Source organism: Ferrimonas sediminum (genome assembly GCF_900100175.1).
GTDB classification, from domain to species: Bacteria; Pseudomonadota; Gammaproteobacteria; order Enterobacterales; family Shewanellaceae; genus Ferrimonas; species Ferrimonas sediminum.
In genome coordinates this window covers 57672-140268 of sequence record NZ_FNEM01000010.1, presented here as the reverse complement: position 1 = coordinate 140268, position 82597 = coordinate 57672, and the positions used below count along the sequence as shown (strand labels likewise).

82 protein-coding genes, 2 tRNA genes and 1 other RNA gene (1 of these 85 running past the window's edge) are annotated in these 82597 nt (G+C 59.5%); 49 read left to right on the top strand and 36 right to left on the bottom strand.

Annotated features, from left to right (window positions below; all coding sequences use genetic code 11):
• The 3 genes from BLT77_RS12715 to BLT77_RS12705 all read left to right on the top strand — a co-directional run bounded on the left by BLT77_RS12715 (position 1) and on the right by BLT77_RS12705 (position 1618).
• Positions 1-76, top strand: a tRNA-Thr gene (locus tag BLT77_RS12715).
• A 61-nt stretch (positions 77-137) separates the two neighbouring features.
• Positions 138-213, top strand: a tRNA-Thr gene (locus BLT77_RS12710).
• Positions 214-316: 103 nt separating this feature from the next.
• Complete coding sequence (locus BLT77_RS12705) at positions 317-1618, top strand: CinA family nicotinamide mononucleotide deamidase-related protein (RefSeq protein WP_090365793.1); 1302 nt, start codon at positions 317-319, stop codon at positions 1616-1618.
• Here the strand turns inward: BLT77_RS12705 and BLT77_RS12700 are convergent.
• The 3 genes from BLT77_RS12700 to argE form a co-directional block, all read right to left on the bottom strand.
• Positions 1615-2157: a YceB family lipoprotein gene (locus tag BLT77_RS12700; RefSeq protein WP_090365790.1), complete on the bottom strand. Its 543-nt coding sequence runs from the start codon at positions 2155-2157 to the stop codon at positions 1615-1617. The two genes, BLT77_RS12705 and BLT77_RS12700, sit on opposite strands and share 4 nt — an antisense overlap.
• Positions 2158-2204: 47 nt before the next feature.
• Positions 2205-4847, bottom strand: a complete 2643-nt coding sequence (ppc, locus tag BLT77_RS12695; RefSeq protein ID WP_090365787.1) for a phosphoenolpyruvate carboxylase — start codon at positions 4845-4847, stop codon at positions 2205-2207.
• A gap of 100 nt (positions 4848-4947) precedes the next feature.
• Complete coding sequence (gene argE / locus BLT77_RS12690; protein ID WP_090365784.1) at positions 4948-6108, bottom strand: acetylornithine deacetylase; 1161 nt, start codon at positions 6106-6108, stop codon at positions 4948-4950.
• A gap of 205 nt (positions 6109-6313) precedes the next feature.
• On the opposite strand from argE, the gene argC reads away from it, so the two are divergent.
• The 5 genes from argC to argH are packed head-to-tail and all read left to right on the top strand — an operon-like array spanning position 6314 to position 12111.
• Positions 6314-7321, top strand: coding sequence for an N-acetyl-gamma-glutamyl-phosphate reductase (gene argC, locus BLT77_RS12685; protein ID WP_090365781.1), 1008 nt, complete (start codon positions 6314-6316; stop codon positions 7319-7321).
• On the top strand, positions 7318-8088 hold the full coding sequence (argB, locus tag BLT77_RS12680; protein ID WP_090365779.1) for an acetylglutamate kinase: 771 nt from the start codon (positions 7318-7320) through the stop codon (positions 8086-8088). The genes argC and argB overlap by 4 nt, the downstream gene beginning before the upstream one ends.
• A 12-nt stretch (positions 8089-8100) precedes the next feature.
• Positions 8101-9003 (top strand): ornithine carbamoyltransferase, encoded by a 903-nt coding sequence (locus tag BLT77_RS12675; protein ID WP_090365777.1) that lies wholly within the window; start codon positions 8101-8103, stop codon positions 9001-9003.
• A gap of 11 nt (positions 9004-9014) precedes the next feature.
• Positions 9015-10223, top strand: coding sequence for an argininosuccinate synthase (locus tag BLT77_RS12670; RefSeq protein ID WP_028112794.1), 1209 nt, complete (start codon positions 9015-9017; stop codon positions 10221-10223).
• 1 nt (position 10224) lies between these two features.
• On the top strand, positions 10225-12111 hold the full coding sequence (argH, locus tag BLT77_RS12665) for an argininosuccinate lyase (protein ID WP_090365773.1): 1887 nt from the start codon (positions 10225-10227) through the stop codon (positions 12109-12111).
• 58 nt (positions 12112-12169) lie between these two features.
• Here the strand turns inward: argH and BLT77_RS12660 are convergent, their stop codons facing one another.
• Positions 12170-14734 carry a penicillin-binding protein 1A gene (locus BLT77_RS12660; RefSeq protein WP_090365770.1) on the bottom strand — a complete coding sequence of 855 codons (2565 nt, stop codon included), beginning with the start codon at positions 14732-14734 and terminating at the stop codon, positions 12170-12172.
• A 164-nt stretch (positions 14735-14898) separates the two neighbouring features.
• Between BLT77_RS12660 and pilM the strand changes: the two genes are divergently transcribed.
• The 9 genes from pilM to BLT77_RS12615 all read left to right on the top strand — a co-directional run bounded on the left by pilM (position 14899) and on the right by BLT77_RS12615 (position 23585).
• The gene (gene pilM, locus BLT77_RS12655; RefSeq protein WP_090365767.1) at positions 14899-15816 is read left to right on the top strand and encodes a type IV pilus biogenesis protein PilM; all 918 of its coding nucleotides are present in this window, start codon (positions 14899-14901) and stop codon (positions 15814-15816) included.
• Positions 15803-16372 carry a PilN domain-containing protein gene (locus BLT77_RS12650; RefSeq protein WP_090365763.1) on the top strand — a complete coding sequence of 190 codons (570 nt, stop codon included), beginning with the start codon at positions 15803-15805 and terminating at the stop codon, positions 16370-16372. The genes pilM and BLT77_RS12650 overlap by 14 nt, the downstream gene beginning before the upstream one ends.
• The gene (locus tag BLT77_RS12645; RefSeq protein ID WP_090365760.1) at positions 16369-16953 is read left to right on the top strand and encodes a type IV pilus inner membrane component PilO; all 585 of its coding nucleotides are present in this window, start codon (positions 16369-16371) and stop codon (positions 16951-16953) included. Before BLT77_RS12650 ends, BLT77_RS12645 begins: the two co-directional genes overlap by 4 nt.
• Positions 16950-17486 carry a pilus assembly protein PilP gene (locus BLT77_RS12640; protein WP_090365757.1) on the top strand — a complete coding sequence of 179 codons (537 nt, stop codon included), beginning with the start codon at positions 16950-16952 and terminating at the stop codon, positions 17484-17486. Before BLT77_RS12645 ends, BLT77_RS12640 begins: the two co-directional genes overlap by 4 nt.
• A complete protein-coding gene (locus tag BLT77_RS12635) occupies positions 17486-19495 on the top strand; it encodes a type IV pilus secretin PilQ (protein ID WP_090365753.1) in 2010 nt (669 codons plus the stop codon). Before BLT77_RS12640 ends, BLT77_RS12635 begins: the two co-directional genes overlap by 1 nt.
• Before the next feature lie 148 nt (positions 19496-19643).
• Positions 19644-20159: a shikimate kinase AroK gene (gene aroK / locus BLT77_RS12630; protein WP_090365751.1), complete on the top strand. Its 516-nt coding sequence runs from the start codon at positions 19644-19646 to the stop codon at positions 20157-20159.
• A gap of 20 nt (positions 20160-20179) precedes the next feature.
• On the top strand, positions 20180-21262 hold the full coding sequence (aroB, locus tag BLT77_RS12625) for a 3-dehydroquinate synthase (protein ID WP_090365748.1): 1083 nt from the start codon (positions 20180-20182) through the stop codon (positions 21260-21262).
• Complete coding sequence (locus BLT77_RS12620; RefSeq protein WP_176819302.1) at positions 21255-22724, top strand: AAA family ATPase; 1470 nt, start codon at positions 21255-21257, stop codon at positions 22722-22724. Before aroB ends, BLT77_RS12620 begins: the two co-directional genes overlap by 8 nt.
• A 39-nt stretch (positions 22725-22763) precedes the next feature.
• Positions 22764-23585 carry a Dam family site-specific DNA-(adenine-N6)-methyltransferase gene (locus BLT77_RS12615; RefSeq protein WP_090365742.1) on the top strand — a complete coding sequence of 274 codons (822 nt, stop codon included), beginning with the start codon at positions 22764-22766 and terminating at the stop codon, positions 23583-23585.
• A 13-nt stretch (positions 23586-23598) separates the two neighbouring features.
• Here BLT77_RS12615 and BLT77_RS12610 read toward each other — a convergent pair whose 3' ends face one another.
• The 3 genes from BLT77_RS12610 to BLT77_RS12600 form a co-directional block, all read right to left on the bottom strand.
• Positions 23599-23778, bottom strand: coding sequence for a DUF2970 domain-containing protein (locus tag BLT77_RS12610; RefSeq protein WP_090365740.1), 180 nt, complete (start codon positions 23776-23778; stop codon positions 23599-23601).
• A complete protein-coding gene (locus tag BLT77_RS12605; protein WP_090365738.1) occupies positions 23775-24026 on the bottom strand; it encodes a hypothetical protein in 252 nt (83 codons plus the stop codon). Before BLT77_RS12605 ends, BLT77_RS12610 begins: the two co-directional genes overlap by 4 nt.
• Positions 24027-24144: 118 nt before the next feature.
• Positions 24145-24789, bottom strand: a complete 645-nt coding sequence (locus BLT77_RS12600) for a TorF family putative porin (RefSeq protein WP_090365734.1) — start codon at positions 24787-24789, stop codon at positions 24145-24147.
• Between the two features lie 186 nt (positions 24790-24975).
• Here BLT77_RS12600 and rpe point away from each other — a divergent pair, with 186 nt between their 5' ends.
• Genes rpe through trpS form a run of 3 tightly spaced genes read left to right on the top strand, consistent with a single transcriptional unit; the run spans position 24976 to position 27346 of the window.
• Entirely contained in the window at positions 24976-25650 is a 675-nt protein-coding gene (gene rpe, locus BLT77_RS12595) for a ribulose-phosphate 3-epimerase (RefSeq protein WP_090365732.1), read from the top strand.
• Entirely contained in the window at positions 25650-26348 is a 699-nt protein-coding gene (locus BLT77_RS12590; protein ID WP_090365729.1) for a phosphoglycolate phosphatase, read from the top strand. Before rpe ends, BLT77_RS12590 begins: the two co-directional genes overlap by 1 nt.
• Positions 26345-27346, top strand: a complete 1002-nt coding sequence (gene trpS / locus BLT77_RS12585; RefSeq protein ID WP_090365726.1) for a tryptophan--tRNA ligase — start codon at positions 26345-26347, stop codon at positions 27344-27346. Before BLT77_RS12590 ends, trpS begins: the two co-directional genes overlap by 4 nt.
• A gap of 52 nt (positions 27347-27398) precedes the next feature.
• On the opposite strand, the gene dolP is transcribed toward trpS, so the two are convergent.
• From dolP to BLT77_RS12565, 4 genes are read right to left on the bottom strand one after another with little or no spacing between them, the layout of a single operon-like run.
• Positions 27399-27959 carry a division/outer membrane stress-associated lipid-binding lipoprotein gene (gene dolP, locus BLT77_RS12580; RefSeq protein WP_090365724.1) on the bottom strand — a complete coding sequence of 187 codons (561 nt, stop codon included), beginning with the start codon at positions 27957-27959 and terminating at the stop codon, positions 27399-27401.
• A gap of 1 nt (position 27960) precedes the next feature.
• Entirely contained in the window at positions 27961-28551 is a 591-nt protein-coding gene (locus BLT77_RS12575; protein WP_028112808.1) for a phosphoheptose isomerase, read from the bottom strand.
• A gap of 11 nt (positions 28552-28562) precedes the next feature.
• Positions 28563-28898 (bottom strand): YraN family protein, encoded by a 336-nt coding sequence (locus BLT77_RS12570; RefSeq protein ID WP_090365721.1) that lies wholly within the window; start codon positions 28896-28898, stop codon positions 28563-28565.
• Complete coding sequence (locus tag BLT77_RS12565) at positions 28895-30748, bottom strand: penicillin-binding protein activator (protein ID WP_245709940.1); 1854 nt, start codon at positions 30746-30748, stop codon at positions 28895-28897. The genes BLT77_RS12570 and BLT77_RS12565 overlap by 4 nt, the downstream gene beginning before the upstream one ends.
• A gap of 60 nt (positions 30749-30808) precedes the next feature.
• Here BLT77_RS12565 and rsmI point away from each other — a divergent pair, with 60 nt between their 5' ends.
• Entirely contained in the window at positions 30809-31648 is an 840-nt protein-coding gene (rsmI, locus tag BLT77_RS12560) for a 16S rRNA (cytidine(1402)-2'-O)-methyltransferase (RefSeq protein WP_090365715.1), read from the top strand.
• A 19-nt stretch (positions 31649-31667) separates the two neighbouring features.
• Positions 31668-32051: RNase P RNA component class A (gene rnpB, locus BLT77_RS12555), an RNA gene on the top strand.
• 602 nt (positions 32052-32653) lie between these two features.
• On the opposite strand, the gene BLT77_RS12550 is transcribed toward rnpB, so the two are convergent.
• The 3 genes from BLT77_RS12550 to BLT77_RS12540 form a co-directional block, all read right to left on the bottom strand.
• Positions 32654-35116 (bottom strand): S9 family peptidase, encoded by a 2463-nt coding sequence (locus BLT77_RS12550; protein ID WP_090365712.1) that lies wholly within the window; start codon positions 35114-35116, stop codon positions 32654-32656.
• A gap of 75 nt (positions 35117-35191) precedes the next feature.
• Positions 35192-35779 (bottom strand): anthranilate synthase component II, encoded by a 588-nt coding sequence (locus BLT77_RS12545; RefSeq protein WP_090365709.1) that lies wholly within the window; start codon positions 35777-35779, stop codon positions 35192-35194.
• Positions 35780-36121: 342 nt separating this feature from the next.
• Positions 36122-36553, bottom strand: a complete 432-nt coding sequence (locus BLT77_RS12540; protein ID WP_090365806.1) for an autonomous glycyl radical cofactor GrcA — start codon at positions 36551-36553, stop codon at positions 36122-36124.
• Between the two features lie 305 nt (positions 36554-36858).
• On the opposite strand from BLT77_RS12540, the gene BLT77_RS12535 reads away from it, so the two are divergent.
• The 5 genes from BLT77_RS12535 (at position 36859) to BLT77_RS12515 (ending at position 42827) form a co-directional block, all read left to right on the top strand.
• Positions 36859-37944, top strand: a complete 1086-nt coding sequence (locus tag BLT77_RS12535; protein ID WP_090365707.1) for an HDOD domain-containing protein — start codon at positions 36859-36861, stop codon at positions 37942-37944.
• Positions 37945-38268: 324 nt separating this feature from the next.
• On the top strand, positions 38269-39486 hold the full coding sequence (locus BLT77_RS12530; protein WP_090365704.1) for an aspartate aminotransferase family protein: 1218 nt from the start codon (positions 38269-38271) through the stop codon (positions 39484-39486).
• Positions 39487-39526: 40 nt separating this feature from the next.
• Positions 39527-40549, top strand: a complete 1023-nt coding sequence (astA, locus tag BLT77_RS12525; RefSeq protein WP_090365701.1) for an arginine N-succinyltransferase — start codon at positions 39527-39529, stop codon at positions 40547-40549.
• An 11-nt stretch (positions 40550-40560) separates the two neighbouring features.
• The gene (astD, locus tag BLT77_RS12520; RefSeq protein ID WP_090365698.1) at positions 40561-42021 is read left to right on the top strand and encodes a succinylglutamate-semialdehyde dehydrogenase; all 1461 of its coding nucleotides are present in this window, start codon (positions 40561-40563) and stop codon (positions 42019-42021) included.
• Positions 42022-42035: 14 nt separating this feature from the next.
• The gene (locus tag BLT77_RS12515; RefSeq protein ID WP_090365695.1) at positions 42036-42827 is read left to right on the top strand and encodes a DUF1338 domain-containing protein; all 792 of its coding nucleotides are present in this window, start codon (positions 42036-42038) and stop codon (positions 42825-42827) included.
• A gap of 72 nt (positions 42828-42899) precedes the next feature.
• Here the strand turns inward: BLT77_RS12515 and crp are convergent, their stop codons facing one another.
• The 7 genes from crp to BLT77_RS12480 form a co-directional block, all read right to left on the bottom strand.
• Positions 42900-43535 (bottom strand): cAMP-activated global transcriptional regulator CRP, encoded by a 636-nt coding sequence (crp, locus tag BLT77_RS12510; protein ID WP_028112823.1) that lies wholly within the window; start codon positions 43533-43535, stop codon positions 42900-42902.
• Between the two features lie 222 nt (positions 43536-43757).
• A complete protein-coding gene (locus tag BLT77_RS12505) occupies positions 43758-44672 on the bottom strand; it encodes a phosphoribulokinase (RefSeq protein ID WP_090365692.1) in 915 nt (304 codons plus the stop codon).
• A gap of 118 nt (positions 44673-44790) precedes the next feature.
• Positions 44791-45036, bottom strand: coding sequence for a YheU family protein (locus BLT77_RS12500; RefSeq protein WP_090365689.1), 246 nt, complete (start codon positions 45034-45036; stop codon positions 44791-44793).
• 2 nt (positions 45037-45038) lie between these two features.
• The gene (locus BLT77_RS12495; RefSeq protein WP_090365687.1) at positions 45039-45989 is read right to left on the bottom strand and encodes a DUF3187 family protein; all 951 of its coding nucleotides are present in this window, start codon (positions 45987-45989) and stop codon (positions 45039-45041) included.
• A gap of 64 nt (positions 45990-46053) precedes the next feature.
• Entirely contained in the window at positions 46054-47016 is a 963-nt protein-coding gene (locus BLT77_RS12490; RefSeq protein ID WP_090365684.1) for a hydrolase, read from the bottom strand.
• 89 nt (positions 47017-47105) lie between these two features.
• Positions 47106-47606: a TIGR02444 family protein gene (locus BLT77_RS12485; protein ID WP_090365681.1), complete on the bottom strand. Its 501-nt coding sequence runs from the start codon at positions 47604-47606 to the stop codon at positions 47106-47108.
• Positions 47607-49511 (bottom strand): ATP-binding cassette domain-containing protein, encoded by a 1905-nt coding sequence (locus tag BLT77_RS12480; protein WP_090365678.1) that lies wholly within the window; start codon positions 49509-49511, stop codon positions 47607-47609. It abuts the gene before it with no gap.
• A 74-nt stretch (positions 49512-49585) separates the two neighbouring features.
• Between BLT77_RS12480 and BLT77_RS12475 the strand changes: the two genes are divergently transcribed.
• Entirely contained in the window at positions 49586-49789 is a 204-nt protein-coding gene (locus BLT77_RS12475) for a YheV family putative zinc ribbon protein (protein ID WP_090365675.1), read from the top strand.
• Here the strand turns inward: BLT77_RS12475 and lpoB are convergent.
• Genes lpoB through BLT77_RS12455 form a run of 4 tightly spaced genes read right to left on the bottom strand, consistent with a single transcriptional unit; the run spans position 49786 to position 52497 of the window.
• A complete protein-coding gene (lpoB, locus tag BLT77_RS12470) occupies positions 49786-50379 on the bottom strand; it encodes a penicillin-binding protein activator LpoB (RefSeq protein WP_090365672.1) in 594 nt (197 codons plus the stop codon). The genes BLT77_RS12475 and lpoB overlap by 4 nt on opposite strands.
• A gap of 14 nt (positions 50380-50393) precedes the next feature.
• Entirely contained in the window at positions 50394-51740 is a 1347-nt protein-coding gene (locus BLT77_RS12465) for a COG3014 family protein (protein WP_090365669.1), read from the bottom strand.
• Positions 51740-52285 (bottom strand): peptide deformylase, encoded by a 546-nt coding sequence (gene def / locus BLT77_RS12460; protein WP_245709938.1) that lies wholly within the window; start codon positions 52283-52285, stop codon positions 51740-51742. The genes BLT77_RS12465 and def overlap by 1 nt, the downstream gene beginning before the upstream one ends.
• Complete coding sequence (locus BLT77_RS12455; RefSeq protein WP_028112833.1) at positions 52285-52497, bottom strand: SlyX family protein; 213 nt, start codon at positions 52495-52497, stop codon at positions 52285-52287. Before BLT77_RS12455 ends, def begins: the two co-directional genes overlap by 1 nt.
• Positions 52498-52638: 141 nt before the next feature.
• On the opposite strand from BLT77_RS12455, the gene BLT77_RS12450 reads away from it, so the two are divergent.
• Positions 52639-53019, top strand: a complete 381-nt coding sequence (locus tag BLT77_RS12450; protein WP_090365666.1) for a YacL family protein — start codon at positions 52639-52641, stop codon at positions 53017-53019.
• On the opposite strand, the gene BLT77_RS12445 is transcribed toward BLT77_RS12450, so the two are convergent.
• Both BLT77_RS12445 and narQ read right to left on the bottom strand, forming a co-directional pair.
• On the bottom strand, positions 53010-53633 hold the full coding sequence (locus BLT77_RS12445; RefSeq protein ID WP_090365662.1) for a response regulator: 624 nt from the start codon (positions 53631-53633) through the stop codon (positions 53010-53012). The genes BLT77_RS12450 and BLT77_RS12445 overlap by 10 nt on opposite strands.
• Complete coding sequence (gene narQ, locus BLT77_RS12440; RefSeq protein ID WP_090365659.1) at positions 53626-55326, bottom strand: nitrate/nitrite two-component system sensor histidine kinase NarQ; 1701 nt, start codon at positions 55324-55326, stop codon at positions 53626-53628. Before narQ ends, BLT77_RS12445 begins: the two co-directional genes overlap by 8 nt.
• Positions 55327-55490: 164 nt before the next feature.
• Here narQ and nrfA point away from each other — a divergent pair, with 164 nt between their 5' ends.
• The 4 genes from nrfA to BLT77_RS12420 all read left to right on the top strand — a co-directional run bounded on the left by nrfA (position 55491) and on the right by BLT77_RS12420 (position 59869).
• Positions 55491-56837: an ammonia-forming cytochrome c nitrite reductase gene (gene nrfA / locus BLT77_RS12435; RefSeq protein ID WP_090365656.1), complete on the top strand. Its 1347-nt coding sequence runs from the start codon at positions 55491-55493 to the stop codon at positions 56835-56837.
• Between the two features lie 217 nt (positions 56838-57054).
• Positions 57055-57393, top strand: a complete 339-nt coding sequence (glnK, locus tag BLT77_RS12430) for a P-II family nitrogen regulator (RefSeq protein WP_090365652.1) — start codon at positions 57055-57057, stop codon at positions 57391-57393.
• Positions 57394-57407: 14 nt separating this feature from the next.
• Positions 57408-58658, top strand: coding sequence for an ammonium transporter (locus tag BLT77_RS12425; protein ID WP_090365649.1), 1251 nt, complete (start codon positions 57408-57410; stop codon positions 58656-58658).
• Between the two features lie 266 nt (positions 58659-58924).
• Complete coding sequence (locus BLT77_RS12420; protein ID WP_245709937.1) at positions 58925-59869, top strand: Dyp-type peroxidase; 945 nt, start codon at positions 58925-58927, stop codon at positions 59867-59869.
• A gap of 63 nt (positions 59870-59932) precedes the next feature.
• Here BLT77_RS12420 and argR read toward each other — a convergent pair whose 3' ends face one another.
• Positions 59933-60403, bottom strand: a complete 471-nt coding sequence (argR, locus tag BLT77_RS12415) for a transcriptional regulator ArgR (RefSeq protein WP_028112841.1) — start codon at positions 60401-60403, stop codon at positions 59933-59935.
• A 209-nt stretch (positions 60404-60612) separates the two neighbouring features.
• On the opposite strand from argR, the gene mdh reads away from it, so the two are divergent.
• Positions 60613-61551, top strand: a complete 939-nt coding sequence (mdh, locus tag BLT77_RS12410; RefSeq protein ID WP_090365643.1) for a malate dehydrogenase — start codon at positions 60613-60615, stop codon at positions 61549-61551.
• A gap of 62 nt (positions 61552-61613) precedes the next feature.
• Here the strand turns inward: mdh and ispB are convergent, their stop codons facing one another.
• Positions 61614-62582 (bottom strand): octaprenyl diphosphate synthase, encoded by a 969-nt coding sequence (gene ispB / locus BLT77_RS12405; protein WP_090365641.1) that lies wholly within the window; start codon positions 62580-62582, stop codon positions 61614-61616.
• A 274-nt stretch (positions 62583-62856) separates the two neighbouring features.
• Between ispB and rplU the strand changes: the two genes are divergently transcribed.
• The 7 genes from rplU (at position 62857) to BLT77_RS12370 (ending at position 67073) form a co-directional block, all read left to right on the top strand.
• Complete coding sequence (gene rplU / locus BLT77_RS12400) at positions 62857-63168, top strand: 50S ribosomal protein L21 (RefSeq protein ID WP_028112844.1); 312 nt, start codon at positions 62857-62859, stop codon at positions 63166-63168.
• Between the two features lie 16 nt (positions 63169-63184).
• Entirely contained in the window at positions 63185-63442 is a 258-nt protein-coding gene (gene rpmA / locus BLT77_RS12395; protein ID WP_028112845.1) for a 50S ribosomal protein L27, read from the top strand.
• Between the two features lie 148 nt (positions 63443-63590).
• Positions 63591-64754 (top strand): Obg family GTPase CgtA, encoded by a 1164-nt coding sequence (cgtA, locus tag BLT77_RS12390; protein WP_090365638.1) that lies wholly within the window; start codon positions 63591-63593, stop codon positions 64752-64754.
• 135 nt (positions 64755-64889) lie between these two features.
• Positions 64890-65597: a threonine/serine exporter family protein gene (locus tag BLT77_RS12385; protein WP_245709939.1), complete on the top strand. Its 708-nt coding sequence runs from the start codon at positions 64890-64892 to the stop codon at positions 65595-65597.
• Positions 65594-66055, top strand: coding sequence for a threonine/serine exporter family protein (locus BLT77_RS12380; protein ID WP_090365633.1), 462 nt, complete (start codon positions 65594-65596; stop codon positions 66053-66055). The genes BLT77_RS12385 and BLT77_RS12380 overlap by 4 nt, the downstream gene beginning before the upstream one ends.
• Positions 66056-66064: 9 nt before the next feature.
• Positions 66065-66562: a type 3 dihydrofolate reductase gene (folA, locus tag BLT77_RS12375; protein WP_090365630.1), complete on the top strand. Its 498-nt coding sequence runs from the start codon at positions 66065-66067 to the stop codon at positions 66560-66562.
• 121 nt (positions 66563-66683) lie between these two features.
• On the top strand, positions 66684-67073 hold the full coding sequence (locus BLT77_RS12370) for a DUF3718 domain-containing protein (RefSeq protein WP_090365627.1): 390 nt from the start codon (positions 66684-66686) through the stop codon (positions 67071-67073).
• Between the two features lie 109 nt (positions 67074-67182).
• Here BLT77_RS12370 and BLT77_RS12365 read toward each other — a convergent pair whose 3' ends face one another.
• The 7 genes from BLT77_RS12365 to lptD form a co-directional block, all read right to left on the bottom strand.
• The gene (locus tag BLT77_RS12365; RefSeq protein ID WP_090365624.1) at positions 67183-69207 is read right to left on the bottom strand and encodes a methyl-accepting chemotaxis protein; all 2025 of its coding nucleotides are present in this window, start codon (positions 69205-69207) and stop codon (positions 67183-67185) included.
• Positions 69208-69349: 142 nt separating this feature from the next.
• On the bottom strand, positions 69350-70171 hold the full coding sequence (locus BLT77_RS12360) for a symmetrical bis(5'-nucleosyl)-tetraphosphatase (RefSeq protein ID WP_090365622.1): 822 nt from the start codon (positions 70169-70171) through the stop codon (positions 69350-69352).
• Between the two features lie 2 nt (positions 70172-70173).
• Positions 70174-70554 (bottom strand): Co2+/Mg2+ efflux protein ApaG, encoded by a 381-nt coding sequence (gene apaG / locus BLT77_RS12355; protein ID WP_090365619.1) that lies wholly within the window; start codon positions 70552-70554, stop codon positions 70174-70176.
• Between the two features lie 4 nt (positions 70555-70558).
• The gene (gene rsmA, locus BLT77_RS12350; protein WP_090365616.1) at positions 70559-71359 is read right to left on the bottom strand and encodes a 16S rRNA (adenine(1518)-N(6)/adenine(1519)-N(6))-dimethyltransferase RsmA; all 801 of its coding nucleotides are present in this window, start codon (positions 71357-71359) and stop codon (positions 70559-70561) included.
• Positions 71356-72342 carry a 4-hydroxythreonine-4-phosphate dehydrogenase PdxA gene (gene pdxA, locus BLT77_RS12345; protein ID WP_090365613.1) on the bottom strand — a complete coding sequence of 329 codons (987 nt, stop codon included), beginning with the start codon at positions 72340-72342 and terminating at the stop codon, positions 71356-71358. The genes rsmA and pdxA overlap by 4 nt, the downstream gene beginning before the upstream one ends.
• Positions 72339-73628, bottom strand: coding sequence for a peptidylprolyl isomerase SurA (surA, locus tag BLT77_RS12340; RefSeq protein ID WP_090365610.1), 1290 nt, complete (start codon positions 73626-73628; stop codon positions 72339-72341). The genes pdxA and surA overlap by 4 nt, the downstream gene beginning before the upstream one ends.
• Before the next feature lie 83 nt (positions 73629-73711).
• Positions 73712-76039: an LPS assembly protein LptD gene (lptD, locus tag BLT77_RS12335; RefSeq protein WP_425431734.1), complete on the bottom strand. Its 2328-nt coding sequence runs from the start codon at positions 76037-76039 to the stop codon at positions 73712-73714.
• Between the two features lie 280 nt (positions 76040-76319).
• Here lptD and BLT77_RS12330 point away from each other — a divergent pair, with 280 nt between their 5' ends.
• The 8 genes from BLT77_RS12330 to BLT77_RS12295 form a co-directional block, all read left to right on the top strand.
• Positions 76320-77315 (top strand): aminoglycoside phosphotransferase family protein, encoded by a 996-nt coding sequence (locus BLT77_RS12330; protein WP_090365604.1) that lies wholly within the window; start codon positions 76320-76322, stop codon positions 77313-77315.
• Positions 77312-77983, top strand: a complete 672-nt coding sequence (gene murU / locus BLT77_RS12325) for an N-acetylmuramate alpha-1-phosphate uridylyltransferase MurU (RefSeq protein WP_090365601.1) — start codon at positions 77312-77314, stop codon at positions 77981-77983. Before BLT77_RS12330 ends, murU begins: the two co-directional genes overlap by 4 nt.
• Positions 77967-78728, top strand: a complete 762-nt coding sequence (gene djlA, locus BLT77_RS12320) for a co-chaperone DjlA (protein ID WP_090365598.1) — start codon at positions 77967-77969, stop codon at positions 78726-78728. Before murU ends, djlA begins: the two co-directional genes overlap by 17 nt.
• A 22-nt stretch (positions 78729-78750) precedes the next feature.
• Complete coding sequence (locus BLT77_RS12315; protein WP_090365595.1) at positions 78751-79803, top strand: hypothetical protein; 1053 nt, start codon at positions 78751-78753, stop codon at positions 79801-79803.
• Positions 79804-79839: 36 nt separating this feature from the next.
• Positions 79840-80181, top strand: a complete 342-nt coding sequence (locus tag BLT77_RS12310; RefSeq protein WP_090365593.1) for a hypothetical protein — start codon at positions 79840-79842, stop codon at positions 80179-80181.
• Positions 80182-80523: 342 nt separating this feature from the next.
• On the top strand, positions 80524-80904 hold the full coding sequence (locus BLT77_RS12305) for a hypothetical protein (protein ID WP_090365590.1): 381 nt from the start codon (positions 80524-80526) through the stop codon (positions 80902-80904).
• A 41-nt stretch (positions 80905-80945) separates the two neighbouring features.
• Complete coding sequence (locus BLT77_RS12300; protein WP_090365587.1) at positions 80946-81899, top strand: D-2-hydroxyacid dehydrogenase; 954 nt, start codon at positions 80946-80948, stop codon at positions 81897-81899.
• 113 nt (positions 81900-82012) lie between these two features.
• Positions 82013-82597: the 5' portion of an exoribonuclease II gene (locus tag BLT77_RS12295; RefSeq protein ID WP_090365584.1), read on the top strand. The gene runs 1365 nt beyond the window's last position; only the first 585 of its 1950 coding nucleotides appear in the window; its start codon is at positions 82013-82015; its stop codon lies off the right edge, out of view.

Below are 82597 nucleotides of genomic sequence, written 5' to 3'. Positions count from 1 at the left end.
GCTGATATAGCTCAGTTGGTAGAGCGCACCCTTGGTAAGGGTGAGGTCCCCAGTTCGACTCTGGGTATTAGCACCATTTTTTGAAGAACCCTGACCTAGTGTCAGGGTTTTTTCTTAGGGGCTTCCCCGAGAAATACGCTGATATAGCTCAGTTGGTAGAGCGCACCCTTGGTAAGGGTGAGGTCCCCAGTTCGACTCTGGGTATTAGCACCAGACTGCAAGCCCTGACCTGACGGTCAGGGCTTTTTTTATGCCCGCGATTCATTGCTTTCCCTTCAACGCTTCTCTAGTGTGGCTATCAACAAGGAGATGCACTATGAAGATTGAGATGATCTGCACCGGGGAAGAGGTGCTATCGGGTCAAATTGTCGATACCAATGCCGCCTGGGTGGCCAATACCCTGATGGAGCAGGGCTATGAGCTGAGTCGCAAAACCACGGTCGGCGATCGGATGGACGATCTGGTGACGGCGTTTCGTCACAGCGCCGAACGGGCGGATCTGGTGATCGTCAATGGCGGCCTCGGCCCCACCAGTGACGATCTCAGTGCCGAAGCGGCGGCCATGGCGCTGGGTGAGCCGGTGGTGATGTTCGAGCAGTGGCGGGCGGTGATGGAGCAGATGTTCAGTTCCAGGGGCCGGGTCATGACGCCGAGTAATCTGAAACAGGCGATGCTGCCACGTTCGGCCGTTGTGGTAGACAACCCGGTGGGCACCGCCTGTGGATTTCGAGTGCGGTTGGGTAAGGCCTGGCTGTTTTTCACCCCCGGGGTGCCCCATGAACTGTTCCGCATGGTCAATGAGCAACTGCTGCCGTTCTTACGGGATCTGGACCCTCGGCAGGGAGGGTCAGTCAGCGTGCATAAGTTGCTGACGCTGGGCCAGGCAGAGTCGGCCATGGCCAATGACATCGAGGCATTGACGGTGCCCTGCCCGGAAGGGGTGACGGTCGGCTACCGGGCCTCGATGCCCCACATCGAAGTGAAGCTGTTCCGGCGCTCGGCGGTGGATCAAGACCAGTGGCAAGCCTATGTGGGGGCGGTGAGGGCAGCGCTTGGCGACTCGCTGGTGGCGGAGAACCAACCTGTGCTGGCCAATGAGATCCACCGGCTGTTGACGGAGCAGGGTGCGACCCTGGCGTTGGCCGAATCCTGTACCGGCGGCATGATTGCCGATCAGCTGGTGACGTTGGCAGGCAGTTCGGCTTACCTACAGGGTTCTTTGGTGACCTACAGCAATGAGGCCAAGCAGATCTGTTGTGGTGTTAAGGCGAGTACGCTGCAACGGCATGGCGCCGTGTCGCTACCAACGGTGGTAGAGATGGCAGAAGGCGCCCGTGCCAGGTTGCACAGTGATTACGGCGTCAGCGTCAGCGGCATTGCCGGTCCGGAAGGCGGTACCGACGACAAGCCGGTGGGGACGGTGTGTTTCTGTGTCAGCGGCCCGGCGGGCAGCTGGAGTCAGACCCTGGCGTTTGGCTCCGGGGCTAATCGTTCCAGGACGCTGATCCGCAAGCTGTCGGCGGCTGTGGCGCTGGATATGCTGCGGCGGATGTTGCTGGGTCAGCCGGTCATTGCCGACTACCCGTTCCTGAAACGGGTGGATCGCCTCCCCGTTTAGTCACCGCTGCGCAGGTGAAACCTCAGGGCGCCGGGCTCAATGGTGAGTTCGCGCCCGAACTGGGCCAGCAACTCCTGCTTCCAGTCTTTTTGATCCAGGGTGTAGATGGGCTGATTGCTGAGGAACAGCTGCACCGCGGTCAGGCTCTGGCTGGACAGCTGTTGCAGAGGCCCGTTCAGCTCCTTCGGGGTGGCGGTGATCTCCACCACCTGCAGATCCCTCAGGTAGATGCTCTGATCTTCCGGCCGGTACCAGGGAACGGCCGACAGGGTGGCAGTCAGCGATGCCCGGATGGGCAGCAACGGGGTTCGAATCACCAACTCGGAAACGGTACTCACCTCTACGTTGTCGCCGCTGCGGCCAATGGCCACATCGATGCGATTGAGGGTCATCTCGGCGTCCACAAAGGGCAGTGGCGATTGCCGTTGCTGCACCGTCATGTTGTCGCTGAGGTAGTCCTGCAGCTCATTTTCGGTCAGGGTGTAACTGGTGGCGCAGCCGGTCAGCACCAGTATCCACGGGATCAGCAGCCAGCGCATGGGCGCCTCCTGTAAAAAAGCGGGCCGGAGCCCGCTGTGATGGATGGTTAGCCGGTGTTGCGCATGCCGGCGGCGATGCCGGCAATGGTGATCATCAGCGCCTGGCGAATGTCGTCCAGCTCCTCCTCCTTGCCCCGACAGCGACGCAGCAGTTCCGCCTGCAGGAAGTTGAGGGGATCGATGTAGGGATGACGCAGTTCCACCGACTCCCGGTTCCACGGGGTGTGTTCCATCAGTGCCTGCTCCTGGGTCAGCTGCAGCACGGTTTCAATGTCTTGCTCCAGCTGTTTGCGCAGGGTAGTGCCCAGGCCGTGCAGCTCCTGTGGCACCAGGACCCGGTCGTAGTAGGCTGCCAGGTGCGGCTCGGCTTTGGCGTACACCATCTCCAGCATCGACAGTCGAGTGCGGAAGAACGGCCAGGACTGGAACATGGCGGTCAGGGTTGGCTGTTCGCCGGCGTCAATGGCAGTTTTCAGGCCCGCCCCGGCGCCCAGCCAGGCCGGCAGCATCAGTCGGTTTTGAGTCCAGGCAAAGATCCATGGAATGGCACGCAGGGACTCGACGCCGCCGTCGGCTCGGCGTTTAGCTGGGCGGCTGCCCAGGGGCAGATCGGCCAGTTCCTGCTCCGGCGTCGCGGCACGGAAGTAGGGCACAAATTGCGGCTCGTCGCGGACGATGCTGCGGTAGGCGTCCACCGAACTGGCGGCAATGCTGTCCATCAGCTCCCGCCAGGCCTGCTTAGGCTGAGGTGGTGGCAGCAGCGTGGCTTCCAGTACCGCCGAGGTATAGAGGGCCAGACTCTGGACCGCCACCTTGGGCAGGCCAAACTTGAAGCGGATCATCTCTCCCTGCTCGGTGACACGCAGGCGACCGTCGACGGAGCCCGGAGGCTGGGACAGGATCGCTTCGTGGGCCGGGCCGCCGCCACGGCCGATGCTGCCGCCGCGGCCGTGGAACAGGGTCAGATCGACATTGGCCGCCTTACACACTTCGACCAATGACTCCTGGGCCCGGTATTGCGCCCAGGAAGCCGCCATCACGCCGGCGTCCTTGGCGGAGTCGGAGTAGCCAATCATCACCTGCTGTTTACCGCGGATGTAGCCATGGTACCAGTCGATGGCCAGCAGCTGTTCGACGCTGTCGGCAGCGTTCTGAAGGTCATCCAGGGTCTCGAACAGTGGCACGATGGGCATGGTGAATGGACAGCCGCACTCCTTGAGCAGCAGTGCCACCGCCAGCACGTCGGACGGTGAACTGGCCATGGAGATGACGTAGGACCCCATGGCTTCCGCCTGCTGCAGGGCGATCAGTTTACAGGTGTCGAGCACCTCTTTGGTGTCGTTGGAGGGGGTCCAGTTGCCGGGGAGCAGCGGACGTCGATTGGCCAGTTCGCGCAGCAGGAAGGCTTGTTTCTCCTCCTCCTGCCAGTGTTCGTAGTCGCCCAGCCCCAGGAAGCGGGTGATCTCGGCCAGGGCACTTTCATGACGGGCCGCATCTTGACGGATATCGAGTCGAATCAGACCGATGCCGAAGCAGTGAACCCGGCGCAGGGTATCCAGTAACAGGCCGTTGGCGATCAGGCGCATGTTGGACTGCAGCAGGCTGTCGTAGATCAGCTGCAGCGGCTGCAACAGATCGCCGCGGGATTGAATCCGTTGTTCCGGCTCCAATGAGGAGGGGAAGCCGTCCAGCTGGCCATTGACCTCTTCCAGGTTGATCAGCAGGCGATCGCGCAGGCGGCGTAGCTCGACCCGATAGGGTTCGTTGGTGTCGCCGACCCGGGCCGCCAGCTCGTCGCTGCATTCGACCATCGACAGTTCGCTGATCAGGGTTTTGACGTCCTGCAGGTACAGGGTCAGCGCCATTTTGCGGTTTTTCAGCAGCACACGGGCGCTGACTTTGGCGGTGACATTGGGGTTGCCGTCGCGATCGCCGCCCATCCAGCTGGAGAATTTCACCGGCACGGTGTCCGGTGGCAACTGCACACCGGCGTGAGCTTCGAGACGATCGTTCAACTGGCGCAGGAAGTCCGGTACCGCCTGCCACAGGCTGTCTTCCACGGCGGCCCAGCCCCAGGAAGCTTCATCTTCCGGTGTTGGCCGCTGAGTACGAATCTCATTGGTGTGCCAGATCTGGGCAATCAGCTGACGCAGGCGCAGGCTCTGCTGATGGTGTTCGCGCTCGCTCAGCTGAGGATTTTCCAGCTCGGCCAGGCATTCAATGATGGCGCTGTATTTGGTGATCAGGGTGCGGCGGCTGATCTCGGTCGGGTGGGCAGTCAGGACCAGATCGATCTCCAGTCGTCCCAGCTCCTCCAGCAACACCTGGGGATCCAGCTGCGCCTTGCCATTGAGCAGACGCCCGAACAGCAGGTCCACCGGATCCGGCACGCACACCAACTGGTCACAGTTGCGGGAGATGGTGTGGAACTGTTCAGCCATGTTGGCCAGGTTCAGAAACTGGTTAAAGGCGCGGGCAAAGGGTACCAATTCTTGATCGGAGAGCTGATTCAACAGTTCCAGCATCTTATGGCGGGCGCCGGGCTCGCGCTGTCTGGAGGCTTTGGCCAACTGGCGGATGGTCTCCACCTTATCGACGAAACCTTCACCCAAATGATCGCCGATGGTGTCGCCCAGCAGCTGCCCCAACATACTGACGTTGGCTTTGAGTGGTGCGTTGATATCGCTCATCTTGATCGTACTCCTTAGCAAAGATACCGCTTTCGCAATCGTTCAAAGTATCATGAATGACCGGACTCAGATAGCCTCGGTCACCATATTAACCAGTGGTTTACTCGGCCAATAAACAGAATTTATTGATGAAACGGCTTATTAACCTGGGAGTGGAGGTGAGATAGTCCATGTGGATAAACTCATCCGGCTGGTGTGCTTGCTCGATGCTGCCCGGTCCCAGCACCAGGGTCTGGCAGCCCAACTGATTGATGTAGGGCGCTTCGGTGGCGTAGTTCACCGCCTGTGCATCCTGACCGCTGAGTTGCTGGGCCAGGTCGAGTAGGGTGTTGTCCCCCTGATAGGCAAACGGCTCAGATCCCGGGAACAGTGGCGCTATGTTGATGCAATTCGGGTAACGCTGCATCACCGGTGCCAGTGCCTGTTCCAGCAGGTGCTGCAGTTGTGACAGGCTCATGCCGGGCAGGGGGCGCATGTCGAGGTTGAGCTGGCAGCAGCCGCAGATGCGGTTGACCGCGTCACCGCCGTGAATGTGGCCAAAGTTCAGGGTCGGGTAGGGCACACTGAAGCCGGGTTGATGGTAGTTGTCGGCCAGGGTGCGTTTCAGGGTCATCAGCTCGCCGATCACCAAATGCATCACCTCAATGGCGTTCAGGCCTTTGTCCGGATCCGACGAGTGGCCGCTGCGGCCACTGACCCGAATTCCATGGGCGGCGTGGCCCTTATGCATGTGCACCGGGCGCAGGCCGGTGGGTTCGCCGATCAGTGCATAATCCGGCGCGATCTGCTTACTGGCGGCAAAGGCCTTGGCGCCGGCCATGGTGGTCTCTTCGTCGGCGGTGGCCAGAATGTACAGCGGCCGTTTCAGCTGAGTGAGATCGAATTGCAGCGCCGCTTCCAGGATCAGCGCGAAGAACCCCTTCATGTCACAGGTGCCCAGGCCGTACCAGCGGTGATTCCGCTCGGTGAGCCGGAACGGATCCTGACTCCAGCGCCCCTCATCATAGGGAACGGTATCGGTGTGACCGGCCAGCAGCAGACCGCCGGCCCCCTCGGGACCGATGCGGGCCAGCAGGTTGGCCTTATTGGTTTGGCCGGGCAGTGGCAGCACCTCACACCGGAATCCCAGATGACTGAACCAGCCGTGCAACAACTCAATGATGGGCAGGTTGCTCTGATCCCACTCCCCCTCCAGGCCGCTGATGGAGGGGCTGGCAATGAGTTGCTGGAAGCGCTGTTTCAGGTCTGGAAAATTCTTCATAATTATTTATTCAAAATATTTGCATAAGTATAAATTGGTGGTAGTCTATCAGGGTGACAGTAAATAGACGATAACTACCGCTATGAAATTTGCATTCTGGAAACATCAGCCCGCCCCTCTACGACGACGATAAAGTCGGTCGTCGCCTCCGTTATGGCTGCCCCCACGCTTTCCTGTTGTTACGTTTGCTAATGGACTCTTCCTCATGACCACTATAGCCATAATTGGTGCATCCGGGTATGCCGGTGCCACGCTGGCCAAATTGATTGCCACCGATGACTCCCTGACCCTGGGCGGGTTATACGTTTCCGAAGCCAGTGCCGACGCCGGTACCCCGCTTAGCGTCCTGTATCCGGAGATGCTCGGACTGGTGGACCAACCGCTGCAGGGGTTGAGTGCCGAGGCGCTGCAGCAGTTGTGCCAGAATCATCAGGGCGTGTGTCTGGCCACCGAGCACCAGGTCAGCGCCACGCTGGTGCCGACCCTGCTGGAGGCCGGCCTCAGTGTGTTTGACCTGTCCGGTGGTCACCGCTTCAAGGATGCCGCCATCTACCCTGAGTTTTACGGTTTTGAACATCCTCACCCAGAGCACCTGCTGCAGGCGGAATATGGCTTGGTGGACTGGTACCCGCACACCCTGAATAAGAGCAAGCTCATTGCCGTGCCCGGGTGTTACCCCACCGCGTCACTACTGGCGCTTAAGCCTTTGCAGCAGGCTGGCTTGCTGTCCGAGTCGGCGATGCCGGTGATCAATGCGGTCAGCGGGGTCAGCGGCGCCGGTCGCAAGGCTCAGCTCAATACCCACTTCTGTCAGGTCAGCCTGACGCCGTACGGAGTTCTGGGGCATCGGCATCAGCCGGAGATCGAAACCTACCTGGGGCATCCGGTGGTGTTCACTCCCCATCTCGGCAATTTTAAGCGGGGCATCCTGGCGACCATCGTCTGCCAACTGAAAGCGGGAATTACCGATTCTGAGATTGCCGAGGCTTATGCGGTGTATCAAGGCAATGCCGGCGTCAAACTGCTACCACAGGGGAGCTGGCCTAAGGTGGACGACGTTGCCGGCAGTGGTCGCTGTCTGCTGGCCTGGAAGTTCGATGCCGGCAAACAAACCCTGGTGGTGGCCAGCGCCATCGACAACCTGATGAAGGGCGCCGCCAGTCAGGCGCTCGACTGCATAAACATTCATTTTGGTCATGAGGTGTATTCATGAAGACGATGGTCATTAAAGTGGGCGGTGCGCTGCTGGAGTGCGACAAGGGCATGGTGCGGTTGTTTGACACCCTGATCCAGCTGCAGCACAAGGGCTGGCAACCGGTGTTGGTGCACGGTGGCGGTGTATTGGTGGAGCAGCAACTGAGCGCCAACGGCATGACCACCACCAAGCATCAGGGTTTGCGGGTTACCCCCGAGGAGCAGATGCCCATCGTCGCCGGTGCGCTGGCCGGCATTGCCAATACCAAGCTGGTGGCGGCCGCCAAACAGGTGGGGTTGGTGCCGGTGGGACTGACGCTGGCGGACGGCAACTTGGTGCAGGCACAGGTGCAGGATCCCGAGCTCGGCTGTGTCGGTCAGGTAACCGCCAACCAGCCTCAGCTGTTGCAGCAGCTGTTAAGCCTGGGCATGTTACCCATTATCTCTTCGGTGGCGGCAGACGCTCAGGGGCAGTTGCTGAACGTCAACGCCGATCAGGCGGCCACGGTCATCTGCCAGTTACTGAAGGCGCCGCTGACCCTGCTGTCGGACGTATCCGGCGTGCTGGACGGCAAGGGTCAGTTGATTCCGGAACTGACTCCGGAGCTGGCTCAAAGCCTAGTGAAAAGCGGCGTCATCGATGGCGGCATGAAAGTCAAGGTGGAGGCGGCCCAGGCCGCGGCCCGTGCCATCGACAATCGGGTTCTGGTGGCCAGTTGGCGTTACCCGGAACAGCTGGCTGGTCTGATTGAGGGCCACAGCGTTGGCACTCAGGTTTACCCCTAAAGGAATTGAATGATGCAGAACTTGTTGACGTTGAAAGATTGGACGCCGGAACAGATTCTGGCGGTGCTGGATAAAGCCAAAGCCCTGAAGGCCGATTACGGCCCCTATCAGGACGCCCTCAAAGGCAAGAGCGTGGCCACTCTGTTTGAAAAGCCGTCGCTGCGGACCCGGGTCAGTTTTGATGTGGGCATCAATAAGCTCGGTGGCCATGCGGTCTATCTGGATCAGCAAAATGGCGCCCTGGGCAAGCGGGAGTCGGTGAAAGATTTTGCCCAGAACCTGTCGCGCTGGTGCGATGCCATCGTGGCACGGGTCTTCGATCACGCCACCCTGTTGGAGTTGGCCGAGCATGCGTCGGTGCCGGTGGTGAACTCGCTGTGCGATCTGTACCACCCCTGCCAGGCGATGGCCGACATGCTGACCATCATGGAGCATAACTCCGACTGGCAGCAGTCCAAGCTGGCGTACGTCGGGGACGGCAATAACGTCACCCATTCGCTGATGATCATCGCCGCCAAGCTGGGTGTCGACATGGTGGTGGTGTGCCCTCCGGGTCACTTCCCCGACGGCCAGCAGGTGCTGGAAGCTCAGGCGCTGGCGGCGCAGTCCGGTGCCAGCTTGACCCTCAGCAGCGACGTCGCCGCCCTGGAGGGGGTGGACGTCATCTACGCCGATACCTGGATCTCCATGGGCGACACCACGCCGCTGGAGGAGATCAAAGCCAAGTTTGCCCCCTACCAGGTCAATGCACAGATGATGGCCAGCAGTGGTGCCAGCCATTTCCTGCATTGCCAACCCGCCCACCGCGAGGTGGAAGTGACTTCAGAGGTGATGGATTCGGAGCAGTCGCTGGTCATGGACCAGGCTGAAAACCGGATGCACGCCCAAAACGCAATTCTACTGACTCTGATTTAAAGGACATCCCCATGACAAAGATTAACAAAGTGGTACTGGCCTACTCCGGCGGCCTGGATACTTCCGCCATTATCCCTTACCTGAAAGAGCAGTACGATTGTGAAGTGGTGGCCTTTGTGGCCGATGTCGGCCAGGGTGCCGAAGAGTTGGTGGGCGTTGAGGAGAAAGCGATCGCCTCCGGCGCCTCCAGTTGCCACGTGGTGGATCTGAAAGAGGAGTTCGTCGGTCACTACATCAACCCGATCCTGCAGACCGGTGCCCTGTACGAAGGCACCTATCTGCTGGGCACCGCCATGGCCCGTCCTATTATCGCCAAGGCCCAGGTGGAGCTGGCGCTGCAGGTGGGCGCCGACGCGGTGTCCCACGGCTGTACCGGCAAGGGTAACGATCAGGTGCGGTTCGAGTCCACCTACGCCGCCCTGGCCCCGCAACTGAAGGTGATTGCCCCATGGCGGGACTGGACCATGAAGTCGCGGACCGATCTGCTCAATTACCTGGCCAGCAAAAACATCCCGACCACCGCTTCGGCGGAGAAGATCTACAGTCGCGATGCCAACTGCTGGCACATCTCCCACGAGGGGGGCGAGTTGGAAGATCCGAACTGTGAGCCGTCCGAACAGGTGTGGACCTGGAGCGTGTCGCCAGAGCAGGCGCCGGATGCGGCGGAATACGTCACCCTGGGCTACGAGCATGGGGTGCTGACCCAGGTTAACGGTGAGGCCGTGACTCCGTTCAACGGTTTGAGTGTGCTCAACGAGCTGGGGGCCAAGCACGGTGTTGGTCGCATCGACATCGTCGAAAACCGGTTAGTGGGCATGAAGTCCCGCGGTTGTTACGAAACTCCGGGTGGCACCATCGTCAACGCCGGCCTGCGTGGCCTGGAGACACTGGTACTGGATAAGTCGGCGTTTAAGTTCCGTGAGCAGATTGGCCTGGAGTTCTCCCATGTGCTGTACGACGGCCGTTGGTTTACTCCGGTCTCCAAGGCGCTGTTGGCGGCAGCGGCCAGCCTGGCAGAGCCACTGACCGGTGAGATCGTGGTTAAGCTGTATAAAGGTCAGGCGGTGGTGGTGAAACGGACCAGCCCTAACAGTCTGTACTCGGAAGCGTTCTCCACCTTTGAGGAGGACGAAGTCTACAACCAGAAGCACGCGGAAGGCTTCATTCGGTTGTTCTCGCTGTCGAGCCGGATCGCGGCCCTGCATAAGGAGCAGAACTGATATGGCGTTATGGGGTGGGCGGTTCAGCGGCGCTGCAGACAGTCGCTTTAAGCAGTTTAACGATTCCCTGCCGGTGGACTACCGTCTCCTGCAGCAGGACATCACCGGATCCATCGCCTGGGCCGGTGCCCTGACCCAGGTGGGGGTGCTGGATAAGCTGGAGCACGGTCAGTTGATCCGTGCCCTGCATCAGCTGGCTGACGAGGTGACCGAAGAGCAGATTCTGGCGTCCGGCGCCGAGGACATCCACAGCTTTGTGGAACAACAGCTGATCGCCAAGGTCGGGGATCTGGGTAAGAAACTGCATACCGGCCGCTCCCGTAACGATCAGGTGGCCACGGATCTGAAACTCTGGTGTAAGGATCAGGGCCAGATTCTGGTGGAGGCTCTGGTCAAGGCGCAGCAGCAGCTGCTGATCCTGGCCGAGCGTGAAGCGCAGACGGTGCTGCCTGGCTACACCCACCTGCAGCGGGCCCAGCCGATCACCTTTGGTCACTGGTGCCTGTGTTATGTGGAGATGCTGGAGCGGGACCTGACCCGGCTCAAGGATGCCCTTAACCGGCTCGACACCTGCCCTCTGGGCTGCGGTGCGCTGGCGGGAACCGCCTACCCGGTCGACCGGCTCAAGTTGGCCCACGACCTGGGGTTTCGTGGTGCCGTCAGCAACAGCCTGGATGCGGTCTCCGATCGGGATCATGTGATTGAGCTGTGCGGCGTGGCCGCCACCTCGATGATGCACCTGTCGCGGCTGGCGGAAGATATGATCTTCTACAACAGCGGCGAAGCCGGCTTTATCGAACTGGCGGACGCGGTGACCTCTGGATCTTCGCTGATGCCACAGAAGAAAAACCCCGATGCCCTGGAGCTGATCCGGGGCAAGACCGGCCGGGTCTATGGCTCATTGATGACCATCATGACCACCATGAAGGCGCTGCCGATGGCCTACAACAAGGACATGCAGGAGGACAAAGAGGGGCTGTTTGATGCCCTGGATACCTGGCTGATGTGTCTGGACATGGCGACGCTGGTGCTGGAAGGGGTGCAGGTCAACAGTCAGCGGACGCTGGCGGCGGCGCAGCAGGGCTACGCCAATGCGACCGAGCTGGCGGACTACCTGGTGGCCAAGGGAATCCCGTTCCGGGAAGCCCACCACATTGTCGGCGAGGTGGTGCTCGGCGCCATCGCACAGGGCAAGCCGCTGGAGGACTTTACCCTGCAGGAGCTGCAGGTGTTCAGCGATCGCATCGGGTCGGATGTGTACCAGCACCTGACCATCGATGCCTGCCTGGCCAAGCGGGAAGCCCTGGGGGGCACCTCCATCAAGCAGGTTCAGCATGCGCTGTCGCTGCAAAATGGCTCGCAACTCGAGGCGCCGGCCATCGAAGAGGCTCTGGGGGCCAGTCAGCAGCGACTCAATGCCCACAAGGCGGAGATGCTGATGGTTCGTCCGGCCCGCCTGTCGGATGTGGATGCCATCCATACCATCAACGGTCACTGGGCCCTCAAGGGCGAGACCCTGCCGCGCAGCCGCGACGACTTGCTGCGCGACATCCTCGATTTTGCGGTGGCCGAGCAGGACGGCGAGGTGGTCGGCTGTGCCTCGTTGTACATCTACGAGACCGGGTTGGCGGAGATGCGCTCTCTGGGAGTGGATCCCAACAACCATGGTCAGGGGCAGGGTAAGGCGCTGGTGGATTACATGCTGCAACGGGCGCGGGAGCTGGAGCTGGAAAGGGTGATTGTCCTGACCCGGGTACCGCAGTTCTTTACCAAGGCCGGTTTCAATCACACCGACAAGGAAACCTTGCCGGAGAAGGTGATGAAGGACTGCGATCTGTGTCCGAGAAAGCATGCCTGTGACGAGATTGCCATGGAATACTGCTTCTGATTGGAGTCACACCAATAAAAAACGCCGCTGAACAGCGGCGTTTTTTATGTCGGTATTGTCAGAACAGCTCCTCGGTCTCCTGTTCGAACACCGGCTGCTCCTGTTGCTGGTTGTCGGCGTATTCGGTTGGCTCGGTGCCGGCAACAAAGTACTCGAACCGCGAGGTGTAATCGTTGCGACGCGACAACTTGCCTGACGCCAGGTCAATGCGGGCGGTGACGACCCCTTCCGGTGGGGTCATCGGCACGGTCGGCACCCCCTTGAGGGCCTGGTTCATAAACTGGTTCCAGGCCGGGCCGGCGGTCTTGGCACCGGACTCGGCGCCGGTGATCTGATTGCGAGGGCCGTAGTTGTCCCAAGAGGTGCGCCCCAGTTGGCGACCGTGGTCATCAAAGCCCACCCAGGAGGTGGCGACGATGCCGGGGCCAAAGCCACTGAACCAGGTGTCGCGGGATTCGTTGGTGGTGCCGGTTTTGCCGCCGATGTCACGACGCTTGATCAACTGGGCTGCCCGCCAGGCGGTGCCATTCCAGCCGGTGCCCTTGCTCCAGTCACCGCCGCCCCAGATGACGCTACTGAGGGTGTCTTTGATCAGGAAGGCCACTTGAGGAGACAGAATCCGCGGTGCCAGCTGGCTGGCGGGGATCGGGCATTGGGCCTGAATGTCGGTGCTGAACTGCTGCGGTTGGGCCTTCAGTGCCTGTTCGCACTCGGCACAGGCGATTCGGGGCTGGGCCTGGTACAACACCTGGCCAAAGCTGTTCTCGATGCGCTCGATGACATAGGGCTCGACTTTAAAGCCGCCGTTGGCGAAGGTGGCAAATCCCCGGGCCACGTCCATCGGGGTGGCGACGGCGCTGCCCAACGCCAGGGATTCGTTTCGCGGAAGATCGTTGCGCTCAAAGCCAAACTTCTGCAGCTGGGCGATGGCGCCATTGATGCCGACGTGGCGCAGGGTTCGCACCGCCATTACGTTAACGGATTGGCCCAGGCCCCGCCTTACCCGGGTGGGCCCGGTATAGACGTCGGGGGAGTTCTTCGGCCGCCAGGCGGTGCCCTGACTGCGATCCCACTGGTTAATGGGGGCGTTGTTGACCAGCGTCGCCAGGGTATAGCCCTGTTCCAATGCCGCCGAGTAGATGAAGGGCTTAATGTTGGAGCCCAGCTGGCGCTTGGCCTGGGTGACCCGGTTGTACTGGCTGTGCTGGAAGTTGTACCCGCCCACCAGGGCCCGAACGGCACCGTCTCCGGGGTTCAGGGCCACCAGGGCACTGCTGACCTGAGGTTCCTGGGCCAGCATCAGCCGCTCCGGTTGCTGACGCACCCAGATTAAGTCCCCTTCGCTGAGGATGTCGCTGGCCTGTTTAGGCGCGGCACCCTGGCGGGTATCGGTAATAAACTCCCGTCCCCAGTTCATCCCTTCCCAGCTCAATACCGCATCGCTGCCATCGGCCATCAGCAGCATTGCCTGCTTGGCGTCGGTATCCATGACCACGGCCGGCAGCAGATCCTGCACCGGCTTGGTGTCGGCCAGGGTCTGCAGGATGCGATCGCGCTCCCATGGTGTGCCGGCGGCGGCGTCGACGGTGGCGTCTGCGGTCGGGGAGTCTATGTTCGCCGGGTCGGCATCGGCTGCAGGCTGGGGTTGCCACAATGAGGCGATGGGGCCACGGTAGCCATGGCGGCGATCGTAGCTATAGAGGTTGTCGCGCAGTGCCTGCTGAGCCTGACGTTGCGCGGTGGTTTCGATCGAGGTGTACACCTGGTAGCCACCGGTATAGGCGGCGTCCTCGCCGTAGCGTGCCACCATGATGTCGCGGGCCATCTCTGCCACATAAGGGGCGTCCAGCTCGATCTCTGCACCATGGTAGCGGGCCGTAATGGGCTGTACCCGGGTGTCGTCAAACTGCTGTTGCGAGATGAAGCCGACGTCCAGCATGCGCCCCAGTACCACGTTGCGGCGAGTGAAGGCTCGCTGCGGGTTGCGAATGGGGTTGGCGGCTGAAGGGGCCTGCGGCAACCCGGCGATCATCGCCATCTGCGCCAGCGTCAGTTGAGCGACGTCCTTGCCGTAGTACACCTGGGCGGCCGCGCCGACGCCATAAGCCCGATTGCCGAGGAAACTGCGGTTCAGGTACAGCTCGAGGATCTCCTCCTTGGACAGCAGTTGCTCGATCTTCAGTGCCAGAAAGATCTCTTTGACCTTTCGAATGTAGGTCTTTTCCCTGCTGAGGAAGAAGTTACGGGCCACCTGCATGGTGATGGTACTGGCACCCTGGGCTTTTCGACCGGTGGTGACCAGCACCACTGCCGCTCGAATGACGCCGATGGGGTCGACCCCTTTGTGCTCGAAAAAGCGGGCGTCCTCGGTGGCCAGGAAGGCATCGATCAGTGGCTGGGGCACATCGCCATAGCGCACCGGGATGCGGCGCTTTTCACCAAACTGGGACAGCAGGGCACCGTCTTTGCTGTAGATGCGCATCGGGGTTTGAAGCTGCACCGTTTTCAGGCTGTCGACGTCCGGCAGGGTGGGCGCAACCCATAGATACAGCGCGGCCAGAGCCCCCAGACCCAATACGCCGCACAGCACCAAAAACAGAAAAATTCGCTTAAACCAGCTCACCAGCCACCTACTCAGGATTAATCACAGCGGACCAGTATACTAAGATGGGCCTGAATGCTCAAAAATCATCAGGCTAAGTTTTGCGCCGGCCTCCGCCGGCTTACCCACCTTGTGCTACGCTCAAAAGACGCAAATGGAATTGCGGCCGCTCAGGATACAGATGGATGTTGTCTTTGTTTTTCCGCTCTGCCCCCACTTTCGTTGGGGTTGACATCGGAACCTCCCATATTAAAGCCGTGGTGCTGGAGTGCGCCGGCAACGAACCCCGCATCGGCCATGCCTGTTGTGTGGCCATCGATCGCGCCGAGGGCGATGATGCCCTGCCTATTGCCATGAAGCGGCTGCAGCAACAGCTGCCTGCAGGCTGTGAGCGGGGGGCGGCAGCGGTTAGCGGTGCCACTGTCATGACCAAGGTGATCACCATGGACATCGGCCTCAGCGATCTGGAGCTGGAAACCCAGATCGAAATCGAGGCCGACAGTCTGATTCCCTACCCCCTGGACGAGGTGAACCTCGACTTCGAACGCCTGGGTGCCGCCGAGTCTAACCGAATCGAGATTCTGCTCAGCGCCTGCCGGCGAGAAGACGTCCATGCCCGGGTCGAGGCGCTGGCGGCGGCGGATCTGCACACCGAGGTGGTGGATGTCGAAGCCTATGCGTTGGGGCGGGCCGCTGCCATGTTGGCGGTTACGGAAACCGTGGTGGCGTTGGTGGACATCGGCGTCAGTAAGGCTTCCGTGGCCATCAACTGTGGTGAGCAAACGGCGTTTGTCCGTGAGCTGTCTTTAGGGAGCCGTGATCAGATGGCGCCGGACGATGCCTACCCGGACGTGGCTCAGCTGGCGCAGCAGTTGCAACGCACCTTTCAGATTTATGTCAATGGCGACGCCAGTAAGGCCATCGGCCGGGTGATGATTTGCGGCGACGTGGCCGAGTTGCTTTTGCAGCAGCTGCAAGCCGCCCTGTCGATCCCCTGCTCGTTGGCCCAGCCCCGTTCGGTGCCTCTGTCGGGACCGTTGCCTGCCAGCGCGTATATGGTTGCCTGCGGCCTGGCCCTGAGGGGGAACGATGACCCACATTAACCTGCTGCCGTGGCGGGAGACCCGGCGCCAACAACTGAAACGCCGCTACCTGAGCCTGCTGGTGGTGTCGTTGATCTCGGCGGTGGTGCTGGTGGTTGCGGTTGAGCGGGTGTTGTCGGTGATGGTGGCGGCTCAGCAGCACCGCAACCAGTACCTACAGCAACAGATCGGTGAGGTGGAGCGGCGTATCGCCGAGGTGGCCGAGGTACAGCGCCAATCCGATGCCCTGCATCAGCGCCTGGATCTGATTGTGGATCTGCAGCGTCATCGCAGTGTGCCGGTGCATCTTATGTCGGAGTTGCACCGGGTGGTGGTGCCTGGCGTATACCTGACGGAGCTGATGCTGCAGGGCTCGACTCTGCGCCTCAGTGGCTTCTGCGAGTCCAACAACCACCTGGCCAATATGCTGCGCCAAGTGGATGCCTCAGCGTGGTTGTCCAATGCCCGGGTGCAGGAGATTGTTGCCAGTCGCCACCAGTCGCTGCGTCAGCATCGCTTCAGCCTGTCGATGTCGTTGTCGGCGCAGCCACAGCCGGTTGAGGAGGTGGCCCCATGAATCTGGAGCAGCTTAATGATCTGGATTTTGACAGCATCGGCAGCTGGCCGCCGGTGGCCCGCTGGGCCTTGTCCCTGACGTTGGTGATTCTGGTGCTGGCGGTGGGGGGCTACCTGTGGATTGGCGAGCGCTACAGCGAGCTGCAGGCCGGCGTTCGTCAGGAGCGGCAGTTGAAACAGGAGTACCGGGATAAGTACCAGTTTTCCGCCCATCTGGAGCGCCATCAGCAGGAGTTGGTACAGACCCGGCTGGAGCTGCACCAGTTGTTGAGCATGCTGCCAAGCCGGGATGAGATGCCGGGATTGCTGGATGACGTCACTTTCCTGGCCGCGGAAACCAATCTGTCTATTGTCAGCATCGGCTGGCTGCCGGAGCGGGCCGGTGAGCTGTATACCGAGTTGCCGTTGAGCATTGAACTGCGGGGAGGCTACGTGGAGTTCGGCCACTTTGTGGCGGGAATGGCGGCGTTGCCGCGCATCGTCAGCTTGGATGATTTTTCCGTGACCCGGCAAGAGACGGTGTTGTCGATGAAGCTGGTGGCCACCACCTACCGGCTGCTGGCGTCGGCGGAGGCACCGTGAACGGCGGCTGGCGGTGGCTATGGGCCGGGCTGCTGCTGAGCGGCTGTCAGGGCGATACCGGGGATCTTCAGCGTTACCTGGAGCAGGTGCAGGCGAATCCGCCCGCATACCAGAGTCGTCCCCGAACCCTGCCCCATTTCGAACCGGCTCGCTATGACCCCGGCTCCGGTCGCAGTCCGTTTATGGCCGCGCCCATGATGACGGCCCGGGCGGGAGAGGCCATCGACCGCCCCGGTTGCCTGGGACCGCCGGCGGGAGCGTCGGGGCATCCGTTGCAGAGTGTGGCGCTGGACAGCCTGGTGATGCGGGGTACCCTCAGTGACCGTCATAATCGCTGGGCGCTGCTGGAAACCGCCGATGGCCTGGTGCACCGGGTTCGGCAAGGGGATCTGGTGGGGCTCTTTGCCGGCCGGGTGGTGGCGGTGCACGGTGATCATGTGGAACTGGTGGAGCGGGTCGAGCAGGGGCTGGGGTGTTACGTTGAACGTCAGGCCCGAATTGTATTGGAGAGTCAGGACAAGGAGCGACTGTGATGAGAGGGCGGGCATTCTGGGCGACGGTGCTGATGATGGTGGCAACCTCGGTGCAGTCGGCGTCATTGCTGCGGGTGACCGTGGTGGATGAGCCGGGCAGCCAGTTGCAGCTGGCGCTGGAGTTTGACCGGCCGACTCAGTCTCCTCGGATTCAGTATCAGGATCGGACCCGGCAACTGCTGCTGGATTTTGACGGTGCCGATTCGGCGCTGTCCGCCGCCGCCATCGATGTCGATGCTCAGGGGGTGGCGCAGTTGCAGGCGAGTAACCAGCCGCAGGGGCTGCGGGTGGCGATTCAGTTGACGGCGATACGGCCGTATCAGGGCCGCTGGCAGGGCGACCGTTATCTGCTGACCTTTGCCGATGCGACCGCCGCGGTGGCGGCGCTTCGCCAGGGCAGTGACAGCGCGGTGGCGCTGACACAGGTTCGTGGCATCGAATTCCAGTCGCCTCAGCCAGGGGTGGGGCTATTGAGTTTGCATCTGAGTCAGGTCCTGGCTGGGGTGCAGGTGATTGAGCAGGGCCGGGAGGTGCGCCTGCTGCTGCCGGACAGTGAACTGGCCAGTGATCAGCTGCTGGTCATGGATGTGTCGGATCTGAAGACGCCGGTACACAGCTACGAAACCTTCTCTGAGCCGGGCCTGACCTCGGTGGTGCTTCGGGTGAGTGGTGCGGTGTCGGTGTCGCAGAGCCGTCAGGGGCAGACGCTGCAGATTCGGGTTGCCGGCCAGCGGCCAGAGACCGCCGCTGAGTCCGCCGTCTATCAGGGAAAACGTTTGTCGATGAACTTTCAGGATGTGCCGGTGCGCACCGTGCTGCAGATCATCGCCGAGCATCAGGGCCTGAACCTGGTGACCAGCGACTCGGTGGCCGGTAACGTCACCCTGAGGCTGAACGACGTGCCCTGGGATCAGGCGCTGGCGCTGGTACTCAAGGTTCGGGGCTTGGCTAGCCGGCTGGATGGCAAGGTGCTGCTGGTGGCCCCGAGGGAGGAGCTGGCAGCGCAGCGGCAAGGCGAATTGCAGCTGCTGCAAGAGGCCCGGCAGCTGGGTCCGTTGGTAGCCCGCCACTATAAGATCAACTATGCCAAGGCCGACGACATCGCCGCTCTGCTCAAGGGGGACTCCGGCAGCAACCGCCTGCTGTCGAATCGAGGATCGGCCACGGTGGATGAGCGCACCAACATCCTGTTGCTGCAGGACACCCGAGCCCGGCTGGAGGAGGTCGAGGCGCTGATCGAGGTGCTGGATGTGCCGGTGAAGCAGGTGGTGATCGAGTCGAGAATGGTCAACGTACGGGATAACATCGATTCAGAGCTGGGGATTCGCTGGGGGCTGTCTTCGGGCCAGGGCGACGGTTCGTTTTCCGGCAGTATCGAAGGCAATGACAGCATCCGCCAGGGGGTGGTACCGGCCATTGGTGATCGCCTTAATGTGAACCTGCCGGCGGTGGCCAACAACGCCTCCACCTTTGCGTTTCAGGTCGCCAACCTGGGGGATGAGTTTATTCTCGATCTCGAGCTGTCGGCGCTGGAGGCCGAGGATCGGGGCGAGATCATTGCCAGCCCACGGTTGACCACTTCCAACCAGTACACCGCATTTATCGAGCAGGGGGAGGAGATCCCCTACGAGGAGAGCACCTCCAGCGGCGCGACCTCGGTGGCCTTTAAGAAAGCGGTACTGAGCCTGACCGTGACCCCGAGGATTACCTCAGACAACAAAGTGGTGCTGGATCTGCTGGTGACTCAGGATACTCGGGGGCGGGAAAGCTCCAGTGGCGAAGTCGGCATCAATACCCAGAGAATTTCCACTCAGGTGTTGGCAAAAAATGGTGAAACCGTGGTACTCGGTGGTATATTCCAGAAACAGGAGTTAAAAACCGTCACTAAGGTCCCTCTGCTGGGGGATATACCGTATGCGGGCTGGCTATTTCGCAACACCCGCAATACTGCGATTAAATCTGAACTGCTGATTTTTGTGACACCTAAGATAATCATTGAGCAGTTTTAGCTCCCTGCCTTAGAGGAAGGGTGAGTCTCTATTGCCTTCACCTAGTCTTCCTTGCGATAATCGACGACCAAATTTATGTCACAGTGGTGTTTTAAAGCCATCTGCTGATGGTCGATTAGTTATAAAATTGAGTAATTAGACGTAGAAAATGGCTGAAAAAAGAAACATTTTCCTGATTGGCCCTATGGGTGCCGGTAAAAGCACCATTGGCCGCCATCTGGCTCAAATGCTGCATTTGGACTTTTACGATTCCGATCACGAGATCGAAGCTCGCAGCGGGGCGGACATCGCCTGGGTCTTTGATGTCGAGGGTGAAGAGGGCTTCCGCCAGCGCGAAGCCAAGGTGATCGAAGAACTGACCGAGAAGCAGGGCATTGTCCTGGCGACCGGCGGTGGCTCCGTGAACAGCAAAGAGATCCGCAACCGCCTGTCCGCTCGCGGCATCGTGGTGTACCTGGAAACCACCATCGACAAACAGGTGGCACGCACCCAGCGGGACAAGCGTCGTCCGCTGCTGCAGGTGGACGATCCGCGTGAAGTGCTGGAAAACCTCGCAGAAGAGCGTAACCCGCTGTACACCGAAGTGGCTGACGTGGTCGTCCGTACCGACGATCAGAGCGCCAAAGTGGTGGCCAGCCAGATCGTAGAACGCCTCGGCTTCTGATCCCAACAAGAAGAGTGACCATGGAACGGATTCAGGTAGACCTGGGGCAGCGCAGCTACCCCATCATGATTGCCGAATCGGTGCTGAAGCAGCCTGATCTGTTCCAGCCCTATGTTGCCGGCCGCCGTTTACTGGTGGTCAGCAACGACGTGGTTGCTCCGCTCTACCTGTCGACCCTGACCTCGACCCTGGAACAGGCGGGGGCGAAGGTGGAGTCGCTGGTGCTGCCCGATGGTGAGCAGCACAAGAATCTCGACAACCTGAATGCCATCTTCACCCGTCTGCTGGAGGCCAACTTTGGCCGTGATGCGGTACTGGTTGCTTTAGGTGGCGGCGTCATCGGAGACATGGTCGGCTTTGCCGCCGCCTGTTATCAGCGTGGCGTCTCCTTCATTCAGGTGCCTACCACCCTGCTGTCGCAGGTGGATTCCTCGGTCGGCGGCAAAACCGCCATCAATCATCCGTTGGCGAAAAACATGATCGGGGCGTTTCATCAGCCTCAGGCGGTGTTTATCGATACCCTGTGCCTGGCGACGTTGCCAGCGCGGGAGTTTGCCGCCGGCATGGCCGAAGTCATCAAGTACGGCATCATCTGGGACCGGGCGTTTTTCGACTGGCTGGCAGAGCACGCCAGTGCCCTGCAGCAACTCGACAGCCAGCTGATTGCCCGTGCCATCGGCCGCTGTTGTGAAATCAAAGCCGAAGTGGTGGCCGAGGATGAGACCGAACGTGGCGTTCGTGCCTTGCTGAATCTGGGCCACACCTTTGGTCATGCCATCGAGGCAGACCAGGGTTATGGCGTGTGGCTGCATGGCGAAGCCGTGGCCGCGGGCACCGTGATGGCCGCCAGACTGGCCCATCGTCGCCAACAGATGACCGACGACGAGCTGGCTCGGGTAATCGCCATCCATGGCGCCTACAACCTGCCAGTGACGCCGCCTCAGGAGATGGATTTGCAACGCTTCCTGGTGCCGATGCAACGGGATAAGAAAGTGGTCGCCGGATCGCTGCGTTTCGTGTTGCCTGTGCACCTCGGTCAGGCCGAACTGGTTGCCGACGTGTCGCACCAGGAGCTGGCTGACATCGTCAATGCCAATGGCTGAATCGACGCTGCCCTTCTCTTTGCTGCCCAGCCAGCATGTCCTGCTGGAACGGCTGAAATACCTGATTGAATACGGTGACCATGCGATTCTGCTGCATGGTCGTCCGGGTGTGGGAAAATCCGTGGTATCGCGGGCGCTGCTGGATAAAGCCGAGGGCTTTAATCAGGGCCTGATTCAGTGCCAGCCACAGCCGGATCCAGCCCAGCTGCGGGTGGATATCCTGCAGCAGCTGTTTACCAATCCGCTGTTTGATCCCCATGAACCGCTGGTGGACAGCTTTGAACGTATTCTGGCGGACAGCCAGCAACGGTTGTTCGTGGTGATCGACGACGCCCACCACCTGCCTCAGGTGATCCTGGCCGAGCTGCTGGCGATTCTGCTGGGTCAGGAGCAGCGCCACTGGCGCATGACCCTGGTGTTGGTATCGCAGCCGGCCTTGGTGGAGCACCTATTGGCGGAGCTGCCGTCGGAGTGCCAACAGCACCTGTTGCCGGTGACCATTGAGCCTCTGTCTCTGGCCGAGCAGAAGCAGCTGTACCACCAACTCACCGGCGACCGCCCCTTAGCCCGCTTTATCAGCCAGATGAGCATCGATGCCCAGCTGCAGCAATCCGACGGCAGCGCCGGGGCGGTGGTGGCCCTGGCCGAGGGGCTGTCCACCGGCAAGGCGATTCCGGTCAGTGCCTTGCGCCATCGGAACTGGATCATGGCCATCGCCACGGTCATTGTACTGTTGATGCTGTGGGTGTGGGTCTCGCCGACGCCGCCAGCGGAGGTCGAGGTGCATCAGGGCGGGCGTTCCGCCAGCGTTAAGCTGGTGGAGGTGGCTCCAGGCCTGAGAACGAACCTCAGCACCGAAACGGCAGAGCAAGGCCGCCCTGCCGGTCCGGCCCCGGCCGAAGCGGCTAATGAGGTCGCCGAATCGCAGCAGCTGGGGCTGGCGGGGGACTGGCAGGCCATCAACCAACCGGCTGCGCCCCTGCCCCAACGCAAGCAGAAACAGATTGCGGCGGCGGATCCTCTGCTGGAATCGGCCCGGGTTGGTCTGCAGGAGCTGGAGCAGGAGCTGTCCCGGCCCAAGCCGAAGGCGGAACCCAAACCTAAGCCGGTGGTGAAACCCAAGGCCAAACCGGTGTTGCCGCTGCCACAGCAGCCACTGATGGATCGCCCGGCCAGCGGCTATACCCTGCAGCTGGCGGTGTACTCCTACGCGCAACTGGCGCAGCGTTACCTTCGCCGTCTGCCTTCGACCGACGGGCTGGCGGTATACAAAAAACGTCGTGATCCTCAACCTTGGTTTGTGGTGGTCTATGGCGGTTATGTCGATAAAGCGGCGGCTCAGGCAGCCGTGGCAACCCTGCCACAATCGATTCAGGACAGTAAACCCTACGTGAAACCGGTACGGGATGTGCAGCAGGAGTTGCTTGAGCAACTCGATTTAGCTGCGTTTTTATCTGAGTGACGGTAGAATCACGTCTTTTCCACGGTGATTGGCGAGCGAATGAACATTAAGACGCGGGCATTTTTGAAATGGGCAGGCGGGAAGTATTCCCTCGTCGAAGAGATTGCCCGTCGCCTGCCAGACACCGACAGGCTGGTGGAGCCTTTCGTGGGCGCCGGCTCGGTGTTTCTGAACACCGATTACTCCAGTTACCTGCTGAGTGATATCAACCCGGATTTGATTAATCTGTATCAGACGCTTCAGACCAATTCGGATCATTACATTCAGGAAGCCCGTAAGCTGTTTGTGGCCGAGATGAACCACAAACCGGCTTACTACGACATGCGCACCCGCTTCAATGCCACCAATGACACCTTCGAACGGGCGGTGATGTTCCTGTACCTGAACCGTCATGGCTACAACGGCCTGTGTCGTTACAATAAGAAGGGCGGCTTCAATGTGCCCTTTGGCTCCTATAAACGTCCCTACTTCCCCCAGAAAGAGCTGGAGTTCTTCGCCGAAAAAGCGCAGAAAGCCACCTTCATCTGTGCCGACTACCACACCACCTTTGCCCAGGTGAAGGCCGGTGATGCGGTGTACTGCGATCCGCCGTATCTGCCGTTGTCCAACACCGCCAGTTTTACCAGCTACGCCAGTGGCGGCTTCAATCTGGATGCCCAGCAAGCCCTGGCCCAGTGTGCCTATGACGCCGCCGCCAAAGGGGCGACGGTTCTGATCAGCAATCACGACACCGAGCAGGCCAGAGAGATCTACTGCGATGCGGATCGGCATGAGTTTCTGATGGTGAAACGCACCATCAGCCAGAAAGGGGCCGGCCGAAAGAAGGTTAACGAGATTTTTGCCGGATACGGTCAGATCTGAGCGGCTGCGTCGCTCAGTCCAGCACCACAGACACCACGGCCATCAGGCCAAGTACAAACAGCACCACCAACACCACGGCGGTGATCATGTAGGGAAGAGGCGAGGGTTGACTGAAGTCGTGTTGCCGGTTGGCTTCGCTCTGAATCCCCAACAGGGCGGCGAGCACACTGGCCACCACCCGCAGCGGATTCATCGCTGTTCCATCGGCGAATTGGTGTTGTCGGTGTCTTTGTGAGTAGTGCGGTACAGCAGTTCCAGCAGATCCACATAGTGAAACTGATTCGAGCCGCTGCTGCCGGCAAGCCAGGTGCGCCACTTCAGTGATTCGATGCTGGTATGGGCACACTGGTTGTCACAGTGATGCAGATTCCACAGTACGGCTGCGCCCGTAGGCAGGGACAGGGTCAAAACCAGTAGCCAAATTTTCCGTTTTTTCAGCATGGTTGCTCGATCCTGGAACAAGAAAGGTTACACAGTATAACAACCTGGCCACAAATTGAACACCTTTAATCGGCCCGGTCGGTGACGGCGTCCGCCCCCGACCGGTTCAATCGCTGAATCAGTAGCTGAAGGTGACGCCAACGACGTAGGTTTCGTCCAACTCCTCGTGGTAGGCGGCACCGGCATACAGATCGATGTTGGGGTGAACCAGATAGCCGACGGTGGCCATCAGATCGTAGAAGCCGTCGCCCTTGTCCGGTTCGGCGTAGCCGCCATGGAGGCTGACGTAGAGCGGTTCGGTGATGTTGATGTCGTAGTTAACCTCACCGTACCAGGACTCCAGAGTCTGGTCGTAGTGCAGGGCGGTGCCGATGCCGTACAGATCCAGCCCGACGTGCCATTCGGTGGTGTGGCCACCGACATCGGCGTAGTAGTAGCGGATAGCACCGACATCGACGCTGACGTCGTCGTTGATGGCAAAGCTGTAGCCGCCGTACCAATCGACTTCGATCTCATCGTCGCCCCCCAGGTCATAGCTGGAGGCCCATACCCCGGCATAGAGGCCGCTGTCGTGGGCATAATCCACGCCGCCTTGATAGGCCACATCCTCATCGGACAGGGACACACCACGGAAGATGTAGTTACTCACCAGACTGGCGTTTACGCTGATTTCGTGTCCGCCATCCAATTCGACGGCACACACACTGGCTGAGGCCATTACCAGAGCGGCAATGGCAGAGGTTTTGAACAGAGTTGTCATCATCCTGACCCTTACTTATCAACAGGCATCATTGCCATAAAAGCTTGAAAAATGAGTCGGACCTGGGGGGTAAATACGAACTTAGTCACTTTTTATTAACAATGCAAGGGCTTTTTGCCCCTTGGGTCGAACCGGTATTGGGGCTAAAATGACCGCCAATAGAGTGACTTCAACCCCCGAGGAAAGCTGATGAGCAAGTTTCTGATCGCTCCGTCCATTTTGTCTGCCGATTTTGCCCGCCTGGGTGAAGAGGTTGAGAAGGTGCTGGCGGATGGCGCCGATGTGGTGCACTTCGATGTGATGGACAACCATTACGTCCCCAACCTGACCATTGGCCCCATGGTGTGCCAGGCCCTGCGTGACTACGGTATCCAGGCCCCTATCGACGTGCACCTGATGGTGAAGCCGGTGGATCGCATCATTCCCGATTTCGCCAAGGCTGGCGCGTCGATCATCACTTTCCACCCGGAAGCGTCTGAGCATGTCGATCGTACCCTGCAGTTGATCAAGAGCCTCGGCTGTCAGGCCGGCCTGGTATTCAATCCGGCGACGCCGTTGCACTACCTCGATTACGTCATGGACAAGGTGGATGTGATCCTGCTGATGAGCGTGAACCCGGGCTTTGGCGGCCAGTCGTTCATTCCGGCGACCCTGGACAAGATTCGCGAAGTGCGTCGGCGTATCGATGCCAGCGGGCGCGACATTCGCCTGGAGATCGATGGCGGCGTCAAGGTCGACAATATCGGTGAGATTGCGGCGGCCGGTGCCGACATGTTTGTGGCCGGTTCCGCCATCTTTGCCAAAGACGACTACAAGGCCGAAATCGACAAGATGCGTGCCGAGCTGGCTAAGGTCGCCGGCTAATGACTGAATTTTCTGCCATCAAGGGGATTGGCTTCGATCTGGATGGCACCCTGGCGGACAGTGTGCCGGATCTGGCGGTGGCCTGTGATGCGGCCTTAAAACAGTTTAATCTTGAGGGCTGCACCGAGGCTCAGGTACGTCACTGGGTCGGCAACGGTGCCCGGGTGCTGGTACAGCGGGCGCTGCAGTCGGTGATGGCATCGCCATCGGAGGCGTTGATCACCGAGGTGCTGGCGGCGTTTGAGTGCCATTATCAGGCCACCAACAACCGCGGCAGCCGTCTCTACCCCGGCGTGGCCGACACCCTGGCGGTGCTGGCCCGTCGTGGCTACAAGATGGCGGTAATCACCAACAAACCGATGCAGTTTGTGCCTGAGCTGCTGGAGTCGCTGGGTATCGCCCATTACTTCAGTCAGTGCCTGGGGGGAGACTCCCTGGCTGAGAAAAAGCCGTCGCCACAGCCGTTGCAGCACGTGATGGGACAGTGGCAACTGCCGGCCTCGGCGTTCCTGATGGTAGGAGACAGCCGCAACGACATTCTGGCCGCCGAAGCGGCCGGGGTGGTCAGCGTCGGCCTCAGTTACGGTTACAATTACGGCGAGGACATTCGCCTGAGCCAGCCGACGCTGGCTCTGGATCATTTTGAAACTCTGCTGGCGCACCTGCCAGCGCGAACAGAAGAGAGCACAAGGGTATGACTAAACCTGTCGTTTTGAGCGGCGCCCAGCCGTCCGGCGAACTGACCATCGGCAACTACATGGGGGCGCTGCGTCAGTGGGTCAAACTGCAGGAGAGCCATGATTGCCTGTTCTGTATTGTTGATCAGCACGCCATCACCGTGCGCCAGGATCCCGAGGCGCTGCGCAAGGCCTGCCTGGACACCCTGGCCCTGTACCTGGCAGTGGGGATTGATCCCAAAAAGAGCACAGTGTTCGTGCAGTCCCATGTGCCTGAGCACGCGCAGCTGGCCTGGGTGCTGAACTGCTACACCCAGATGGGTGAGCTGAACCGCATGACCCAGTTCAAAGACAAATCCCAGAAGCACGCCAGCAACATCAACGTTGGCCTGTTCAGCTACCCGGCGCTGATGGCGGCAGACATCCTGTTGTACCAGGCCGATGAGATCCCGGTAGGCAGTGATCAGAAGCAGCACCTGGAGCTGACCCGTGACATCGCGGCCCGGTTCAACAACGTCCATGGCGACATCTTCACCATCCCTGAGCCGTTCATTCCGCCGGTGGGCGCCCGAGTGATGAGTCTGCAGGACCCCACCAAGAAGATGTCCAAGTCCGACGACAACAACAATAACGTCATCGGCTTGCTGGAAGACCCGAAGAAGGTGACCAAGAAGATCAAGCGGGCCGTGACCGACTCCGACGAGCCGCCAGTGGTGCGTTTCGATATCGACAACAAGCCCGGCGTCTCCAACTTGCTGAGCATCCTGTCCGGTGCCAGCGGTAAGAGCTTTGAGGAGCTGGAGGCGGAGTTTGAAGGCAAGATGTATGGCCACCTGAAGGGGGCCACGGCCGAAGCGGTGGTGGCCATGTTGGAGCCACTGCAGGAGCGTTACAACGCCATTCGTGGTGACCAGGCCTACCTGGAGCAGGTGATGCGCGACGGTGCCGCTGCGGCTCGCGAGCGTGCTGCCAAGACCCTGAAACAGGTGTATCAGGCCATCGGCTTCCCGGTGCTGTAAGCGTCAGATACAAAAAAGCCGGGCATGGGCCCGGCTTTTTTTATGTCTGAGTTCAGAGAAACTCGAACACCTTGACCACCTTGCGGACTCCGGAAGTATTGCGGGCAATCTCCACCGCCTTCTCTGCTTCCTCGCGGGTCACCAGGCCCAGCAGAAACACCTCGGCGTTTTCGGTGATCACCTTCACTCGGGTGCTGTCGAACTCTTCGGCGGTCAGCATGCGGCTTTTCACCTTGGTGGTGATCCAGCTGTCGTTGCTGATGGTGCTGAAGCCCACCGGGTTGCCGATGCGTACCTGGTTGTGCACCACTCGCACCTCCCGCAAGGGACGCACCAGTTCCACGGCCTTGCTGCGCAGCATCTCGTTCGGTGCCTGCCCCACCAGCAGAATCGCCTGATTCATGCTGACGGCCGTAATGTGAGTCTGGTTTTTTACACCGTCGTCGGCGTTCAGGGCGTTGTTGACCTTCACCTCCAGGGTCTGGTCATCAAACTGGCTGCCCACGCTGCGGCGATCGTTGAGCATCATCGCTCCGCCGACGGTGCCGACCACCACCGCGCCAGCACAGCCATTTAGGATCAGGACGATGAGCGCCATTACCCCCCAGCGCATATCAATCTTCCTGTTGCGGGAACAGGGTGCGATCGATGGAGTCGCACAGACAGTGAATCGCCAGCAGGTGCACCTCCTGAATGCGGGCGGTGCGGTTGCTTGGTACTCGAATCTCCACATCCCGGTCGGACAGCAGGCCGGCCATGGCGCCGCCGTCTTTGCCGGTGAGGGCGATGATGGTCATGTCACGATTGACCGCGGCTTCCATCGCTTTGATGACGTTGTCGGAGTTGCCACTGGTGGAGATCGCCAGCAGGATGTCGCCGGGCTGCCCCAGGGCGCGGACCTGCTTGGAGAACACCTCGGAGTAGCTGTAGTCGTTGGCGATGGAGGTCAGGGTTGACGAGTCGGTGGTCAGGGCGATGGCCGGCAGGCTCGGACGCTCGGTCTCAAACCGGTTCAGCAGCTCGGAAGAGAAGTGCTGCGCATCGCCGGCACTGCCGCCGTTACCGCAGGTCAGGATTTTGTTGCCATTGAGCAGGCATTGCACCATGGCGCCCGCGGCTTTTTCCAGTGACTCCGGCAGCGCCTCCAGGGCGTCAATTTTGGTCTGGATGCTTTCGGTGAAACTCTCTTTAATCCGCTCTAGCATGGATAAACCTCTTAAAATGCATTTTGAATCCAGTCGATGCGATCGCCCACCACGGTAACCACATCGAAGCGGCAGGGACGGTCATTCCAGTCCCGCTGCTGTAAAAATAGGGCTGCGGTCTGGCGCAGTCGTCGTTGTTTGGTCTGGGTGACGGCGGCAATCGCGCCGCCAAAGCCCGGAGTTTGGCGGTATTTTACCTCAATAAACACCAATTCGTTACGCTGTTGCATCACTAAATCCAACTCACCCAACCGGCAGTGGAAGTTGTGGGCCACCGGCGTCAGTCCACGCTGCTGCAACCAGGTTTGCACCTGCTGCTCAACGATTTGACCTTTTTCCCGGCTCATTGTTCAGCGCGTAACTTGCCGCGGCGGTATTGAGCCCAGCCCAATTGACGGCTTAGGACGCCCTTGTCGGTGACCGCCAACTGCCCCGACAGGCCTTGTACTCGGTAACCGGAGAACACCCGCATCTGTGCCAGGCGGTCAATCAGGGCCCAGCTGTCGTGGCCCATGGCGAACAGGCGCAGCTGGCTGTCGCTGCGATCCGGCCACAGAGTATGGATCCGTTGGCGGTTGTCGGTGTTGCCCAGCAGCCAGGGCATGTCACTGACGTACAGGCCATCGAGTTCGCCCCGGGCCTGACGACTGTCGCTGCGGGCATTGGCGCGGCTGCTGGTGTACAGCTGCGGCGGCTCGGCGAACACCGCGATGTTGACGTCGATAAACGGTTTAAGCAGCCGCACCTCGTTGACGTCGGCCACCACGAAGATGGCGTCGATGTCGCGTCGGGAGCGGAAGTCGGCAATGGTCTTGTTGCCAAAGGCCTGTTTCACGTCGGCGATCTGGGCCAGGCTGGCATCCACCAGCAGGGCGCTTCGAACCGCCGCCTGCATGGTGTCGGTACGGTCAAAATAGTGCACCTCCACCGGCTTGTCGGTGAGGGTCTGCCAGGTGGCATCGAACTCCCGCGCCATGCGACGGCCCACCGACGAGGCGGGAGCCAGCACCAGTGGCATGGTGCGGCCGTCCTGGTACAGGCGCTCGGCCACGTGCATCGCTTCCTCTTCCGGCGACAGGGCGAAGAAGAAGTGGTTGTCTTCGTTATTGAACTCAATGCCCGGCTGGTTGAGCATCAGCATCGGCAGTTGCGGATCGGCGATGGCCATCACCTTGTCGACATTGGCTTTGAGCAGTGGACCGATGATGAACTCGGCGCCGTCGGTGACCGCCTGCTGATAGGCGTCGGCCGCATCCAGCTTGCCGGTGTCGTAGAAGCGCACCTGACGGCCGGTTTCCTGCTCCAGTGCCCGGGCCAGAATGCCGTCCTGAATCGACTTGGCCTGGGCGGCCACTCGGCCGCTCAGCGGCAGCAGCACCGCCACGGTTTGGGGCCGGTAGGGTTGCACCGTCAGGGCCAGTTGCAGATCCGCCGGCAGATTGCGGGCCGCCGGGTGCTGCGGGTTGTCCCGCTGCCAGCGGGCCAGTTCGCCCACCAGGGTCGAGGGTTGAATGGCGAAATGCTTGGCCAGCCACGCCAGCTCCAGCCAGCCGCGCCACAGCGGATCCTGAGACTCGCCGATGGCGGTTCTCAGCTGGGCTTCATCGGCCTGGCCCAGGCTTTGCCACAAGCTGTCCAGGCTTTGCTGGCGTTCATCCTTTGGCTGGTAGCGGGACAGGGTATAAAACGACGCCGCGGCGGGCAGCGGCGCTGCCGAGGCCTGGTACAGCTCGCCTTTCAAACGGTAGTAGTGTTGCCACTGGGCGTTGCTCAGGGGCCAGTTCAGGGGCCAGTCCAGCAGTGCCAGAGCTTCGGCACGCTTCTGAGCTGCCATCGCCTGTTCACTGAGCAGCAGCCGGTATTCCGCCTGCAGTTGCGGTGCCTGGCTCAGGCGCGATTCCAGCCCGGCCAGGATCTGGGCGGCGTCGGCCAGATCCCCCTGTTCGGTGTAGGCGCGGGCGGCCAGCAGCAGCCAGCGCTGCTGTTGGTCGCCCTCAGCTTGGCTGGCTTGTTGCAGGTAATGCTGCGGCGTGTCGGTCACCACCCCCAGCTCGACCTGAGTCTTTGGCGCCGACGTCGGGGCAGTTGGGCCCGAGGCGCAGGAGGCCAGCAGCATGGTCAAAGCCAACAGACCGGCGGTTTTTGCCAGTTTTGAGGAGAAGTTTTTCAACACCGGAACCCACTCTGATAAAATCACAGCCAATAGTGTAACCCTCTGTCGATGCTAAACCAATCAACAGTCACCAAGAGTTTACCCATGGAATCCAAGCCAACGCTCTACATCGTGCCAACCCCCATTGGCAATCTGGACGACATTACCCAGCGCGCGCTGACGGTGTTGGCTCAGGTGGATCTGATCGCCTGTGAAGATACCCGTCACAGCGGTAAGTTGCTGAGTCATTTTGGTATTAAAACCAAAACCTTGTCGGTTCATGACCACAACGAGCGTCAACGGGCGCAGTGGTTGATCAGCAAACTGGACAGCGGCGAGTCCATCGCCCTGGTGTCGGATGCGGGCACGCCGCTGATCTCCGATCCGGGTTATCACCTGGTGTCTCAGGTGCGTGCCGCCGGTCACCCTGTGGTGCCGCTGCCGGGTCCCTGTGCCGCCACCACCGCCCTGTGCGCGGCGGGGCTGCCATCTGACCGCTTCAGTTTTGAAGGCTTTCTGCCGGCCAAGAGCAAGGGGCGTCAGGATAAGCTGCAGGCGCTGCTGCAGGAGCCTCGCACCATGATTTTCTACGAGTCGCCCCGACGGGTGTTGGACACCCTGGCTGATGTGGTGACGGTGATGGGGCCGGATCGGGACGTGGTGCTGGCGCGGGAGATCACCAAGACTTTTGAGACCATCGAGGGGCGTCCGGCGGCGCAGCTGCTGGCGTGGTTGCAGGAAGACGACAACCGCACCCGTGGCGAGATGGTGCTGATGATCGCCGGGTTCCGCATGCAGGACGACACCCTGCCGGCGGAGACGGTTAAAGCCCTGAAACTGCTGGCGCAGGAGTTGCCGCTGAAGAAGGCCGCCGCCATCACCGCCGAACTGTTCGGTCAGAAAAAGAACGCTCTGTACAAGTATGGCTTGGAGCAGGGCTGGTAGCGGGGTATACTCCCGCCTCGGAGTTGGCTAGGCAATCGCTGCCTCGTCGTTGTGTTCCCCCTTCGGGAGGGGCAGACGGGCGAGGGGGAGGAAAGTCCGGGCTCCACAGGGCAGGGTGCCAGGTAACACCTGGGAGGCGTGAGCCTACGACCAGTGCAGCAGAGAGCAGACCGCCGATGGCTCCTTCGGGAGCACAGGTAAGGGTGAAAGGGTGCGGTAAGAGCGCACCGCGCGGCTGGCAACAGTTCGCGGCACGGTAAACTCCACCCGGAGCAAGACCAAATAGGGGTTCATTGGTGCGGCCCGCACTGAACCCGGGTAGGTTGCTTGAGCCCAGGAGCGATCCTGGGCCTAGAGGAATGATTGTCCACGACAAGACCCGGCTTATCGGCCAACTCCAACCTACAATAGAAAACCCGCATCACCATCAGGTGATGCGGGTTTTTGTTTTATTTGGAAGTACGCTGAGGTGGCCGCAGGCGACAGTGGCGGTGCCGGCGAGTGCGTCCACTCCGCTAACACAAGAGCGGCGGCTTATCGGCCAACGCCAACCTACAACTGAGAACCCGCTGATTCGACAGAGTCAGCGGGTTTTTGTTTATTTGGGATGTACTCTGGCGGCCGCAGGCGACTGCGGTGGTGCCGGCGAGTGCGTCCATTCCGCTAACACAAGAGCGGCGGCTTATCGGCCAACGCCAACCTACAACTGAAAACCCGCATCACCGTCAGGTGATGCGGGTTTTTGTTTTTCTGGAAATATGCTCAGGTGGCCGCAGGCGACAGCGGCGCGGACGACTCAGGCCGCCAAAAAAGAAAACGCCCCACCAACTCCGTGGCAGGGCAAAAGTAGGACGAACACAACCATTCAAGGTAGTCACAGTGTCAGTGACAGTTTCAATTTAACGCGGCATGACTAAATATTCAACAAAAGAAGATAAATATTTAACCTTTTTTCAACCAGCCAACAGGTTGCGGGTGACAATGGACGCCCGTGACTGCTCTTTGCTAGGGATTGAGGTTTTCCTCGAATAACTTAAAAATGCGTCGATATTCATCCAGCCAGCTGGAAGGCTGGCGGAATCCGTGCGGCTCCACCGGGTAGATGGCGGTCTCAAACGTCGGTTTTTCCAGCTCAATCAGGCGCTGTACCAGTCGCACGCTGTCCTGAAAGAACACGTTGTCGTCCAGCACCCCGGTCATGATCAGCAGAGGTTTTTCCAGCCCCTGGGCAAACTCGATGGGAGAGCTGCGTTCGTAGGCGATGGGATCGATCTGCGGGGTATTGAGGATATTGGAGCTGTAGCCGTAGTTGTAGTGGGCCCAGTCGGTGACCGGCCGCAGGGCGGCCCCGGCCTGAAACGCCTGTGGCTCGGTGAACAGGGCCATAAAGGTCAGAAAGCCGCCGTAGGAGCCGCCATAGGTGCCGACGCGTTGGTCATCCACCTGCAGCGACTGGGCCATCCAGTTGATGCCGTCGAGCATGTCTTGCACTTCACTGTGGCCCATGTTGCGGTAGATGGCGGTGCGCCAGTCGCGGCCATAGCCCTTGGAGCCGCGGTAGTCGATGTCCATCACCACGTAGCCCTGCTGCGCCAGCAGGTTGTGGAACATGAACTCGCGGAAGTAGCCGGACCAGCCATAGTGGGCGTTCTGCAGGTAGCCGGCGCCGTGATTGAAGATCACCGCCGGATAGCGGCCTTGCTGTTTCTTGCTGTCGTTCTGAGGCCGGTAGATGCGGGCGTACACCGGCTTGTCCTGATGGCTGGAGGGGATGGCGACGATCTCCGGCGTTTGCCAGGCGTAATCGAGAAACGCGTCGCTGGTGGTGTGGGTCAGCTGGCGGGCCTGGCCGCCAATGGGCTGAATGAACAGCTCCGGGGGACGGGTGCGGCCGGAGGCGCTTAGCAGCAGCTGGTTTTCGTCCGGGCTGAGGCGGTAGTCCAGCCCCCCCTTCAGATCGGTCAACTGCTGAATCTCACCGCTGTCGGTGGCCACGCTGAACACCTCGTACTGGCCCGGGTGGTTGGCGTTGGCCTTAAACAGGAAGCGGCTGCCATCCCGGCTCTGGGTCAGGCTGGAGACCACATACTGCCCCCGGGTCAGGGCGCGGGCCTCGCCGTCCAGCGGCTTCAGATACAGCTGCGAGTAGCCGGACTCCTCAGACAGGTAGTACAGTGATTCGCCGTCCCGGCTCCAGCCAAACTCATTGTGGGTGTAGTTGACCCAGGCATCGTCATGAAGCCGGTGCTGACTGGTCAGGGTGCCCCGCTGCAGATCGACCGTAGCCAGCCAGCGATCCTTGTTGTCGGCGCCGGCCTCCAGCATCACCGCCAGCTTGCTGCCGTCCGGTGACCATTGAATGGCGCTCTGCTCCCAGCCCCAGTCCTGCATCAATCGCAGGGTGCGCAACGCGTTTTTGGATTGGTACCTCTCGCCATTTCGGGCGGCATTTTCCCGCTTCACCTCGGCCAGAACGTCGGCGTCGAAACCGGACAGCCCTTCCCAGCTGACGTCGGTATGCTCGCCGGTCTGGGTATCCAGAATCACCAGCCGCTGCGAGGCCACTTCGGCTTCGGCGACTCGAGCGCGGGCTTTGACCGCCTCGACGTAGCCGCGTTTATCCAGGTAGTTGGGCATGATGTCGTGGTCTTTGCGCCAGCTGCCGTCCTTGTCGGTGACCACCGCCAGCAGGTAGCGCCCCTGAGGAGACGGGCTTAGAGTCACCAGCTTTTCGCTGCCGTTGAGGTAGAAGGGCCGGGGTGCCAGGGTTGGGTCGGCCTGTTGGCGCTGCTGCTGACGCTGGGCCTTGTCGGCGGCGTCGCGGTATTGTTTGTCGACGTAGCGGATCAGCCGCTTCTGTTGTTGGGCCAGGTAGCTGTCCGGTACCTTGGCGGCGTCCGGCTTCTGGCCGAACACCAGCTCGGCGTGCAGCCGGGTCAGGCCGGAGGCGGGGTCGATGCGATACAGCTTGTTGCCGCGGCGAATCAGCAGTTGATTGTCCAGGGTAAAGCTGAAGTCGTTCACGGCACTGCTGTCCCGGGTTAGCTGGCGCGGGGCAGTGCCGGGCAGATCCATCACCATCAGGTTGCCTTCATACAACCAGGCGGCCAGTCGGCCGTCCTGGCTTTGGCGCTTGTGTTCGGCCCGGTGCCACTGCGGGTAGGGCAGCGCCTCGGTGTGGCCTTGAGTGTCCATCAAAAAGGGCACACTCAGCTCGGAATCAGTCTGTTTCTGCCAATAGTAGATGCCACTGCCGTCCAGAGCCCAGCCGGGATCCTGGGGGGCGTTGCCCATCCAGTCTGGATTGGCCATGATCCGCTTCAGGGTCAGGGGTTGGTCGATGGTCAGTGGGGCCAGTGCCGGCAGGGGGACGGCGGTGGCGGGCGCGGAATCGCTGAAGGTGGGGGTGACCGAGGCGCAGGCCGTCACCAGGCTGAGTGTGCAACCCAGTCCAATCCATTTTTTCATTGTTGTGTTTCCTTCATGGGTGATAAGTGTGGGTTATATCACACCTTGAAGGGCAGCTTAAAAGGTCGCGCCGGCTCAGTTGGGGCTGTTTTGTTTCAAGAAGTTATTCAGCAGTGCCAGCCCCTGTTCGGTCAGGATAGACTCCGGGTGAAACTGCACCCCCTCCAGTGGTAACTGCCGGTGGCGGAAGCCCATGATCTCCCGTTCACCGGCGGCATTGTCGCACCAGGCGGTCACCGCCAGGCACTCGGGAAGGCTGGCCGGATCCACCACCAGTGAGTGGTAGCGGGTGACCCTCAGCGGCTGATTGAGGCCCTGAAATACCCCTTGACCGTTGTGGCTGATCAGCGACGTCTTGCCGTGCATCACTGTGTGGGCCCGCACCACCCGGGCCCCCAGGTGCTGGGCGATGGTCTGGTGGCCCAGGCACACTCCCAATAACGGAATGCGGCCGGCAAAGTGGCGCACCAGTGCCAGCGACAGCCCGGCTTCATTGGGGCTGCAGGGACCGGGAGAGATCACCAGATAGTCCGGTGCCAGTGCTTCGATCTCCGCCAGACTGGTCTGGTCGTTACGACGCACTACCACCTGTTGCCCCAACTGCTGGAAATACTGCACCAGGTTGTAGGTAAAGGAGTCGTAGTTGTCGAGCATCAAAAGCATGCGGTCATCCGTTATCAGCGATTACTGGAGGTAGTCAGGCGGTGGCATTCTACCTGTCCGGCACGCCAAGATCACCTTTGGGGTGCACCATCAGTATGGCGTTAAGGGTATTTCTGTTTGCTTTTTTCGATGGCGGCGGTCAGTGCTGGCAGGGCGCTCGGCATCAGTTTGGCAGCCATGATCTGGACTCTGTTGTGCGACGATAACTGCCTTGACGTTATGTAACATGGGCAGTGACTGAATCAGGGGAGCGGTCACCTTGCCCAAAGGCGAGGGCAGGGCGGGGCAAACAACAACGCCGCTGGAAGAGCGGCGTTGTCGGGGTCAGTGCGCAGGGCGAACTTACATACTCTGGGTAAAGGTACGGGTGATTACGTCCTTTTGCTGTTCCAGAGTCAGGGCGTTGAAACGAACGGCATAGCCAGAGACTCGAATGGTCAGCTGGGCGTTGTCCGCTATCAGCGCATGGTCGTCGTCGTTGGCGGCACCGGCCTCGACGCGTTCACGGGCGGCCATCAGCTGCTCCAGAACTTCACGCTTGAGCACGTTGACGTTCAGGTGCTGACCGCCTTCGCGGCCGGCGGTGGTCTGGCCTTCAACCGGCAGTTCCCGGTACTCAAACTCACCCAGTTGATCCAGGGAAACCGTTTGATCGGCTTCGTACTGGTCCTTGGCGGCCAGGCAACGGGCCTGCTGTGCTTGCTTATCGATGAGCCAAATACTGCCTACCAGAGAAGCAGTTGCGGATTGTGTAATCTGAATACCTGTAACCATCTTCATACTTCCTATATTGAGGATTGGGTCAAGATTACGATATTCAAACCGTATTGACACATGATCAATTTCGTGGTGGTAAATGAAATCCACTCATCCGATGGGGGTTTTACTTCATGCGAGCGGTTGGAAATCCAGTGTCCGCGGGCGCTATAGGCCAATTCTTATGCAGGAATAATGGTCAGTAAAGATCGATAAGCACCGGGAAAATAAGTTGAATTTGAGAAAATTGATGCGGATTTTTAGTGCGGCTCGAGTAAATGCTTATGTTATAAATAAGATAAAACCACCGACACCGAGACTCCGTGAACGCCCATCTTCCCAAGCCAGAGATTCTGCAAAACCTCGAACGCCAGTTCTGGCAATACCAAAGCCTGGCCGAGCCGGTGTTTTCCAATAAGCCCTCCATGGACGATGAGGTGGCCTTTGTCTGGCGCCATAAGTTGGCGGTAGAGCGGGCGGCGGAGTTCAAGCGGATTCAGAAAAACCGCCAAAGAGATGAGCAGGAGCAGCGACTGAGGTTGTTCTTTGATCGTGCCTATACCGCCGAGCTGGATCGGAATCTGGAGCAGCCGCAATGGCTGCAGCGGGATCTTGGCATTCAGATCACCCAACTGGAGTTGCTGGAGGAACTGCTGGATGACGACGGTGACATCCGTCGCCTCAGTCGCCTGATAGAGGCGGACATCTGGTTGAGCAAGGCGTTGATTCGATACATCAACTCCAACCGGTTCGATTTTCGCCGGGTCAATGATGTTCAGGATGTGCAACTGGCGATCAACTATCTGGGCTACGAGCGGTTGCGCAACCTGTTACCCGGGTTGATCTTCGAGCATTGGAGCTGGTCACCCAATCAGGGCCAGGGCATTCATCAGCGCAAGCTGTGGCGCTGGTGCCGGTTGATGAAGAGCCGCAGTGCCCATTGGCTGAAGCAGGAGGGACGGGATCCTCAGACGGCGCGGGTGTATTCCTGCGTGTTTGCCCTGGGGGCCATTCTGGTGCACCGTCAGGCCACCAAACTGTACCAGAGTATGCGCCAATCCTGGCTGAGCCAGGCACGGCTGGAGTCCGGCAGTGAGGTGTATGAGGGGGTGCGATTTTTGCGGATGCCCTGCCAGCCCATTGCAGGTCACCTGCAAGATCAGCTTCAGGTAGCAGAGGCATTTTTGCAGGGCATCGGCTATCAGGGCCGGTTTCTTTCCCTGATGCAGGGGTTGCAAATGCCGTGGTTTAACAGCGATGCCGAGGCTCGCGCCTTGAGCCGTGCCTTTGGTGAGGTGGTGTATCTGACTCTGGGCAGCCGGGTGATCAAGCAAGTGGAGGGGCTGGAGGTGATTACCGCCTATTATCAGATCCCTGAGGCCAGAGTAACGGCGGCGGGACGTCCCTGAGACGGGTTTTTTCGCTGCATAGGCGGTCGTATTTGCTGCATGGCTAATTGAAACCAGCCTTTGGTGATTTTTTTTTCGCTTAAATGCTAATAACTTGCCTTAAGCTATGACAAGTCTATAAAAACAGCAGCTTAAATAATGTTCGTGAACGAAAGCGGGAAAAATCAGTGCCTTTTATGGTGAATAATTACCCCTTTTAGGACGTTTTCTGTACCAGCACGCAGTTTTGACTGCATTGCTACAATTTTATATGGTTGGTTGTTATCAGAATGATAATTAGGTCACGTTTGCATCCCCTGCAAAACAAAAGACCAAGGAGAATTTATGTCAATGCAATCAACGCTAAACCGTGCTCTTTTCGACCAAGTAATGGTTCCAAACTACAACCCTGCTGCGGTGATCCCCGTTCGTGGCCAAGGCAGCCGGGTCTGGGACCAGGAGGGCCGGGAGTTCATCGATTTTGCCGGAGGCATTGCCGTTAACTGTCTGGGTCACTGCCACCCTGCGCTGGTGGGCGCACTGAAAGACCAGGGTGAGAAGCTCTGGCACCTGTCCAACGTCATGACCAATGAGCCGGCGTTGCAGCTGGCCAAGACTCTGACCGATTCCACCTTTGCCGAACGCGTCTACTTTGCCAATTCCGGCGCCGAAGCCAACGAGGCGGCCCTGAAACTGGCCCGTCGCTGGGCATTGGAAAACGGCGGTGAGCAGAAAGACCAGATTATTGCCTTTACCAAGGCTTTCCACGGCCGCACCTTCTTTACCGTGACCGTCGGCGGCCAGCCGGCGTATTCCGATGGCTTTGGTCCTAAGCCTCAGGGCGTCGATCACATCGATTTCAACGATCTGGCGGCACTGGAAGCGGTGATCTCCGATCGCACCTGCGCGGTGATGATGGAGCCGATTCAGGGTGAGGGCGGCATCATTCCGGCGACCCAGGAGTTTATGGAAGGGGTTCGGGCCCTGTGTGATAAGCACAATGCCCTGCTGATTTTCGATGAGGTTCAGACCGGCGTGGGTCGTACCGGCAACCTGTATGCCTATCAGCATTACGGTGTGGCCCCGGACATCCTGACCACCGCCAAGGCGCTGGGCGGGGGGTTCCCCATCGCGGCCATGCTGACCACCGCCAAGATTGCCGAAAGCCTGAAAGTGGGCACCCACGGTTCAACCTACGGCGGTAACCCTCTGGCCTGTGCCGTGGCCAATGCGGTACTGGGCGTGGTCAATACGCCGGACGTGTTGGAAGGGGTGACGGTGAAACACCGGAAATTCCTTGATGGCCTCAACGCCATCAACGATAAGTATCAGGTGTTCAGTGAAGTGCGTGGCCAGGGACTGCTGATTGGCGCAGTGCTTAACGACGATTTTGCCGGCCGCGCCCGTGACTTCCTGGTGGCCTCGGCAGACGAGGGCCTGATGTGCCTGGTTGCCGGTGCCAATGTGGTGCGATTTACTCCCTCTCTGGTCATTAGTGATGAAGAGATTGAGTTGGGCCTGGCGCGCTTTGAAAAAGCCGTTGCCAAAGTGAAACTGGGCTAACTCCCTCCCCGCCAGGGGCGGGCTGGAGTGGAGACCGGCCATGCTGAAAGTACGACCGATTGCGGAGCGGGATTACCCCGCCCTGCTGCAAATTGCTGAGGATTCCGGACACGGTTTTACCTCGTTGCCCATCGATGAGACCTTGCTGAAAAGCAAGATCCAGCGGTCACTGCGCAGCTTCGCCAAGCAGGTGCAGGTGCCCGGTGACGAGCTGTATCTGATGGTGTTGGAAGACACCGTTAGTGGCGACGTGGTAGGAACCTGCGCCATTGAAGCGGCGGTGGGTATCAAGGATGCCTTCTACCATTACCGGCTGGGGAAAGACGTGCATGTCTCCCCGCAGTTGGGTATTCGGCGCGAAGTCAGCACCTTGACCCTGTGTAACGATTACACCGGTGCCGCTGAGCTGTGCACCCTGTACCTGAAACCGGATTGGCGCAAAGACGATAATGGCCGCTTCCTGTCCATGTGTCGCTTCCTGCTGATGGCGGCCCACCCGCAGCGCTTCGGTGACAAGGTGATTGCCGAGATGCGCGGTGTTTCCGATGGCGACGGCTCCTCGCCGTTCTGGCAGTGGCTGGAGCGGCATTTCTTCGGCATCGACTTCCCTACCGCTGATTACCTCACCGGCATTGGTGACAAGGTGTTTGTGGCCGAACTGATGCCCCGTCATCCCATCTACGTCAATCTGCTGAGCCCTGAGGCACAGGCGGTGGTGGGTGAGGTGCACGACAACACCCGCCCGGCACTGCGGTTGCTGGAAAATCAGGGGTTCCGTTGCCAGGGCTACGTCGACATCTTCGATGCCGGTCCGACCGTGGAGTGTCAACGGGATCAGATCAAAGCGGTGCGGGAATCCGCCAGCTATACCCTCAAGGTCAGCGATCACACCAGTGACGCCAACCTGATCGTCTGCGGCAGCGAGTTGGCGCAGCTGAGCATCATCAAAGCCAATGCCCACATCGATACCGAGGCCGGGGAACTGACCCTGAAGCCTGCCGATGCCAAGGCATTGGGGTTAACGCACGGGGCAAAAGTATGGGCCCTGGGACTGAACAGATAAGGATGTAATCGATGAGTCTTTTTATTAACGGCCGGTGGGTCGAGGGGCAGGGCCATGAGATGCAGTCTCATAACCCGGCCACCGCCGAAGTGATCTGGAGCGGCCACAGTGCCACGGCGGCTCAGGTCGGTGAGGCCATTCGTGCCGCACGAGCGGCCCAGTTTGCCTGGTTCAGTCAGGGCCTCGAGGCCCGCCTGAAGGTGATCGAGGCCTACAAGGCACAACTGGAGCAGAACAAGGAGCAGATGGCGCTGACCATCGCCGAGGAGACCGGCAAACCACTGTGGGAAACGCGTACCGAAGCGGCGGCGATGATCGGCAAGATTGGCCTGTCCATTACCGCCTACCATGAACGTACCGGCAGTAAGGAGGGGGAAACCCCGGCCGGGCGTGCGGTGCTGCGCCATAAGCCCCATGGTGTGGTGGCGGTCTTCGGTCCCTACAACTTCCCCGGCCATCTGCCCAATGGCCACATCGTTCCGGCGCTGATTGCCGGCAATACCGTGGTGCTGAAGCCGTCGGAGCAGACGCCGAAGGTGGCGCAGTTGATGCTGACTCTGTGGCAGCAGGCCGGCTTGCCGGACGGCGTCATCAACCTGGTGCAGGGTGAGCTGGAAACCGGTAAGGCGCTGGCGTCCGACATCGACATCGACGGCCTGTTCTTTACCGGTTCCTCCCGTACCGGCCACCTGTTGCACCAGCAGTTTGGTGGCGAACCGGGCAAGATTCTGGCGCTGGAGATGGGCGGCAATAATCCGCTTATTGTCCGTCAGGTGGCCGACGTTAAAGCGGCGGTCCATGACATCATCCAGTCGGCCTTTATCTCCTCCGGTCAGCGCTGCACCTGTGCCCGTCGCCTGTACGTTCCGCGCACCGCCCAGGGGGCGGCGATTCTCGAGATGCTGGTGGCGGCGACGGCCAAAATCCGCGTCGGCGAGTACAACGCCGAGCCCCAGCCCTTCATGGGGTCGATGATCTCAGCCCAGGCGGCGGCCGGCATGGTGGAGGCGCAACAGCGCCTGCAGCAATTGGGTGGCCAGTCGTTGATTGAGCTGGCGCCGCTGGTGCCAGGCACCGGTCTGGTCAATCCGGGCATCATCGATGTGACCGCCATTGCCGAGCTGCCGGATGAGGAGTATTTCGGGCCGCTGCTGCAGGTGATCCGCTACGACGAGTTTGACCAAGCCATCGAACTGGCCAACCGCACCCGTTACGGCCTGTCGGCGGGTCTGTTGTCTGACGATCGCTGTGAATGGGATTACTTCCTGGCCCGCAGCCGTGCCGGTATCGTGAACTGGAACCGCCAGATCACCGGCGCCGCAGGTTCGGCGCCGTTTGGGGGCATCGGTGCCAGTGGCAACCATCGTGCCAGCGCGTACTACGCCGCCGACTACTGCGCCTATCCGGTGGCGTCGGTGGAAGCGGACAAAGTCACTCTGCCGGCAACGCTGGCCCCGGGTCTGGAACTTTAAGGAGCATTTGCGATATGGACATCAATACCCTGTTTAACCACATGTGGCAGGACTACCTGCATCAGTGCCCCAGTGCCGATGCCATTCATCAGTTGCTGGGCAAGGGCGAGGCGATCATCAATGACCATGTCGCCTTCCGCACTTTCCGCGCGCCGGGACTGGGTATCGACAAGCTGGCGCAGCACTTCCTGGCGCTGGGCTACGAAGCCAAGGGTGAGTATCACTTCGAGGCTAAAAAGCTGTATGCCCGTCATTACGAGCACCCGGATGCCAGCCAGCCGAAGGTGTTTATCTCCGAGCTGATGCTGGAGCAGTGCAGTGAGGCGTTGCAAGCCATCGTGGCGGATCTGGTGGCACAGTTGCCACAGGGGTACACCGATGACGTGGCGCACCTGTATGGTGGCGCGCCCTGGCTGGTGACCCAGGCCCAGTATCGCAGCCTGCTGGCGGAGAGCGAGTACGCCGCCTGGTTGTCGGCCTTTGGCTTCAGAGCCAACCACTTTACGGTTAGCGTTAATGACCTCAGTGGCTTTGATACCCTGCAGGGCGTTAACGATGCCCTCAAAGGGTCCGGCTTCGTGCTTAACAGCGCCGGAGGAGAGATTAAAGGCAGTGCCGAGGTGTTGCTGGAGCAGTCTTCCACCATGGCCGACAAGGTGGCGGTGGCGTTTAAGGACGGTGCGCTGGAGATTCCGGCCTGCTTCTATGAGTTTGCCCTGCGTTATCCCATGGCCGATGGCGCGCTGTACACTGGTTTTGTGGCGGCCTCGGCGGATAAGATTTTCGAGTCGACCAACGCGGGCTGATTGCCGTGATTCGGACATAAAAAAACCTCGCCAAGGCGAGGTTTTTTTTATGCCGTTGTCAGGGCGGTGTCCTTAGCGGGTACCGTACACAACAATGGTCTTACCGTGGGCCTGAATCAGGTTCTGCTCTTCGAGCATCTTCAGGATTCGACCAACAGTTTCACGAGAACAACCAACAATCTGGCCGATCTCCTGACGGGTAATCTTAATCTGCATGCCATCAGGGTGGGTCATGGCATCAGGCTGTTTCGCCAGGCTCAGCAGAGTCTGGGCAATACGGCCGGCAACGTCGAGGAAGGCCAGATCACCGACTTTCTGAGAAGTGTTCTGCAGGCGGTTGGCCATTTGAGCAGACAACTTCATCAGGATGTCAGGGTTAACCTGAATCAGCTGACGGAATTTCTTGTAGGAGATCTCTGCGATTTCGCACGGAGATTTAGCGCGAACCCAAGCGGTACGTTCGGGTTGCTCTTCGAACAGTCCCAGCTCACCGATGAAGTCACCCTGGTTCAGGTAGGACAGGATCATCTCCTTGCCCTCTTCATCTTTGATCAGTACAGCCACTGAACCCTTCACGATGTAGTACAGGGTGTCAGATTCTTCACCAGCGTGAATGAGCGTGCTCTTCGCTGGGTACTTATGGATGTGACAGTGAGAGAGGAACCACTCTAGAGTAGGATCCGGTTTTGGCTTGCCGATAAGCGCCATAAGTGTTGTCCCTCAGTTTGGTAAGGAAAAGATAAACAACTCAGAATTCTAGGTTCAAATGTTAATTAGGTCTAGTCCAAAGCACTATGACCTTGATCGAAGTTTTTTATATTAAATAAAAAAAATGCTCACTTCAGGTTAATTGTGTGCCTCCCGATGGCCATTTTTGGTCAAACACCATTACTCCACTACGGAGATTTTGTCAGTTTGAGTTATTTATGGCTATTGCTCGCCGTTGCCGACTCCCATTTCAAATTGTTCGGTGATCAGGGTTTGCTTTCGTTGTTGAATCAATTTTTTTATCACCGGCGTCAAAATCAGCTCCATCGCCAGGCCCATTTTGCCACCCGGAACCACTAGTGTATTGATTCTGGACATAAAGCTGCCCTGAATCATCTGCAGATAGTAGCTGAAGTCGACGTCCTTCACTCCTCGAAAGCGAATCACCACGAAGCTCTCGTCATCGCTGGGAATGTCTTTGGCGCTAAAGGGGTTGGAGGTGTCCACCGTGGGCACCCGTTGAAAATTGATGTGGGTGCGGGAGAACTGCGGCGTCATGTGGTTGACGTAGTCGTCCATGGAGCGGACGATGCTGCCCATCACCTTTTCACGGCTGTGGCCCCGATCGCCGGTATCGCGGATGATTTTCTGAATCCACTCCAGGTTGACGATGGGCACCATGCCGATCAGCAAATCGACCTTCTCGGCCACGTTGGCGTCGTCGGTGACCACGCCGCCGTGCAGCCCTTCGTAATACAGCAGGTCGGTGTTTTCCGGCAGGGGCTGGAAGGGGGTAAAGGTGCCCGGCATCTGGTTGAAGGGAACCGCTTCATCGAAGGTGTGCAGGTAACGACGCACCTCGCCCTCGCCGCTGCTGCCGTAGCGGTCAAACAGCGATGCCAGGGCCGGGAAGTCGTTGGCTTCGGGGCCAAAGTAACTGATGGAGTGGTTCTCTTCGCGGCCCTTTCGAATCGCCAGTTCCATTTCGGCACGGGTATAGCGGTGAAAGCTGTCCCCCTCCACCAGTGCCGCCTCAATGCCCAGCTGTCGAAAGATATGCTTAAAGGATTTGGTGGTGGTGGTGGTGCCGGCACCGGAACTGCCGGTAACCGCAATGATGGGGTGTTTGGCTGACATATCCTTGCCCTTCCCTGTTGTTGGCCCTCTGTTATAAAAGGGTTACTGCCATCAGGTCAAGTGTTACAGGCCGCTGGCCGATGGCGATGGTGATGAATTGACGGCGGCTTTTGGCGTGTCAGCCCCGCATCGGAAGTGACTCGGCAGTGCGGATGGCCACCGACTCCTCCTCTTCGCTGAACTCCACCACCAGCTCGCCCCGCTTCAGGGCTGCCTCGATGCGGGGCAGGGCCTGGTCGACGCTGTCGCCATCCAGCTGATCAAAGCCCTGATCGCCAATCTGCTGCAACAGGTACTCCTTGATCAGGTTGGCGAAGGCCTCTGGAGACAGGGCGGATTTGAGGTCGTGATAGGGGATCAGCATGGTCAGAATTGGTACCGTATTTTGGCCACCAGTGCCACGTCGGCGCTGTTGTGCGGGTGTTTGAAGTTCTCAATGATAACCCCTTCCAACGCCAGTTGGCGATAGCGATAACGATAGCCGGCATTGATCTCATGGACCGCATTCTTAAATTGCCCCAGGTTATGCAGGGTGCCTTCGGCGGCGTTGTATTCCAGCAGCAGTTGGTGCCGTGGTGCCAGTTGATGACGAATCCCGAGTCCCCAGTGCCAGCTGCTGCTTTTCAGCTCGAAGCCAAACAGGGTGTCGCCGTTGGTAAAGGCCATCGCCCCCATCAGGTAAGCCACGCTGTCGCTCCAGGCGTACTGATAGTCCAACTGCACGCTGCCATCCCAGCTGCCACCGCTCCTGGGGTTGTCGTCGTCTTCGTAGGCCAGCACCACGGTGGTGGACAGGTTGTGTCGATGCTGGTGGTACAGTGAGCGGCCGACGGACAGTTCGTACTGGCGGCCGATGGACTCGCCGCTGAAGTCCTTCTTCTCAAAGTCGGCCTTGGGAATGCTCAGGTAACTGCGGTGTTTGGGCACCTCGTCGCGGCCATTCTGGGCGATGCCAAACAGTTTGTGGAAGCTCAGGGTCAGTTGGTCGAGTTGGGCGTCGTCGGTGGTGCGGCTGGCGACGGACCAGCCAAACTGCCACAGGGGCGAGGGGCTCCACACCATCCCCAGCCGGTATTCGATGCTGTAGTAGTCCATGACATACTCGGTATCGATGGCATAGATGCTGGCGGCGTAGAAGGCGGCGTCGACCTGAGGGCCTCCGGGCTGGTAATAGGCGGGGCGAAACATCGGGCTCAGCACCAGAGATTTGGCCGGAGCCTGAGAGCGGACCATTAATGGGCCGTCACTCCAGTTTGCAGCCTGTCCCAGTCCGGGAATAAGCAATAGTAACAGGCTGATTTTTATTGATTTCATCATGCTGCCCCCCACATGTTGCCTCTGTTTCAGTGTAGGAGGGGTTTTTCGATAACGGCGGACTTTCCTAGGCCGGGTTCAGGAAACTCTGAATTCTGGGTTCAAGGTAAAAATGGGGGCGCCACGGTGGCCCGTGGCTGATGAAGCCCACATGGCCACCCCGGGGGCACAGCTCCAGGGTGACGGCCTCGGACAGTTCGTCGGCGTCGGGGATCACCGCATCGGTCATAAAGGGATCGTCGGCGGCATGCAGTACCAGCAGTGGTCGTTGCACCGAACTGAGGAACTGTTTACCACTGGCTCGGCGATAGTAATCGTCGGCGCTGGCGAAGCCGTGCAGTGGCGCGGTGACCTGGTGATCAAACTGGTAGAAGGTCGCGAGTTGCTGGCACTGGCTGGCGGTCACCGGAATCTGCGGGCCATGGGGGCCGGCCAGTTTCTGGTGAATCTTATGGCGCAGCTTTTTCAGCAGGTAGCGTTGATAGATCCGGGAAAAGCCCCGCTCCATGCGGTTGGCACAGGCGGCCAGATCCAGCGGTGGTGACACCGCCACCCCCCGCTCCAGCAAACTGGCGCTGCCGGTTTCACCCAGGTACTTGCACAACACATTGGCCCCCAGCGAGTAGCCCACCGCTCGCAGCGGATGCCCGGGATAACACTGAGTCAGATGGGTAAGCACCTCGGTTAGATCGCCGGTTTCGCCGCTGTGGTAGGTGCGGGGCAGGGCATTCATCACCCCGCTGCAACTGCGTTGGTGCACCACCACGCCGACCTGGCCCTGCCGATGCAGGCTGTGCAACATTCGCCGTACGTAGTGGGAGTCCCTGTCGCCCTCGAGGCCATGGAGGATCACCGTGATCGGGGTCAGGTGCTGTGGTTGGCCAATCCAGTCCAGATGGACAAAATCGCCATCGCTCAGGGGCAGGGTTTGTCGCTGCAGCGGCAGTGATTGAGGCTTGGTCAGCAGCGGCCAGATGGTCTGCAGGTGAGGGTTGCGCCACCAGCGGCTGGGTTGAAACCGGGAAGTCATCCGTGTTGTCGAATCCTGAGTGTCAGAATTCGTTAGAGTAGCTGAATCGGGCAAGAATTCCAGCCGGCCGGGGCCGGCTGGCGGGAAGATCAGCGTACGGCGGCCAACTGAGGCTGGTGAAACAGCTGGCTGGCCAGGTCGAACAACTCGGACAGCTGCCCCAGCAGATCCGACGGCAGATCGCCGTCGTTGAGGCCGTGGGCCTGCAGGCAGGCGCTGAGGTTGTCGCCCTGATCGTCGATGCTCAGGTGTTGCAGCGCTTTGACCATCAGGCGCTGGCTGCGTTTTTCCATCACCAGCTCCACCTCCAGCATCTGGCGGTAGCTGTCGTCCGGCAGGCTGGACTTGGCCAGCTTGCGCAGTTGTCGGTAGGGCCCGACCATGCGCTCTTCCCATTCATCTTTGGCTTTGCGCAGGGTGGTGAACTTGGCACCGTCGAGAAACATCTGCTCGTGTTCCATCAGGATCGCCAGCAACAGCAGGTTGGGATCGATCTGGTACTCGTCCTGCATCAGCAGGCACAGTTGGCGCGCCTGGGGTTGTTGCCAGATCTTGTCGCCAAATTGCCACAGGCTTTCATGGCTAATCATCTATTGGTGCTCCTTTGCGGCGTCCCGAATGGCTTCCATCTGTTCCTGGATGTCCAGCCATTCCATCTCCTGGTGTTCGAGTGAGGACTGCAGTTCGCCGCGCTCTTGTAAAAGCTCGTTGAGCGCTTTCTTGTGCTCATCACTGTATAAGCGACTGTCGGCCAGGGACTCTTCAATCTCGGTCAATCGAGTTTGCAACTTTGCCATGCGTTTATCGATGGCAGTTTCGATTTTTTTGAGCGGTGACAGTTTTTGCCGAAGCTCTGCCTCCTGACGCTTGCGATTTTTCCTCTGTTCTGACTGGGAGGGGCCGCTGTCACCGGTATCGATGCTGCGGGCCTGCTGAATCAGCCAGCTGTGGTAGTCCTCCAGGTCACCGTCGAAGTCGGTGACACGGCGCTGATCCACTAGGTAGAACTCGCTGCAGGTGGCGCGCAGCAGGTGACGATCGTGGGAGACCACCACCATCGCCCCTTCAAACTGTTGCAGCGCCAGGGTCAGTGCTTCCCGCAGTTCCAGATCCAGGTGGTTGGTGGGTTCATCCAACAGCAGCAGGTTGGGGCGTTGCCAGATCACCAGTGCCAGTACCAGCCGGGCTTTCTCACCGCCGGAGAACGGTGCCACCACCTCCAGGGCTTTATCACCGCTAAAACCAAAGCCGCCGAGGTAATCGCGCAGTTGCTGTTCGGTGGCGTCCGGCGCCAGCAGTGCCAGATGTTGCAGCGGCGTCTGTTGCGGATGCAGGGTTTCCAGCTGATGCTGGGCGAAGTAGCCAATCTTCAGCGCCGGATTGGGCGACAGTTCGCCGCTCATGGGGGTCAACTCGCCGGCCAGCAGTTTGATCAGGGTCGATTTACCGGCGCCGTTGCGCCCCAGCAGGCCGATGCGGCTGCCGGGTACCAGATTCAGTTTTATCTGCTCCAGTACTGTGGTCTGGCCGTATCCCCCTTGCACCTTGTCCATCTGAATCAGCGGATTGGGCAGGGCTTGTGGCTCCCGAAACTCGATGTGGAACTGGCTTTGGGCGTGCAGTGGGGCCAACTCGGTCAGTTTCTCCAGTGCCTTGAGGCGGCTCTGGGCCTGGCGGGCCTTGCTGGCCTTATAGCGGAAGCGATCCACAAAGGCCTGCATGTGGGCCTTCTGCCGCTGCTGCTTGTCGAACTGGGCTTGCTGCTGCGCCAGTTGCTCGGCTCGTTGGCGTTCAAACTGGCTGTAGTTGCCCTTGTAGTGGTTCAGCTTCTGATGCTCGATGTGCACCACTTCGCCGGCGACCTGATCCAGGAAGTCGCGGTCGTGGCTGATCAGCACCAGGGTACCCTGATAGCGCTTAAGCCAGGTTTCCAGCCAGATCAGGGTGTCCAGATCCAGGTGGTTGGTGGGTTCGTCCAACAGCAGCAGATCCGAAGGGATCAGCAGGGCGCGGGCCAGGTTCAGGCGCATCCGCCAGCCGCCGGAGAAGGCTTTCACCGGTTTGCTCTGGGCTTGCTGATCGAACCCCAGGCCATCCAGCAGTTCCGCCGCCCGGGCTGGAATCTGGTAGCCGTGATACGCCTCGAAGGCGTCGTGGCTGGCGGCAATCGCCCGGCCGTCGCCGTTGTCCTGGGCGTTGGCCAGATCGTGTTCCAACTGGCGGTAGTGGCGATCGCCGTCGAGGACGTAGTCCAGTGCGGTGGTGGCCAGCGCCGGGGTTTCCTGGTCGACGGTGGCCAGACGCCAGCCCTTGGGCTGATACAGGTCGCCACCATCGGGCTGAACCTGTCCGGTCAGCATCGCCAGCAGACTGGTTTTGCCGCAGCCGTTGGCGCCGACGAGGGCGACTTTATGACCGGGATAGATGGTCAGTGAGGCGTTATCCAGCAGGCGTTTGGCGCCGCGGATGAGTTGCACCTGATTTAGCGTTATCATGGGGATTGGACATTAACAGTGAATTGAGCGCAGTGTACCACAAGGGTCGCTGCCGACGCAGTGGGAGTCAGACAATGGGAGTCAACCGGAAGAAGCGGTTTATCGCCGGTGCCACCTGTCCACAATGTCATGCCATGGACAGCATCATGTTATACCTCGAGCAGAGCGTTGAGGTGATGGAGTGCGTTGAGTGCGGCCATCAGCAACGTCAGGCCGAGGCACCCGCCCAGAAGCAGGCGGGCACCGGCCAGGTCATCGGGGTGTTTCAGCCCGATTAGAGACCCAGGAAGGAGCGGTTTTTCTGCTTGCGGATCTCTTTCTCATCGGCCCACTCGATCAGGCCGGTTTCCAGGTCCATCAGTCGCATGGTCATCTTGTAGTACACATCCTTGGTGGACCCGTCCTGTTTGACGATGCTGGAGAGGTTGCCGTACAGCATGTACTGGGCGCCGATTTGACGACCAAACTGAATGGCGGTGGAGGGGTTGACCAGGCCACCGTTATTCTGGAAGTCCAGCTGCTTGCGCACGGTCTCTACCTTGGTCATGTCCACAAAGCGGAACTGACCGCTGCGCAGCAGGCGGGTGCTGATGGTATCGGTAATGGACTCGGTGTCGATGTGTTCCGAGGTCTTGTTCTTGATCTTGTCCACAAACACGATGGGACGATCATTGGCGGTCAGCACCATCACCGAGGGGGTGGTCAGCATGGAGTCCACCATCTTGGCGGCCACCGACTGCAGATCGGAGGAGCCGAAGTCGACGGTGACGGTTTCGGTTTCGGTTGCGTCCCGGTACTCCACCTTTGACTGACAGCCGCCAAGCAGGGCGATGGCCGCCACGGCCACTACGAGTTTCAAGCTTTTCATCTTCGGTTTCCTTCTTACAAAATTACGGAATGGATCCGGTAACGGGGTCCGGTCTGTACGGCCCAGATCAGGGTGGTTTTGCCCGCTTGTACCTCTATCGGCTGCGGGCTGCCGTTGATGGTCAGTTGGTACTGACCCGGGGTGACCTGATGGGGCCACATCCAAGCCTGATGGGGCAGGGTTAACCAGCTGCGCCGGTCGGCCTGCTCCGTCAGGGCGTTAAACAGTTGCATGGCGATGGCGCCGACGTCGCCGCCTTTTTTCTCCGCCCACTGATTGGTGCCGGCTTTGGCGGCCACCCTCAGTGCCTGACGGACCAGAATGCCCGGGTATTGCTCCTGCAAGGCCCTGACGGCCAGATGATCCATGTTGCCGATCACTTCGGCCTGGCCCTGGTACTTGTGATCGCCACTGAGGCGGATGGTCACCGGCTGGGTGGCCGGACGCTGGCTGCGGTAGGTAGGCATCGACACCTGTTGGTAATAACCGTCGATGGTAAAGGGGATGGTGATCGCCTGCTTGGCGGCCACAAACCCGGTTTCCACCAGTACCACTACCCGGCCCTGGCCCGCTTTGGTGGCCGGGGCCTTGCCAAAGCGTTTGCGGGCGCCGTCACAATCGATCTGCAGCTGGCAGGAGAGGCGCACGTACTCGCCACCCAGCAGCTGGTTGTCCGGGTAGGCCTGCAGCGCCTTGCGAATGTCGATCAGGGCGTCGTTGGCTTCACCCTGAGCCTCAAACAGCACCGCGTTCTGATACAGGGTGTAGCTGTTGAGGAAGGAGTTGAGGGCGGTGCCACCCTGGCTGTCGAGCCGGGACAGTTCGGCGTTGATGCTGGCGTTGTTGAGGGTTTGGACCTCGTCGCGGTTGCGGTACGCCTGCAGCGCCAGGGTCTGCGCCTGGTCGGCGCGGCGGGCTTCGACGGTGGCGCCGCCGAGATCGCCGCTGAACAGGTAGTTGAGTGCCTGGTACTGATGCACCATGATGCGCTCGTAGGCCTGGCCCCGGTAGGGAATCAACTGTTCCGACACCGTGCTGCCCGCCGCCTGGGCGCTCAGGTCGGTGAGGCTGACCATGGCTTTCCAGTCGCGTCGGTCATACTGTGCCATCGCCTGTTCGAAGTAACCACGGCTTTGTGTGAAATCCCCCTGCAACAGCGCCACCCGGCCCGCTTCCTGGGCGTACAGCAGCCCGTCCTGGCTGTCGAGGCCGCTTTGCAGCGGCACCAGTGGCTGACCGTTGTCGCGGCTGAGCTGGGTTTTGACTTCATCCAGTTGATGGGGGTAAGACTCCAGCAGGCCTCGTGAGGCACAGCCGGTCAGCAGCAGCGGGGCCATCAGCAGCAGAAAAAGGGGTCGCATTAAGGCTGCTCCATCTGTCTGGCCAGTACTTCGCTGGCCATCAGGTTGCGGTTGTTGTCGACCCGATCCAGAAAGGTCAGCCCCTGCAGGTGGTCGTATTCATGACAGAATATGCGCGCCACGAACCCCTCCAGCCGGCGTTGGTGCAGGCGTCCGTCGAGATCCTGGTAACTGACTTCAACCCATTCGGGGCGGCTCACCAGGCCGCGAATGCCGGGCACCGACAGGCAGCCCTCCCAATCCTGGTTGCTGGCCTGGGCCTGGTTCAACAGGCTGGGGTTGACCATCACCAGCGGCGCCATCACCGGGGCATGGGGATAGCGGGCATTGGGGCGGGAGGCGATGATCATCAGCGCCAGGCTGTGGTGTACCTGGGGGGCGGCGATGCCGACGCCGCTGCGGGCCTGCATCAGCTGCAGCATTTGCTCACTGAGGATGCGGGCCTCGTCGCTGGGCAGGGTCAGCTGGCGAACCGGCTGGCGCAGTACCGCCTCGCCCAGCAGGGCGATGCTCAGGGAGGGTGGCGTGGTGGCGTCTGTCATCATCAATAATGGGGTGGTGGTGTCTCTTCCGATGCCGACGCGATCTGGCTGTGGCCGGCGTTCAGTAGCTTTTCTGCCAGCTGTTTGAGCTGCCGTTGTTGCCGTTCCAGTTGTTGGCTGAGGTCAACCACGGTCTGGTTCAAGCTGTCGATGGTCATCTCCTGAAAGGCCAGTTTGGACTCCAGTTCACTGATGCGGTGTTCTAAATCGGACATGGGATACTGCTCAATTCAATTTGGCTAACTATGATAGAGGAATGTGGTGTCGGTTTCATGCCCAAGCGTTCAGTCAGTGGACAGCCTTATGGGCTACTGTAGGTTACACTTTCGAATTCAATCTATTTTTAAGACCCTGATATGGAATACGAGTTCAAATCCGGATTGACCGGTGAGCGTCTTGCTCAGATGTCCATGGGACACGAAGCCTTCGGGCGGTTGTTGACCGAGGAGCTGAATCGCCCCGAAGCGGTGGAGCAGTTACTTCAGCAGCTGCAGGCGCCGCTCAGCGACCCGTTTGAAGTTCGGCAGCTGTTGCTGGGAGAGTGGGCGCTGGTATTGGAGCAGGGGGAGGTGGATCTGAAAGCCACGGCCCTGGGCATGGAGCAGGACCACGATCTGGATCCGGACATCGAGTATTACGATGTCGAGAGCGAGGCTTGTTGTGGTCTGGAAGATCTGTGCCAACTATTGAGCAGTTGGCACACCTTTCTCGGCACCGGCCGCCGCCGTCAACTCTGAAGCACCTTGACCGCCAGTTCCACCCGTGAGCGGCAGTCGGTTTTGCGCAGCAGGTTTTTGACGTGCACCTTGACGGTACCTTCGCTGATGAACAGTTTCTCGGCCAGAATCTTGTTGCTCATCCCTTCGGCTATCAGGCGGGCGATCTCCTGCTCCCTGGGGGTCAGCTCCTGCCACCAGCCGTTGCTCTCTTCGTCGTTGGTCAGCAGGTAGGCCTGCAGTCGCTCGGTAATCACCTGCTGGCCATTCAATACCAGCTCCACCTGGTCCAGAATCTGTTCCGGTTCGCTGTCCTTGAGCAGGTAACCATCAGCGCCGGACTGAATCAGGGTACGCACATCCTCGGCGGCATCGGAGACCGTCAGGATCACGATGTGACTGGTGATCTGCTCCTGGCGTAGCGCCTTGAGGGTATCCAGGCCGGACATCCCTTTCATGTTCAGATCCAGCAGAATCAGGTCGGGCTCGTCGTCGCTGACGGCGGCCAGCGCGTCGACGCCGGATCCCACTTCGGCAAACAGGGTAAAGCGATCATCCAGAGTCAATAACTGGCAGATGCCTCGGCGCAACAGCGGGTGGTCATCGACGACCATGACGCTCCTGGTCTCACTCATGGGTGGTTTCCTCTTGTGGTCGGAAGGTCACTTTTACACACAGGCCTCCGCCTGTGTTGGGGATAAACTGCAAATCGCCTCCCAGTTTGCGGGCGCGCTCATGCATGATACCAATTCCGAAGTGATTTTCCCTCTCCTTCAGGTTCTCAATACCGACACCGGTATCGCAGACGCTCAGCTCGATCTGCTGATCGGCCGCGGCGCAGGCTCGCAGGGTAATGGTATCGGCACCGGAGTGCTTGATGGCGTTCAGCACCGCTTCGCGGCTCAGTTGCAGTATGTGGACATGCTGCTGGGCCGATAGCGAAGGAGAGTTGAGCTCGTAGTTGAGGGTCAGCTTGCACTCGGTGCGGGACTCCAGTTGCGCCAGCATCTGTTCCAGGCTGGCTTGCAGGTCGTGTTCGGAGATGGTCAGGCGGAAAGTGCTGAGCAGCTCCCGCAGCTGCTGGTAGGCCTGATTGGTGCTGGAGGTGATTTCACCCAGAGTCTGCTCCATCAGCTCGTCGTTACCGCTGGAGATGGCCCGTTTCAGCAGCGAGGTCTGAATCTTCATGTAGGCCAGCACCTGGCCCATTGAGTCGTGCAGCTCCCGGGCGATGGTGCCCCGCTCCTCCATCAGGTACAGCCGTTCACGTTGCTGTGAGGCACGATCCAGCAGCACCGCCCGGGCGACGATGATGGCGAAGTTGTGCAGCATCTGTGGTGGCAGCGGCTGGTGGCCAAACAGCGACAGGGTGCCGAGACGCTCCTGCTCGAAGATCAGCGGTTCGCGGGTGGAGATGGGACCGTTCTGGCCGGTGTCGCCCAAGGCAACGTCCAGATCCGGACGCTCGTCGATCATCAGTTGAATGCCGTGGGCGCCGCTGTGTCGGCGCAATCGATCCAGGGCCTGGGTCAGGGTGTCGCTGCCGAGGCGATCGCGGTGGAACCACAACGAAGTCTGGTATAGGAACAGCAGACCGGCGTTGGCCTGTTCCAGCTCCTGGGTTTTTTCCTCTACCTGTTGTTCCAGGTTGTTGTACAGGCTTTCCAGCTCGCGGGCGGTCTGCTCAAAGGTGTCGCTGAGGGTCTGCAGTTCATGAAAGTCACTGCTGGGCAGCTCCAGATTGAACTTACGGCGGCTGATGGACAGGGCGGCATTCTCCAGCTGCTGTAACGGGTGCAGCACCCGCCGGCTGATGCCTCGCATCAACCAGAACCCCATTCCCATCACCGTAAACAACCCCATCAGCTGGCTGGCCAACAGCAGCATGATCTTGTTTTCCGCCTGCTGCTCCAGCATCGCTACCAGGACATCAATCTGGTCGACAAACTGGCGCACTTCGTTGACGTAGGAGCGGGAGTTACCGTTGACCGCATAGCGCTTCATCTGCTGCCAGCTGGCCATGACCTGATCGTATTGCTGGTGCAGCTTCTGAGGGTTGTACCAGCTGCGGGCCTTGCCCAGTTCATCGGAGTAGAGGATCTGCTCAAACTCCTGAATCTTCTTGTCCAGGGTGCCGCTTTCGCTGTTGGCCAGAAAGATCAGCTGGTAGGAACGCATTCGCAGGGAACCGGAGGCGTTGATCGCCTTGGCGTCGTCGACGCTGTACATCAGGGTGATCAGGGAAAACGCCGCCAGGCCACCAAAGATGAAGATGACGGTGACGATCAGGGACAGCACCGTGGCTGACAGGCTTTTGGTTCGGGTCATGGAGCGGCAATAATTAGAGACTGTGCGCCAAGCCTATCGCCTTCGCCGCCGGAATTACAAGCAGCCGTGGTTCGGTGAGGCGAAATAATCCAGGTTATCTATTCTTAGTGGGCGTTAATTGGATTCAAACCAACAACCAATAATGGAGCGCAATCGTGAACAGGATGAAACGAATGGCCATTTTGGCTGGCTTGTGTGTCCCGCTGGGGGCGTGGGCAGTCACTGAGGCGGACAACAGTAAGTTTGCCAAATTCAAGAAACAGTACGCCAGCTGGCAGCAGACGGAACAGAGCAAAGAGATCGTGGACGTGCTGGCTGAAGACCCGAGGTTGGTGGTGTTGTGGGCCGGTTATGGCTTCGCCAAAGACTACAACAAAGCCCGCGGTCACCACTACACCGTTACCGATCTGCGCAACACCCTGCGTACCGGTGCGCCCAAGACCAAAGAGGATGGGCCGATGCCCATGGCCTGCTGGTCTTGCAAGAGTCCGGATGTGCCGCGACTGATTGAAACCCAAGGCGAGAAGGAGTACTTCCATGGCAAGTGGGCCAAGGGCGGCGATCAGATCACCAATGCCATCGGTTGCGGCAACTGCCACGACAACAAGATTAAGCTAAGGCTGTCGGTGCCCTTCGCCGAGCGGGCGCTGAAGACCGCCGGACTGGAGTGGAAGACTGCCTCTAAATCGGATAAGCAGACCATGGTATGCAGCCAATGTCATGTGGAGTACTACTTTACCAAGCCCGATGTGATGGTGAAATTCCCCTGGGACAACGGCACCTCGGTGGAGCAGATGGAAGCCTACTACGACAACATCGAGTTTAAGGACTGGACCCATAAGCTGTCGAAGGCACCGATGCTCAAGGCCCAGCACCCAGGGTTCGAGACCTCCCGCAACGGTCCCCATGGTCGCAATAATGTCTCCTGCACCGATTGCCACATGCCGAAAGTGACCAACGCCGAGGGGCGCAAGTTTACCGATCACAATGTCGGTAACCCCTTCGATCAGTTCGAGTTCACCTGCAAGCGCTGTCACGATCAGGACAAGGACACCCTGGAGCAGGTGATTGCCGGCTACAAGAAGCAGGTCGGCGATCTTAAGTTGCAGGCGGAAGATCAGCTGGTGAAGGCCCACTTCGAAGCCAAGGCCGCCTGGGATGCTGGCGCCACCGAGGGGCAGATGAAAGACGCCCTGACCGCCATCCGCCATGCCCAGTGGCGCTGGGACTACGCCATCGCCTCGCACGGGGTGCATGCCCATAATCCGTCAGAGGCGATGCGGGTTTTGGGGACGTCGCTGGAGCGCAGCGCCGAGGCCCGGGCGATGCTGGCGCGGGTATTGGCGATGAACGGCGTCATGGCCGAGGTTCAGGTGCCGGACATCTCCACCAAGGCCAAGGCCCAGGCCGTGGTGGGATTGGACATGGATAAGTTGCGGGCCGACAAGGCCGAGTTTAAGAAGACCGTGGTGCCCCAGTGGGATGCCGACTATCCGGGTAAAACGGACTGAGTTTGTGGTGTGACTGCCAGCCCCGCTTCGGCGGGGCTTTTTTGTGCCTGCGACTGCACCAAAACGGAGCAACGGCTGAATAGTCATGCTTGTTTTGGTGCATAAATAGACTTTCCACATTCGCGCCTTTGTTTAACTTATTGAAATAAAACGAAATAAATTATTGGCACGGGAGTTGTAAAGGATTGGTTAACTGACTTTGGTTGAGGGATTGGACATGAAACTGGTTAGCGTAATCATCAAACCGTTCAAGCTGGACGACGTGCGGGAGGCCATCGCCGGCATTGGCGTGGAAGGGTTGACGGTCACCGAGGTGAAAGGCTTCGGGCGTCAGAAGGGGCATACCGAACTCTATCGCGGTGCGGAATATCAGGTGGATTTTCTGCCCAAGGTGAAGCTGGAGATTGCCACCTCTGCCGATAAGGTGGAGCACCTGATCGAGGTGATCAGTGAAGCCGCCCATACCGGCAAGATTGGTGACGGTAAGATCTTTGTGTATGACCTGGAGCGAGCGGTACGGATTCGTACCGGCGAGCACGACTCAGAAGCGATTTAAGTGAGGGGGAAACCATGGAAGAGTTAACAAAATTGGGTACCACGGTAACCGAACTGCGATTTGCACTGGATACGTTCTATTTCCTGATGTCCGGTGCCCTGGTGATGTGGATGGCCGCCGGTTTCGCCATGCTGGAAGCGGGGCTGGTACGCTCCAAGAACACCACCGAAATTCTGACCAAGAACATCTGCCTGTATGCCATCGCCTGTGTCATGTACCTGCTGGTGGGGTACAACATCATGTACGTCGATAACGCCGAGGCTGGCTGGTTGCCGAGTCTGGGTAGCCTGATTGGCACTCAGGCCGAGGGGGCTGACCATGCCCTGGAATCGGACTTCTTCTTCCAGGTGGTGTTTGTGGCCACCGCCATGTCCATCGTGTCCGGGGCCGTGGCAGAGCGTATGAAATTGTGGGCATTCCTGGTGTTTGCTGTTGTCCTTACCGGCTTTATCTATCCAGTTGAGGGATATTGGACCTGGGGGGGTGGCTTTGTTTCTGAATTGGGCTTTGTGGATTTCGCCGGTTCCGGCATTGTTCACATGGCCGGTGCGGCAGCAGCAATCGCAGGAGTGCTCCTCTTAGGTGCCCGTAAGGGCAAATACGGTGCCGATGGCAGCGTTCACCCTATCCCGGGATCCAACATGCCGATGGCGACCCTGGGAACCTTTATCCTGTGGTTGGGCTGGTTTGGTTTTAACGGCGGCTCCCAGTTGCTGGTATCCGATGCGGAAAACGCCTCGGCGGTGGCTAAGATCTTTGTTAACACCAACTCGGCGGCGGCTTTTGGTGCGGTGGCGGCACTGATTGTCTGTAAGCTGATGTGGGGCAAGGCCGACCTGACCATGATTTTGAACGGTGCCCTGGCCGGGTTGGTGGCCATCACCGCTGACCCGTTGTCACCGTCGCTGGTACTGGCGGGGGTCATTGGCCTGTCGGCCGGTGGTCTGGTGGTGTTCTCCATTGTCTGCATGGATAAAATTAAGTTGGATGACCCGGTTGGCGCCATCTCGGTGCACGGTGTCTGCGGTCTGTTCGGCCTGATGGCGGTGCCGCTGTCCAACGCCGATGCCGGCTTCGGCACCCAGGCCCTGGGGGCACTGATCATCTTTGGTTGGGTGTTCGGCGCCAGTCTACTGGTGTGGTTTGTACTGAAGCTGACCATGGGGATTCGGGTTACCGAAGAGGAGGAGTACCGGGGTATGGACATTGCCGACTGTGGTATCGATGCCTATCCGGAGTTTGTGACGGTCAAGGGCAGCAACTAAACTCGGCCCCGATTGACTCGCTGACAGCGCCTTCTTTGGAAGGCGCTTTTTTTGTTTTACCGGTCGCGGTGGCGTGCGCGGCAGCAAAACAGCCTGTTTTTCATTCTCGTTACCTCAGTTCATGCGTTGGAGCAAAGTCAGGAGGCGATCCATGAGGCAAACTGGGCGGATGCCGGCCGACGAAAGAACTGGCTTCCCAACAGGATGACGATTATATCTTTATGTTGTTCGGTATTATTTTGTATTCTAGGTAATCAGGAGCAACGATGACCACAGACACAGGGAGCGATATGCCTCGCGAACAGGGAGGGGTGTGTGCAGAGGGCAACCTTCATGGGTTGTATCTGCTGTTTAATGCGGAAGAGCAGGCCGAGCCGACCCTGCGTAAGGTGTTGGCCGAGATCGCCGTCTGGCTGCAGGCCTCGGCGGATCAGAATGCCGATTCCGCCTTTAATGGTTTCGTGGCCATTGGTGCCAACTATTGGGATACCCTCTATCCCGGGGCGCGCCCGCAGCAGTTGCGGCCGTTCCCCTCTTTCGAGCAGGATGACCGCAAAGCCCCGGTGCAGCCGGTGGACATCTTTGTCCATATCCGTTCCGACCGTCTCGACATCAACCACATCGCCGCCATGGAGGTGTGCCATCGCCTCAAGGGGCTGGTGCAGTTGGTGGAAGAGGTACGCAGTTTCCGTTACTTGGATAACCGCGATCTGACCGGTTTTGTCGATGGAACTGAGAATCCTCAAGGCAGTCATCGCCGCACCGTGGCACTGGTGGGCGACGAGGACGCCGGTTTTGCCGGGGGCAGTTACATCCATACTCAGCGCTATCAGCATCAGATGGCTCGCTGGAACAGCATCAGCCAGAAGCAGCAGGAAGACACCATTGGCCGCACCAAGGTGGACAATGAGGAGTACGCCAGTCAGGACAAGCCCCTGACCTGCCACATCAAGCGTACCAACCTCAAAGACGCCGACGGTAACTCCATGGAGATTCTGCGCCAGAGCATGCCTTACGGTGACATGATGGAGCAGGGGCTGTTTTTCATCAGCTGCTGCCGCACGCCGGTGCACTTCGAAGCCCAGCTGAAGTCGATGATTCATGGCGATGGCCACGGTCATTACGATCACCTGTTGAACTTCACCCAGGCGGTTACCGGTTCGGCATTCTTTGCTCCGTCGTTGGACTTTATGGAGCAGGCGGCCGGCTAGGCCTCCCGATGGACAGCAAAAGGCCCGCATTGAGCGGGCCTTTTTTGGTTCGGGGTGCCGGCGTCAGCCTTTGTAGTTGAACAGGTCTTTGACCGTTTCCAGGGCGTGGTTGATGTTGTCGGCATTGGTGGGGGCGATAAAGATGGTGTCGTCGCCGGCGATGGTTCCGAGAATGCCTTCCGGCTTACCGATGGAGTCCAGCAGGCGGGCGATCAGCTGTGCAGCGCCTGGGCTGGCCTTGACCACGATCATCGCGCCGTTGTGATCCACGTCCAGCACCAGGTTCTTCAGTGGGCTGGTGGCGGTGGGCACGCCCAGTTCTGCGGGCAGGCAGTACACCATCTCCTGTTTGGCATTTCGGGTTCGCACCGCCCCAAACTTGCTCAACATCCGAGAGACTTTGGACTGATTGATGGTGCTGAAACCGGCGGCTTGCAGCGCGGTTACGATTTCGCCCTGGGAGCCAAATCGTTCCTCTTTCAGCAGAGATTTAAACACGCGGATGAGCTCATCCTGGTTTCGGGTAGACTTCATGTGTCAGCTCGTTGTTTCTTGGTTGTTATTCACATTTTGCCTAACTGCCTGAAGATAGGCAACTGAAGGCGGATGTTTGACCACACCATGTCTGCAGCCCGGGGTCAATAAGAGATTGGTAAAATTGCCTTTAAACGCCTGTTTGGGTATGGTGGGCGCAGAAATTGAAACGCGATCCATGTCACATCAAAGGATAGATGGAGAACACCATGAAAGTAGCAGTACTCGGTGCGGCCGGGGGAATCGGACAGGCCCTGGCATTATTGTTGAAATTGAACCTGCCAAAGGGCACAGACCTGGCCCTGTACGACATCGCTCCCGTCACTCCAGGGGTTGCCGTTGATATCAGCCACATCCCTACCGCCGTTAACGCCCAGGGCTTTGCCGGAGAGGATCCGACTCCGGCGCTGCAGGGGGCCGATGTGGTGCTGATCTCCGCCGGTGTTGCCCGTAAACCCGGCATGGATCGTTCCGATCTGTTTAACATCAACGCCGGCATTATTCGTAACCTGGTGGGCAAGTGTGCCGACGTTTGTCCGGGAGCCTGCATCGGGGTGATCACCAACCCGGTAAACACCACCGTGGCCATCGCCGCCGAAGTGCTGAAAAATGCCGGCGTGTACGACAAGCGCCGCCTGTTCGGGGTCACCACTCTGGACGTGATTCGCTCCGAAACCTTCATCGCCGAAGCCAAAGGGCTGCAGCCGGATGAGGTGAAGATCAACGTGGTTGGCGGCCACAGCGGCGTGACCATTTTGCCGCTGCTGTCCCAGGTGGAAGGCGTCAGCTTCAGTGACGACGAAATCGCCAGCCTGACTGACCGCATTCAGAATGCCGGCACCGAAGTGGTGGAAGCCAAGGCCGGTGGTGGCAGTGCGACCCTGTCCATGGCCCAGGCGGCGTGCCGCTTTGGCACCGCCGTGGTGCGCGCCCTGCAGGGTGAGCAAGGGGTGGTCGAGTGTGCCTACGTCGAGGGCAATGGTGAGCACAGCCGTTTCTTTGCCCAACCGGTGCTGCTGGGCAGCAACGGGGTTGAGGAGGTGCAGGCTTACGGTGAGCTGAGTGCGTTTGAGCAGCAGGCCGTGGCTGGAATGATGGACACCCTGATTGGTGACATCAACAAGGGCGAAGCCTTTGTAAACGGTTAACCTTGCCGTCGTATCCAAAATAAAAAAGGCCTCCGAGAGGCCTTTTTTTGATTGCTTGCGTCTTAGCTGCGGCGGTCCACGGCGATGCGGGCCAGCGACTCCAGCGCGGTCTTGGCCGGGCTGTCTTTCAGGGCGGCCAGGGCGGCGATGGCCTTGTCGGCTTCCTCGTTGGCGCGCTGCATGGTGTACTCCAGGGCGCCGCAGTGGTGCAGGGCTTTGAGAATCGGTTCGATCTCTTCGGTACCGCCGTTCTCGATGGCGGCACGAATCAGCTGTTTCTCGGTGTCGTTGCCCTTTTCCATGGTGTAGATCAGCGGCAGGGTCGGTTTACCTTCGGCCAGATCGTCACCGATGTTCTTACCCAGTTCGTCGGCTTCGGCGGTGTAATCCAGCACGTCGTCCACCAACTGGAAGGCGGTGCCCAGATAACGGCCGTAATCGGCCAGGGCGTCGCAGATGGCCGGTTCCTGTTCCGCCACTACAGCGGCGAGACCGGTGGCGGCCTCAAACAGCTTAGCGGTTTTACAGTAGATCACCTGCATGTAGTTTTCTTCGGTGGTGTCGGGATCGTTACAGTTCATCAACTGCATCACTTCCCCTTCCGCCAGCACGTTGGTGGCTTCGGCCAGCCCTTCCAGTACCTTCTGACTCTTCATCTCGGTCATCATCTGGAACGAGCGGGTGTAGAGGAAGTCGCCCACCAGAACACTGGCCTGGTTGCCGAACAGGGCATTGGCGGTCTCCCGGCCGCGGCGCATGGTGGATTCGTCCACCACGTCATCGTGCAGCAACGTCGAGGTGTGGATAAATTCGATGATGGCCGCCAGGCGAATGTGGTTGTCGCCCTGGTAATCCACTGATTGGGCAGCCAGCAGGGTCAGCAGCGGCCGCATGCGTTTGCCGCCCCCGTTGATGATGTAGAAGGACAACTGGTTAATCAGTACTACGTCAGAGTGTAACTGGTCGTAGATCATCTGGTTGACCAACTTCATGTCGTTGTCGGCCAATTGGCGGATGGCGTTCAGGTCCATAATTTATCCGGCTTTGGGCTGCCAAAATCGGCAGCTGTAAGTATAATGTGCTCAGTATGGAAGCGAATTCTACCCAAATTCCGCAATCATAACAGCAGCATTTAGTGATTCATTGCGGTGATCCTCAAAATGGTCGGATCCTTTTGCGATCTTTTTCATCGTAGTGCTTGCCTGTTTTGTGTCCTTGGCGTAGAATGCCCGCCCATTGTCAACAAGTTTTAAGCCACACCCTGACCCCATAAGGCGCGGTCGGCGTGTGAAGCGGAGTTTTACTATGTACGCGGTTTTCCAAAGTGGTGGTAAGCAACACCGTGTTAGCGAAGGCCAGACTCTTCGTCTGGAGAAGCTAGACGTTGAAACCGGCAGCACCATTGAATTTGATAAAGTTCTTCTGGTTGCTAACGGTGAAGACGTAAAGGTTGGTGTTCCTTATGTTGATGGCAGCAAGATTGTTGCTGAAGTTGTGACTCACGGTCGTGGCGATAAAGTTAAGATCGTTAAGTTCCGTCGTCGTAAGCATCATCGTAAGCAGATGGGCCACCGTCAGTGGTTCACTGAAGTTAAGATCACTGGCATCAACGCTTAATCGGAGTTACTGAGAAATGGCACACAAAAAAGCTGGCGGTTCTACTCGTAACGGCCGCGATTCAGAAAGCAAACGCCTTGGTGTAAAGCGTTTCGGTGGTGAGTCTGTACTGGCTGGTAACATCATCGTTCGTCAACGTGGTACTAAATTCCACGCGGGTACCAACGTAGGCATCGGTAAAGATCACACCCTGTTTGCTACTGCAGACGGTAAAGTGAAATTCGAAGTGAAAGGCAAGCAGAACCGCAAGTTCGTAAGCATCGAAGCCGAGTAAGTCGAATACCGACCGAATACGAAGCCCCGCCAATGGCGGGGCTTTTTGCGTAATACAGATACCTTTGGGCCCACCGCAGGGCAGTTGCTTTCGCGGGCTGTGCGATCCCAAGGTATACTTGAAACAGACTTTCTAACGGGTTAAAGCGATGAAATTTGTAGATGAGGTGCTGATCCGGGTTGAAGCCGGAGACGGCGGTAGCGGCATTGTGAGTTTTCGCCGTGAAAAGTACATCCCTAAAGGCGGCCCTGATGGTGGTGACGGTGGCGATGGCGGTGACGTCTTTCTGATCGCCGATGAGAACCTGAACACCCTCATCGACTATCGCTTTGAACGTTGTCACCGGGCGCTGCGCGGCACCAATGGTAAGAGCGCCGACTGCACCGGCAAGCGCGGTGAAGACAAGATCCTGCCTGTGCCTGTGGGCACCCGGGCGCTGGACTCAGAAACCGGCGAACTGGTGGGCGATCTGACCACTCACGGCCAGAAGTTGCTGGTGGCCAAAGGTGGCTATCACGGCCTGGGTAACACCCGCTTCAAGAGCTCGGTCAACCGCACGCCGCGTCAGAAGACCCTGGGTACCCCGGGTGAGCATCGCGAGCTGAAGTTGGAGCTGTTGCTGCTGGCGGACGTGGGCATGCTGGGGCTGCCCAATGCCGGTAAGTCCACCTTTATTCGCGCGGTGTCTGCCGCCAAGCCTAAAGTGGCCGATTACCCCTTTACCACCCTGATCCCGAATCTGGGTGTGGTGCGGGCCAACATGTCCGAGAGCTTCGTGATTGCCGACATTCCCGGTCTGATCGAAGGCGCCGCCGACGGGGCCGGCCTCGGAGTGCGCTTCCTCAAGCACCTGGAACGTTGCCGGGTGCTGGTGCATCTGGTCGATGTGGCTCCCATCGATGAAAGCGATCCTGTGGAAGGCGCCAAGGCGATCATCAAGGAGCTGGAAAGCTACTCACCCAAACTGGCGGCCAAGCCACGGGTACTGGTGCTGAACAAGCTCGACCTGGTGCTGGAAGAGGAGCGTGACGCCCTGGTGGCCAGCATTGTCGACGGCCTGGGCTGGGAAGGTGAGGTGCGCACCATCAGCGCCATCTCCCGTACCGGCACCGATTCTCTGGTGAAAGAGTTGATGGAGATCATTAACGCGCTGCCAAAAGAGGAAGAGAATCAGGTGGACGATGCCGAAGTGGAGTTCAAGTGGGAACAACACCACAAGGATCAGATGCAACAGCCGGTCGTGGAAGACGACGACTGGGACGATGATTGGGACGACGACGACTACGATGTCGAAGTGGTATACCAGCGCTGATTGTTGATGATTCATAATTAAGGGGCCCCGTTGCCCCTTTTTGCTGCCTGTAACAGACGTTTTTGGGGAGAAACGAGTTTGGAGATTGCTCAGCAAAATGAGGTCACTCGCCTGGCGGTGCGGGCGGCTCAATTAATGCTGGCCTGGGGGGCTGAAAGTGAGTTGGTGGAAGACATCGGCCAGAGACTGGGAGTGGCCCTGGGGGCAGAGAGTGTGGAGTTGTCCATCTCCTCCAACTCGCTGGTGATGACCACCCTGTTTCGCCAGCGCTGTGTCACCACCACCCGACGCTTGCGGGATCATGGTCTGAACATGGCCATGGTGTGTGAAGTGCAGCGGATCTGCGTGATGGCCGAAAAGGGGCTGCTGGACATTGATCAGGTGGGCAGCAAGCTGCGTAACCTGACCCCCTGGAGCTGGAACCCCTGGTTGGTGGTGGCCATTATCGGCCCCTCCTGTGGCAGCTTTGCTCACCTGTTTGGGGCCGACGATACTGCGGTACTGCTGACGGTGCTGGCCTCCTGCATCGGCATGGTGGTGCGACAACAGCTGGCCAAACGTCATTTCAATCTGCTGATCAACTGGGCTTCCACCGCTTTCGTGACCACCTTGGTGGCGCGGTTGGCGGCCATGGTGTGGCCAACCCCGGACGCCGATGTGGCGATGGCGGCGGCGGTGTTGATGCTGGTGCCCGGCTTCCCGTTGCTCAACGCCATCAGTGACATGGTCAAAGGCCACTATAACGTCGGTCTGGCCCGTTGGGGGCAGGCGACCCTGATGACCGCGTCGGCGGCCATCGGCATCACCCTGGCAATGCAACTGACCGGGATGGGCTGGCTATGAACCTGATGCAGCTGCTGATCAATGGCGCCTATGCTTCGGTTCCCGCCGTGGGCTTTGCCATGGTGTTTAACGTTCCCGGCCGTTTCCTGTGGCGCTGCGCCCTGGCTGGCGGTGTCGGCCACATGGTGAGAGCCGTGTGTATGCACTGGGGGGCGCCCATTGAATGGGCCACCTTTGCGGCGGCGGTGATTGTCGGTGGCTTGTCCACCCTATGGTCGAGGCAGACCCTGGCGCCGATGCAGTTGTTTGGGGTGGCGGCGATCATTCCGATGATTCCTGGCACCTTTGCCTTCAATACTGTCATCGGCCTGGTGGAGATGAGCGCCATCGGTGTCACCGATGCCACCCTGATGCCGGTGGTGTACAACGCCTTGAAAACCATCTTTATACTGGGTGCGCTGAGCGTCGGTCTGGCGATGCCAAACCTGTTGCTGTTTCGCACCAAATCAATCATTTAGGGACTCATGATGCGCATCTCAATGATCGCCTGTATGGCGGCCGATCGGGTGATCGGCAAGGACAACCAAATGCCCTGGCATCTGCCGGCAGATCTGAAGCATTTCAAAGCCGTCACCATGGGTAAGCCGGTGGTGATGGGGCGGCGTACCTATGAGTCCATCGGCCGGCCATTGCCGGGCCGGCATAATGTGGTGATCAGCCGCCGGCCCGACTATCGTCCGGACGGTGTCAGCGTGGTGGCCAGTATCGATGCCGCACTGGCCCTGCTGGCGGCCGAGGAGGAGGTGATGATCATCGGCGGTGGGCAGTTGTATTCGAGCCTGATGGCCCGTGCCGATCGTTTGTACCTGACTCTGGCGCAGATGCAGGTGGAGGGCGACACCCGTTTTCCCGAGTACCATCCCGAGGCGTGGCGAGAGGTGGAGCGTCAGGTTCACCCGGCCGATGAACGCAACAGTTGTGATCTGCATTTCGTTGTTCTTGAACGGATTGTGAGCGGCGTTTAATCCATCGATTTTTGTTATGACATCTCCCTTGTGCAATTTGATTCGTTCAGGTCTTGCGGTATCCTGTCGCTGTTAGCTAAAGGTAAGCGGAAATAACGATAAGTAACAAGGAGTGGCAAAAATGAAAAAAAGATTGAGTCTGGTGGCAACAGGTGCCCTGGCGCTAAGCCTGGCATGGGTAGCCCCGGTTCAAGCTAACGACCAGCTGATTGCCAATATTTGTCAGTACGTTCAAGCCGATAACAAGACCCGTCTACGCAAGAAATTGAAAGAGTCCCGCATTAAGGTGCGCACCATCTACGACGGCATTAAGTGCAATGGCGAAAGCATGATTCGCAGCGCCATGACCAATAATGCCGATGGCGTAGGGGTGTTTCTGGTGAAGAAACTGTCGGCGGCCCAGCTAAAGGCCAAAGAGCAGGATGGCCAGAGCGTGTTGGAGTGGGCCAGTGCCCATGGCCATGGTGGCAGCACCATCGTCAGCGCCATCAACGATCGCATCGGCGGCTGATTCTTTCCCTCTGTACTCCGAAGGGCGACCGTGTCGCTCTTTTTTTATGCCTGGACGAGTAGAAAAAAGGCGGCCATTGGCCGCCTGGTTATTCGGACCGGGTTGCGAATCAGGAGACCTTGAACTCCCGTACCTGCTGCTGCAACTCCTCGGCCAGTTGGGCCACCTGCTGACTGGAGGCGGCGGTCTGCACCGCTCCGGCCGAGGTTTGTTCGGAGATGGTGGCGATCTGCTCCAGCTTCTCGGAGATGGTCTGCGAGACCGTATTTTGTTCACCGGCCGCCTGGGAGATCTGGTTGCCGGCATTGACCACCCGCCCCATCGACTCACTGATGGCTTCCAGGGCGGCGTTGGCCTCTTCGGTGGTGGTGACGCTGTGCCGGGCCTGATCCTGGCTCTGCTGCATCACCCGCTCCGCTTCCTTGGCGCCGGCCTGTACCACTTCGATCATCTGCTGAATCTCGGTGGTGGACTCTTGAGTTCGGGAGGCCAGCGAGCGCACCTCATCGGCGACCACCGCAAAGCCTCGGCCCTGTTCGCCGGCCCGCGCCGCTTCGATCGCGGCGTTCAGTGCCAGCAGGTTGGTCTGCTCGGCGATGCCGCGAATCACGTCCAGAATGCTGCCGATGGCGGCGGTGTCGCTGTTGAGCTTGTTGATGACGCCTGCGGCCTGTTCCACCTCATTGGCCAGGGTCTGAATCAACTGGCCGTTGTTCTCAGACAGGGCACGGGCCTGACGGGTTTCGTCATCGGCTTGCTGGGTTTCGCCCAAGGCATCGTTGGCGCTGGTAGACACTTGGTTGGCGGAGCTGGACAACTCGTTGGTGGCACTGGCCACCTGATCGATCTGGCTGGACTGTTCCTGGATACCCGAGGTGGTCTGGGCGGTCACCGCGGAGGTTTCTTCGGCGGCGGCGGCCAGCTGGTCGGCGCGCTCCAGGATGGAGCGGATCAGCTCCCTGAGGCTGTCGGACAGGGCGTTGATGTTGCGGGCCAGTCGGCCAAATTCATCCCGGCTGTCGATCTCGATCCGCTTGGTCAAATCGCCGCCGGCCAGGACGGCCAGCGCTTCGTTGACGTGGGCCAGAGGTCGGGTGATGGAGCGGACAGTGACCACGCTGATAAAGGTGGCCACCACGATGGACAGCAGCATCACCGCCAGGGTTTCGGTGCGGGTGGACTGCAATGAATCGATGGCCAGATCGCCGGTCTCGGTGTTGATGGTCGCCAGTCGTTGTTGCAGATCCTGGCTGATGGCCATCAGTGCCTGGTAGTGGCGTTGGCTGTTGGCCAACTGGGTCTCGATGGACTCGTTCAGGCGCAGGTTTTCCGCCTGCAACTGAATCAGGCTGTGCTCGGAGGCCAGCTGGTTGGTCATCAGCGTCAGGTAGTCGGTCAGCTCGGTGACCAGTTCCTCCTGCCCCACTTCGGCAGCGTCGTTTTTGAGGGATTCGACCCGGTAGTCGATACTGCGCAGCAGGAATTCGGTTTCCTGTTTCAGGATGTCGAGATCGGCTGTGGTGCTGATCTTGTCCAACTCCAGTGCGATGGACACCATGTTGGCTACGGCGGTATCCAGGTTGTTGGCCTCGCCGGCCATCTGCTGCTCCCGCGGATCCTCGGATACCTCAAGATCCATGATGTCCAGCAAAATTGAGCTGGCGTCATCACCGGCGGTCTCCATGACCTCGGCCTCTTCGAGCAGTTGTGCCTGCTTGACGATCAGCGTGCGTTTATCGGCGAGCACCTGCTGCCAGCTGTTTTGGAACTGGCGCAACAGGCCGGCGCTGTCACCGCTGTTCAGGCCAAACTCCGGACGCGACGCCAGCAGCGAGTCGAGGGTGCTTAACTGGTCTGCGAACAGCGATTGCTGCTGGTTCAATTCCGTCTCCAGCTGCAGCAGTTTGTCCAGCTCTTCACTGTCGTGTGCCGACTGGATGTTGATGTACTGGTTATTGAGATTCTGGGTGATTTCGTTGACTTTGTCCTTGGCCGGGACAGAGAAGCTCTGGAACACGCGGGTGTGGTTTTCGACGTTGTTGATGCTGTTCAGCGACAGGCCACCAAGAATCAACAACAGCAAGGTGACGAACGTGAATCCGCCAATGATGCGCAGCGAGACCGTAAGTTTCATTGTTAGTATTATCCTTAGCTAATATTCCCCCATACAAAGTCATGGTAACAAGCTAAAGACGGGTTTGCAGTAATTAGTTAATCGGCGGAGGGCGCGAAAAATAAGCAGGGCTTGTACTGACGGGTGACCACTTTTTGACGCTTTAGCCCCAGTTCTGTAAAGCCTGCTGGGTATAGCGTTTATCCTCTTCCAAACACCAAAAAGTCAGCCAATTCCCCCAACAGGCACCGGTATCCAGGCTGATGGCATTGGGGTGGCGGGTGTGTCCCATCAGGGCGGCCCAGTGACCGAAAACGATTCGGTAATGGTTTAATAACGGATGGGGATGACTGAACCAGGGTAACAGTTCACCTTCACCGTCGGGACCGCCGGCTTTGCTGTAGAAATCCAGCCGCCCGTCGGGGTGGAGCAGGCGCATGCGGGTCAGGCAGTTGATGGTATAGGTTTGTCGTTGGTAATCGTCGCCGTCCGGATCCCAACGGTCCGGTTTGTCGCCGTACATCTGGGCGATAAAGTCCAGGTAGTTGTCCGACTGCAGCGTGTGGCTGACCTCGGCCGACTGACGCAGCACGGTGTCCAGATCCCAGTGGGGCGGCACGCCGGCGTGGGTCATCAGCAATTTGTGTTCCGGCAGGTGACAGTGAAGCGGTTGTTGGCGCAGCCACTGAATCAGCTGGTCACACTCGGCGGACTCCAGCAGCTCTTGCTGACGATCTTTAGGTTTGGGCCGTTTCAGTCCGGCGTGGACGGCAAACAGGTGCAGGTCATGGTTGCCAAGCACCGTGCGCCCGGCGTCGCCCAGCTGCCGAAACAGCTGCAGCACCTGCAGTGAGCCCGGTCCCCGTGCCACCAGATCACCGGTGGACCAGAGTACATCATGGTCAGGATCGAAGCGAACCTTGTCCATTAGCCGCCGCAGTTCGTCGTAGCAGCCCTGAATGTCGCCGACAAAGTAGTTGGCCATGCTTAATGCAGACTCCGGGGTTTGCACAGTGGGAAACGATCGATGGGACTTTGCAGCACTTCGCCGTTGTCGCTGAGCAGGGTGTAGAAACCGGTCATGCTGCCCACCGGCGTGGCCAGGGCTACCGAACTGCTGTATTCAAAGCGTTCGCCGGGGGCCAGGGTTGGTGTCTGTCCCACCACCCCTTCGCCACTGACCTTGTTCAGGCTGCCATTACCGTCGGTAATCTGCCAGTGGCGGTGGGTTAGGGTCAGCGCCTGTTCGTGGCAGTTTTCCAGCGTTATGGTGTATTGAAACAGGTAGTGCTGCTGATCCGGATCGGATTGAGATTCAATGTAGTGGCATTGAACCTCAACCTTCAGGGGGGCGAGTCGGCTGGACATCAGTTTACTTGCGACACAGGTAGTTGGCGATGGCCACAAATCCGGACACCGGCAGTTGCTCCGGCCGTAGGGTGGGGTCGATGCCGATGGTGGCAAAGGCCTCGTCGTCCAGTTGACCCTTAAAGCTGTTACGCAGGGTTTTACGGCGCTGGTTGAAGGCGGTCAGGCAGACCTTGCTGAGTACATCCACGTCGTCCACCGGGTAGGGCTTCTCGGTGTGGGGTACCAGTCGCACTACGGCGGAATCCACCTTGGGCGGCGGGGTAAAGGCGCCGGGGCCGACTTCCAGTACCGGTACGGTCTTGCAGTAGTACTGGGCCATTACCGTCAGGCGGCCGTAGTTCTTGTGTCCCGGGCCGGCACACAGTCGCTGTACCACCTCTTTCTGCAGCATAAAGTGCATGTTTTCCAGATGCTCGGCGTACTCGAACAGGTGGAACATCAGTGGTGTCGAGATGTTGTACGGCAGGTTGCCGAAGATCTTCATCTTCTTGCCGGGCTCAATCAGGCTGGAGAAATCAAATTTCAGGGCATCACCCTGATTGATCTTCAGCTTCTGGCCCCAACCGGGTTGTTCGGTCAGGCGGGCGGCCAGATCCCGATCCAGCTCGACCACGTTCAGGCAGTCCACCTGTTCGGCCACTGGCTGGGTCAACGCGCCCAGGCCCGGACCAATCTCGACCAGAGTGTGGTCGTTGGTAGGATGAATGGCGGCGACGATGCGATCGATGACCGTCATGTCATGGAGAAAGTTTTGGCCGAAGCGCTTACGGGCACGGTGGCCCATATGAACATTGTTGCTCATCGATTGTGGTTACTTGTCAGTTCAATTGCTTTATTCAGGGCGACGACGAAACTGCCGGAGTCGGCTTGGCCGGTGCCAGCCAGCTCCAGGGCGGTGCCGTGGTCGACGGAGGTGCGGATAAAGGGCAATCCCAGAGTAATGTTGAGGGATTTTCCGAATCCTTTGTATTTTAGCACTGGTAGGCCCTGATCGTGATACATCGCCAGCACCACATCGCAATTTTCCAGGTATTTAGGCTGGAACAGGGTGTCTGCGGGCAGCGGGCCGATCAGGTTCATGCCTTCGGCCCTGAGTAGATTCAGAGTCGGTTCAATGACTTCAATCTCCTCTTTACCCAGATGGCCGCCTTCGCCGGCATGGGGGTTGAGGCCACACACCAGAATGCGTGGGTCCGTCAGGCCAAACTTGTCCTGCAGGTCGCGGTGCAGAATCCGGGTGACCTGCTCCAGTCGCTGTGGAGTGATCGCCTTGGAGACGTACGCCAGTGGAATGTGGGTGGTCACCAGCGCCACCTGCAGGCCTTCGGTGGCCAACACCATCACCACGTCCTGACAGTTAGCTTGCTGGGCAAAGTATTCGGTGTGACCGGAGAAGGGGATGCCGGCCTGGTTGATGATCCCTTTGTGCACCGGGCCGGTGACCACGGCGGCGAAATCGCCGCTCATGTTCTTCTCGCTGGAGAACCTGAGGGTGTCCACCACGTAACTGCTGTTCTTATCGTTCAGCTCGCCACATTTTACCGGTGCATTGACTGAAAATGGCGCAATGGTCAGGGTGCCGGCCTGCTGTGGCTGGGCCTCCTTTCCTGGCTGGTAGGGCTGCAGCTTGATCGGCAGCCCCAGCATCTTCGCCCGCTCAATGATCAGATCAGGGTCGGCGCAGACCACCAGTTCAACCGGCCAGTCCTGCTGAGCCAGTTGCACCACCAGATCCGGGCCGATACCGGCGGGTTCCCCCGGGGTTACCGCGATACGTACGGTCATTGAGTCTCCACAACTTCGATGTAGGCTTTGGCCCGCATCTCCTGAGACCAGGCGTTGGCCTGTTCATTGAATTTACGACGGAACAGCAGTTGATAGGCGCGATCGCTGTTCATCTTGGCGGTGGTATCTGTGGTGCGCCGATCCATCAGCTGCACTACGTGCCAGCCGTGGGTCGAGCGGAAGGGTTCGCTGTATTCGCCCTTCTTCAGTGACGCCAGGGTGTCTTTGAATGCCGGCACGTACATGCCGGGATCGGCCCAACCCAGATCACCGCCTTTAACGGCGCTGCCCGGATCTTCAGAGTACTGCTTGGCCAGTTCGGCAAAGTCAGCGTCGCCATTGCGCACCTGCTTGAGGAAGTCATCCAGCATCTGCTTGGCCATGTCTTCGCTCAGGATCGGCGACGGCTGCAGCAGAATATGGCGAGAGTGAACCTCGTCGACTTCCTGAATCTGCTGACCGCGGGTGTCCAGGATCTTGATGATGTGGAAACCGGCACCGCTTTTTACCGGACCGATGATGTCGCCGGCTTTACGGCCGCGCACCAACTCGGCAAACAGGGTCGGCATCTCGTTGACGTTCATCCAGCCCCAGTTTCCCCCTTCCAGTGCCTTAGGCCCGGAGGAGGCGGAGATGGCGGTCTTGGCAAAATCGGCGTCGTCGTTCAGCAGTGCCAGCACCTTATCGGCACGGGTACGGGCCTCTTCCACCGCCTTGGGGGTGTCGTTGGAGACGCTGATCAGGATGTGGCCCATGTTGAATTCGGTGCTCTGCAGGCCCTGGTCTTCAATCATTTTCACCAGGGCGTCGATCTCCTGTGGAGAGACCTGCACGCGGCGCTGAACCTGCACCCGCTGTACTTGGCCCAGAATGATCTCGCGGCGGATGTTCTCCCGGTACTGGGCGTAGTTGTCGCCACCGGCTTCCACTTCCGCTTTCATCTGCTCCAGAGTCAGGTCCTGATCCTTGGCCATGTTCTCCAGGGTTTGATCCAGCTGAATGTCGCTGATCACCATACCCATGCGATCCGCCATCTGCATCTGCAGGCTCTCGTTGATCAGGCGATCGATCACCTGAGTGCGCAAGGCGGTATCGGAGGGGAGGGCTTGTCCGCTTTGCAGCGCCGAGCGTTTGATGTTCTCAACCCGTTCGTCGATCTCACTTTCCAGAATAATGCCGTCATTTACCAATACGGCGACGCGATCCAAAAGCTGCGGCTGTGCCAGCGCGGATCCCGCCATGGCGAACGCTGCCACGGCACTAATAATTAAATTGCGAACCTTCATCCTTCATCCATTTTTTTCGGTGCAGTTATCGCTTAGAGCTTCGACTTCAGCGACGGTTCCTGCACTGTAACACATTTGTTTTGTCAGTTTTTGAGGTAGTAGGGGCGGCGATAGTTGAACAAGCCCTCATCCAGCATGTCGCTGACGCCCAGCGGACCGGAAGATCCTAGCCCTTTTAACTCAAAGGTCAGGGACCAACTGGTGTCGTAGTCGTCCCTCTGACTGATGGTGGTAAAGCCACTGTCACTGTAGTTGGTGTTCAGGTGACGGTCGTAGGTCAGGCGCACGGCCCAGCAGCACGACTCCCACTGAACGCCGGCGTAGCTTTCGACGGTACGGTTGAGGTTGCCGTCGTAATAGTAGTTGCCAACGAAGTAGGTGTCCTTGGCGATGGGCCAGGTGGTGCGAAAACCAAACTGGTTGATGTCGATGAACTCGCCGGTTTCCTCATCGATGGCCAATTCCGGTACATAACGGTGTGAGAACTGCACCAGCTTGTTGTTGCCGGGGCGGTAGTCCAGGGTCACTTCCGACTTGTTGGTGGTGCCGGCATTGGTATCCAGTTGCAGTGAGCCGGCCAGGAACCAGTGTTCGGCGGCCTGCATGTCCAGTTCCATGGCCAGGGCCGAGCTGGATTGCTGAATCTGGTTGGATTCGTTAGGCAGGCTGACCTCGCTGTCGGACAGGTAGAAGATCTGGCCCAGGGCGAAACGCATCTTCTCCTGGTTGTTGTCGTCGAAGAAGCGGGTGGCCACACCCAGAGTCAGCTGGTTGGCGTCGGCGATGCGATCCAGGCCGGAGAAGCGGCGATCGCGGAACAGGCCGTTGTAGTCGTCCTGCAGCTGAGCGGTGTCGTAGACGCCGATGTCAGACTGATCCTGGTGGGGAATAAACAGGTATTGGGCCTGGGGTTCCAGGGTCTGCCGGTAGGGGCTGCCGGAAAAGGTCAGTTGACGCTCGAAGTTGGCCTGGCCGTGAACCCGGAACTGGGGCAGGGTCCGGCTGACAAACTGGTCCAGATCGTCATACAGCGGCTCGCTGTTGTTGCTGGGCACATCCTGCTGGTAGAAGGTCTGCATCAGCTTCATTTCGGTGGTCAGGCTGCCCGCCGGAGTCTGGTAGGGCAGGGTCAGCGTCGGTTCCATGTGCCAGCGAATGGCGCTGAGCTGGCTGTTGTCCTGGTGGGTAAAGTTGGTCAACTCGGTGTCAAAGTTGAAGTCCAGTCCCTGATAGAAAGCCGGCATCCGGTACTGGTAAGACAGCTGCGGCATCACTTGAAACGGATCCTGATCATCGCCCAGTACCTTGATGTCCTGCACCTTGATGCCCAGGTTCCAGTTTTCCTGGAAGTAAGACGCTTCGCCCACACGACTCAGCTGGTTGTCGGTGCTGGCGCTGATGGCCGAATCGAAGTCGTTAAAATAGTTGTCGTCACTGATGGTGGCGTAGTCGGCGTGCAGACGCCAGCCATTGTCCAGCCGGGAGCTGTGTTCCCAGGAGTAGGCGTAGCGATCCGGGCTGCCGGTGAGGCTGCTGAGACGGTCGTTGCCGATGTACTCCAGGTTGACCATGCCGGCATGCTGCTCGGTCAGGTAGCGGCCTTCGGTGGCCAGCCAGACGCCGCGGGAACTCATCACCTGCGGGGTGATGGTCATGTCGAAGTTGGGGGCGATGTTCCAGTAAAACGGTGCCTTAACGTCGACGCCATTTTTGGTGCTGGTGCTGAATGAGGGAAACAGGAAGCCGGTTTTGCGTTTGTCGGATACCGGTACCGTCATGTAGGGCACGTAGAACACCGGGGTATCGAACAGCCGCACCTGGGCACTGTAGATCTCGCCCCACTCTTCGTTACTGTCGATGATGATCTTGTCGGCCTTCAGTTCCCAGTCGGGAACCTCGGCGGGACAGGTGGTGAACGAGCCCCCCTGCAGGACGATGTTGTTGTCGTCGGTGATCTGCAGCTTTTTGGCGTCGCCGTGAACCTGCTGACCGTGAAGCCAGTATTTGGCCTGGCTTAGGGTGGCGTTGTATTTGTCGGTGTCGGCGGTCAGATCTTCGGCGGTGATGGTGACCTGCGGATCCTGATACACCAGATCGCCATTGGCCAGCACCCTCTGCTCCAGCTGCAGCACTTCGGCGTTGTCGGCGTTGATGGCACGGTTGCCCTGGCGCAGTTTGACGTCACCCTGAAACTTGGCCGAGACGCCGGCGATGGCCTGGCTTGAATCGGCGCGCACGGTTACCGGTGCGGATGAGGCTTGTTCATCGGTTGTGGCGTTGGGGTCGACCATCATGGGTACGGGAAGGGTAATGGTGCACTGGGTATCCGGGACCAGCACCTGTCCTTCCTGGCTCCACGCCGCAAAGGGCAGGCAACAACATGCAACTGCGAGTTGATAGCGCATTTTTATCCTTTTGGAATGCTTGCAATTGGCAGGGGCGCTCTGCTCCCTATACCATTGCAAAAGAGTCCCCGTCCGCTGGCCGGGACACCGCTCCCCAAAGGGCGTTAAACCGACCGACTCCACGACGCCACACTGGCCTGAGAGGAGTTTAGTATGCTGGACAGAGACTTAATAAAATTGGTTAAAAGAACCTAATTATTCTACCGGCAAACGAAAACCATTTTTCGCCCGCGCAAAAGACGTATGATAAAGCAATTTTTAACTTTGGGCTATTCAAGGGGCAGAGATGCAAGATAGCCGTCGAGATCAGCTGCAAGGCTGGCTTAATCAATGCTTTAGTCCATCGATTCAGGATTTGGTTCTGATCTTCGGAGACGCCAGTTACCGGCGTTATTTCCGCTTTTCCCACCAGGGTCACAGTTACATCGCGGTGGATGCGCCGCCGGATAAGGAAAACAGTGCGCCATTTGTGGCCATGACCCGGGCCTATCACCAGGCCGGTTTGCCTGCTCCAGAGATAGTGCATTCGGATCTTAAGCTGGGCTTTATGTGTCAGAGCGATCTCGGAGATGAACACCTGCAGCGGCGGCTGTCGGCCTCGACCCTGGCGCACTGGTACCAGCAGGCGCTGTCGCTGCTGCCGAAGATTGGCGCCATCACCGCCACCGAAACCGGTCCGCTGCCGGCCTATGACGAGACGCTGTTGCGGCAGGAGTTGTCGTTGCTGCCACAGTGGTTCCTCAAGGTTCACCTGGATCAGGAGCAGTGCCGCGAGTTCGATGCCCTGTGGCCGTCGCTGTGCGACCTGCTGGTGGACAACGCCCTGTCGCAGCCTCAGGTAGGGGTGCATCGGGACTACCACTGCCGCAACCTGATGGTGGTGGATCAGCAACTGGCGATCATCGACTATCAGGGCGCGGTGCTGGGGCCGGTGACCTATGACCCGGTATCGCTACTGAAAGACTGTTACGTCCGCTGGACGCCGGAACAGTTGACGCCGCTGCTGGACAGCCACTATCGGCGGTTGTCGGCGCTGGGTTGGCTCAACGGCGCCGATCGGCAGCAGTTTCAGCGTTGGTATGATCTGACCGGCCTGCAGCGGCACCTGAAGGTGTTGGGGATTTTTGCCCGTCTGTGCCATCGCGACGGCAAACCCGGTTACCTGGCGGATCTGCCGCGGGTGCTGGATTACGTCATCGAGGCTGCCGACCGCTACGACGACACCCGACCCCTGGCGGTGCTGGCCCGTCAGTGGCGCCATCAACTGGAGGCGCAGGCGTGAAAGCGATGATTCTGGCGGCCGGCCGCGGCGAACGGATGCGGCCGTTGACCGACACCACCCCCAAGCCGCTGCTGCCACTGGCGCAGACGCCGCTGATTGAATACCACCTGCGACGACTGGCGGCGGCCGGCATCCGCGAGGTGCTGATCAACACCGCCTGGCTGGGGCAGCAGTTTCCCGAGCAACTGGGTAACGGCGCGCGCTGGGGGCTGAACATTACCTACCAGCATGAACAGCAGGCGCTGGAAACCGGCGGCGGTATCTTGAAAGCGTTGGGCTGGCTGGGCTCGGCACCGTTTCTGGTGGTCAACGGCGACGTCTACTGTGAGCTTGAGTTCGATGGGCTGCCGACGCTGGCCGAGGCGGATCTGGGCCACCTGTGGTTGGTGCCCAATCCGACTCACAATCCCGACGGCGATTTTGTGCTGCAGGCGGGGCGGGTCAGCGATCAGGGGCAGCCACGGCTGACCTTCTCCGGCATCGGCCTGTACCGGCCGGCGCTGTTTGCCGGATGCCAGCCCGGCCGCTTTGGCCTGGCGCCCTTGCTGCGCCGGGCGATGAAACAACAGCGCATCAGCGGGACGATCTATTCAGGGCGGTGGTGTGACGTAGGCACGCCACAGCGGTTACAACAGTTGGAGCAGGGTTTAGATGCAGATTTGGGGTAAGGTATTCGGCGGTTTGCTGGGGTTCTTTTTTGGCCGCATTGCCGGAATGATTTTTGGTGCCTGGCTAGGACACATTCTGGTGGACAAGCGGCGTACGCCCACCTCGGGCCCGCGCCAGAACCTGTTTTTCCACACCACCTTTGCGGTGATGGGGCACGTGGCCAAGGCGTCGGGGCAGGTGACCTCGGCGGACATCGCCCTGGCCTCGGCGGTGATGGACCAGCTGCGGCTGTCCGGAGACGCCCGTCGTGAGGCACAGGCCGCGTTTCGGGAAGGCAAGGCCGCCGATTACCCGCTGCAGGAGCGGCTCAAGCAGCTGAAGCTGGTGATGGCGTTTCGCCGGGATCTGGCGCGGATGTTTCTTGAGATTCAGATTCAGATCGCCCTGTCCGACGGCAGCATTGACGACAAGGAGCGCGCCATCCTGATGGAGATCGCCCGCCAGCTAGGGTTTTCACCCCAGGAGCTGGAGCAGATGCTGTCGATGTGGCAAGGGGAGCACCACTATCGGGCCAGTGGTTCACAGGGACCGAGCCTGGATGACGCCTACCGTCTGCTGGGGGTCAGTGCCGACGATGACGATCGCCAGATCAAGCGCGCCTACCGCAAGCAGATGGCACAACATCATCCGGATAAGCTGGCCAGCCAGGGTCTGCCGGAGGAGATGATGACTCTGGCCCGGCAGAAGAGTCAGGACATTCAGGCCGCCTGGGAGGTGGTTCGCAGTGAGCGCAAGCTGAGGTAAGTCAGGCACAGGGAGGGCGGCCATGAGCTGGGACAACAGGGAGGCGGATGCCCTTAATCGGGCGTTGCAGCAGTGGCAGCAGCAGGGACTGCTGGATGCCGACACCGTCCGGCGGTTAACGGCCACCATTGAGGTGCGGCGGTTTGACTGGCGCCGGCTGGCCCGCTACAGCTTCCTGGTGGCGTTGGTTTCCCTGGGAGTGTCGGTGGCCAGTGTGCTGTTGGATCCGCGGGTGATCGACTGGATCGCCAGTGTATTTCAGGCGCCGGTACTGGTGCGTTCCGTCGGGCTGGCGTTGTTGGCGCTGGCACTGCTGATTCAGGGGCAGCGGCTACGTCAGCGGGATCGCCGCCGCCGTTACCAGGTGGAAGCGCTGTTTCTGGGGGCGGTGTGTGCCATCGGCGGCGCCCTGGTGTATCTGGCGGATTACCTGTCTGTGGATGAGTCGGTGTGGCGCTGGTGGCTGCTGTCGGCGGTGACGGTGTACGCCCTACTCGGGCTGTGGTTGAGATCGTCGCTGATCTGGGCCGTCGCTCTACTGACCCTGGCGCTGTGGTTGCTGGTGCACTCGGTGCAGCAGGTGGGCTGGGAAGCGCTGTGGTATGGCATGAATCCACCGGCGCGTCTGGCTCTGCTGGGCGCAGTGCTGGCATTGTCGGCGACCGCCATGTCGCGCCCGGCCTGGCGGCCTCTGTGGTCCCCGACCTGGCACATCGGCCTGAGCCTGATGTTCATCAATCTGTGGTTGCTGACTCTGTTTGGTAACCACCACGATCCGCAGTTGTGGTCGGCCCAGCCGCAGTGGCAACTGTGGCCCTGGGCGCTGCTGGCGGCGCTGGTCAGTGTGGCGGCCATGCTCTGGGGGCTGCGGTGTGACGAGGCCGGCCTGCGTCTGTATGGGCTGGCATTCCTGATACTCAACCTCTACAGCCGCTTCTTCGAACAGTTCTGGGACAGTCTGCATAAGGGAGTGTTGTTTGCCATTGCCGGGGCAAGCTTCTGGCTGCTGGGGCGCCAGGCTGAACGAATCTGGAACCGCAGTCATTCACCAGATGATTCCCGTCGATCGCGGTGATATTATCTGGGCTCAACTAGCTGTTTAGTGGTGCTTATGAATATCTCTGCCTCGACCGTCAGTTATGCCGCGGTACGCCTCCCGGGAACGGACACCCCTCCGAAGGAAGCCCTGCAGGACAATAAAGAGGTGATTCTGGCGGTCACGGCCCGCCAGCAACAACAGGCGACCGTGGACGCCTACCTGACTTCGGCCGGTGTCAATCAAGACGACGGCGGTGAGGTCAGCCAGGCAATGGCGTTTGCCGACAGTGTCCGCCGGGCGGAGGCGCTGGCGCAGATCGACCAGCATTACACGCCCCGGTCCGCAGATCCGGTGGCGGAACAGTACTACCCATCAGAGCCGGTTTCGGGTCGCTATCTGAGTGATGAGGTTTAAATAAGAATAGTTTGCATTCAGCCTCGATTCGTCGTACAGTAATGACGTCGGCTGGCAACTCCTAACCGACTCTCATCATCTCCTGCACGACCTGTCTCTTCGGAGACCCAACGCCCTCTGACGCACCATCAGGGGGCGTTTGTGTATCTGCAGCCATGCTCCCAGCTCTTTGTCCTGTCAACAAAGCTCGTGCTAATGGCGACTACCGGCGCAGGCCGTACCGATGCTTTATTTGTAAAAACAACTGATTGTGAAAATGCCGCAGTGGAGTTCGGTTTTTCGGTATTGACCGGCGGGCGGCCCCCCCTACAATGAGCCGCTTTTTCTCTGGAGATAAACATCATGAATAAGTGGTTGATGGCAATGCTGGCGGTGATTCTGGTCGTGCCGACCTGGGCGACGCCTCGAGTGGGGATTCAGTTGGGCAGCGACAACGGCGTGACCGTGCATGCCCAGGGCTGGGATGTGGGCGTCAGTGTGGAGCGCTTTGCGGTCAGTGTCGATCGTCGCATCCCCTCCAACCTGAACCCGGCCCTCTATTTCGGTGTCGGAGGCATGATCAGTGATACCGATGATGAGGAGATTGGCCTGCGGGTTAAGGCGGGAGTAGCGACTCAGATCGATCAGTTGGAGCTGTTTGCCGAACTGGTGCCGGTGTTTTATCCCGGCAAGGATCTGGAGATGGATCTCGACTATAGCCTTGGCCTGCGGATTCGTTTCTAATGAGCGGATGACCCCATGCATTAACTGGCTGAGGAGCGGCAATGAAGCAACTGGTGGTACTGGACGGACACACCCTGAATCCGGGGGACTTGAGCTGGGCGCCGCTACAGGCGCTGGCATCGATCCGGGTGCATGAGCGGACGCCGGAGTCACAGATTGTGGCCCGGGCTTCAGGGGCCGAGTTGCTGATGACCAACAAAACCCCATTGACTGCCTCGACCCTGGCACAGCTGCCGAACCTCAAGTACATAGGGGTGCTGGCCACCGGCATCAACGTGGTGGATATTAAGGCCGCCCGAGAACGCGGCATTCTGGTTACCAATGTACCGGCCTATGGCCCCGCTTCGGTGGCGCAGATGGCGATGGCGCACCTGTTGCATCATAGTAGCCGGGTGGCCTGGCACCACGGCCGGGTTGCTCGAGGGGACTGGAGCGACAGCGACGACTTCTGTTTCTACGACGGGCCGTTGCAGTCCCTGGAGGGACAGACCCTGGGGCTGGTGGGTTACGGCGAAATCGCCCGCAGGCTGGCGGCCATGGCCGAGGGCTTTGGCATGCAGGTGGTGCTCACCACCCCAAGCCCCAAAACCGGCTTGCCCGACGGCCGCCGCTGGATGCCACTGGAGGCGCTGTTGCAATGCGCCGATGTGGTCAGCTTGCACTGCCCGCTGACCGACAACAACCAGGGCATGATCGACGCCCGTCGCCTGGCGCTGATGAAACCCACCGCCATATTGATCAACACCGCTCGCGGGCCGCTGGTGAATGAGTCGGATCTGGCCCGGGCCCTGCAGCAGGGCACCATCGCCGCCGCCGGCCTGGATGTGCTTAGCAGTGAACCGCCATCGCCGGATAATCCGCTGCTGTCGGCGCCCAACTGCAGCATCACGCCCCACAACGCCTGGGCGACCCTGCAGGCGAGGCAGAATCTGCTGAACATTGCGGTGGCGAACCTGGCCGCGTTTCTCGATGGCAAGCCGCAAAACCGGGTCTGAACCCGGGGTGGAAAGGCGTGGTGATTGACTCGTTTATCCCTTAAACTTGCCTCTCTTTGTGTCACCCTGCTGGGGTGACTCGACTCCCTTTTGGTAATCACGGAATTCTTTGGATGTTCCAGGACAACCCGCTGCTGCAGCAGCTTAAAGCACAGATTAAAGAGACTCTGCCCACGGTCGAGGGCCAGGTCAAGGCCACCGAGCGCGGCTTCGGATTTTTGGAAACCGACAAGGGTGACAGCCACTTTATTCCGCCGGCCTACATGAAGAAAGTGGTCCATGGCGATCGGGTCTCGGCAGTGTTGAGAACCGAAAAAGAGAAGACCGTCGCCGAGCCGGATGAGCTGCTGGAAGTGGGGTTAAACCGGTTTATCGCCCGGGTGAAGTTTGTCAAAGAGCGGTTGAACGTGGTGCCGGATCACCCGCTGATGCGCGAGCCGATGCGGGCCAAGTGCAAAGGCCTGAAGGGCTCCGAATTGAGCAATGGCGACTACGTGGTGGCCCAGTTGGTCAAGCACCCGCTGCGGCCGGACGAGCCCCATTTTCAGGTGGAGATCACCGAACTGGTGGCGGCGCACAACGATCCCCATGTGCCCTGGTGGGTGGTGCTGGCCAAGCACGATCTGGCCAAGGCCGAGCCGGCGGACCCTCAGGGGTGGCAGACCCCGGAAGACAATCAACGCCAGGATCTGACCCAG

What these genes read in the sequence shown, in the direction of transcription:
- BLT77_RS12705 (WP_090365793.1), top strand. Translation starts at nt 317, where the DNA reads ATGAAGATTGAGATGATCTGCACCGGGGAAGAGGTGCTATCGGGTCAA.
- BLT77_RS12700 (WP_090365790.1), bottom strand. Translation starts at nt 2,157, where the DNA reads ATGCGCTGGCTGCTGATCCCGTGGATACTGGTGCTGACCGGCTGCGCC.
- ppc (WP_090365787.1), bottom strand. Translation starts at nt 4,847, where the DNA reads ATGAGCGATATCAACGCACCACTCAAAGCCAACGTCAGTATGTTGGGG.
- argE (WP_090365784.1), bottom strand. Translation starts at nt 6,108, where the DNA reads ATGAAGAATTTTCCAGACCTGAAACAGCGCTTCCAGCAACTCATTGCC.
- argC (WP_090365781.1), top strand. Translation starts at nt 6,314, where the DNA reads ATGACCACTATAGCCATAATTGGTGCATCCGGGTATGCCGGTGCCACG.
- argB (WP_090365779.1), top strand. Translation starts at nt 7,318, where the DNA reads ATGAAGACGATGGTCATTAAAGTGGGCGGTGCGCTGCTGGAGTGCGAC.
- BLT77_RS12675 (WP_090365777.1), top strand. Translation starts at nt 8,101, where the DNA reads ATGCAGAACTTGTTGACGTTGAAAGATTGGACGCCGGAACAGATTCTG.
- BLT77_RS12670 (WP_028112794.1), top strand. Translation starts at nt 9,015, where the DNA reads ATGACAAAGATTAACAAAGTGGTACTGGCCTACTCCGGCGGCCTGGAT.
- argH (WP_090365773.1), top strand. Translation starts at nt 10,225, where the DNA reads ATGGCGTTATGGGGTGGGCGGTTCAGCGGCGCTGCAGACAGTCGCTTT.
- pilM (WP_090365767.1), top strand. Translation starts at nt 14,899, where the DNA reads ATGTTGTCTTTGTTTTTCCGCTCTGCCCCCACTTTCGTTGGGGTTGAC.
- BLT77_RS12650 (WP_090365763.1), top strand. Translation starts at nt 15,803, where the DNA reads ATGACCCACATTAACCTGCTGCCGTGGCGGGAGACCCGGCGCCAACAA.
- BLT77_RS12645 (WP_090365760.1), top strand. Translation starts at nt 16,369, where the DNA reads ATGAATCTGGAGCAGCTTAATGATCTGGATTTTGACAGCATCGGCAGC.
- BLT77_RS12635 (WP_090365753.1), top strand. Translation starts at nt 17,486, where the DNA reads ATGAGAGGGCGGGCATTCTGGGCGACGGTGCTGATGATGGTGGCAACC.
- aroK (WP_090365751.1), top strand. Translation starts at nt 19,644, where the DNA reads ATGGCTGAAAAAAGAAACATTTTCCTGATTGGCCCTATGGGTGCCGGT.
- aroB (WP_090365748.1), top strand. Translation starts at nt 20,180, where the DNA reads ATGGAACGGATTCAGGTAGACCTGGGGCAGCGCAGCTACCCCATCATG.
- BLT77_RS12620 (WP_176819302.1), top strand. Translation starts at nt 21,255, where the DNA reads ATGGCTGAATCGACGCTGCCCTTCTCTTTGCTGCCCAGCCAGCATGTC.
- BLT77_RS12615 (WP_090365742.1), top strand. Translation starts at nt 22,764, where the DNA reads ATGAACATTAAGACGCGGGCATTTTTGAAATGGGCAGGCGGGAAGTAT.
- BLT77_RS12610 (WP_090365740.1), bottom strand. Translation starts at nt 23,778, where the DNA reads ATGAATCCGCTGCGGGTGGTGGCCAGTGTGCTCGCCGCCCTGTTGGGG.
- BLT77_RS12605 (WP_090365738.1), bottom strand. Translation starts at nt 24,026, where the DNA reads ATGCTGAAAAAACGGAAAATTTGGCTACTGGTTTTGACCCTGTCCCTG.
- BLT77_RS12600 (WP_090365734.1), bottom strand. Translation starts at nt 24,789, where the DNA reads ATGATGACAACTCTGTTCAAAACCTCTGCCATTGCCGCTCTGGTAATG.
- rpe (WP_090365732.1), top strand. Translation starts at nt 24,976, where the DNA reads ATGAGCAAGTTTCTGATCGCTCCGTCCATTTTGTCTGCCGATTTTGCC.
- BLT77_RS12590 (WP_090365729.1), top strand. Translation starts at nt 25,650, where the DNA reads ATGACTGAATTTTCTGCCATCAAGGGGATTGGCTTCGATCTGGATGGC.
- trpS (WP_090365726.1), top strand. Translation starts at nt 26,345, where the DNA reads ATGACTAAACCTGTCGTTTTGAGCGGCGCCCAGCCGTCCGGCGAACTG.
- dolP (WP_090365724.1), bottom strand. Translation starts at nt 27,959, where the DNA reads ATGCGCTGGGGGGTAATGGCGCTCATCGTCCTGATCCTAAATGGCTGT.
- BLT77_RS12575 (WP_028112808.1), bottom strand. Translation starts at nt 28,551, where the DNA reads ATGCTAGAGCGGATTAAAGAGAGTTTCACCGAAAGCATCCAGACCAAA.
- BLT77_RS12570 (WP_090365721.1), bottom strand. Translation starts at nt 28,898, where the DNA reads ATGAGCCGGGAAAAAGGTCAAATCGTTGAGCAGCAGGTGCAAACCTGG.
- rsmI (WP_090365715.1), top strand. Translation starts at nt 30,809, where the DNA reads ATGGAATCCAAGCCAACGCTCTACATCGTGCCAACCCCCATTGGCAAT.
- BLT77_RS12550 (WP_090365712.1), bottom strand. Translation starts at nt 35,116, where the DNA reads ATGAAAAAATGGATTGGACTGGGTTGCACACTCAGCCTGGTGACGGCC.
- BLT77_RS12545 (WP_090365709.1), bottom strand. Translation starts at nt 35,779, where the DNA reads ATGCTTTTGATGCTCGACAACTACGACTCCTTTACCTACAACCTGGTG.
- BLT77_RS12540 (WP_090365806.1), bottom strand. Translation starts at nt 36,553, where the DNA reads ATGGTTACAGGTATTCAGATTACACAATCCGCAACTGCTTCTCTGGTA.
- BLT77_RS12530 (WP_090365704.1), top strand. Translation starts at nt 38,269, where the DNA reads ATGTCAATGCAATCAACGCTAAACCGTGCTCTTTTCGACCAAGTAATG.
- astA (WP_090365701.1), top strand. Translation starts at nt 39,527, where the DNA reads ATGCTGAAAGTACGACCGATTGCGGAGCGGGATTACCCCGCCCTGCTG.
- astD (WP_090365698.1), top strand. Translation starts at nt 40,561, where the DNA reads ATGAGTCTTTTTATTAACGGCCGGTGGGTCGAGGGGCAGGGCCATGAG.
- BLT77_RS12515 (WP_090365695.1), top strand. Translation starts at nt 42,036, where the DNA reads ATGGACATCAATACCCTGTTTAACCACATGTGGCAGGACTACCTGCAT.
- crp (WP_028112823.1), bottom strand. Translation starts at nt 43,535, where the DNA reads ATGGCGCTTATCGGCAAGCCAAAACCGGATCCTACTCTAGAGTGGTTC.
- BLT77_RS12505 (WP_090365692.1), bottom strand. Translation starts at nt 44,672, where the DNA reads ATGTCAGCCAAACACCCCATCATTGCGGTTACCGGCAGTTCCGGTGCC.
- BLT77_RS12500 (WP_090365689.1), bottom strand. Translation starts at nt 45,036, where the DNA reads ATGCTGATCCCCTATCACGACCTCAAATCCGCCCTGTCTCCAGAGGCC.
- BLT77_RS12495 (WP_090365687.1), bottom strand. Translation starts at nt 45,989, where the DNA reads ATGATGAAATCAATAAAAATCAGCCTGTTACTATTGCTTATTCCCGGA.
- BLT77_RS12490 (WP_090365684.1), bottom strand. Translation starts at nt 47,016, where the DNA reads ATGACTTCCCGGTTTCAACCCAGCCGCTGGTGGCGCAACCCTCACCTG.
- BLT77_RS12485 (WP_090365681.1), bottom strand. Translation starts at nt 47,606, where the DNA reads ATGATTAGCCATGAAAGCCTGTGGCAATTTGGCGACAAGATCTGGCAA.
- BLT77_RS12480 (WP_090365678.1), bottom strand. Translation starts at nt 49,511, where the DNA reads ATGATAACGCTAAATCAGGTGCAACTCATCCGCGGCGCCAAACGCCTG.
- BLT77_RS12475 (WP_090365675.1), top strand. Translation starts at nt 49,586, where the DNA reads ATGGGAGTCAACCGGAAGAAGCGGTTTATCGCCGGTGCCACCTGTCCA.
- lpoB (WP_090365672.1), bottom strand. Translation starts at nt 50,379, where the DNA reads ATGAAAAGCTTGAAACTCGTAGTGGCCGTGGCGGCCATCGCCCTGCTT.
- BLT77_RS12465 (WP_090365669.1), bottom strand. Translation starts at nt 51,740, where the DNA reads ATGCGACCCCTTTTTCTGCTGCTGATGGCCCCGCTGCTGCTGACCGGC.
- def (WP_245709938.1), bottom strand. Translation starts at nt 52,285, where the DNA reads ATGATGACAGACGCCACCACGCCACCCTCCCTGAGCATCGCCCTGCTG.
- BLT77_RS12455 (WP_028112833.1), bottom strand. Translation starts at nt 52,497, where the DNA reads ATGTCCGATTTAGAACACCGCATCAGTGAACTGGAGTCCAAACTGGCC.
- BLT77_RS12450 (WP_090365666.1), top strand. Translation starts at nt 52,639, where the DNA reads ATGGAATACGAGTTCAAATCCGGATTGACCGGTGAGCGTCTTGCTCAG.
- BLT77_RS12445 (WP_090365662.1), bottom strand. Translation starts at nt 53,633, where the DNA reads ATGAGTGAGACCAGGAGCGTCATGGTCGTCGATGACCACCCGCTGTTG.
- narQ (WP_090365659.1), bottom strand. Translation starts at nt 55,326, where the DNA reads ATGACCCGAACCAAAAGCCTGTCAGCCACGGTGCTGTCCCTGATCGTC.
- nrfA (WP_090365656.1), top strand. Translation starts at nt 55,491, where the DNA reads ATGAAACGAATGGCCATTTTGGCTGGCTTGTGTGTCCCGCTGGGGGCG.
- glnK (WP_090365652.1), top strand. Translation starts at nt 57,055, where the DNA reads ATGAAACTGGTTAGCGTAATCATCAAACCGTTCAAGCTGGACGACGTG.
- BLT77_RS12425 (WP_090365649.1), top strand. Translation starts at nt 57,408, where the DNA reads ATGGAAGAGTTAACAAAATTGGGTACCACGGTAACCGAACTGCGATTT.
- BLT77_RS12420 (WP_245709937.1), top strand. Translation starts at nt 58,925, where the DNA reads ATGACCACAGACACAGGGAGCGATATGCCTCGCGAACAGGGAGGGGTG.
- argR (WP_028112841.1), bottom strand. Translation starts at nt 60,403, where the DNA reads ATGAAGTCTACCCGAAACCAGGATGAGCTCATCCGCGTGTTTAAATCT.
- mdh (WP_090365643.1), top strand. Translation starts at nt 60,613, where the DNA reads ATGAAAGTAGCAGTACTCGGTGCGGCCGGGGGAATCGGACAGGCCCTG.
- ispB (WP_090365641.1), bottom strand. Translation starts at nt 62,582, where the DNA reads ATGGACCTGAACGCCATCCGCCAATTGGCCGACAACGACATGAAGTTG.
- rplU (WP_028112844.1), top strand. Translation starts at nt 62,857, where the DNA reads ATGTACGCGGTTTTCCAAAGTGGTGGTAAGCAACACCGTGTTAGCGAA.
- rpmA (WP_028112845.1), top strand. Translation starts at nt 63,185, where the DNA reads ATGGCACACAAAAAAGCTGGCGGTTCTACTCGTAACGGCCGCGATTCA.
- cgtA (WP_090365638.1), top strand. Translation starts at nt 63,591, where the DNA reads ATGAAATTTGTAGATGAGGTGCTGATCCGGGTTGAAGCCGGAGACGGC.
- BLT77_RS12385 (WP_245709939.1), top strand. Translation starts at nt 64,890, where the DNA reads ATGCTGGCCTGGGGGGCTGAAAGTGAGTTGGTGGAAGACATCGGCCAG.
- BLT77_RS12380 (WP_090365633.1), top strand. Translation starts at nt 65,594, where the DNA reads ATGAACCTGATGCAGCTGCTGATCAATGGCGCCTATGCTTCGGTTCCC.
- folA (WP_090365630.1), top strand. Translation starts at nt 66,065, where the DNA reads ATGCGCATCTCAATGATCGCCTGTATGGCGGCCGATCGGGTGATCGGC.
- BLT77_RS12370 (WP_090365627.1), top strand. Translation starts at nt 66,684, where the DNA reads ATGAAAAAAAGATTGAGTCTGGTGGCAACAGGTGCCCTGGCGCTAAGC.
- BLT77_RS12365 (WP_090365624.1), bottom strand. Translation starts at nt 69,207, where the DNA reads ATGAAACTTACGGTCTCGCTGCGCATCATTGGCGGATTCACGTTCGTC.
- BLT77_RS12360 (WP_090365622.1), bottom strand. Translation starts at nt 70,171, where the DNA reads ATGGCCAACTACTTTGTCGGCGACATTCAGGGCTGCTACGACGAACTG.
- apaG (WP_090365619.1), bottom strand. Translation starts at nt 70,554, where the DNA reads ATGTCCAGCCGACTCGCCCCCCTGAAGGTTGAGGTTCAATGCCACTAC.
- rsmA (WP_090365616.1), bottom strand. Translation starts at nt 71,359, where the DNA reads ATGAGCAACAATGTTCATATGGGCCACCGTGCCCGTAAGCGCTTCGGC.
- pdxA (WP_090365613.1), bottom strand. Translation starts at nt 72,342, where the DNA reads ATGACCGTACGTATCGCGGTAACCCCGGGGGAACCCGCCGGTATCGGC.
- surA (WP_090365610.1), bottom strand. Translation starts at nt 73,628, where the DNA reads ATGAAGGTTCGCAATTTAATTATTAGTGCCGTGGCAGCGTTCGCCATG.
- BLT77_RS12330 (WP_090365604.1), top strand. Translation starts at nt 76,320, where the DNA reads ATGCAAGATAGCCGTCGAGATCAGCTGCAAGGCTGGCTTAATCAATGC.
- djlA (WP_090365598.1), top strand. Translation starts at nt 77,967, where the DNA reads ATGCAGATTTGGGGTAAGGTATTCGGCGGTTTGCTGGGGTTCTTTTTT.
- BLT77_RS12315 (WP_090365595.1), top strand. Translation starts at nt 78,751, where the DNA reads ATGAGCTGGGACAACAGGGAGGCGGATGCCCTTAATCGGGCGTTGCAG.
- BLT77_RS12310 (WP_090365593.1), top strand. Translation starts at nt 79,840, where the DNA reads ATGAATATCTCTGCCTCGACCGTCAGTTATGCCGCGGTACGCCTCCCG.
- BLT77_RS12305 (WP_090365590.1), top strand. Translation starts at nt 80,524, where the DNA reads ATGAATAAGTGGTTGATGGCAATGCTGGCGGTGATTCTGGTCGTGCCG.
- BLT77_RS12300 (WP_090365587.1), top strand. Translation starts at nt 80,946, where the DNA reads ATGAAGCAACTGGTGGTACTGGACGGACACACCCTGAATCCGGGGGAC.